This is a genomic window from Desulfovibrio aminophilus DSM 12254 (assembly GCF_000422565.1).
Classification (GTDB): domain Bacteria; phylum Desulfobacterota; class Desulfovibrionia; order Desulfovibrionales; family Desulfovibrionaceae; genus Aminidesulfovibrio; species Aminidesulfovibrio aminophilus.
The window spans coordinates 167,400-250,187 of record NZ_AUMA01000009.1; the positions used below are offsets into that span (position 1 = coordinate 167,400).

At 66.8% G+C, this 82,788-nt stretch carries 85 protein-coding genes and 1 pseudogene (1 of these 86 cut by a window edge); 54 read left to right on the top strand and 32 right to left on the bottom strand.

Features of this window, described 5'->3' with window-relative positions:
* On the top strand, positions 1-29 hold the 3' portion of the coding sequence (dinB, locus tag H587_RS0107355; RefSeq protein WP_245560837.1) for a DNA polymerase IV. Its footprint begins 1,132 nt before the window's first position; only the last 29 of its 1,161 coding nucleotides appear in the window; the start codon falls outside the window, past its left edge; its stop codon occupies positions 27-29.
* A gap of 55 nt (positions 30-84) precedes the next feature.
* On the opposite strand, the gene H587_RS0107360 is transcribed toward dinB, so the two are convergent.
* The 6 genes from H587_RS0107360 to potA all read right to left on the bottom strand — a co-directional run bounded on the left by H587_RS0107360 (position 85) and on the right by potA (position 6,565).
* Positions 85-1,344 carry an OmpP1/FadL family transporter gene (locus H587_RS0107360; RefSeq protein ID WP_027175725.1) on the bottom strand — a complete coding sequence of 420 codons (1,260 nt, stop codon included), beginning with the start codon at positions 1,342-1,344 and terminating at the stop codon, positions 85-87.
* Between the two features lie 47 nt (positions 1,345-1,391).
* Entirely contained in the window at positions 1,392-2,375 is a 984-nt protein-coding gene (locus tag H587_RS17670) for a linear amide C-N hydrolase (protein WP_051202520.1), read from the bottom strand.
* A gap of 364 nt (positions 2,376-2,739) precedes the next feature.
* Entirely contained in the window at positions 2,740-3,783 is a 1,044-nt protein-coding gene (locus H587_RS0107370) for an ABC transporter substrate-binding protein (protein ID WP_027175726.1), read from the bottom strand.
* Positions 3,783-4,523 carry a spermidine/putrescine ABC transporter permease PotC gene (gene potC, locus H587_RS0107375; RefSeq protein WP_034608819.1) on the bottom strand — a complete coding sequence of 247 codons (741 nt, stop codon included), beginning with the start codon at positions 4,521-4,523 and terminating at the stop codon, positions 3,783-3,785. Before potC ends, H587_RS0107370 begins: the two co-directional genes overlap by 1 nt.
* 19 nt (positions 4,524-4,542) lie before the next feature.
* Positions 4,543-5,406 (bottom strand): spermidine/putrescine ABC transporter permease PotB, encoded by an 864-nt coding sequence (gene potB, locus H587_RS0107380; RefSeq protein WP_027175728.1) that lies wholly within the window; start codon positions 5,404-5,406, stop codon positions 4,543-4,545.
* Positions 5,393-6,565 carry a spermidine/putrescine ABC transporter ATP-binding protein PotA gene (gene potA / locus H587_RS0107385; RefSeq protein WP_084630501.1) on the bottom strand — a complete coding sequence of 391 codons (1,173 nt, stop codon included), beginning with the start codon at positions 6,563-6,565 and terminating at the stop codon, positions 5,393-5,395. The genes potB and potA overlap by 14 nt, the downstream gene beginning before the upstream one ends.
* Positions 6,566-6,781: 216 nt before the next feature.
* On the opposite strand from potA, the gene H587_RS17675 reads away from it, so the two are divergent.
* The 7 genes from H587_RS17675 to H587_RS0107420 all read left to right on the top strand — a co-directional run bounded on the left by H587_RS17675 (position 6,782) and on the right by H587_RS0107420 (position 12,230).
* On the top strand, positions 6,782-8,080 hold the full coding sequence (locus tag H587_RS17675) for a hypothetical protein (RefSeq protein WP_156904479.1): 1,299 nt from the start codon (positions 6,782-6,784) through the stop codon (positions 8,078-8,080).
* Positions 8,077-8,271 (top strand): hypothetical protein, encoded by a 195-nt coding sequence (locus H587_RS0107395; protein WP_027175730.1) that lies wholly within the window; start codon positions 8,077-8,079, stop codon positions 8,269-8,271. The genes H587_RS17675 and H587_RS0107395 overlap by 4 nt, the downstream gene beginning before the upstream one ends.
* Positions 8,271-8,711: a flagellar export protein FliJ gene (gene fliJ / locus H587_RS0107400; protein WP_034608783.1), complete on the top strand. Its 441-nt coding sequence runs from the start codon at positions 8,271-8,273 to the stop codon at positions 8,709-8,711. Before H587_RS0107395 ends, fliJ begins: the two co-directional genes overlap by 1 nt.
* Positions 8,692-9,333 (top strand): MotE family protein, encoded by a 642-nt coding sequence (locus tag H587_RS17680; RefSeq protein WP_245560838.1) that lies wholly within the window; start codon positions 8,692-8,694, stop codon positions 9,331-9,333. The genes fliJ and H587_RS17680 overlap by 20 nt, the downstream gene beginning before the upstream one ends.
* 2 nt (positions 9,334-9,335) lie before the next feature.
* Positions 9,336-10,121 (top strand): tRNA pseudouridine(38-40) synthase TruA, encoded by a 786-nt coding sequence (gene truA / locus H587_RS17685; protein WP_034608784.1) that lies wholly within the window; start codon positions 9,336-9,338, stop codon positions 10,119-10,121.
* A complete protein-coding gene (locus tag H587_RS0107415) occupies positions 10,087-11,805 on the top strand; it encodes a hypothetical protein (RefSeq protein ID WP_027175732.1) in 1,719 nt (572 codons plus the stop codon). Before truA ends, H587_RS0107415 begins: the two co-directional genes overlap by 35 nt.
* Positions 11,806-11,963: 158 nt before the next feature.
* The gene (locus H587_RS0107420) at positions 11,964-12,230 is read left to right on the top strand and encodes an RNA recognition motif domain-containing protein (RefSeq protein ID WP_027175733.1); all 267 of its coding nucleotides are present in this window, start codon (positions 11,964-11,966) and stop codon (positions 12,228-12,230) included.
* Positions 12,231-12,366: 136 nt separating this feature from the next.
* Here the strand turns inward: H587_RS0107420 and H587_RS0107425 are convergent, their stop codons facing one another.
* On the bottom strand, positions 12,367-13,134 hold the full coding sequence (locus tag H587_RS0107425) for an exodeoxyribonuclease III (RefSeq protein ID WP_027175734.1): 768 nt from the start codon (positions 13,132-13,134) through the stop codon (positions 12,367-12,369).
* Between the two features lie 62 nt (positions 13,135-13,196).
* Between H587_RS0107425 and H587_RS0107430 the strand changes: the two genes are divergently transcribed.
* Both H587_RS0107430 and H587_RS0107440 read left to right on the top strand, forming a co-directional pair.
* Positions 13,197-14,273, top strand: coding sequence for an alginate O-acetyltransferase AlgX-related protein (locus H587_RS0107430; RefSeq protein WP_027175735.1), 1,077 nt, complete (start codon positions 13,197-13,199; stop codon positions 14,271-14,273).
* Between the two features lie 295 nt (positions 14,274-14,568).
* The gene (locus tag H587_RS0107440) at positions 14,569-15,753 is read left to right on the top strand and encodes a BaiN/RdsA family NAD(P)/FAD-dependent oxidoreductase (protein ID WP_027175736.1); all 1,185 of its coding nucleotides are present in this window, start codon (positions 14,569-14,571) and stop codon (positions 15,751-15,753) included.
* A gap of 229 nt (positions 15,754-15,982) precedes the next feature.
* Here the strand turns inward: H587_RS0107440 and cydB are convergent, their stop codons facing one another.
* Positions 15,983-17,008: a cytochrome d ubiquinol oxidase subunit II gene (gene cydB, locus H587_RS0107445; RefSeq protein WP_211219494.1), complete on the bottom strand. Its 1,026-nt coding sequence runs from the start codon at positions 17,006-17,008 to the stop codon at positions 15,983-15,985.
* A gap of 30 nt (positions 17,009-17,038) precedes the next feature.
* Positions 17,039-18,340, bottom strand: coding sequence for a cytochrome ubiquinol oxidase subunit I (locus tag H587_RS0107450; protein ID WP_027175738.1), 1,302 nt, complete (start codon positions 18,338-18,340; stop codon positions 17,039-17,041).
* 197 nt (positions 18,341-18,537) lie between these two features.
* Between H587_RS0107450 and H587_RS17690 the strand changes: the two genes are divergently transcribed.
* The 19 genes from H587_RS17690 to H587_RS0107545 all read left to right on the top strand — a co-directional run bounded on the left by H587_RS17690 (position 18,538) and on the right by H587_RS0107545 (position 33,994).
* Positions 18,538-18,954, top strand: coding sequence for an Hsp20/alpha crystallin family protein (locus H587_RS17690; protein ID WP_051202522.1), 417 nt, complete (start codon positions 18,538-18,540; stop codon positions 18,952-18,954).
* Between the two features lie 110 nt (positions 18,955-19,064).
* Positions 19,065-20,588: a signal recognition particle protein gene (gene ffh, locus H587_RS0107460; protein WP_027175739.1), complete on the top strand. Its 1,524-nt coding sequence runs from the start codon at positions 19,065-19,067 to the stop codon at positions 20,586-20,588.
* A gap of 74 nt (positions 20,589-20,662) precedes the next feature.
* Positions 20,663-20,902, top strand: a complete 240-nt coding sequence (gene rpsP, locus H587_RS0107465) for a 30S ribosomal protein S16 (protein WP_027175740.1) — start codon at positions 20,663-20,665, stop codon at positions 20,900-20,902.
* Positions 20,903-20,994: 92 nt separating this feature from the next.
* The gene (locus H587_RS0107470; RefSeq protein ID WP_027175741.1) at positions 20,995-21,228 is read left to right on the top strand and encodes a KH domain-containing protein; all 234 of its coding nucleotides are present in this window, start codon (positions 20,995-20,997) and stop codon (positions 21,226-21,228) included.
* A gap of 6 nt (positions 21,229-21,234) precedes the next feature.
* On the top strand, positions 21,235-21,786 hold the full coding sequence (gene rimM / locus H587_RS0107475; RefSeq protein WP_027175742.1) for a ribosome maturation factor RimM: 552 nt from the start codon (positions 21,235-21,237) through the stop codon (positions 21,784-21,786).
* Complete coding sequence (locus H587_RS0107480; protein ID WP_027175743.1) at positions 21,783-22,532, top strand: substrate-binding periplasmic protein; 750 nt, start codon at positions 21,783-21,785, stop codon at positions 22,530-22,532. The genes rimM and H587_RS0107480 overlap by 4 nt, the downstream gene beginning before the upstream one ends.
* Positions 22,533-22,546: 14 nt before the next feature.
* Positions 22,547-23,839, top strand: a complete 1,293-nt coding sequence (gene trmD / locus H587_RS0107485; RefSeq protein WP_027175744.1) for a tRNA (guanosine(37)-N1)-methyltransferase TrmD — start codon at positions 22,547-22,549, stop codon at positions 23,837-23,839.
* 36 nt (positions 23,840-23,875) lie between these two features.
* Complete coding sequence (gene rplS, locus H587_RS0107490) at positions 23,876-24,229, top strand: 50S ribosomal protein L19 (RefSeq protein ID WP_027175745.1); 354 nt, start codon at positions 23,876-23,878, stop codon at positions 24,227-24,229.
* Positions 24,230-24,410: 181 nt separating this feature from the next.
* Positions 24,411-25,067 (top strand): ribonuclease HII, encoded by a 657-nt coding sequence (locus H587_RS17695; protein WP_051202523.1) that lies wholly within the window; start codon positions 24,411-24,413, stop codon positions 25,065-25,067.
* The gene (locus tag H587_RS0107500; protein WP_051202524.1) at positions 25,040-25,447 is read left to right on the top strand and encodes a YraN family protein; all 408 of its coding nucleotides are present in this window, start codon (positions 25,040-25,042) and stop codon (positions 25,445-25,447) included. Before H587_RS17695 ends, H587_RS0107500 begins: the two co-directional genes overlap by 28 nt.
* Positions 25,386-26,228: a 16S rRNA (cytidine(1402)-2'-O)-methyltransferase gene (rsmI, locus tag H587_RS0107505; RefSeq protein WP_034608786.1), complete on the top strand. Its 843-nt coding sequence runs from the start codon at positions 25,386-25,388 to the stop codon at positions 26,226-26,228. Before H587_RS0107500 ends, rsmI begins: the two co-directional genes overlap by 62 nt.
* A gap of 33 nt (positions 26,229-26,261) precedes the next feature.
* On the top strand, positions 26,262-27,248 hold the full coding sequence (bioB, locus tag H587_RS0107510; protein ID WP_027175748.1) for a biotin synthase BioB: 987 nt from the start codon (positions 26,262-26,264) through the stop codon (positions 27,246-27,248).
* On the top strand, positions 27,245-27,835 hold the full coding sequence (locus H587_RS17700; RefSeq protein ID WP_051202525.1) for a biotin transporter BioY: 591 nt from the start codon (positions 27,245-27,247) through the stop codon (positions 27,833-27,835). The genes bioB and H587_RS17700 overlap by 4 nt, the downstream gene beginning before the upstream one ends.
* Positions 27,817-28,581 (top strand): PTS system mannose/fructose/sorbose family transporter subunit IID, encoded by a 765-nt coding sequence (locus tag H587_RS0107520; RefSeq protein ID WP_027175749.1) that lies wholly within the window; start codon positions 27,817-27,819, stop codon positions 28,579-28,581. The genes H587_RS17700 and H587_RS0107520 overlap by 19 nt, the downstream gene beginning before the upstream one ends.
* Before the next feature lie 14 nt (positions 28,582-28,595).
* Positions 28,596-28,913, top strand: coding sequence for an HPr family phosphocarrier protein (locus tag H587_RS0107525; RefSeq protein WP_027175750.1), 318 nt, complete (start codon positions 28,596-28,598; stop codon positions 28,911-28,913).
* Entirely contained in the window at positions 28,913-30,697 is a 1,785-nt protein-coding gene (ptsP, locus tag H587_RS0107530) for a phosphoenolpyruvate--protein phosphotransferase (RefSeq protein WP_027175751.1), read from the top strand. The genes H587_RS0107525 and ptsP overlap by 1 nt, the downstream gene beginning before the upstream one ends.
* A 10-nt stretch (positions 30,698-30,707) precedes the next feature.
* Positions 30,708-31,187, top strand: coding sequence for an SsrA-binding protein SmpB (gene smpB, locus H587_RS0107535; protein ID WP_027175752.1), 480 nt, complete (start codon positions 30,708-30,710; stop codon positions 31,185-31,187).
* A 252-nt stretch (positions 31,188-31,439) separates the two neighbouring features.
* Positions 31,440-32,855, top strand: a complete 1,416-nt coding sequence (locus H587_RS17705; protein ID WP_084630518.1) for an FAD-binding oxidoreductase — start codon at positions 31,440-31,442, stop codon at positions 32,853-32,855.
* 2 nt (positions 32,856-32,857) lie between these two features.
* A complete protein-coding gene (locus H587_RS0107545; RefSeq protein ID WP_027175753.1) occupies positions 32,858-33,994 on the top strand; it encodes a GGDEF domain-containing protein in 1,137 nt (378 codons plus the stop codon).
* 21 nt (positions 33,995-34,015) lie between these two features.
* Here H587_RS0107545 and H587_RS0107550 read toward each other — a convergent pair whose 3' ends face one another.
* A complete protein-coding gene (locus H587_RS0107550) occupies positions 34,016-35,824 on the bottom strand; it encodes a methyl-accepting chemotaxis protein (protein ID WP_027175754.1) in 1,809 nt (602 codons plus the stop codon).
* A 116-nt stretch (positions 35,825-35,940) separates the two neighbouring features.
* Here H587_RS0107550 and H587_RS0107555 point away from each other — a divergent pair, with 116 nt between their 5' ends.
* The 5 genes from H587_RS0107555 to H587_RS0107580 all read left to right on the top strand — a co-directional run bounded on the left by H587_RS0107555 (position 35,941) and on the right by H587_RS0107580 (position 42,520).
* The gene (locus H587_RS0107555; RefSeq protein WP_051202528.1) at positions 35,941-37,071 is read left to right on the top strand and encodes a (Fe-S)-binding protein; all 1,131 of its coding nucleotides are present in this window, start codon (positions 35,941-35,943) and stop codon (positions 37,069-37,071) included.
* A 13-nt stretch (positions 37,072-37,084) separates the two neighbouring features.
* Positions 37,085-37,789, top strand: coding sequence for an SIMPL domain-containing protein (locus H587_RS19600; RefSeq protein WP_051202529.1), 705 nt, complete (start codon positions 37,085-37,087; stop codon positions 37,787-37,789).
* Positions 37,790-37,879: 90 nt separating this feature from the next.
* Positions 37,880-38,275, top strand: coding sequence for a hypothetical protein (locus H587_RS0107565; protein ID WP_027175756.1), 396 nt, complete (start codon positions 37,880-37,882; stop codon positions 38,273-38,275).
* Positions 38,276-38,393: 118 nt separating this feature from the next.
* Positions 38,394-40,946 carry a preprotein translocase subunit SecA gene (gene secA / locus H587_RS0107570; RefSeq protein ID WP_156904480.1) on the top strand — a complete coding sequence of 851 codons (2,553 nt, stop codon included), beginning with the start codon at positions 38,394-38,396 and terminating at the stop codon, positions 40,944-40,946.
* 494 nt (positions 40,947-41,440) lie between these two features.
* The gene (locus H587_RS0107580; protein ID WP_027175758.1) at positions 41,441-42,520 is read left to right on the top strand and encodes a peptidoglycan bridge formation glycyltransferase FemA/FemB family protein; all 1,080 of its coding nucleotides are present in this window, start codon (positions 41,441-41,443) and stop codon (positions 42,518-42,520) included.
* 65 nt (positions 42,521-42,585) lie between these two features.
* Here the strand turns inward: H587_RS0107580 and H587_RS0107585 are convergent, their stop codons facing one another.
* The 7 genes from H587_RS0107585 to H587_RS17720 all read right to left on the bottom strand — a co-directional run bounded on the left by H587_RS0107585 (position 42,586) and on the right by H587_RS17720 (position 47,333).
* Positions 42,586-43,053 (bottom strand): metallophosphoesterase family protein, encoded by a 468-nt coding sequence (locus H587_RS0107585; protein WP_027175759.1) that lies wholly within the window; start codon positions 43,051-43,053, stop codon positions 42,586-42,588.
* Positions 43,054-43,063: 10 nt separating this feature from the next.
* The gene (locus H587_RS0107590; protein ID WP_027175760.1) at positions 43,064-43,861 is read right to left on the bottom strand and encodes an MlaA family lipoprotein; all 798 of its coding nucleotides are present in this window, start codon (positions 43,859-43,861) and stop codon (positions 43,064-43,066) included.
* A 15-nt stretch (positions 43,862-43,876) separates the two neighbouring features.
* Entirely contained in the window at positions 43,877-44,554 is a 678-nt protein-coding gene (locus H587_RS17715) for an MlaC/ttg2D family ABC transporter substrate-binding protein (protein WP_051202530.1), read from the bottom strand.
* 53 nt (positions 44,555-44,607) lie between these two features.
* Positions 44,608-45,066 (bottom strand): outer membrane lipid asymmetry maintenance protein MlaD, encoded by a 459-nt coding sequence (mlaD, locus tag H587_RS0107600; RefSeq protein ID WP_027175761.1) that lies wholly within the window; start codon positions 45,064-45,066, stop codon positions 44,608-44,610.
* An 18-nt stretch (positions 45,067-45,084) separates the two neighbouring features.
* On the bottom strand, positions 45,085-45,924 hold the full coding sequence (locus H587_RS0107605; protein WP_034608789.1) for an ABC transporter ATP-binding protein: 840 nt from the start codon (positions 45,922-45,924) through the stop codon (positions 45,085-45,087).
* A 9-nt stretch (positions 45,925-45,933) separates the two neighbouring features.
* On the bottom strand, positions 45,934-46,737 hold the full coding sequence (locus tag H587_RS0107610; protein WP_027175763.1) for an MlaE family ABC transporter permease: 804 nt from the start codon (positions 46,735-46,737) through the stop codon (positions 45,934-45,936).
* 152 nt (positions 46,738-46,889) lie between these two features.
* The gene (locus H587_RS17720; protein WP_051202531.1) at positions 46,890-47,333 is read right to left on the bottom strand and encodes a winged helix-turn-helix transcriptional regulator; all 444 of its coding nucleotides are present in this window, start codon (positions 47,331-47,333) and stop codon (positions 46,890-46,892) included.
* Between the two features lie 130 nt (positions 47,334-47,463).
* Here H587_RS17720 and H587_RS0107620 point away from each other — a divergent pair, with 130 nt between their 5' ends.
* Positions 47,464-48,081, top strand: a complete 618-nt coding sequence (locus H587_RS0107620) for a flavodoxin family protein (protein ID WP_027175764.1) — start codon at positions 47,464-47,466, stop codon at positions 48,079-48,081.
* Between the two features lie 116 nt (positions 48,082-48,197).
* Here the strand turns inward: H587_RS0107620 and H587_RS0107625 are convergent, their stop codons facing one another.
* Together H587_RS0107625 and argJ are read right to left on the bottom strand one after the other, a co-directional pair.
* Positions 48,198-48,815: an HD domain-containing protein gene (locus H587_RS0107625; RefSeq protein WP_027175765.1), complete on the bottom strand. Its 618-nt coding sequence runs from the start codon at positions 48,813-48,815 to the stop codon at positions 48,198-48,200.
* 4 nt (positions 48,816-48,819) lie between these two features.
* Complete coding sequence (gene argJ, locus H587_RS0107630; protein ID WP_027175766.1) at positions 48,820-50,004, bottom strand: bifunctional glutamate N-acetyltransferase/amino-acid acetyltransferase ArgJ; 1,185 nt, start codon at positions 50,002-50,004, stop codon at positions 48,820-48,822.
* 155 nt (positions 50,005-50,159) lie between these two features.
* Between argJ and H587_RS0107635 the strand changes: the two genes are divergently transcribed.
* The 15 genes from H587_RS0107635 to H587_RS0107705 all read left to right on the top strand — a co-directional run bounded on the left by H587_RS0107635 (position 50,160) and on the right by H587_RS0107705 (position 63,461).
* Positions 50,160-51,095 (top strand): DUF362 domain-containing protein, encoded by a 936-nt coding sequence (locus H587_RS0107635; protein ID WP_027175767.1) that lies wholly within the window; start codon positions 50,160-50,162, stop codon positions 51,093-51,095.
* Between the two features lie 87 nt (positions 51,096-51,182).
* Positions 51,183-52,916, top strand: a complete 1,734-nt coding sequence (locus H587_RS17725) for a 4Fe-4S binding protein (protein ID WP_051202532.1) — start codon at positions 51,183-51,185, stop codon at positions 52,914-52,916.
* Positions 52,917-53,229: 313 nt separating this feature from the next.
* The gene (gene hmcA / locus H587_RS0107645; protein WP_034608791.1) at positions 53,230-54,909 is read left to right on the top strand and encodes a sulfate respiration complex hexadecaheme cytochrome HmcA; all 1,680 of its coding nucleotides are present in this window, start codon (positions 53,230-53,232) and stop codon (positions 54,907-54,909) included.
* Between the two features lie 32 nt (positions 54,910-54,941).
* Complete coding sequence (hmcB, locus tag H587_RS0107650) at positions 54,942-56,000, top strand: sulfate respiration complex iron-sulfur protein HmcB (protein ID WP_027175769.1); 1,059 nt, start codon at positions 54,942-54,944, stop codon at positions 55,998-56,000.
* Entirely contained in the window at positions 56,001-57,164 is a 1,164-nt protein-coding gene (gene hmcC, locus H587_RS0107655; protein ID WP_027175770.1) for a sulfate respiration complex protein HmcC, read from the top strand. It abuts the gene before it with no gap.
* 12 nt (positions 57,165-57,176) lie between these two features.
* Complete coding sequence (gene hmcD / locus H587_RS20825; RefSeq protein ID WP_169432758.1) at positions 57,177-57,332, top strand: sulfate respiration complex protein HmcD; 156 nt, start codon at positions 57,177-57,179, stop codon at positions 57,330-57,332.
* 11 nt (positions 57,333-57,343) lie between these two features.
* On the top strand, positions 57,344-58,021 hold the full coding sequence (gene hmcE, locus H587_RS0107665; RefSeq protein ID WP_027175771.1) for a sulfate respiration complex protein HmcE: 678 nt from the start codon (positions 57,344-57,346) through the stop codon (positions 58,019-58,021).
* Positions 58,022-58,053: 32 nt separating this feature from the next.
* Positions 58,054-59,448 (top strand): sulfate respiration complex iron-sulfur protein HmcF, encoded by a 1,395-nt coding sequence (hmcF, locus tag H587_RS0107670; protein ID WP_027175772.1) that lies wholly within the window; start codon positions 58,054-58,056, stop codon positions 59,446-59,448.
* The gene (locus tag H587_RS0107675) at positions 59,441-59,893 is read left to right on the top strand and encodes a response regulator (RefSeq protein ID WP_084630504.1); all 453 of its coding nucleotides are present in this window, start codon (positions 59,441-59,443) and stop codon (positions 59,891-59,893) included. Before hmcF ends, H587_RS0107675 begins: the two co-directional genes overlap by 8 nt.
* A complete protein-coding gene (locus H587_RS0107680) occupies positions 59,871-60,314 on the top strand; it encodes an RrF2 family transcriptional regulator (RefSeq protein ID WP_342662367.1) in 444 nt (147 codons plus the stop codon). Before H587_RS0107675 ends, H587_RS0107680 begins: the two co-directional genes overlap by 23 nt.
* Positions 60,315-60,471: 157 nt before the next feature.
* Positions 60,472-61,614 carry a YedE family putative selenium transporter gene (gene yedE, locus H587_RS0107685; protein ID WP_281167625.1) on the top strand — a complete coding sequence of 381 codons (1,143 nt, stop codon included), beginning with the start codon at positions 60,472-60,474 and terminating at the stop codon, positions 61,612-61,614.
* Between the two features lie 11 nt (positions 61,615-61,625).
* On the top strand, positions 61,626-61,844 hold the full coding sequence (locus tag H587_RS0107690) for a sulfurtransferase TusA family protein (RefSeq protein WP_027175776.1): 219 nt from the start codon (positions 61,626-61,628) through the stop codon (positions 61,842-61,844).
* Complete coding sequence (locus tag H587_RS0107695) at positions 61,841-62,389, top strand: putative Se/S carrier protein (protein WP_027175777.1); 549 nt, start codon at positions 61,841-61,843, stop codon at positions 62,387-62,389. Before H587_RS0107690 ends, H587_RS0107695 begins: the two co-directional genes overlap by 4 nt.
* A complete protein-coding gene (locus H587_RS0107700) occupies positions 62,377-63,243 on the top strand; it encodes an NAD(P)H-hydrate dehydratase (protein WP_027175778.1) in 867 nt (288 codons plus the stop codon). Before H587_RS0107695 ends, H587_RS0107700 begins: the two co-directional genes overlap by 13 nt.
* A complete protein-coding gene (locus tag H587_RS0107705; RefSeq protein WP_027175779.1) occupies positions 63,240-63,461 on the top strand; it encodes a hypothetical protein in 222 nt (73 codons plus the stop codon). The genes H587_RS0107700 and H587_RS0107705 overlap by 4 nt, the downstream gene beginning before the upstream one ends.
* Here the strand turns inward: H587_RS0107705 and H587_RS0107710 are convergent.
* From H587_RS0107710 to H587_RS0107740, 7 genes are all read right to left on the bottom strand, one after another.
* Entirely contained in the window at positions 63,445-64,020 is a 576-nt protein-coding gene (locus tag H587_RS0107710; RefSeq protein WP_084630506.1) for a DsbA family oxidoreductase, read from the bottom strand. The two genes, H587_RS0107705 and H587_RS0107710, sit on opposite strands and share 17 nt — an antisense overlap.
* Before the next feature lie 517 nt (positions 64,021-64,537).
* Positions 64,538-64,693, bottom strand: a complete 156-nt coding sequence (locus H587_RS17730; protein WP_034608838.1) for a (2Fe-2S)-binding protein — start codon at positions 64,691-64,693, stop codon at positions 64,538-64,540.
* Between the two features lie 180 nt (positions 64,694-64,873).
* Entirely contained in the window at positions 64,874-65,593 is a 720-nt protein-coding gene (locus H587_RS0107720) for an ABC transporter ATP-binding protein (RefSeq protein WP_027175781.1), read from the bottom strand.
* Positions 65,590-66,810: a high-affinity branched-chain amino acid ABC transporter permease LivM gene (gene livM / locus H587_RS0107725; RefSeq protein ID WP_027175782.1), complete on the bottom strand. Its 1,221-nt coding sequence runs from the start codon at positions 66,808-66,810 to the stop codon at positions 65,590-65,592. The genes H587_RS0107720 and livM overlap by 4 nt, the downstream gene beginning before the upstream one ends.
* The gene (locus H587_RS0107730) at positions 66,791-67,693 is read right to left on the bottom strand and encodes a branched-chain amino acid ABC transporter permease (RefSeq protein ID WP_027175783.1); all 903 of its coding nucleotides are present in this window, start codon (positions 67,691-67,693) and stop codon (positions 66,791-66,793) included. The genes livM and H587_RS0107730 overlap by 20 nt, the downstream gene beginning before the upstream one ends.
* 69 nt (positions 67,694-67,762) lie before the next feature.
* Positions 67,763-68,902 carry a branched-chain amino acid ABC transporter substrate-binding protein gene (locus H587_RS0107735; protein ID WP_027175784.1) on the bottom strand — a complete coding sequence of 380 codons (1,140 nt, stop codon included), beginning with the start codon at positions 68,900-68,902 and terminating at the stop codon, positions 67,763-67,765.
* 27 nt (positions 68,903-68,929) lie between these two features.
* Positions 68,930-69,688, bottom strand: a complete 759-nt coding sequence (locus H587_RS0107740; protein ID WP_027175785.1) for an ABC transporter ATP-binding protein — start codon at positions 69,686-69,688, stop codon at positions 68,930-68,932.
* A gap of 308 nt (positions 69,689-69,996) precedes the next feature.
* On the opposite strand from H587_RS0107740, the gene H587_RS17735 reads away from it, so the two are divergent.
* The 3 genes from H587_RS17735 (at position 69,997) to H587_RS0107755 (ending at position 73,648) form a co-directional block, all read left to right on the top strand.
* Complete coding sequence (locus H587_RS17735) at positions 69,997-71,370, top strand: aryl-sulfate sulfotransferase (protein WP_034608792.1); 1,374 nt, start codon at positions 69,997-69,999, stop codon at positions 71,368-71,370.
* Between the two features lie 112 nt (positions 71,371-71,482).
* Positions 71,483-72,844, top strand: a complete 1,362-nt coding sequence (locus H587_RS17740; RefSeq protein WP_051202534.1) for an aryl-sulfate sulfotransferase — start codon at positions 71,483-71,485, stop codon at positions 72,842-72,844.
* A 72-nt stretch (positions 72,845-72,916) separates the two neighbouring features.
* The gene (locus tag H587_RS0107755) at positions 72,917-73,648 is read left to right on the top strand and encodes a Crp/Fnr family transcriptional regulator (RefSeq protein WP_051202535.1); all 732 of its coding nucleotides are present in this window, start codon (positions 72,917-72,919) and stop codon (positions 73,646-73,648) included.
* Between the two features lie 102 nt (positions 73,649-73,750).
* Here H587_RS0107755 and H587_RS0107760 read toward each other — a convergent pair whose 3' ends face one another.
* From H587_RS0107760 to aprB, 6 genes are all read right to left on the bottom strand, one after another.
* Positions 73,751-74,428, bottom strand: a complete 678-nt coding sequence (locus H587_RS0107760; protein WP_027175787.1) for a hypothetical protein — start codon at positions 74,426-74,428, stop codon at positions 73,751-73,753.
* Positions 74,429-74,487: 59 nt separating this feature from the next.
* Positions 74,488-75,753 carry a quinone-interacting membrane-bound oxidoreductase complex subunit QmoC gene (qmoC, locus tag H587_RS0107765; protein ID WP_027175788.1) on the bottom strand — a complete coding sequence of 422 codons (1,266 nt, stop codon included), beginning with the start codon at positions 75,751-75,753 and terminating at the stop codon, positions 74,488-74,490.
* 18 nt (positions 75,754-75,771) lie between these two features.
* Complete coding sequence (locus H587_RS0107770) at positions 75,772-78,051, bottom strand: hydrogenase iron-sulfur subunit (RefSeq protein ID WP_027175789.1); 2,280 nt, start codon at positions 78,049-78,051, stop codon at positions 75,772-75,774.
* Positions 78,052-78,054: 3 nt separating this feature from the next.
* Positions 78,055-79,299, bottom strand: a complete 1,245-nt coding sequence (locus H587_RS0107775) for a CoB--CoM heterodisulfide reductase iron-sulfur subunit A family protein (RefSeq protein WP_027175790.1) — start codon at positions 79,297-79,299, stop codon at positions 78,055-78,057.
* A gap of 239 nt (positions 79,300-79,538) precedes the next feature.
* Positions 79,539-81,533, bottom strand: coding sequence for an adenylyl-sulfate reductase subunit alpha (gene aprA / locus H587_RS0107780; protein WP_027175791.1), 1,995 nt, complete (start codon positions 81,531-81,533; stop codon positions 79,539-79,541).
* A 73-nt stretch (positions 81,534-81,606) separates the two neighbouring features.
* Positions 81,607-82,110, bottom strand: coding sequence for an adenylyl-sulfate reductase subunit beta (aprB, locus tag H587_RS0107785; protein ID WP_027175792.1), 504 nt, complete (start codon positions 82,108-82,110; stop codon positions 81,607-81,609).
* A 464-nt stretch (positions 82,111-82,574) separates the two neighbouring features.
* On the opposite strand from aprB, the pseudogene H587_RS21380 reads away from it, so the two are divergent.
* Positions 82,575-82,788: pseudogene (locus H587_RS21380) on the top strand (IS1380 family transposase); the annotation flags it as partial.

Genomic DNA, 82,788 nt, shown 5'->3' on the forward strand with positions numbered 1-82,788 from the left:
GCGGCGACGTGCTGGAGATGGAGAAATGAAAAGGCCGGGACGCCCGCGGGCGTCCCGGCCTTCCTCTTTCCCGACCTCGGCGGGTCAGAACGTCCACTCCCCGGTGAGGCCCAGAATGTGGATGTGGTTCGTGTCGTAGCGGCCCGCCAGGGCCCCGGTGAGCGCGCTCGACTTGCTGATCGACGCGCCGCCCAGGTCCGCATACTCGTAGTTGAGCCCCACGGAGAAGTCGTCCCAGGCGTAGGCCAGCCCCCCGGCGTAACGGAACACCCGGTCGGCGGGCAGGTCCGGGGTGCGCACGTCCGTGTCGGCCATGGAGGAATCGTAGGAGAAGCCGCAGGAGACCTTCCAGCGCTCGTCCACGGCGTAGCGCAGGCCGATGCCCGCGTGCCAGGTGTCGTCGTAGTCCCGGCCCTCGGTCACGTCCTGGGTCAGAACGCGCACACGGATCATGCTCTTGGCGAATTCCGAATACTGCTCCCAGCCCAGGTTGGCCAGGACGTCCAACTGGTCGGTGAGGCCGTAGACCACCGAGGCCATGACCTGTTGGGGCAGGACGAGCTTGGTGTGCACCGAGTTCTGCAACGAGTCCACCACGACCTGACCGATGAGGGTCGGGTCGATGCCCGAAGTGTGCGCGTGATTCTTGAAGTCCAGCTCGATGGGCGTGCGGTAGGTCAGCCCCAGGCGCAGATCCTCGCGCGGCTCCAGGAGAACGCCGATGGTGCCGCCCAGGCCCGCGGTGTCGGCGTCGTACTTGATGCCGCCGTCCGGCCCGGCGCCGCCCGCGGCCACGTTGTCGAAGGCCAGCTTCATGCTCTGCTGGGCCACCACCACGTGCAGGCCGACGCCCACGGAGAACCAGTCGTTCACGCGATACGCCGCCGACGGGTTGAAGTTGTAGGTGTAGAGGCTGGACTCCTGGGAGAAGTAGCGGCCGGACCAGTCGTCGTCGTAGTCCAGCCCCAGACCCGCGAAGGAGTTCACCGTCATGCCCAGGCGCACGTCGTCGTTGAGATGGTGCACGTAGTAGAGGCCCCCGGCGGGCATGAGCCCACCCGCGTCGCCTCCGCCCCCGCCGCTGGTGGTGGTTCCGGAGGAGGTGGAGAACTTGCTCTGGATGAGCATGGGCTGAGCCCCGAAGATGACCTGGCTGCCGGACAAGCGGGTCATGCCGGCGGGATTGGTGAAGGCAGTGGCGGCATCCTCGGCGCGGGCCGCCGCTCCGGCATAGGCCGTGCCGAGATCGGCGGTGCCGATCTCGTAGAGGGTGATGCCGCCGGCGGCCGCCGACGTGGTCCAGCAACACAGGAGGGCCAGGAGGGCGAAAAGATGCCGTTTCATGCCGACCGCCTTTTCCAGGGGGTTGGGAGTGTTCGTTCCGGTCCGCCTCAGCGCGGGGTCACGTCCTCGTAGTCTTGGGCCTTGACCTTATCCAGGGGATAGTGGCGCACTCCGCCGGAGGTCAGATCCACGGCCTTGATGTCGAACAGGCGCACCCGGCGGTTGTGCTGGGTGTGGTAGTAGAGCTTCAGGTTCGCCAAGTCCCAGGCCGCGGTCCAGATGGTGGAGCTGCGCATGAGCCCGGCCGGAGCCTGGGCCCCGGCGTGCCCCTCGGCCGCGCCCGGCCCCAGGGGAAGGTTGAAGTCGTCCATGATCCGAAAGACCTCGTAGACGGCCTCCCCGGCCGTGGCGGTCTTGCGCGCGGTCTGGGTCCAGGCCACGGCGCGGATGAACCGCGAGGGAGGAGTGTTGTCCCCGGGCAGGCCGATCATGCCGCTGCCCGCGCCCAGGGGCGTGAAGTCCAATTCCCCGATCTTCTTGCCCGGCAGCGCGAACGGCGACAGGTTCACGTAATTGCGCAGGTTGGTCATGTGCCAGTCGTAGTTGGGGGCGTTGGTGATCACGCCCAGGGGCGCATCGTGAACCTTCACCTCGCCGCCCGTGCACTCCACCACGATGGACCGGCCGGAGCGGTCCGTGACCATCCAGTGGCCGGGCACTCCCGCGCCGATGGTCGGCTCCAGCACGTCCACCACGCGCACCCGGGACAGGCCCGCCCGCGCCTCCTCCACATCCGCGAAATTGGTCAGGATATAGCCCGCCACATCCAGCGGCGAGAGCGTCCGGGAACGTTCGGAGCCTTTGAAGGCCGCGTAGTCGGCGAAGCCGGGATGGTAGAACATGCCTACGGCCAGACCCTTCTCGTTCAGGCCGTCGGCCAAGGTCGGCTTGCCGCACATGTCCAGGCCCACCACGCCGTACCGGGTCTTCCAGGTCTTGCCCCCCTTGCCGTCCGGGGTCAGGGCCGTGAAGGCCGATCCGCGAGGAATCACGGTGATCCGGGTGTTCAGGTCGAAGGTGCCCCACTCCATGGTGCGGCCATAGAGGACCGCGCCGTCCCCGCTCGTGAGCCGGAGCCGGTGCAGGCGTCGACCGGGAACCCGGCCCAGACGACCCCCAGGAACAACGCAAACACGACAAGCAGACGTCGCATGGATTCCTCCTCCATTGCGGGTGAACGCTCACGATGAACCTCGCCAATAACTCAATTTCATTACCGAATATGCGAGCGTCACAGGGGAGTAAAGGGGAATCAGATGGGCTCGGGCCTGGAACGGGAAAAAAATAACGCCCGCCCGATTGTCGTTTCGCGGCATGGTTCGCCGGACAAGACACACGAAAAAGGCCCGCCAGACAACGCCGGGCGGGCCTCATGACGGATATGGGCGGGCCGGGCTACTTCCCGGTCTTGAGCATCTCCCAGTACTTCTCGTAGATCAGGGCCGCGTCGCCCACGTCGTTCTGGAACTCGGAGCGCTTGAGCACCTCGGCCGGGGGATAGGCCGTGGGGTTCTCGCGCAGCTCGGCGGGCAGCATCTTCAGGGCTTCCTTGTTGGGCGTGCAGTAGCCAACCTCCTCCACGATGGCCTTGGCGATGTCCGGGCGCATGAGGAAGTTGATGAAGGCGTGCGCGTTGTCCGGGTTGGGCGCGTTCTTGGGGACGGCCAGGCAGTCGGTCCAGAACATGCCGCCCTCCTTGGGCCAGACGAAGACCAGCTTGGAGTCTTCCTCGATGGCCCGCATGGCCTCGCCGTTCCAGATCATGCCCACGGCGACCTCCTTGTTCAGGAAGGGCGTCTTGGGGCTCTCGGAGTTGTACACGCGCACGTTGGGCACGAGCTTTTCCAGCAGCGCGTAGGCCGCCTCGATGTCCTTGGCGTCGGTGGTGTTCAGGGACTTGCCCTTGATGAGCAGGGCCGCGCCGAACACGTCGCGCACGTCGTCGTGCAGCAGGAGCTGGTTCTTGAACTCCGGCTTCCAGAGATCGGCCCAGGAGGTCACGGTCTTGGGGTCGAACTTGGCCGAATCCACCAGGATGCCCGCGCCGCCCCACATGTAGGGCACGGAATAGGCGTTGCCCGGATCATAGGGCTTGTCCAGGACGTTGGCGTCCAGGTTCTTCAGGTTCGGCAGCTTGGCCTTTTCCAGGGGCCGAAGCAGATTCTCGGCGCGCAGCTTCTGCATGAAGTAGGCCGAGGGCACGATCACGTCGTAGCCCTTGGCCCCCACCAGCTTGAGCTTGGCGTACATGGCCTCGTTGCTGTCGAAGGTGGAGTAGACCACCTTGATGCCGGTTTCCTTGGTGAACTGGGCCAGCACCGCGTCGGGCATGTACTCGGTCCAGTTGTACACCACCACCTCCCCCTTGGCCGCCCACGCCGGGAGCGAAATCAGGAGGCAGAGGCAGAGCGCCAGGGCCAGGACAAGGAACTTCTTCATCATTTCTTCTCCTTGAGGAGGATTTGCGAGGCGAAGACCACGACCACGGTGGCCGCGACCATGATCGCGCAGAGTGCGTTGACCACGGGCTTCACCCCGAGTTTGACCATGGAGTAGATGCGCAGGGGCAATATCTCGTAGCCCGGACCCGTGACGAAGAAGCTGATGATCACGTCGTCCAGGGAGAGCGTGAAGGACAACAGCCATCCGGCCAGCACCGCGGGCATGACCATGGGCAGAATCACGTGGCGGAAGGTCTCGTATTCATCCGCGCCCAGATCCTGGGCCGCCTCCACCACGTGCTTGTCGAAGCCCGCCAGCCGCGAGGCCACGGTCACGGCCACGAAGGGCAGGCTGAACGTGATGTGCGCCAGGAGCAGGGTGACGAATCCGGGCTCCAGTTGGACGGCCACGAAGAGCATGAGCAGGGACACGCCCATGACGATGTCCGGGGACATGATGACGATGAACAGACCGGTCTGAAAGAGCTTCTTGGCTTTGAAGTCGTAGCGGTGCAGGGCCCAGGCCGCCAGGGTGCCGAGGATGGTGGCGCAGGTGGCCGAGAGCGAGGCCACGGTCAGGGAGTTGAGAGCGGCGTCCAGAAGTTGGGTATCGGACAGGAGTTCGCCGTACCAGCGCAGGGAGAAGCCCTTCCAGCCCGTGGAGTACTTGGAGTTGTTGAAGGAAAAGACGATGAGCACCACGATGGGCAGGTACAGGAAGAGATAGACAAGGGCCATGTAGGCCAGCCGGATGCGCCTAAGCACCGATGTCCTCCGGCTTGCGCGGAGCGCCCTTGCCGCTGCCCCCGTAGAGCAGGAGCAGCAGGATCATGATGCCGGTGAGGACCACGCTGGCGGCCGATCCCGTGGGCCAGTCGCGGGCGGTGAGGAACTGGTTCTTGATGAAGTTGCCGATGAGCAGGCTCTTGGCTCCGCCGAGTACGTCGGCCACGTAGAACATGCCCAGGGCGGGCAGGAAGGTGAGCATGGTCCCAGCCAGGATGCCCGGCCAGGTGAGCGGCAGGCTCACCGCGAAGAAGGCCCGGAAGCGGCCCGCGCCCAGATCCTTTGCCGCCTCCAGCAGCCGGGGGTCGAGCTTCTCGATGGAGCTGTAGAGCGGCAGGATCATGAACGGCAGGAGCGTGTAGATCAGGCCCACGAGCACCGCCGTGTCGGTGTAGAGGATCTCCAGGGGTTGGTCCACGAGCCCCAGGCCGAGCAGGAGCGTGTTGAGCAGACCCTGGGCCTTGAGGATGAAGATCAGGGCGTAGGTGCGGATGAGCGAGTTGGTCCAGAACGGGATGATGATCAGGAGCAGGAAGAGGTTCTTGCGCTTCGTGCGCAGCCGGGCTAGGCCGTAGGCGAAGGGATAGCCCAGCAGGAGGCAGGCCGCGGCCGTGGTGGCGGCCCAGGCCAGGGAATCCAGAAAGATGCGCAGGAAGGCTCCGTCCGCGATGGTGGCGTAGCCTTCCAGGGAAAAGCTCGGGGACACGAAGGACGAGGGGTCGCGCGCCAGGAAGCTCACCACCAGGATGAGCAGGAACGGCAGCAGGGCGAACACCGCCAGCCAGGCGGCCGTGCCGCCGATGGCGGCGACCTTGAAGAAGCTAGGCTTGGTCATCGGGGAGCACCACCTCCCAGCCCTTGATCCAGGTGACGAAGACCGGCTGCCCGGCTGCCACGATCATCTTCTCGTCGTCCTCGTCGAAGAACTCCGTGACCAACAGCTTCTTGCCGGTCTTGAGGGTGATGGCGATGTCGTAGGTGGTGCCCTTGTAGATGGTCTCGTCCACCACCCCCTCCAGGGACAGGCCGGCCTCGGCCGAGGGACGGTGGCTGTGCACGATGAGATCCTCGGGCCGGAGCACGACCTTGACCCGGCAGCCCTCGCCGAAGGGCCGCTTGGCCTTGAGCAGGCAGGCCCGTTCCTCGCCCTCCACGCGGGCCTTGAGCGAGCCGTCCGGGCAGGTCATCTCCTGGCCCAGGACCTCGGCGTCGAGGATGTTCGTCTCGCCCACGAACTTGGCCACCCGGAGGTTCACCGGCTCCTCGTAGACCTCGATGGGCGTGCCCACCTGCTCGATGCGGCCCTGGTCCATGACCACCACGCGGTCGGAGAGGGAGAAGGCCTCCTCCTGGTCGTGGGTCACGAAGACGAAGGTGATGCCCAGGCGGCGCTGGAGATGCTTCAGCTCGCGCTGCATCTGCTTGCGCAGCTTGGCGTCCAGGGCCGAGAGCGGCTCGTCCAGCAGGAGCACCAGGGGCTTGTTCACCGCCGCCCGGGCGATGGCCACGCGCTGCTGCTGGCCGCCGGAAAGCTGCTGGGGCTTGCGGCCCTCCAGCCCCTCCAGTTCGACCATGTGCAGCATCTCGGCCACCCGGGCCTGCAGTTCGGCCTTGGGCGTGCGGCTCATGCGCAGGCCGAAGGCCACGTTCTCGAACACGGTCATGTGCGGGAACAGGGCGTAGCTCTGGAAGACCGTGTTGACCTTGCGCCGGTTGGGCGGCAGACTCGTCACGTCCCGGCCGCCGATATGCACGCGCCCGGAGGTGGGCGTCTCGAACCCGGCCAGAATACGCAGGATTGTGGTTTTGCCGCAGCCGCTGGGACCGAGCAGGGTGAAGAATTCGCGGTTCTTGACGGAAAGGCTGATGTCGTGGAGCACGGTCGTCCCGTCGAACTGCTGGGAGACGTTCTCCAGGGAGATGATGGCGTCGTTCTGCACCCGGGCACCCCGCCGCGCGGATTTCTCGTCTCCCGAAGGAAACGAACGGGTCATCAAAATCGTCCCGGATGAAAACCGGTTCGTGCCAAAGCCTCCGCGCGGCCGGGTCTGGTTCCGGCCCGCGACTTGCAAAATGGGCTCCGGACGCCTACTATGCCTTTGCACGGCAGGTCCGGAACAACCCGGGCAATCCATATGCCCGTCGAGAAATTCATTATGCTCTCATTCGTTTCCTTTGACAAACGTTTTCCCCGCCTCGCGGCGGCGGCCATGGCCCTCGCCCTGATCCTCTGCGGACTGTCCGCCCAGGCCCAGGACTCGGCCATTTCCGCCCCTCAGACCAACATCCAGTCAGCCCCGGTGACGGACACCCCGGAACCGGCCGAGGAAAAGCAGGCCAAGGCGTTCTCGCAACCCCTGACGCCGGAGGTCGAGGAAGCCCTGACCTATCTGCTCGGGCTGCCCGGACACCGCGACCAGTCCCTGGACCCCGCGCGCCTGGCCCCCCTGCTGAACATGGCCACGGGCCCGTCCTTCGACGCCCGCGCCCTCAAGCCCGCGAAGCGCGAGGGCGGCAACGGCGTCTGCCTGCGCGAGGATCTCAAGGCTCCCCTTGAGCGAATCCTGCGCTACGGCTACAACAGGGACATCCCCAACCACGTCATCTTTCCCTCGGTGCTGCGGCTCACCGGCTGGGAGCCGGGCAGCGACATCCTTCGCCCGGGCAAGGGCCTCTGGGAGCTGGCCGAGGGCGATCTGCCCGCGCCGGTGCAGCTCTGGGGCCGGGAATACGAGGTGAACACCCCGGACTCCAGCACCGGGGCCTACTACCGCTACGAGCTGGACCGCTTCATCGCCCTCCTGCGCGCGGACGGAAAGAACGTCCTCGTCTCAATCTCGCGCATGCCCAAGGAATCCGAAGGCGGCAAGAAGGGCGTGCCCATGGACGACCAGAACTGGAACTATTTCTATTCCGGCATCGAGGGCCTCGACCGGGGCCTCATCGGCTGGATGGACACGAGCCTGTACAACTCCTGCTCCGTGCAGGTCTTCGTGGAGCAGGACCGGACCGAGCCCCGGACCACCTGCCTGCTCTTCAAGTGGCTGGCGGGCGGCTGGGCCGGGTTGAACGTGATCATGCCCCGGCACATCTATGACGGCAACATGCGCTTCATCAAGGGCTTCAAGAAGGTCATGGAGTCCGACGCCCTGCCCGACTCCGACCGCTTCGCCGCCGCCGTGCGGGAGATCCGCGGCCTGCCGGAATCGGTCCTGGACGAGAAGATCCGCTCTTATTCCCACGCCTTCGAGCAACTGGCCCGCAACTACCCGAGCATGGACAAGTCCGAGTTCCGCAAGATCTGGGAGAACGGCGGCTACGCCAAGGTTCTGGACCACGACCAGCGCCTGGGCATCCTCGCCCTGGAGTACCTCAAGGCCAAGGTCGGCAAGCCCGTTCTCGTGGACCTGAGCATGATCGACCGGGCCCTCGCCGCCCAGCCGGGCGGCCCCAACGTGGCCGTGCTGGCCCCGGACCAGGGCAAGGAACAGGGAGGGACCGCGCCGTGATGCTTTCCGAGGACGAAGCCAAGTTCAAGTACTGTCCGTACCTGACCACCCACGACGACAAGCTGCGCTTCTGCCAGTGCTCCATGTGCATGATGTGGCGCTGGGAGAATCCGGAACAGCCCGGCGGGCGCGGCTACTGCGGGCTGGCGGACGATCCGCGACCGGAATTCCGGGCCGCCCCCGCCCGTTGATGAAGCCCTTCGTCTTCAAGCTGGAAAAGGTTCTCGAGTACCGGACCCAGCTCGAGGAACAGGCCAAGCTGGCCTTGGCCCGGGCCATCTCCGAACACGCCCGGGGCGAACAGACGGTTGCCGACCTGGAGTCGCGCCTGGCCGAGCACCTGCGCCGGGGCGCGGGCCAGGGAGCCACGAGCGTCAACGAAATCTGGCTCTGGCGGCAATACCGCCAAGCTCTTGAGCAGGATCTCATCATGGCCAAGGCCGAGCTGGCCAAGCTGGCCTTGAAATTGCAGAAAGCCCGCCAGGATGCGGTTTCCCGTTCCAAGGACCGCAAGCTGCTCGAAAAACTCAAGGAACAGCAGGCCGGAAAGCACCATGAAGAGCAAGTCCTCCGCGAAGCCAAGGAAACCGAGGAAATGGCTGTCCTGCGTCATGAGCGTTCGACCCTCTAGGATCATCCTCTGGGTGCTCCTCCTGGGCCTGCTCAAGCTCGGACTGGTGGGTGCCGCCGGGCTCGGGCTCTTCGACGGGCGTCCGGCCAAGGCCGACCGGCCCGTGGTCGCCGCGCTGGAGCCCCAGGCGGCCCAGGCCCAGACCGCCACTCCCCCCGCCAAGCCCCAGGACGCGGCCCAGAAGCCCGCCCAGGACGCCGCCCTGCCGCCCGCCGGTTCTCCGGCGGATTGGAAGATCCTCAAGCAACGCGAAGAGGATCTGGCCTCCAAGGAACGTTCCCTCAAGGCCCTGGAACAAAACCTGGACGACAAGCTCGTGGAGCTCAAGGCCCTGGAGAAGCGCATCCAGGCCATGCTCGACCAGGCCGACGTGCTCAAGGACGAAAAGCTCAAGCATCTCGTGGACGTGTACTCCAACATGAAGTCCAAGCAGGCCGCCGCCGTCCTGGAGACCCTGGACGACGCCCTGGCCGTCAAAATCCTGTCGGGCATGCGCGGCCGCACCGCCGGAGAAATCCTCTCCAACGTGCGCGCCGACCGAGCCGCCGTGCTCACCGAGGCCCTGACCCGCCTCCAGGCGCCCCTGGACACGCCCGGCATTCCATCCCAGCCCAAGCAGTAGGAATGGTCCGGCTCAAACTGACCCTGGCCTACGACGGGACCAACTTCAAGGGCTGGCAGCTCCAGAAGGACGACCCCACGATCCAGGGCGCCCTGGAGGCCGCCGTGGCGCGGATCATCGGCGTCCAGGCCCGGGTGCAGGGCGCGGGCCGCACCGACACCGGGGTCCACGCCCTGGGCCAGGTGGCCCATGTGGACATCCCGGACCACAAACTTTCCTCCGTGCCCTGGCAGCGGGCCCTCAACTGCCTGCTGCCCGACTCCGTGTCCGTACTGGCCGTGGAGCCCGTGTCGCGGGACTTTCACGCCCGCTTCAGGGCCGTGTCCAAGACCTACGCCTACACCCTCTGGACCACGCGGGCCTTCGTCCATCCCCAGCGCCGCAAGTACGTCTGGGACTGCGGCCCCCTGGATGCTGCGGCCATGGACGCCGCCGCGCCGCACTTCCTCGGAACCCACGACTTCAAGAGCTTCATGAACACCGGCACCCCCGTGCGCCACACCGTGCGGACCGTGACCAGCCTGGAGCGCCGCCCTGGGCTCACGGAGCACGAAGTGGTCTGGCGCATCGAGGCCGACGGTTTCCTCAAGCAGATGGTCCGCAACGTGATGGGCCTGCTGGTGGAGATCGGCCGGGGTAAAGCCGATCCCGCTTCCGTCCGAACTATCCTGGAAGGAAGGGACAGGACTCTCGCTCCGGCCACGGCCCCGGCCCGGGGGCTCTGTCTGGAGCGGGTGATCTACGGGGACGTTCATGAGCGAGGGCCTGAAGACGATCCTGGGGATTGAGCCCAGCGCCGCCGGAGGAACCGCCGCCGCGGCCTCGTCCGTCGCCCAACGTTTTCCCGATCCACGCCCGGCTTCCCTGCGCCGCCTCGAACCCGGCCTAGCCCGCGACTACCAAGACCGCGTCCAAGCCCTGAGCGACCGTCTGGCGGCCTTCGCCTGGCCGGATTCCGGCTGGTCATTGGACCGCGCACGCTTGGTGGTGGCCGATCCCGGCCTGGACGGCAAACTGGCGGCGATCCTGCCGGACGCTTCGCGGGCCCGGCCCTACGAACGCTTCGTCTCGCGCGGCTTCGACCCGGAGGCCGCCAGCGCACTGGACCCGGGAACCTACTCCTTCGAAATGACCCTGGACGGAACCACGGAAAAGCTCTCCGTGGAGGTGGCCGCCGGAGACACGAACCGGGACGTGCTCGGCAAGGTGGCCGAGGCGGTGAACGACGCGGACCTGCCCGCCCAGTCCCGGGTGGTCTTCCAGAGCGCCCCGGGCCAGCACCTGGAGCACAGCCCGGCCACGGGCCTGTCCCTGGCCCTGGACCTGAACCAGGCCCGGGATGCGGGCGAACTCGCCCTGCGCGACACCTCCGGCCATCTCCTCAATTCGCTGAACCTCACGGCCGTGCCCGCGCCCCAGGGCCCGGCGGAAACCGGCCCATACCAAACGCTCGGCGAACGGGCGGCCACGGCCACTTCCTACGTGTCCAAAACCCTGGACCCCACGGCCGTCACGGACATCACCCCGGGAACCTACACCCTGGACTGGAGCGCCGGGCCGGACTCGGGCTCGGCGGAATTCCAGGTGAATGCCGGGGATTCCTGGGACGACGTGCTCCAGAACCTGTCCTCGGCCCTGAACATGACCCAGCAACGTTTCACGGCCGAAACCGCCTCCCGCGACCACACGGTCTACACCGAGGACGGCCGGGCCCTTCAGTCCGAGGGCGAGTTGCTCTCGCTCTCGGACAAGAATCCCAAGCTTGGGCAAAGGTTGGTGCTCAGCGGTGCGGACGACGCCTCCAGCGCGGCCCTGGCCTCCCTGGGGCTCTCGGCCACGGCCCGGCCGGGAACGGACGGGGAAATGCGCGTGGACGCCGCGACGCAGACGCGCCGGCCGGGAACCTTCGAGGCCGACCAGGGGCGGCTGCGGCTGGACCTGGCCGAGCCCTTCGGCGAGACCCTGCCCCTGCGCGTGACCGACGCCCTGGAAGTCATGGAAAAAGGCCTGGGCGACACCCTTTCGGCCTACAACGACTTGCGCGGCCTGCTCCTGCAAAACGAGGACCGCTTCCGGCCCGGACTGGTCGACGAGTGGCGCGCTCCGGTGCTCGACGCCAGGACCGGCCTGTCCTGGCTGGGCCTGCGCGAAACCGGCGCGGACAAGCAGATCTGGCTGGACGCCGACGCCTTCTACTCGGCGCTGGGCCAGGCCCCGGACACGGCCCGCGACCTGCTCACCGGCGAGGACGGCCTGCTCACCCGCTGGGCCGCCCAGGCCGCCGGGGATCTGGAGTACGACCCGACGCGCTTCCTGGCGCCGGACACGAGCGTGCCGCCCGGGGCCCCCCAGGCCATCAGCGAACTGGAGCTGGACCTGGGCAGGCGGCTGCTGGACCTCTACGAAACGCCCGCCGCCGCTTTCGATGTGGACGTCTCCCCCACAGGCAGGCTGGTGGACGAAAAGGGCTGAAGGCCGACGACGTTGCGGGCAAACGCCCCTCTTGCTGTTTTCCAACGCCTGGGATAGTCGGCAAAGAGTCAAGGGTTTCCTTGCCGCTCGGGATGTGGGCGACGGAGACGCCTGCAACGGCAAGGGCTGTCTTGTTGTCTTGCGAGAGGAGTGGTTCCATGAAGTCGATTTACGTCGGGAATCTGCCTTACAGCGCCACGGAAGACCAGCTCAAGGATCTCTTCGCCGCCCACGGCGAGGTGCAGAACGTGAAGTTCGTCATGGACCGGGAAACCGGCCGGTTCCGTGGATTCGCCTTCGTCCAGATGGATGACGCCGGAGCCGCCGCGGCCATCGAGGCCCTGGACGGCAAGGATTTCGGCGGCCGCAGCCTGAAGGTCAACGAGGCCCGCGAGCGCGCCCCGCGCCCCGCCAAGAACTGGTAGACGCGCACAGCCCAAGGGGCTGTCGGCTCATACGGGCCCCGGCGTGAATCCGCGCCGGGGCCTCCCGCCAAGCGACCGTCCGCGCCGAAATCCACTCTCTCCGGGCAGTTCCGCCCGGATTCGCCGGAAGCCGATTCTACTGGTCCGCGATCTCGACCCAGACCGGGCAGTGGTCCGAGCCCTCGGTGGCCGCCTCGATCCAGGCGGCGCGCACGCGGCCGCGCAGTTCCTCGGAGGCGAAGAAGTAGTCGATGCGCCACCCCGCGTTGTTCTTGCGGGCGTTGAAGCGGTAGGACCACCAGGAGTAGTGGCCCGGACCGGGCTCGAAGAGCCGGAAGGTGTCCAGGTAGCCGTGGGCCGCGAAGCGGTCCAGCCAGGCCCGTTCCACGGGCAGGAAGCCGGAGGTCTTCTCGTTGGCCTTCGCGTTCTTCAGGTCGATCTCGGTGTGCGCGGTGTTGAAGTCGCCGCCCACCACCACGGGCTTCGTGGCCCGCAGTTCCTGGGCGTACTCCAGGAAGCGGTCGTAGAAGCGCAGCTTGAAGTCCAGGCGCTCCTCGCCCATCTGGCCGTTGGGGAAGTAGATGTTGAAGAGCCAGAAGTCCGGGAGCTCCAGGAGGATGGTCCGGCCCTCGCCCCGAAACTCGTCCCCGGGCAGGCCGAAGGAGTGCGACAGGGGCGGCTTGCGCAGGAAGCAGGCCGTGCCGGAATAGCCCTTTTTCTTCTTGGACCAGTTCCAGACCGCTTGCCAGCCCTCGGGTTCGCGTTCCTCCGGGGCCAGCTGGTCCGGCTCCACCTTGGTCTCCTGCAGAAGCACGGCGTCGGCCCCGCAGGCGTTCAGCCAATCCAGGAAGCCCTTCTTGAGCACGGCCCGGTAGCCGTTCACGTTCCAGGAGACGATCCGCATGCGCCCTCCGCTTGATTCCTTCATTCGCCCGGTTTACCAATCCCGAACCGGAACCTAGCAGCATGCGCCGCGCCCTTCAACATCTCGGCCTCGCCGTGGCCGCCGTCCTCCTGACCCTGCTCGGCCTGGAGGGTCTCTGCCGCACCACCGGCATGGCCCCGGACCTGCCGAAGCCGATCTTCCGCGACGGGGTCATGGCCTACGCCCCGAACCAGACCGGAACATACATGGTGCGCGACGAAATCCGTGCCAGCTACCGGATCAACGCCCAGGGCTGGAACTCGGGGCGCGCGGACAGCCTCGCGCCGAAGACGGGAACCCGCGTCGTGGTGATCGGCGACTCATATGTCGAGGCCCTGCAGGTGGACGCGGACCAGAGCCTGGCCGAGGACCTGGAGCGGCTGTCGCCCGGAACCGAGGTCCTGCGCTGCGGGCTCTCCGGCATCCCCCTGTCGCAATACGTGCACCTGGCCCGCCGCGAGACCCCGGCCTGGTCCCCGGACGTGCTCGTGATCCTGCTCGTGCACAACGACTTCCTCGAATCCTTCATCCCGCCGCCCGGCGTGCACCAGCAAGCCCTGCTGCGCCTGGACGTGGAGGACGGCCGGGTCCTGGGCGAACGGCCGATCCGGCCCTACGTCCGACCCTGGTACGGACTGGCGCGGGAAAGCGCCCTCTGGCGCTATCTGCGCCACCGCCGCCAGCTCGGCTTCCAAACGCTGCGCGACCTGATCCTGGGCAAGGAACCCGAGATATTCCAGGCCAACATGGCGCCCCGGGCCGTGGCCGAGCGCCTGGCCGACGTCCGGGCGGCCACGGACTATCTCTTCGGCGAACTGGACCGGGCGAGCCAGGCCCAGGGCGCGCGGCTCGTCCTGCTCATGGACGGCGACCGGGGGGCCATCGAGGCCGGGCATCCCGGCACGTCCGACGCCCTGATCCTGAACCGCCTCTCCGCCGAGCTGGCCGCGCGGCGCGGCATCCCGTTCCTGGATCTGCATCCGGCGTTCGCCGCCGATTTCGCCGACGAACACCAGCCCTTCGCCTTTCCCCACGACGGGCACTGGAACGCCCGCGGCCATGCCGTGGCGGCCAGGGCCCTGGCCGCCTTTCTCAGAGATCGTGGCCTGATCCCCTGATTTCCGCCTACAAACAAGCGGGGGGCGCGGCCCGTCATCCGGACCGCGCCCCCCGCTTGGGCTGAAAAGGGTCTGTCCCCCGCTCTACTCGCTGTCGGACAGGCTGGAGCACTTGATCATGACCAGGGCGGCGATGACCGAGCCCAGGCCCAGGAAGAACCAGAAAGTGGACATCATGGCGGCGTCTCCTTGCTTGTGTGAAACGATCCTCTCCCCGAGCCCCGGACATAGCAGAAACCCGGCCGCGTGGGAAGGGGGGCTTTCCCGCCGGGGCGATTCGCGCTACCGGAGTCCCATGCGTTCATCCGACCTGCTCGATCTGATCGTCATCGGGGCCGGGGCCTCGGGCCTCTTCCTGTCCCTCCTGGCCGCCCGGCGCGGCCTGTCCGTCACCGTGCTGGAGCACGGCCCGGCCACGGGCCGCAAGCTGCGCGCCTCGGGCGGCGGCCGCTGCAACCTGACCAATCTGGCCGCCGGGCCCGAGGACTACTTCTCGGACAACCCGCACTTCTGCAAGTCCGCCCTGGCCCGCTTCACCCCGGCCGAAGCCCTGGCCGCGTTCGCGGAGTTCGGGCTCGCCTTCGAGGAGAAAGCCCCAGGCCAGATGTTCTGCGTCCAGGGCGCGCGCCGGCTGGCCGAGGCCCTGGAGGCGGCCTGCCGCGAGGCCGGGGCGGGCATCGTCCTGAACTGCCCGGTGCGCGCGGTGGCGGGACCGGCCCCCTTCCGCGTGGAAACCGGGACCGGGATCTTCGAAGCCCCACGACTAGCCGTGGCCTGCGGCGGCCCGTCCTGGCCGAACCTGGGGGCCTCGGACCTGGCCTTCCGCCTGGCCCGCCAGTTCGGCCTCGACGTGGTCGAACCCCGGCCCGCCCTGGCGCCCCTGGTCCTCTCCGGCGGTCAGGCCCGGCTCTGCCGCGACTTGGCCGGGCTCTCCCTGACCGAGGCGCGCGTGGCCTGCGGCGGCCGATCCTTCCTGGGCGGCCTGCTGTTCACCCACCGGGGCCTGTCCGGCCCGGCCGTGCTGGAGGCCTCCTGCCTCTGGCGGCCCGGCCTGGACGTGGCCGTGGACTTCCTGCCCGGCCGCGACCTGGAGGATCTGCTCCGCCAAGGCCGCGGGGAATTCCGGGGCCTGACGAAAACCTTCCTGCGCCGTCTCCTGCCCGACCGGCTCGTGGCGGCGCTGGCTCCGCCCGGCGCGGCCGAGCGGCCCATGGCCCAGCTCTCCAACGCCGAGCTGGCCGAGACGGCCCGAGCCTTCCAGAATTTCACGGCCACCCCCTCCGACACCGAGGGCCTGGCCAAGGCCGAGGTCACGGCCGGGGGCGTGGACACCCGGGACATCTCCTCCAAGACCATGGAGTGCCGGAAGATTCCAGGCCTCTTTTTCCTGGGCGAGGCGTTGGACGTGACCGGCAGACTGGGGGGCTTCAACCTTCAGTGGGCTTGGTCCTCGGCCGCTGCCGCCGCCGCGTCGTTCTGAGCCGAAGATTTTCTCTCTTCTTTCTGTTGATGTTGAAAATTAATTTCAATAAAAAAAGCTCGTCACTGTTCGCGACGATCCTCACCAAGCCAGGCACCCTCCCGGCGCTCCTCGCGGAGGGGAGGCGTCGACAAACCGCCTCCCCTCCTCCCTCCAGAATGGAGAAGGCCCCCGACGACCGTCGCCGGGGGCCTTCCCTGTTCGAGGTGGAGAGAGTGCGAGAGGAGAATCAGTATTCCAGGTCCTCCCGGGTCACGGGAGCGCTGAAGGTCTTGTAGACCCAGAACTGGTAGCCGATGACGATGGGCACGAAGACCAGGGCCACGCCGAGCATGATCGCCAGCGTCAGCGGGCTGGACGAGGCCTTGATGCCCGCGTCCGTGGCCGTCAGGCTCCAGGCCGGGTTCAGGCTGGAGGGCAGGATGGCCGGGAACAGGCCCACCACGGCGAAGAGGGTCACGCCGATGATCATCACCGCCGAAGCCCCCCAGGCCGCCCAGAACCGCCGCGCCGCCAGCCAGACCCGGATCATGACCAGCCCGCCAACGGGCACGAGCAGAATGAGGAACAGGACCGGGTTGGTCAGGTAGTTGGTGAAGAGCTTGGTGGCGAACCAAGTGTAGACCAGGAAGACCACGATGACCGCAGCAAGCACGGGCCAGAGCCTGGCCGCCGTGGAGGCCGCGCGTTCGCGCAGGTCGCCCTCGGCCTTGATGCTGAGCCAGAGCGCGCCGTGCAGCAGGAAGAGCAGCACGAAGAGCACGCCCCCGGCCAAGCCGTAGGGATTGAGCAGGTCGAGCAGGCCGCCGTGCATGACCTGGTTCTGGTCCAGGGGCAGGCCCTGGAAGATGTTGGCGAAGGCCACGCCCAGGAGCAGCGCTGGCAGGAAGCTTCCAACCACTTGGCAGCCGTCCCAGACCGCCTTCCAGCCGGGCGAGTCCACCTTGGAGCGGAACTCGAAGCTCACGCCGCGCACGATGAGCGCGAAGAGCAGGAGCATGAGCGCGGTGTAGAGCCCGCTGAACATGGCCGCGTAGGCCAGGGGGAAGGCCGCGAAGGTCACGCCTCCGGCCGAGATGAGCCAGACCTCGTTGCCGTCCCAGAAGGGACCGGCGGCATTGTAGATGACCCGCTTTTCATACTCGTCGCGGGCCAGGAAGGGCTTGAGCATGCCCATGCCCAGATCGAATCCGTCCAGGGCGAAGTAGACCGCCCAAAGCACGCCCCAGAGAAGGAACCAGATGGTCTCCAACATGATGTCGCTCCTTTCCTTGTCCTTGGGCGGCTAGTGCGCCGCGTCCGGCCCCTGCTTCACGGCCCGGCCCGCCAGGAAGAACCCGGCCGCGCCCAGCAGCGAGTAGAGAACGATGATGGCCGCCAGGGTGAACCCCACCTGTCCGCCCGAGATGGGCGAGACCGCATCCGAGGTCCGCATGAGGCCGTGGACGATCCACGGCTGGCGGCCCACCTCGGCCACGATCCAGCCCGCCTGGAGGCCCAGGTAGGGCAAGGGGATGGCCCAGGGCAGGAGCTTCAGGAACCAGGGGTACTTGCCGATGTCGCGGCGCTTGATCCAGGCGAAGAGAGCGATGAGCGGCATGATCGTGCCGATGCCGACCATGGCCCGGAAGGCCCAGAAGGTGATGACCACCGGCGGCCGGTCCGCGGCCGGGACGTCGTTCAAGCCCTTCACCACGGCGTCCGGGTCGTTGTAGGCCAGGATGCTCAGCAGCGAGGGCACGGGCAGGGCCTCCAGCACGTTGCCGTTCTCCCCGGGGATCTGCAGGAGGTACATGGGCGCGTTGGCCCGGGTCTCCCAGTGGGACTCCATGGCCGCCAGCTTGACCGGCTGGATGCGGGCCACCTCGTTGCCGTGGAAGTGTCCCTGAACGGCCACCAGGATGCTGGCGACCAGGGCCACGCCCGCTCCGATGCGCAGGGAGGCGTTGAAGAATTCCTCGTGGGATTTGCGGGCCAGGTGCCAGGCCGAGATGCCCAGGACGAAGAACCCGGCCACGCAGAAGGCTCCCAGGATGGTGTGCGCGAACTGCTGCCAGGCGAAGGGGTTCAGGACCACGGCCATGAAGTCGTTCAGCTCGGCGCGGCCGTTGCGGATCACGTAACCCAGCGGGTTCTGCATGAAGCCGTTGGCGATGAGGATCCAGACCGCGGAGAGGTTGCCCGCCCCGGCCACGAGCCAGGCGACGGTGGCGTGGGCCTTGGGCGAGAGCTTCTTCCAGCCGAAGACCCAGACCCCGATGAAGGTGGACTCCAGGAAGAATGCCGCCGTGGCCTCGATGGCCAGCAGCGAGCCGAAGATGTCGCCCACATAGGCCGAGTAGCGCGACCAGTTGGTGCCGAACTGGAACTCCAGGGTGATGCCCGTGACCACGCCCAGAACGAAGTTGATCAGGAACAGCTTGCCCCAGAACTTGGCCATGCGCAGGTAGAGTTCCTTGCCCGTGCGCACGTAGGCCGTCTCCATGCCCGCGATGAGGACCGAGAGCCCCAGCGTGAGCGGCACGAAGATGAAGTGAAACATGGTGGCGGCGGCGAATTGCAGCCGCGAAAGCAGAATCGCGTCCATACTACCTCTCCCTGTTTCTCCTTTCAGCGCTCGTCAACCGTCGATTTCGGGCCACTGTAGCCAAAGCGCCCCCGGTCCACAAGTAGGAATAGGAACTATTTTTATTTTTTCTTCGGAACGGGCCTCGAACACGGCGGTTCACGGGGAATTGCAAGTCACCATACTATAGATTAAGGATTTCGAAAACCGGGGAACGTATGTTCAAGTGGAACCCATGGGCCGACCTGGAGGCCATGCGCGCGTACATGGACCGCCTCTGGAGCGCGTCCGGGACCGACGAGCTCGGGGGGTGCCTCTGGTCCCCGGCCGCCGACGTGCTGGAGACGCCCTCGGCCTACGTGCTGCGCGTGGAGCTGCCCGGCGTTCCCTTGGAGAACGTGGTCCTGGAGGCCGTGGGCCGCGAACTGCGCATCAGCGGCAGGCGTCCCTCGGAACGCGACTTCCCGGGCACGGTGTTTCAGGCCGTGGAGCGGCCCCAGGGCCCCTTCGCCCGGGCTTTCGCCCTGCCCGCCGACGCCGACGCCGAAGCCGTCACCGCCGCGCTCAAGGACGGACTCCTGACCGTGACCATTCCTCGAAAGGCCCCGGCCGAGCCGGGCCCGCTCAGGGGCTAGGTCCCCGGCTTGACTTGCCCGGCGTTCCCCCTTAATACACAATCCCTTTATCCGCGCTCCCCAGGGGAGCGCCCAGGAACCGCATCCATCCGCCGCGCGGAGGAAGACGTTTGTTCGACAGCCTCACAGACCGCCTGAGCCAGGCGTTCAAGAAGATCCGGGGACAGGCCCGGCTGGACGAGTCCAACATCCAGGATGGCCTGCGCGAGGTGCGCCTGGCGCTCCTGGAGGCCGACGTCAACTTCAAGGTCGTCAAGGACTTCGTCGACCGGGTCAAGGAACGCGCCCTGGGCCAGGACGTGCTCAAGAGCCTGACCCCCGGCCAGCAGGTGGTCAAGATCGTCCACGAGGGCCTGGTGGAACTCTTGGGCGGCGAGCAGACCGGCATCCAGACCGCCGGGGTCAAGCCCCTGGTGATCATGGTCGTGGGCCTGCAGGGCTCGGGCAAGACCACCTCGGCGGCCAAGCTTTCGGTCTGGCTGCGCAAGCAGAAGCTCGTGCCCTACCTCGTCCCGGCCGACGTCTACCGCCCCGCGGCCATCGACCAGTTGCAGACCCTGGCCAAGCAGATCGGCGTGCCCGCCTATCCGAGCGAGCCGGGCATGAACCCGGTGGACATCTGCCGCGACGCGCTCGTCAAGGCCGCCGAGGCGGGCTGCAACGCCGTGCTCCTGGACACCGCCGGACGCCTGCACATCGACGAGCCCCTCATGGAGGAGCTGTCGGCCATCAAGGCCGCCTGCAGGCCGCGCGAGATCCTCTTCGTGGCCGACGCCATGACCGGCCAGGACGCCGTGACCGTGGCCCAGAGCTTCAACGAGCGCCTGGACGTCAGCGGCGTGATCCTGACCAAGATGGACGGCGACGCCCGCGGCGGCGCGGCCCTGTCCATCAAGAGCGTCACCGGCAAGCCGGTGAAGTTCGTAGGCGTGGGCGAAAAGATTTCCGACCTGGAACTGTTCCATCCCGACCGGGCGGCCTCGCGCATCCTGGGCATGGGCGACATGCTCACGCTCATCGAGAAGGCCCAGGGCGAGTTCGACGCCGAGGAGTCCCAGCGCATGGCCGAAAAGATGGCCAAGGCGCAGTTCGACTTCGAGGACTTCCGCGAGCAGATGCGCAAGATCAAGAAGCTCGGCTCCCTGGAGGGCCTGCTCAAGCTCATTCCGGGCATGGGCGGCGTGGTTCAGAAGCTGGCCGAGGCCAAGGACCACGAAAAGGATCTGGCGCGCACCGAGGCGATCATCAGCTCCATGACCATGAAGGAGCGGCGCCAGCCCAAGCTGCTGAACCCGAGCCGCAAGGAGCGCATCGCCCGGGGCTCGGGCGTGACGGTGGCCGAGGTCAACGCCCTGGTCAAGAATTTCGAGCAGATGAGCAAGATGATGAGTCAGGTCATGGGCGGCAAGAAGGGCAAGGGCATGCCCAAGATGCCCAAGGGCATGAAGATGCCCGCCGGAATGCCCGCCATGCCGGGCGGCATGCCGGGAATGCCCGGCGCTCCGGGGATGCCCGGGGGCATGCCGGGAATGCCCGGCGAGGGCGGCGAGGGTGGACCGCGAAAACTCTCCAAAAAGACCCTGGCCGAACGCAAGAAGAAGAAACTCAAGAAGAAACAGCGCCAAAAGCGCTGATTCCCAAGGCGAGAAGCGTCTTGCCTTTTTTGGAAAGAAGCCGTAATCAACTCAAATATGGGGGAAAAGACAGTATGGCCATGAAGATTCGCCTGACCCGCATGGGCTCCAAGAAGCGTCCGTTCTACCGCATCGTGGCTCTCGACAGCGCCACCCGCCGCGACGGCCGCGCCCTGGAGTACATCGGCCACTACAATCCCATGGTGGAGCCCGCCGAGATCGTCGTGGACGCCGCGCGCCTGGACTACTGGGCCAAGCAGGGCGCCACCTGTTCCGATTCCGTGCGCACGCTCCTGAAGAAAGTCCAGAAGTAGCCGGGCCCCGACGCTCCGGGCCCGGCTCGGTTCATACGGCAGGCGCGGCCCTCGCGGGTCCGCGCGCGGGCACTCAAGCGGAGGTGAAGCTCATGCTCAGGGAAATGATCGAATTCATCGCCAAGTCCCTCGTGGATCACCCGGAACAGGTCCAGGTTTCGGAAGTGGAAGGCGAGCAGACCTCCGTGATCGAGCTGAAGGTGGCCAAGGAAGACCTGGGCAAGGTCATCGGCAAGCAGGGCCGCACGGCCCGCGCCATGCGCACCCTGCTGGGAGCCGCTTCTTCCAAGGCCCGGAAACGCTCGGTTCTGGAAATCCTGGAATAGCGACCCATGCCCGCTCAAGCCCCCGGCGACCGCCTCGTGGCCGTGGGGGTGGTCGTCAAGCCCCACGGAGTCCGGGGGGAGTTCTGCATTGATTTCCATGCGGACTCCCCTTTCCTCTTCGAGGACGCGGGGCGGGTGTTCCTGCGCCGCCCCGGCGGCCGCGCCAGGGAATACGCCGTCACCGGCTCCCGGCCCCACCAGGGCCGGATGCTCCTGACCCTGAAAGGCGTTTCCGACCGCGATGCGGCCGATGCCCTGCGAGGTCTGGAGGTGGCCGTGGCGGCCGCCGATCTCCCTGATCCCGACGAGGACGAGATATACCTCCACGAGCTGGAGGGTCTGGTCGTGCGCCTGAGCGACGGCCGGGAACTGGGCGTTCTGGAGGGCTTCCTCTTCGCCGGAGGGCAGGAGACCTGGGTCATCCGCGACCCGAAGGGCCGCGAGATCCTCCTGCCCGCCACGCCGGAATTCGTCCTGGACATCGACCTGGACGCCCGCGTCGCGATGGTGGAGCCGCCCGAAGGCCTCCTGGACCTCTATCTCAAGGACCAAGCGTGAAGACTCTCGCCGCGCTCCTGCTCACGCTGCTCCTGCTGCCGGCCGTCCCGGTCCGGGCCGAAAAACCCGTGCTGCGCATGGTCTACGCCGAGGGCTTCGCGCCCTTCTCCTGGACCAGCCAGGGCCGGGTCACCGGCATCCTGCCGGACATCATGGACGAGGCCGCCCGGCGCATGGGCGTCACGGTCAGCCATCAGGCCCGGCCCGGCGACGAGGTCATGACCGCGGTCAAGGGCCTGGGGGCCGACGGCTTCCTCTCCGTCCCGTCCAGGGACTACGACGCCTTCGCCGCGCGGGGCGAGAAGCCCGTGCTGACCACCTCCATCGGACTCTTCGTGAGCCTGAGCTACGAACCCCTGATCCAGCGGTTGCGTCTTGTGCGCGACCCGGCCGAACTCAAGGGCCTCAAGCTCTGCGCATCGCGCTACGACTCCTGGTCCCAGGCCAGGCTGGCGGACCTCGACCTGACCCTTTACCCCAACCTGGCCGAGGCCCTGTCGGCCCTGGCCCGGGGCGACGCCCAGGTCATGGCCCAGGTGCCCGAGGTGGTGGAGTTCCAGACCGCCCGCCTGGGTCTTTCGGCCCAGGTGCTGCGCGTGCCCGGTGTTTTCCTGAACGAGATTTCCCTCTTCCTGCACCTGAACCGGCACGGAGCCGCGGCCGCGCTCATGCCCGCCTTCGACAAGGCCCTGGCGGACATGCGCGCCGACGGAACCCTGGTGGCCATCCTCACCCGCCCGCGCTGACCGGAGCCCTTGCCGTGCGCTTTCATCTCGTGACCCTCTTCCCGGAGTTCTTCGACTCCCCCCTGTCCGCCGGGCTCATGGGCAAGGCCCGCGAGGCGGGCATCGTGGATTTCGAGACAGTCAACCCGCGCGACTTCGCCCAGAACAAGCACCATCACGTGGACGACCGGCCCTACGGCGGCGGCCCGGGCATGGTCATGCAGGCCGATCCCCTGGCCCGGGCCCTCCGGAGCATCGAGAATCCCGGGCGCATCCTTCTGCTCACCCCGCGCGGCCGCCCGCTGTCCCAGGCCCTGGCCCGGGAGCTGGCCGCCGAGGGCGGCGACCTGACGCTCATCTGCGGCCGCTACGAGGGCCTGGACGAGCGGATCATGGAACTTTTTCCCGTGGAGCCGGTGAGCGTGGGCGACTTCGTGCTCACCGGCGGCGAGTCCGGAGCCCTCTGTCTGCTGGAGGCCGTGGGCCGTCTCCTGCCCGGATTCATGGGCAAGGAGGAGTCCGGGACCGAGGAGAGCTTTTCCGCCGGACTCCTGGAGTACCCGCACTATACCCGGCCCGAGGTCTTCGAGGGCCTGCCCGTGCCCGAGGTGCTCCTCTCCGGCGACCACGCCCGCATCGAGGCCTGGCGTCGGGAGCAGTCCCTGGCCACCACGCTCCGGCACCGGCCGGAACTTCTCTCCGGCGCGCCCCTGACCCGGGCGGACGCGGAATTCCTGCGCGAACGGCCGCGTCCCGGGCTCGGCCGCTGCCTCTATCTGGGGCTCTGCCACCATCCGGTGAAGAATCGCGCCGGAGAAACCATCACTGTCTCTTTGACAAATCTCGACGTTCACGATATGTCCCGCGTTTCCCGCTCCTATGATCTGGGAGGAGCTTATGTGCTCACGCCGCTGGAGGACCAGCGGCGGCTGGCCCGGACCCTTCTGGGCCACTGGACCGAGGGGCCGGGAGGCGCGGCCAACCCGGACCGGGCCGAGGCCCTGGGACTGACGACGGTTCTCGGGAGCATCGCCGAGGCCGTGGAGGACGTGGCCGAGAGGGCCGGAAAACAGCCCTTCGTGGTGGTCACCAGCGCGCGCTTCGAGCGTTGCGGGCCGCCCCTGGCCGGCCCCAGCGAGGTGCGGGAACGACTGGCCCAAGGCCCCGTGCTGCTGCTCTTCGGAACAGGCTCGGGTCTGGCGCCGGAGGCCTTGGAAACGGCGGACGCGCGGCTCGCGCCCATCCGCTTCCTGGGCGGATACAATCACCTGCCTGTGCGGGCGGCCCTGGGCATCACCGTGGACCGCCTCCTGGGCGACGCATATTGAGAAGAAATCGGGTTTTCCCGAACAAGGAGACAAGACATGAACGCCATCCTGAAAAACATCGAAGCCGAGCAGATGCGCATGGACATCCCGGCGGTCAAGGCCGGGGACACCATCAAGGTCCACCTGCGCATCATCGAGGGCGAGAAGGAGCGCATCCAGGTTTTCCAGGGTGTGGTCATCCGCGTCCACCGCGGCGGTGTCGGCTCCACCTTCACCGTGCGCAAGATGTCGGACGGAGTGGGCGTGGAGCGCGTGTTCCCCTTCCATTCGCCCTTCATCGAGCGGGTGGAGGTTCTCTCCGAGGGCAAAGTCCGCCGGAGCCGCCTCTACTACCTGCGCGAACTCAAGGGCAAGGCCTCGCGCATCAAGTCCAAGCAGATCTGGGAGTAGTCCCAAGGAATTCCGTCCGGGAAGGGTCCGTTCCAGAGGCCCTTCCCGGGCTTTTTTCCCGGATCGCTCCCGTCCCTCCGTCTCCCTGTCCGGCCCCTCCGTGGCGCGGATTCCGGCCAGACCGCCGCGCGCGGCAACCGGAACCGGCCGCGCAGCCACGATTCCAACCGCCGGAGAACCCATGCCCCAGTTCTTTCTGCACGAGCACGCCGATCCCCCCGCCGCCCTGGTGGCCGGAGTGGACGAGGCGGGCCGGGGCTGTCTGGCCGGGCCCGTGGTGGCCGCGGCGGTGATCCTGCCGGAATCCTACGACCTGCCCGGGCTGGGGGACTCGAAAGCCCTCTCCGAACACTCCCGCGAGACGCTGGCCCCGCTCATCCGAGTCCAGGCCGCGGCCTGGGCCGTGGCCCTGGCCCGCCCCCGCGAGATCGACGCCCTGAACATCCTCCAGGCTACCTTCCTGGCCATGAGCCGCGCCGTGCGCCACCTGCGGGTCCGGCCCCGGCTCCTGCTCGTGGACGGCGACAAGACCATCCCCGAACATCTTTTGGACGGCCCTTCGGCCCAACGCGCGGAGGTGGACGGCGACGCCCGGATCGCGGCCATCTCGGCGGCCTCGGTCCTGGCCAAGACCGTCCGCGACCACATGCTCCTGGCCCTGGACCGGCGCTTTCCGGGCTACGGCCTGGCCGAGCACAAGGGCTACGGCACGGCGGTCCACCGCGAGGCCCTGCTCCGGCTGGGCCCCAGCTCCATCCACCGGCTCACCTTCCGAGGCGTGCTGCCCGAAGACCGGCGCAAAGGCGCGTCATGCCCGCAAGGCCGCCTGCCCATCTGAGGCTCGGCGCGCGCGGCGAGACGACCGCCGCCCGCTTCCTGGAGCGGGCCGGGCTGACCGTACTCGAACGCAACTGGCGCTGGAAGCAGTGGGAGCTTGACATGATCTGCCGCGAGGGCGACACCCTGGTCTTCGTGGAGGTCAAGACGCGCGGGCCGGGCTCACTGGCCACCCCCGCCGAGGCCGTGGACGGCCGCAAGCAGGCCAAGCTGGGCAAGGCCGCCGCGCAGTATCTGAGCAAGAACAAACTCTGGGATAGTCCCTGCCGCTTCGACGTGGTCTGCGTGCGCGTCGGCGACGACGGGGAGGAGATCGAGCATGTGCGCGACGCCTTCAGCCCGGCTCTGGGTGGTGGCCACGCCGCTTGGCAACCTTGGTGACCTCTCGCCCCGGGCCCGCGAGATCCTCGCCTCGGCGGACCTCGTCCTGGCCGAGGACACCCGCCGCGCCGGGTTGCTCTTCCAGCGCCTGGGCCTGCCCGCCAAGGGATTCCTGAGCCTCTACGAGCACAACGAGGAGGCCCGGGTGGAGCAGGTCCTGGCCGCTCTGGCCGAGGGCCGGAACGCGGCCCTGGTCTCGGACGCGGGCACCCCGCTCCTCTCGGACCCGGGCTACCGCCTCGTGCGCGCCTGCCGAGCCGCCGGGTTGCCGGTGTCGCCCGTGCCCGGGCCCTCGGCCCCCGTCGCCGCGCTCTCGGCCTGCGGCCTGCCGCCCCTGCCCTTCGTCTTTCTGGGCTTTCTCCCGCGCAAGGACGGCGACATCCGCCGCCTGCTGGAAACCTACGCCGCCCTGCCCGCCACCCTGGTCTTCTTCGAGCGCAAGACCCGGCTCTCCTCCACCCTGGCCCTGGCCGCCGAAGTCCTCGGCCCCCGGGAGTTCTGCGTGGCCCGTGAGCTGACCAAGGAGTTCGAGGAGTTCGTCCGGGGCCGCCTGGACGCCCTGGACGCCCTGCCCGAGGAGTTCCTGGGCGAGATCACCGTGGTGCTGGGCCCGCCCGAGACTCCGGCCAAGCTGACCGAGGAGGCCCTGCTGGATCTTCTGCGCGAGGAATCCGCGCGCGGAGGCAAGCCCCGCGAGGTGGCCCGCCGCGCCGCGTCCCGGGCCCCGGGCTGGAGCGCCAAGGAAGCTTACGATAAACTGAACGCCCTGCGAAAGGATTGAGCGGCCGGGCCTCCGGCCGCCAGGACATGCCGAATGAACCGCTTCGATCAGATCGCCGAGGCCGTGCTGAACGGCCGCACCTTGTCCGACGCCGAACTGCGGACCGTGACCGAGGCCAGGGACGAGGACGTTCCCGCCATTTCGGCCGCCGCCTTCACCGTGCGCCGGAGCTTCCTGGGCGACACCGTCACCTTCTGCGCCATCGTCAACGCCAAGAGCGGCCGCTGTTCCGAGAACTGCGCCTTCTGCGCCCAGTCCGGCCACCACACGACAGACGCCCCGGTGCACGACTTCCTGCCCCTGCCGAAGATCGTGGCGGCCGCGCGGCGGGCCCGCGAGGCCGGGGCCTGCCGCCTGGGCATCGTGACCAGCGGGCTCACCCCTCGCGGCGGGGACTTCGAGCGGCTCGTGGAGGCCGTGGCCGCGGTCCGGGCCGAGGGCGTCCTGGCCGACGTCTCGCCCGGGCTCCTGGACGGCGGGCAGATCGAGCGCCTCCAGGCCGCCGGGCTCGCGGGCTACCACCACAACCTGGAGACGTCCCAGGACTTCTTTCCGAACATCTGCACCACCCACGCCTGGGAGGACGACGCCCTGGCCGTGCATCAGGCCGTGGCCGCCGGGCTCTTCGTCTGCTCCGGCGGGCTCTTCGGCCTGGGCGAGTCCTGGGAGGACCGCGTGGATCTTGCTTTGTCCCTGGCCCGGCTGGGGGTCCGGTCCGTGCCCATGAACTTCCTCACGCCCATCCCGGGCACACGCCTGGAGAATCGGCCGATCCTCTCCCGGGCCGAGTCCCTGAAGATCCTGGCCCTGTACCGCTTCCTCCTGCCCCGGGCGCACCTGCGCGTCTGCGGCGGCAGGCCCGCCGTGTTCGGGGCCGACCGCGAGGCCGTGCTCCTCTCCGGAGCCGACGGCCTGATGATCGGGGATTATCTCACCACACCGGGCGAGAACCCGGAGCGGGACCGTGAGGCGGCGGCGGGCCTGGGCCTGCGCCTGGAGACGCCGGAGGACGCGGCGTGAACCCCCTGGCCCCGCTGCACCGGCTGGTCTGGACCGCCCTGCTGGCCGCCGCCGTGGCCGCCGGAGCCTGGATCGTGGTGCCCATCGGGCCGGTGCCGGTGTCGCTCCAGCCGCTGTTCGTCTTCCTGGCCGGATACGCCCTGGGTCCGCGCCGGGGCGCGCTCTGCATCCTGCTCTACATCCTGGCCGGGGTCATCGGCCTGCCGGTGTTCGCGGGCGGACGCTCGGGACCGGCCCAACTCCTGGGCCCCACGGGCGGCTACCTCCTGGGCTTCGTCCTCTCCGCCTGGATCACGGGCCTGGCCACGGGCGGACACGGCCGCGCCCTGACCTGGGTCAGGGGCCTGGGCTTCGGGATTCCGGCCCTGATCGCGGCCTACGTCCCGGGCGTCTTCTGGCTGCGCCACGTCCTGGACACGGACTGGACCCGGGCCCTGGCCCTGGGGCTGGCCCCCTTCCTGCCCTGGGACTGCCTGAAGATCGTGGCCGCCGTGGCTTGCTACCGGCTGCTCTCCCGGTGTAGGCTGCTCCCAGGAAACGGGGACGCCGCGCCCCCCGGAGGAGGTTCATGCCCGCGGACAGGCTGACCAAGGCCGTTATCCTGTCGTTTCTGCGCTGCTACCTGATGGGGGCCAACTTCAACACCAGGGGCATGCAGAACATCGGGCTGGTCTACGCCATGCTTCCCGGGCTGGCCGCCATCCACAAGGATCCGGCCCGCTTCCGCCAGGCCGTGAAGCGCTACGTGCGCCACTACAACTCCCATCCCTTCTGGGCCCCCTGCCTGGTGGGCATCTTCCTCTCCACGGAACAGCGCATCGCCGCCGGAGCCTTCCCTCCAGCCATGCTGGAAAAGGTCAAGGACCGGACCACCTACACCCTCTCGGCCATCGGCGACTCGGTCTTCGCGGGCAGCCTGCTCATCTACTGGGCCCTGTCCACGGCCTGCCTGCTCCTGGCCGGGCACACGGCGGCGGCGCTTCTCGAAGGTCTCATTTTTTTCATTGGTCTCCAGGTGTTCAAAGTGTATACTTTCTGGCGCGGGTTGCGCGGCGGCTTCCTCTTCCTGGAAAGCCTCAAGCGTTGGGATCTCATCAACTGGGGCCAGCGCATCAAGTACGCCAACGCGGCGCTCTTGCTCTGGTTCTGGATGCTGGTGTGGCCCAAACCCGTGGCCTGGCAGGGATGGCTGGCGGGCATGATCGGCCTCGCCGTGACAGCCCGGCTCGTGCAGCAGTTCCGCCTGCCCCGGACCATCCCGGCGGTGGGGCTGGCCGCGCTCTGGGCCCTTTATCCGGTCGTCGTCGAATCCCTCGGCGGCTGGCCGTTTTGATCGAGCGGGACATTATGGGTGAGATGAACGAGGCGAGGGACGCCGAGGCAGCTTTCCCGGGCGAGGTGACCCGGCGGGTGGTGGTGACCAACCAGCTCGGCCTGCACGCGCGTCCGGCCGGAAAGCTGGCCCAGACCGCCCAGAATTTCAAGGCCTCCATCTCCATCGTCTGCCAGGACCAGGAAGTGGACGCCAAGAGCATTTTGGAAATCCTGACCCTGGCGGCGGCCCAGGGCAGCTCCCTGGACCTCAAGGCCAAGGGAGAGGACGCCGCCCAGGCCGTTGAAAGCCTGGAACGGCTTTTCCGCTCCAAGTTCGGCGAGGAACGCTAGTGGCCCGAGTCATCATTCCCGGCATTTCCGTCTCCACGGGCATCGCCATCGGCAAGGCCTTCTTCCTGAACCGCAACCGGACGGCCCATCTGCCTCGGCTCACCGTGGCCGAGGAGGCCGTGGCCCACGAGGCCGAGCGCCTGGCCCAGGCCTTCCTCCAGGCCGAGGACGAGCTGGCCGCCGCCCGCGACAAGGTTCCCGCCGAGCTCAAGGAGCACCGGCTCATCATCGACTCCCACCTGATGATGCTCAAGGATCCCAAGCTGCGCAACGCCGCCCGCGCCTACATCACGGACATGCGCCTGAACGCCGAATGGGCCCTGGAAAAGGCCCTCGGCGACCTGGAGAAGACCTTCGGAGCCCTGGACGACGTCTACATCCGCGAACGGATGCAGGACGTCCGCTTCGTCATCGTCAAGGTCCAGTCCCACCTCATCGGCCAGGACAAGGATCTGCGCTCCATCGAGGGCCGGGTCATCATCATGGCCCACGACCTGACCCCGGCCGACACCGTGGAGCTGGACGTGAACAAGATCCTGGGCTTCGCCACGGTCCAGGGCGGCAAGACCTCGCACACCGGCATCATGGCCCGCACCCTGGGCATCCCGGCCATGGTCGGCGTGGCGGACCTGGAATCCCACGTCCTCGAAGGCGACTTCGTGATCATCGACGGCCTCTCGGGCAAGATCGTGATCGATCCCGACGAGGACGAGCTGACCCGCTACAACGAACTTTCCGCCCAGTTCGAGGACTACACCCGGCGCATCATCCGCGAATGCCAGCTCCCGGCCGAAACCAGCGACGGCTACCGCGTGCAGGTCCTGGCCAACATCGAACTGCTGGAGGAGGTGGCCGCGGTCCTGGACCGGGGCGGCGAGGGCATCGGCCTCTACCGCACCGAATACTCCTACCTCAACCGCACCGACCTGCCGAGCGAGGAGGAGCTGGCCGAGAAATACTCGGACCTCGTCTCCATCATGTCCCCCCGCCGGGTCATCTTCCGCACCCTGGACCTCGGCGCGGACAAGTTCATCCAGAGCTTCGGCTCCCTGGAGGAGCCCAACCCGGCCCTGGGCATGCGCGCCATCCGCTTCTGCCTGCGCCACCCGGACCTCTTCCGCACCCAGTTGCGGGCCGTCTGCCGGGCCAGCGCCTACGGCAACGCCTCGATCATGTTCCCCATGATCTCCGGCCTCAAGGAGCTGCGCCGGGCCAAGAGCCTCCTGCGCGACGCCCAGGACGAGCTGCGCCGCGAGGGCATCCCCTTCAACGAGGAAATGCCCGTGGGCATCATGGTCGAGCTGCCCTCGGCCGTGATGATCGCCGAATTCCTGGCCGAGGAGTGCGACTTCTTCAGCATCGGCACCAACGACCTCATCCAGTACAGCGTGGGCATCGACCGCACCAACCGGCACGTGTCCTACCTCTACCAGCCCCTGCACCCGGCCGTTCTGCGCGCCATCAAGCACGTCACCGACGCCGCCCACCAGGCCGGCATCGAGGTCAGCCTCTGCGGCGAGGTCGCTTCCGACCCCTTCTGCGTGCCGATCATCATGGGCATGCAGGTGGACAGCATCTCGCTGACCCCCCAGGCCATCCCGGGCATCAAGCGGGTCATCCGCCAGGCCCGCATGACCGACTGCCGCGACCTGCTGCGCGAGGTTCTCTCCTGTCGCACCGTGGGCCGCGTCAACCGGCTGGTCAAGGAAACCATCTTCAAGCGCTTCCCCGAGGAACTGACCTTCTTCGCCTCTCTCCTGGACAACGAGGAGCACGGCGGATAGCCTCCACTCCATGAGCGAGAAACCAGAAGCGGCCGGGCGCAAGCCCATCGCCGAGAACAGAAACGCCCGGCGGCTCTATGAGCTCACCGAAACCCTGGAGGCCGGACTCGCGCTCCAGGGCTCGGAGGTCAAGTCCCTGCGCGACGGCCGCGTGAGCTTCAAGGACGGCTACGTGGACGTGAAGAACGGCGAGGCCTTCCTCGTCGGCGTGCACATCGCGCCCTACGAGAAGACCTCCCTCTTCGACCGGCCCGACCCCGAACGCCCCCGCAAGCTCCTCCTTCACCGCCGCGAGATCGACCGTCTCCAGGCCAAGGCCGAGCAGAAGGGCCTGACCATCGTCCCCGTGCGCCTCTACTTCACGCGCGGCCGGGTCAAGCTCGAAATCGCCCTGGCCAAGGGCAAGAAGGTCCACGACCGCCGCGACGACCTGAAGCAGAAGGACATCGCCCGCGACACCGCGCGCCAGCTGGCCCAATACAACAAATAGCACCCGGGGCTCCGCCCCGGACCCCGCCAGGGGCCGGCGGCCCCTGGACCCGGCGATAGTGCTGCGGGAACGCCCCGGAGAGCGACGCTCTCCGGGGCGTTCCCGCAGCACTGTCAGCCAGGGGAAAAGTCTCTTCCGTCTTTCTTGAAACGGACCGAAGGCCCCCCGGCGTCGCCGGGTGACGCAAATTGGCCGAAGACCCGCGACGGCCCACGCTTTTCTTTCGGGCCGATGCACCGTATGATCGTTTCCATGCTGACCGATCGTCAGAAAGAATCTCTGCTCTCGCTGTTTCCGGGCGACGGCTGCGTCCTGGATCCGGAGCAGGCCCTGGCCCTGGGCGCGGACGCCTCGCGCCGTTTCGCCCGCCCCTGGGCCGTGGTCCGTCCGGAGACCGAGGAGCAGACCGCCGAGTTCCTGCGCTTCGCCCAGGCCGAGAACCTGCCCGTGTATCCCCGCGCCCGGGGCACCAGCCGCGTGGGCGGGGCCGTGCCCGCCGAGGGCGGGGTGGTGGTTTCCATGCTGCGCATGGACAAGATTCTGGACGTGGACGCGGCCGACTTCGTGGCCGAGGTGGAGCCCGGTGTGGTCACCGGCGCGTTCCAGGCCACGCTAAGGGAAAAACGTCTGTTCTATCCGCCGGACCCGGCCAGCGCGGGCTACTCGACCATCGGCGGCAACGCCGCCACCTGCGCCGGAGGAATGCGCGCGGTGAAGTACGGCGTGACCCGGGACTACGTGCTCGGACTCTCGGCGGCCCTGCCGGGCGGACGGATCATCCGGGCGGGCGGGCGCTGCCACAAGGACGTCTCGGGCCTGGACCTGACGCGGCTCTTCGTGGGTTCCGGCGGCACGCTGGGGATCATCACCCGGCTGACCCTCAAGCTCCTGCCCCTGCCCGAGGCCCAGGCCTCGCTGCTCTGCGCCTTCGCTTCCCTGGAGGCGGCCCTGGACGCGGCCCGGGCCGGATTCGAGGCGGGCATTCTGCCGGTGTCGCTGGAATTTCTCGACGCCACGGCCCTGGGCGCGGTGGCTGATGCGGGCTGCGCCCTGTGCCCCCAGGATTCCGGCGCGGCCCTGCTCTACCGCCTGGACGGCTCGGCCGGGGCGGTGCTGGCGGACCTGGACCGGCTCAAGGCGGCCCTGGCCCCGCTCAAGCCCCTGGCCCTGGAGACGGCGGCCACCCCAGAGGCCGAGGAAAAGCTCTGGGAAGTGCGGCGCACGGTGAGCCAGGCCCTGCACCGCGTGGGTCCGGACAAGGCCGCCGAGGACGTGGCCGTGCCCCGGGGACGCATCCCGGCCGCCGTGGCCGCGTTCCGGGAGGCCGGGCGCGCCAACGGCCTGCGCGTGGCCTGCTTCGGCCACCTGGGCGACGGCAACATCCACGTGAACGTGCTCTTCGACGCCCGGAAGCCCGACGAACTGCGCCGCGCGGCCTCGGCCAAGGAGGCCATTCTGCGCGCGGCCCTGGATCTGGGCGGCACGCTTTCCGGCGAACACGGCCTGGGGCTGACCAAGGGCGCCTACCTGCCCTGGCGGCACGGCCCCGAGGAGATCGCGCGCATGCGCGGGGTCAAGGCCGTCTTCGACCCCCAGGGAATCATGAATCCCGGCAAGGAATGGGGCTCGGGGAGAGCCGCCTGTTCCGGCCGTGAAGGAACGTCATAGGCATGGGGTATCTTCTCACCGTCCAGATCAACATGTTCATGTGCCTGCTGCTGGCGGTCTGTCTGGCCGTCGCGTTCCTCAAGCTCGATCTGGAGAAGACGGAACACAAGCTCTTCATCGGCATGGTCCTGAGCATCCTCGCCCTGCTCGGGCTGGAGATCTGGAGCGTGGTGCTCAACGCCGAGTTCAACGCGGCGGTCCGGGCCGACGGGCATCTCGTGGCCCTCAACAAGCTCGTCAACGTGGTCGGCTTCGCCCTCGTCCCCTTTCCGCCCCTGTTGCTCCTGCTCTTCCTGCATTCGTGGATCTCCAGGCCGATTCCGCGGATATTGCTGCCGCTCTATGCCGCGCCGCTTCTCGCCAGCGTCATTCTGGCCCTCCTGAGCTACCACGGCGGCGTGCTGTTCAACATCTCGCCGCTGAACGAGTATTCCCGGGGGGAGTATTTCCTCGCCTCGCCGCTGGTGAGCTACGCCTATTTCCTCCTCAACGCCGTGTTCATCTGGAAGAACAGGAGCAGACTGCGGGTTCAGGAGATCGTCTTTCTGCTGGCCACGATCATCATCCCGGCGTTCATCGGCCTGGTTCAGCTGATGTATTTCGTCTACCTGACGATCTGGAACAGCTGGGCCGTTTCGGCGGTCGTGCTCTTCGTCTACATCCTGGTCTACAAATCGGAAATGGATGAGCTCACGAGGCTCGGAAACCGCAGGGTCTACCGGGAAATCATCTTCAAGGCCAGGCGGATGAAGGAGCTGAGAATGTCCATCGCCATGCTCGACATGGACGACCTCAAGAAAATCAACGACGCCTACGGCCACGGCGAGGGAGACCACGCCATCCGCGTGCTCGCGGATGGAATGCGGCGGTTCTTCGGCCGCGAGTTCCACCCCATGCGCTTCGGCGGGGACGAGTTCGCCGCGGTGCATTTCGACGACGACCCAGCCGTGCTGGCCGAAAGGCTCGCCGGGCTGGAGGCCTATTTGGAGGAATACAACGCCTCCTCCGGCAAGCCCTACCGCATTTCCTTCAGCCACGGCATCGCCGTGTCCGGCGCGGGGGAGTGCGTGAACGATCTGCTGCGGCGTTGCGACAAGATCATGTACGAGCGCAAGCGCCGTCGGATCTGCGCGGACTGACGCCGCCGGAGCGGCTTCGGTCTAGCCTTCCTTCAGTTCCCGGATCAGGTCGCGCAGGCGGGCCATCTGCTCGTCGAGTTCCTCCACGGCCCGCGCCGAGTCGGCCACGTTCCGGGCCGTGGACGTGGTGATCCCGTTGATCTCCTCCACCGACTTGTTGATCTCCTCCGAGGCCGCCGACTGCTCCTCGGCGGCGGTGGCGATGCCCCGGATCTGGTCGGCCGAGGTCTGCACCCCGGCCACGATGGCCCGCAGGGCCTCACCCGAATGGTTGGAGAGGTCCACGGCCCGGCTCAGGTCGTCGAGCACCTTGCGGGTGGTCCCGATGTTGGCCGTGGCCGCGTTCTGGATTCCCGCGATGGCCTCGCCCACCTCCCTGGTGGCGGTCATGGTCTTCTCGGCCAGCTTGCGCACCTCGTCGGCCACCACGGCGAAACCCCGTCCGGCGTCGCCGGCCCGGGCCGCCTCGATGGCCGCGTTCAGCGCCAACAGGTTGGTCTGGTCCGCGATGTCCGTGATGACCCCGAGAATCCGACCGATGGACTCGGCCTGGCCGCCCAGCTGGTTCATGTTCTCCTGCAGATGGTCGGCCTCGCTGTAAGTGGCGCGCAGGGCCTCCACGGACTGGCTCACCACCTCGGAGCCCTTCTCGGCCTGGGACCGGGCGCGGTTGCCGGACTCGGCGGCCTCGGAGGCGTTGCGGGCCACCTCCAGCACCGTGGCGTTCATCTCCTCCATGGCCGTGGCCGTGGACTGGATGCGGTCGCGCTGCACGTCGGTTCCCTCGCGGATGTCGCGGGAACGAGCCGCGATGGCCTCGGCCGCGCCGGTGACCTTCTCCACTATGGCCTCCAGGCGGCCGGCGGCCAGGAGGATTCCCTCGCGCCGGGCTCTCTCGGCCTGCCCCCGGGCCTGTTCGGCGTCGGCCAGGGCGCGCTCGGCCATGCGGGCCTTGTCCTCGGCCTCGGCGGACTTGGCCGTGATCTGGGCGATGTTCCCGCGCAGGGTGCGGGCCATGCTGTTGAGCGCCTTCTGCAGGCTGGCCACCTCGTCGCGGCCGGACTCGTCGAGGTTCACATCGTAGCTCCCCTCGGCGATGCCGCAGGCCGCCCTGGTGGCCTGGGACAGCGGCCGCACGATGCCCCGGATGGTCACGACGCTCAGCGGCAGCACGAAGAAGAGAAAGACGGCCCCGAGCACCGAGAGAAGCATCAGGGTGTCGGCGCGGACCAGCTCCCCGACGGCCTGGGCGATACCCTTCTTGGCCTGTTCGATGTTGTCGATGTAGATGCCGGTGCCGATCCAGAGGTCCGTGCCCGGAATCATCTCGGCATACCCCAGCTTGGGCTGGTCGCCCTTGCCCGGCTTGGGAAAGATGTACTGCACGAAGCCGCCCCCGGCCGCCGCCTGCCTGGCCAGCTCCCGGACGAAGAAGACCCCGTTCTTGTCCTTGCTCTCGGCCATGTCCGACCCCTGAACCTCCTTCTTGGGCGGCAGGGCCACGTTCACCGTGCCCCGATAGACGAAGTAGTAGCCGGACTTGTCCTCCTCGAAACGGATGGGGTCCACGGCCCGGCGGATGAACTCCACCCGTTCCGCGTCATCGGAAACGCCCGTCAATCCCTGGCCCAAGGACAGGGCCATGCTGCGCGTGGCCACCTGGATCTTTTGTTTCTGGAGGTCGAGCATCTGAACCTGGACCTGTTCAACGCCCATGGCTTCGATCTTTCCGGCGTTGTGCAGAAAGGCCAGCACCGTCCCGGCCACGAAGCAGACGATGAGGCCCAGCAGGAGGAATATCCGTGTTCCGATGGACATGAGACGCATCATGGGGCACCTCCGAAGATAGTGGGTAATCACTTTAAATTGCTTTCGGGAATCTGGTCAACGCCGGGCTGATGATTATTGTCAGACGATTCGCGCGCCACGCGCGCGGGAAGCACCAGATGCGGAAACACGCGCCCCATACCCCGCCCGGCCTCGACGGCTGCGTGCTCTGCGGCAAGTGCCTGGAGGCCTGCCCGCTTCTGGCGGCCACGGGCCGCGAGGAACTGTCGCCCCGGGCCAAGGCCGTGCTCACCGCCCACGGCGACTCGCGCACGGCCGAGGATCTGGCCCGGCTCTGCCTGGGCTGCGGCCGCTGCGTGCGGGTCTGCCCCCAGGGCCAGGACGCGCCCGCCGTGGTGGCCGGTTTGCGAGCCGCGCGGCCGGACTTCCGGCAGTGGCTCTGGAAGGCGGCCCTGGCCCGAAGCGGGGCGCTCTGGCCTGTCGCCGCCACGCTCGCCAAGCCGATTCCCAAGGACTTTCTGCAAAAGCGCCTGGGCGGTCTGCTCAAGGGGCTGGGCGCGCTCTCCCGGCCGGGCTGCGAGCCGTTCGCCCGGGTCGAGAGCCCGTCCGACGCATGGCGCGGGCGGCGCGCGGCCCTGTTCAGCGGCTGCGCGGGCGCGCACGCGGCCCGACGCTGGACGGACAAGGCCGCGCGAATCCTGGAGCTGGCCGGAGTGGAACGCGCGCAGGCCCATTTCCAGTGCTGCGGCGCGACCCTGGGCTCGGCCGGGTTGCCCCGTGAACGCGACGCGGCCCGGGCGGCCAACGTGGCGGCCTGGCGCGCGGCCGGGCGGCCCCTGCTGGCGGCCTTCTGCGCCTCCTGCCTGGCGGGCCTGCGGGCCTACGCCGGGTCCGGGCTCTTCCGCGACGCGGAGGAAGAGGCGGCCTGGACCGCGTCGATCACCCCCCTTTCCGCGATTTTGCAAGGCGGCGGCTTTGTGCTAACCAGGAACCCGGGCCGCGTGGCTTGGCACACGCCCTGCCACGCCGACGTCCCGGACCCGGACCCGGCCCTCTGGCTCGGCGTGCCGGGCCTGGACCTGGAATCGCCCGAGGCGCGTTGCTGCGGCTTCGGCGGTGTGCTCCAACTGGCCGACCCGGCCCTGGCGGCGCGGGTGTCGGCGCTACGATGGGAAAACCTCCGGGCGGACCTCGTGCTCACGGGCTGCTCGGCCTGCGCCATGCAGCTCGCGGCCACGGCCTCCGAAGGAGTCCGGGCCGCGCACTGGCTGGACGCCCTGGACCTGTAATCATGGAGATGCAATGAACAGCAGACCGGCGTTCATCCTGGCCCTGGGCCTGATCCTGGCCTCGGCCGTCCTGGCCTGGGCCTTCTACGCCTCGCGCCTGCCGCAGAACACCATCGAGGCCACGGGCTCGGCCCGGGTCAAGGTGGTTTCGGACGTGGCCAAGTGGCGCGGGAGCATCTTCCGCACCGTGGCCGAGACGGACCTCAAGCAGGGCTACGCCCAGCTGCGTACCGACCTCCAAGCCCTCAAGGACTACCTCAAGGCCGCCGGGCTGCCCGAGACCGCCCTGGAGCTTCAACCGGTCAGCATGGAGCAGGTCTACCAGCAGAACCCCAGCGCCCCGCGCGAACAGACCCTGCGCCAGGGCTTCACCGTGACTTCCTCGGACACGGCCAGGATCACGACCCTGGGCCTGGACCAGACTCTCATGGACCAGGGGGTGCAGTTGACCACCTATTCCCTGGAATACTACGTTTCTCGGTTGCCCGAGATGCGCGTGGAGCTGTTGGGCCAGGCCGTGAAGGACGCCCGCCGCCGGGCCCAGGAGATCGCCGGCAGCGACGGCCGGGGCGTGGGAGCGCTCCAGTCCGCGCGCATCGGCGTGGTCCAGGTTCTGGCGCCCAATTCCGTGGAAGTTTCCGGCTCCGGCGCCTACGACACCTCCACCGTGGACAAGGAAGTCATGGTCACGGTGCGCGCCGAATTCGCGGTGCGCTAGGCAATTGAAACAACCCAAGATGGCTGCGTCGCTTCAAGAAAACCACATCCTCGCGCAGCGGGGATTCGCGTCGACCGCGCGGAGGCGGGCATGACCGGCAGAACCCCGCTGGTTCTGGCCCCTGGCCTGGCCCTGGGCGCGGCCCTGCTGGCCGGAGCCCTCTGCGTCGCCCTGCCGCCCCAGGAGGCCCTGGAGGTCGGCAACGCGGCCCGGATCAAACTCGTGGCGGCCGCCGCCAAGTGGCGCGGCGGCATGTTCCGCGCCGTGCCCCGCCTGGCCGCCGGGCATGTCCTGCGCGACGGCCTGGGCCAGACCGACCCGGACGGCATCGGCAACCCGATCCCGGCCGCGATCACCGGAGCCCTCGGCCTCCACGTCGCGCTTCCGGCCCTTGCTCCCGATCTTCCGCCCGCTCCCGGCTCACGCGAGGCCCTGCCCTCGAACCGCGCCGGGCGCGCCCCGCCCCGTTCCGCGGACCACGCCTAGCGCGGTCCGTCCCGGTTCCGGCAGTCCCACATCCGACACCAACACAAGGTTGCGACATGCACGGCATGTCCCGGCCATCGGGGCGCATCCCACGCCCCTTTCCGTCAAGGAGAATTCCATGCTGCTCAAACTGCTCTTCGGCTCCAAGAACGAACGCTACATCAAGCGCCTGCGCCCCATGGTGGCGCGCATCAACGCGCTGGAGCCGGACATGCTCAAGCTTTCCGACGCCGACTTCCCGGCCAGGATCGCGGCCTGGAAGGAGGAGGTGCGCAACGGGCGCAAGGTGGACGACCTGTTGCCCGAGGTCTTCGCCCTGGTGCGCGAGGCGGGCAAGCGCGTTCTGAACATGCGCCACTTCGACGTCCAGCTCGTCGGCGGCATCGCCCTGCACGAAGGCAACATCGCGGAGATGAAGACCGGTGAAGGCAAGACCCTGGTGGCCACCCTGCCCGTGGTGCTCAACGCCCTCTCGGGCAAGGGCGTGCACGTGGTCACGGTCAACGACTACCTGGCCAAGCGCGACGCGGCCTGGATGGGCCGTCTCTACGGCTTCCTGGGCCTGACCACGGGCGTCATCGTCCACGGCCTCTCGGACCAGGAACGCCAGGAGTCCTACGGCGCGGACATCACCTACGGCACGAACAACGAGTTCGGCTTCGACTACCTGCGCGACAACATGAAGTTCTACAAGGAGTCCCTGGTCCAGCGCGACCTGCACTTCGCCATCGTGGACGAGGTGGACTCCATCCTCATCGACGAGGCGCGCACCCCGCTGATCATCTCCGGCCCGGCCGAGATGTCCACCCAGCTCTACCGCCGCGTGGACACGGTCATCCCGCCGCTCAAGCGCTCCTCCCCCCGCCCGGCGAACCTGCCCCAGGGCGAGGATTTCATCCCCGACGGCGACTTCGAGGTGGACGAGAAGGCCCGCACCGTGACCCTCACGGACCAGGGCGTGGAGCGCGTGGAAAAACTCCTCGGCATCGACAACCTCTTCGATCCCACGAACATGACCCTCCAGCACCACGTGCTCCAGGGCCTCAAGGCGCACCACCTGTTCAAGCGCGATGTGGACTACATCGTCAAGGACGGCCAGGTGGTCATCGTGGACGAGTTCACCGGGCGGCTCATGCCCGGGCGGCGCTACTCCGACGGCCTGCACCAGGCCCTGGAGGCCAAGGAGAACGTCACGGTGGAGGCCGAAAACCAGACGCTGGCCTCGATCACCTTCCAGAACTACTTCCGCATGTACGACAAGCTGGCGGGCATGACCGGCACGGCCGACACCGAGTCGGTGGAATTCAAGCAGATCTACGAGCTGGACGTCATCGTCATTCCCACCAACCGACCCATGGTCCGCAAGGACCACCCGGACATGATCTTCCGCACCCAGCCTGAGAAATTCCGGGCCATCGTGGAGGAGATAGCGGACTGCCACAAGCGCGGTCAGCCCGTGCTGGTGGGCACCGTGTCCATCGAGAAGTCCGAGCTGGTTTCGGGCCTGCTCAAGAAGCTCGGCGTGCCCCACAACGTGCTCAACGCCAAGCAGCACGAAAAAGAGGCCGAGATCGTGGCCGAGGCCGGCCAGAAGGGCAAGGTCACCATCGCCACCAACATGGCCGGCCGCGGCACGGACATCGTGCTCGGCGAGGGCGTCAAGGAACTGGGCGGCCTGCACATCATCGGCACCGAGCGCCACGAGTCCCGGCGCATCGACAACCAGTTGCGCGGTCGCTCCGGCCGCCAGGGCGACCCGGGCAGCTCCCGCTTCTACCTGGCCCTGGACGACGACCTCATGCGCCTGTTCGGCTCGGACCGCATTTCCGGGTTGATGGAAAAGCTGGGCATGGAAGAAAACGTGCCCATCGAGAACAAGCTCGTGTCCCGGGCCATCGAGGGTTCGCAGAAGCGCGTGGAAGGCCACAACTTCGAGATCCGCAAGCAGCTCCTGGACTTCGACAACGTCATGAACCAGCAGCGCGAGGTCATCTACTCCCAGCGCCGCGAACTCATGTACGCCGAGAACCTGGATTCCATCGTGGAGGAGTACGCCCAGGACGTGCTCGCGGACATCCTGGGACCAGCCTCCGAGGGCAAGGACATGGACCCCGAAATGGCCGAGATGGTCCGCTCGCGCCTGGACGAGGTCTTCGACTTCGACCGCTTCCCCGGCTTCCGCCGCAACCTGCCCAACAAGACCCAGGCCCTGGCCTGGATCAACGAGACCACCGGCGCGCTCAAGGACGCGGCCCCGGACCACTACCAGGAAATCGCCCGCTACTTCACGCTGGAATCCCTGGACCGCAACTGGAAGGACCACCTGCTGAACATGGACCACCTGCGCGACGGCATCGGCCTGCGCGGCTACGGCCAGAAAGACCCCAAGCAGGAGTACAAGCGCGAGGGCTTCGAACTCTTCCGCGACATGCTCGACAACATCAAGGAGAACACCCTGCGGGCCCTCTGCCACCTGCGCATCAAGACCGAGGTGCGCGAGGAGGAGTACCAGCACAAGGAAACCGCCGGGAACCTCCAGTACGCCGGGAGCGCGGACGGCTCGGACAAAACCAAGGAACCCAAGCGCCGGGTCGAACCCAAGGTCGGCCGCAACGACCCCTGCCCCTGCGGCTCGGGCAAGAAATACAAGAAGTGCTGCGGCGCCAAATAGGGGGCCTCGCCCCATTTCAGAAAGACAGGGTTTCGGCCCGTCTCAGAAAACAAACGGCCCGGGATCATGTGGTCCCGGGCCGTTTTCTTTTGTGAGGCGCGGCCCCGCCTCCTCGCGAAAGAGTCTGTTTTTCCCACCATCTGCGGCAAACTTTCTCCAGTCCGGCCGACAGGTTGCATTCTTTCCCGGTTCCGGTATGCTGCCCGGACGCAATGACTGACACACAGTATGGAGTGATTCCGTGAAGCAGCACCAGCCCCTGTCCTCCGCCCGTTCTCCCCGCATCGCGGCGGGTTCCACGCATGCCCGCCGGGAGGGCCGCATCCTCTCCCGGAAGACGGGGGCCGTCGTGTAGCGTCACACCCAACGCACGCAGACAGGCCCCATCTTTCCGAACGGCGGAAGATGGGGCTTTATTTTTTTCGCCGGAGGAACCCGACATGAATGCGGGCGAGCCTCGGGCACGGCACCCGTTCATGACCGGAGAAAGCGACGTGGACATCAGATCAAAGGCAATGGCCGCATTGTTCCCCACGGACATCCTGTTCCAGACCTCGTACTGGGCGCAGGTCAAGGCCCGGCTCGGCCTCCAGCCCAGGGCGTTCGACATTCCAACGGCCGGGCCGGGCAAGGATGTGCTCGTCCTGCTCAAGCCGTTCGGAAAGCACAACATCGCCATCGTGCCCCAAGGGCCGGAACATGCGCCGGCCGAGGAGGAGTACGGAACTTTCCTCGAGGACTTCTCCGCGGCCCTGGCCAAGACCCTGGGCCCGGAAGTGGCCTTCATCCGCTACGATCTGCCCTGGCTCTCCCCATACGCTGGCGTGATGCAAAATGAGGGCTGGGACGCCTTTCCCGAGCCGAGAGTGCGCGAACTGCGCATGAACATGGGCACCAGGTTCTGGAACATCAGAAAAGCCCGCGAAGACATGACCGTGGCCAGTTCCCTGGTCGTGGACCTCGTGGGGAACGAGGAAGAGATGCTCGGGCGCATGAAACCGAAGACGCGTTACAACATCGGGCTCGCGCGGCGCAAGGGCGTCATCGTGCGGGAAGCCGACGCGCTGGGCCTGCCCGACTTCCACGCCCTGTACCGGCAGACGGCCCTGCGCAACGGTTTCACCCCCTGCGGGTCGGAGCACTTCAGCGCCATGTTCCAGTCCCTGCTCTCCGCCCCGGATCGCTCGGATCTGCTCTTTCTGCTCGCGCGGCACGGCTCCGACGTCCTGGCCGGAGCCATCGTCGGCATCTCGGGCGAAACGGCGAACTTCCTCTACGGGGCCTCCTCCGACACCAAACGGAACATGATGGCCTCCAGCCTCATGCACTGGACCGCCATGCTCATGGCCCGCGAACGCGGCTGTGTCCGGTATGACCTGGGGGCCGTCTCGCCCTCCGACACTCCGGACCACCCGTTCCACGGCCTCTACCGCTTCAAGACGGGATTCGGCGGCAGGATCGAGTACAGGTCCGGTTCCTGGGACTACCCCCTGCGCCAGGACGTGTACGACGAATACCGCAACGCGGAACTCGTGTTCTCGGCCCACGGGCAGCACACTCCTTATCCGCACTGAGGGGGGCTTCGCCCCGTTTCAGAAAGGCGGGAACCGTCTCCCGGCTTTCATCCGCCAGCAGCCGATCAGATATCCACGAAACGACAGGCGGGGCGTCGGCCGGGCTCCAGGGTGAGCAGGGCCAGGGAGCCTTCGGCCAGGGAACCGGGATTGACGAGCAGCGCGCCGTGCTCGTCGGAGAAGTATCGGGCGTGGGTGTGCCCGAAGCAGACGAGGTCGGCCTCGGGGCCGAGGGCCTGGGCCACGCGGCGGGGCACCTCGGAGCGGGGGCCGAAGCCGTGAGTCACGGCGATGTTCAGACCGTCGAGGGAAAGCCGGGCCACGGGTTGGAGCTGGGAGCCGAGGGTCCAGTCGCAGTTGCCGAGACAGGCGTGGAAGTTGGGATGCTGGAGAAAAAAGGCCCAGACGGACTCGGCGGTGATGTCGCCGCAGTGGACCAGGGCGTCGGCCCCGGCCAGGTGGCGCGTGTAGACGGACTCCAGCCAGGGCGAGGGCGCGCCCAGGTGGGAGTCGGAGATGACGGCCAGGAGCATGGGTCCGGTGTTATTCCTGGACCTTCTGCGCCCGGTAGCGGAGATAGGCGTCGCGCATGGCGATGTAGGGATCGATGGCGCTTTCGGTCAGCGTCTCGTACTCGCCGATGCGCAGCGACAGGTTGTTCAGCTTGTCGTAGGCGGTGGCGCCCATGGACCAGTACCAGGGGTGGAGGTACGTGGTGGGCCGCATGAAATAGTCGCCCGCGTAGCCGAAGGTGTCGCGCACGGTGGAGGGGCCGATGATGGGCCAGACGAGATAGGTGCCGTTGCCCATGCCCCAGGCGCCGAAGGTCTGGCCGGTGTCCTCGTCGCCCGAAGCCGTGGGCTTGGTGGGCTTGAGGTCGTATGCGAAGTTGGAGAGGCCGCCGTAACCGAAGGCGGTGTTGGCGATGAAGCGGGACGTCTCGACACCCGCGGCGCGGAACTTGCCCTGGAGCAGGCAGTTCACGAAGCGCATGGGGAAGAGCAGGTTGTGGAAAAAGTTGTTGACCCAGGTGCGGGGCTTTTCCGGGATCACGTAACCGTAGCCCTGGGCCACGGGCTTGAACAGGTAGTAATAGAGCCGGTCGTTGACGTCGAACCAGAAGCGGTTCCAGCCGGGAACGGAGTCGGGGGCGATGTCCGAGGTGTCCGGCGTGGCGGCGGGGCCCGTGGGGGTCTTGCCGGAGGCGTCCCACAGCTCCTGGGAGTAGTAGGTGTCCTCAAGCTGGGCGACCTGCTGACCGTCGGCGGCCAGGGCGGCCCCGGCCATGAGGAACAGAACGCCGATGGTCAGGACGAGTGAGCGCGCCGCGGATGTGCCCATGTGCCGATCGCTCCGTTACTGTTTCGCCGTGGCCGACTGCTTGGCCGCGTCGTTAAGCACTGCCTTGTCATCAGCCGGGGCCCTGCCCGCGGCGATGTCGGCCACCCTGTCGCGGACCTTGCCGATGAGGCTGTCCGGGGTGCCGTTCTGCAATTCCTGCGCGAACTGGCTGCGGTAAATCTCCATGATGGAGATGCCCTCGCCGATCACGTCGTAGATGAGCCAGTGCCCATCCTTTTGAATGAGGCGGAAGTTGACCGCGAGGAGCTTGCCGTCGTTGGCCTGGACCTGGCTCTGGACAAAGGCCAGATTTCCCTGGGCCATCTCCTTCTGGTAGTCGAACTTCTCGCCGTTGTACCCCTCGAACTTGCTGATGTACGTCTTCTCCAGCAGTTCCTGGAAACTCGAGCTGAGATCCTTCTGCTGCTGCGGCGTGAACTTGAGCCAGGGGCGGCCCACGGCACGGGCGGTCAGCTCGTCGAAGTCGAAGAACTGCCGGATGGCCGCCCGCAGGCGGTCCAGCTGTTCGCCGGAGATCGCCTTGGCCCCTTTATACTTAGGGTCTTGCAGGATGGAGATGACCTTGTCAACCCCCTCCTTGACCGTGTCGGTGGGCACACCGGCCCAGGCGGTGGCGGTCAGGAGCCCGAAAAGCGCGATGCCTGCGGCGAACGAGAGTATGGTGCGTTTCATGTGCGGCCGTCGTATTCGATTCTTGTTACGGAATCAAGAGGTTCCTTGTTAGATTATTTGTTGACGCTTGGCGTGGCGAACTTGGCCAGCAGATCTTCCAGGTCCAGGGCCGGGTTCGTCTGGAAGATGCCGTCCCCGTCCTTGAGGGGCTGGCCCACGGCTCCGGCGGTGAGTCCCACGAACTTGTCGCCGATGAGGCCGCTGGTCTTCACCGAGGCCGTTGCGTCGTCGCGGATGTCGATGCCCTTGTGCACCTTCATGCTCACCCGGGCCAGGGGAATGTCGCCGGAGAGGTCGAGCTGGATGCCGTCCACGTAGCCCACGTCCACGCCGTACATCTGCACGGGCGAGTTGATCTTGAGCCCGGAGACGTTGGTGAACGCGGCCCTGAGGGTCATGTAGTTGTCGGTGAACAGGCCCAGGTTGCCGAGCTTGATGCTCATGTAGGCGATGCCGATGAGGCCCACCAGCACGAAGATGCCCACCGAGGTTTCCTTGGAATATTTCTTCATGGCCTCCCCTTTGTCTCCTCAGCGGCCGTTTCCGGCGCCCAGGTACTTGCTGCAGTCGATCTTCATGACCTTGGGATCCAGCTTGGGCATGGAGAGCATCTCTCCCGCTCCCTCCTCGGCCCGGCGTTCCAGGAAGCGCCGCAGGTACGGATCCTGGGTGGCCTCCAGTTCGGCCTGGGTGCCGTCGAAGAGCACCTTGCCCCGGCCGAGCACGACCACGTGATCCGCGATGCGCCGCATGCTGGCCAGGTCGTGGCTGACCACCACCAGGGTCATGTCGAAACGGCGCTTGAGCTCCAGAAGCAGGTCGTCCAGGGCCGCGGAGTTCACCGGGTCCAGGCCCGAGGTGGGCTCGTCGCAGAAGAGGATCTCCGGGTCCATGACCATGGCCCGGGCCAGGCCCGCGCGCTTGCGCATGCCGCCCGAAAGCTGGTTGGGGAAAAGATGCAGGGAGTCGGCCAGGCCCACCAGGGCGAGCTTGGCCCGCACGACCTCGGCGATCTGCGGCTCCTTGAGCCGGGTGTGCTCGCGCAGGGGCAGGGCCACGTTGTCGAAGAGGTTCAGCGAACCGAGCAGCGCGCCGTCCTGGAAAAGCAGGCCCAGGCGCTGCTTGAGGCAGCGCAGGGCGTTGCGCGACAGCTTGAAGATGTCGTGGCCGCCGATGGTCACCCGGCCGGTGATGGGCCGGTGCAGGCGCAGGATGTGCTTGAGCAGGGTGGATTTTCCCGAGCCCGAGCCGCCCAGGATGACCGTTATCCTGCCGCCGGGCAGGGTCACGTTCACGTCCGAGACCACCACGTGCTCGCCGTAGCCCACGCTCAGGTCCTCCAGGCGGATGTCGTATCGGCTTCGTTCCATGATCCGGGCCTAGTAGAGAATGGAGGTGAGCACGTAGTCGGCCACCAGAATGAGCACGCAGGACATGACCACGGCCGTGGTGGTGGCCTGGCTCACGCCCTCGGGCCCCTTGTCCTCGCGCAGATGGGTGAAGTAGCCCTGGTAGCAGCAGACCGTGCAGACGATGACCGCGAAGACCATCGCCTTGATGTAGCCGCCGGAGACGTCCTCCCAGTCCAGGGAGGAATCCACGCGGTAGAGGTAGGCTCCGGCGTTGCCGCCCATGAGCATGACGCCCGTGAGGTAGCCGCCGAGCATGCCGATGAGGTCGAAGAGCGTGGTCAGGATCGGGAAGCTGATGAGGCAGGCGGCGAGCTTGGGGCTCACCAGGTAGCTCATGGGGTTGATGTCCATGATCTCCAGCGCGTCGATCTGCTCGCTGATGCGCATGACGCCGATCTCGGCGGTCATGGACGAGCCCGCCCGGCCGGTGACCATGAAGGCCGTGAGCACCGGGGCCAGCTCGCGCACCAGGGAGAGGGCCACGGCCGCGCCCAAAAATCCCTCGGAACCGAACTTGGACAGGGCGTAGTAGGTCTGCAGGCCGATGACCATGCCGGTGAACAGGCCGATGAGGGCGATGACGCTGATGGACTTCACGCCGATGAAGAAGACCTGGCGCACGGTCTTGGGAATCTGGCCGAAGGACGAGAACATGAGGCGCAGGGAGTCGGCCAGGAAGAGGAACATGGCCCCCATCTCCCCCAGGAAGCGGAGACTGGCCCCTCCCAGGGCGGCGACGGGCGCGAGAACGCCTTTCTGTTCCTGACCCATGACGAACGATCCTTTGCGCGCGGTTCCGGGAAGCGGCCACGCGCCCCCCATCAATGATCTCAATTGCCTTAACGAATCTCGGGGCCGAGGGCAAGCCGTGAAATCCGGCAAGAGGTCCAGAAATGACCCTTCCGTCGGCCGCGGTCCGGGCCTCACGCCCCGTTCGCGTCCACGTTCCGGGCGTAGCGAGGATGCAGGGAACGGGCCTCCAGTGGCTCGGCCTCGCCCTCGCTGAGCACCTCGGCCCCGCCGCGCCAGGCCTCGTAGTCCGAGCCCCAGTCGCGCATGGCGCAAAGGATCGGGAACAGGCCCAGGCCCTGGGCGGTGAGGGAATACTCCACCTTGGGCGGCACCTGGCGGTAGACCTCGCGATGGATGAGCCCGTCGGCCTCCAGCTCGCGCAGCTGGCGCGTGAGCATGCGGTCCGTGACCTCGGGCATGTCGCGTTTCAGTTCGCCGAAGCGCAGCACCCCGGCATGGCCCAGGTGGTAGAGCACGATGGGCTTCCACTTGCCGCCCATGACCGCCAGGGCCAGCTCGAAGAAACAGCGGTAGGTCTTGCCGTGCAGCTGCTTCACGGCGCAGGCTCGGGTCATGGCGGGCTCCTCACTATACCGGATGATAGTACCTGACAAAAAAGACAGTACTTGCGAAAAACGCACGCGCTGGGTATCCGATAGCCGTCCTCTGATCGCGAGTCAACGACAACCATTTTGGAGGTTCCGCATGAAAGTCGTCGCCATCAACGGCAGCCCCCGCAAGGACGGCAACACCCGCCTGCTCCTGGAAACCGCGCTGGAGCCCCTGGCCCAGGCCGGTTGGGAAACCGAAATCGTGCAGTTGGGCGGCAGGACCATCCAGGGCTGCCGCGCCTGCTTCAAGTGCTGGGAGAAGAAGGACAAGCGCTGCGTCTTCGGCGGCAAGGACGTCTTCAACGAGGTCTTCGAGAAGGCCTTGTCGGCCGATGCCCTGATCCTGGGTTCGCCCACCTACTTCGCGGACGTCTCGGCCGAGATGAAGGCCTTCATCGACCGCGCGGGCTTCGTGTCCATGGCCAACGGCTGCCTGCTGGCGGGCAAAATCGGCGCGGCAGTGGTGGCCGTGCGCCGGGGCGGGGCCACGCACGTCTTCGACACCATGAACCATCTGTTCTTCATCTCCCAGATGGTCGTGCCGGGCTCCACCTATTGGAACATGGGCTACGGCCTGGAGCCGGGGAAGGTGGCCGGGGACGAGGAGGCTCTGCGCAACATGCGCCACCTGGGCCGGGCCGTTGACTGGCTCGGCTCGGCCATGAGGAACAGCGCCGCGCCATACCCCGTATTCGCCGGGGGCGAAGGCTGACCGGTCGGAGCAACACGGGAAAACACGAAAAAAACATACGCCCACGCGTAGCTTCACCTACGCGTGGGCGCGAATTTTTTCGGCAGCACGGCCGACGCGAAATCCTCTACGACCAGCTAGCCTTTTATTTTGCGTCCGCCGTTCTTGTTCGCCCACCAGGAGGGGTCCGGGCCCAGGTACCACCAGTCCGTGTGGTCGGTCTCGCGGATGACGCGGGCCAGCTCCCGGCCCTCCTCGGTGCGCAGGCGCTGCACGGCCGAGTCCATCCACTTGTCGGCGTATGTGTTGCCCAGGTCGGACTGCTCCTTGAGGTTCAGGATCAGGTCGATCTGGTCCGCGTCCTGGGCCAGCCGGGCCTCGGGCGTCTCGGTGGCCTCCAGCTCGGCCCAGAGCGCGAGGAGCTCCTCGGTGAAGCCCGTGCCCGCAGTGGCGTCCTTGAGGGCCGCGCTGCGCTCGGAGGTGTTGTACATCCGATTGACGTAGTTGAAATCCCCGATGCGGGCCTCGTGCAGATCGTGGAACAGCCCGAGGAGCGCGGCCCGGCCCGGGTCGGCCCCGGCCATGCGCGCCAGCACGTAGCAGATCACGGCCGTGCGGAAGGAGTGCTCGGCCACGTTCTCCTTGCCCGTGCCCAGGAACTGGTAGCCCGTGCGCGGGGTCTTGCGCAGCATCCCGGCCTCGAAGAGAAAATCCGCGATGCGCTTGAGCCGGTCGCGGCCCTGTTCTCCGCTCATGGCCTCAGGTCCTGTAGTCCGCGTTGATGGCCACGTATTCCTTGGTCAGGTCCGAGGCCAGCAGGGAGTATTCGCCGGGGCCCGCGCCCAGGGACACGCGGATGTCGATGTCCTGCCTGCGCATGAGCGGGACCAGCACGCCGTCCAGGTCGCCCTGGGCCGGGCGGCCCTTGGCGAAGATCACGATGCCCCCCAGGGAAAGCACCACGTCCTCGGGGTCGAACTCGGCCCCGGAACGGCCCACCGCGGCCACGATGCGGCCCCAGTTGGGATCCTGGCCGAAGAGCGCGGTCTTGACCAGGGGCGAGGTGCCCACGGCCCGGGCCGCGCGCTCGGCGTCGGCGGCGTCGGCCGCGCCGGTGACGGTGATCCGGGCCACCTTGGTGCCGCCCTCGGCGTCCTGCACGATCATGTAGGCCAGCCCCTGGAGCACCTCCAGCAGGGCGGCCTCCAGGGCGGCGTTGGGCTCCCGGCCGGAGATCCGCGCGCCCGAGGCGCCGTTGGCCAGGGCCAGAATGCAGTCGTTGGTGCTCGTGTCGCCGTCCACGGTGACGCGGTTGAAGGAGCGGTCGGCGCAGGAGCGCAGCATCTCGCGCCAGGAGTCCGGCTCCACGTCCGCGTCGCAGAGCACGAAGCCGAGCATGGTGGCCATGTTCGGGCTGATCATGCCCGCGCCCTTGGCCATGCCGAGCAGGCGCACCTCCTTGCCGCCCACGCGCACGGAACTCCAGGCGGCCTTGGGAAACTTGTCCGTGGTCATCACGGCCCGGGCGAAGCTCATGGCCTCGACCTGACCCAGGCTCTTCTTGAGCGCGGGCATGGCCTCCTTCCACTTGTCCATCCTGAGCTGCGCGCCGATGACGCCGGTGGACGCGGGCAGAACCTCGCCGGGCTCGATCTTGAGCGCCTTGGCCACCATCTCCTGGGTCAGGCGGCAGTTCCGCAGGCCCTCCTCGCCGGTGCAGGCGTTGGCCTGGCCGGAGTTGGCCAGCAGGGCGCGGGCCGTGCGCGAGGCGTTCAGGCGGTCCTTGCAGACCAGCACGGGCGCGGCCTGGAACTTGTTCGTGGTGAAGACCCCGGCGGCCTGCGCCGGGCGGGCGCTCAGGATCACGCCCAGGTCGAGCCGGTCGGGCCGCTTGAAGCCCGCGGCCGCCGCGCCGAAAAGAAATTCCCTGGGAACCGGAATCATGCTCTCCTCCTGGAGGCCGAAGCCACGTCAGACCCCCTTCCATACTCCACGGCCTCCCGCTTTTCAAAACCTTTTTCCCCGGCGTCATCGAGCGGCGCGCCCTCTTCCCAAGCCCGGACGGAATGCGTATTCTTCCTCTTCGGAGGACGACCCCCATGTCGCAACACACCCCGCGCCTCACCCGGCGCGACTTCCTGAAGACCGGCGCCCTGGCCGCCGGAACCGTGGCGGGCTCCGGCCTGCTGGCCCCGCTCTCGGCCTTGGCCGCCGCCCCGGACGTGGCCCGGGCCAAGGGCGACCCCGCCGCAGCCACCCGCAAGGCCGTGGAGGCCCTGGGCGGCATGGCCGCCTTCGTCAAGCCCGGCCAACGCGTGGTCATCAAGCCGAACATGAGCTTCGCCGCCGGGCCGGATTCCGCCTGCAACACCCACCCGGCGGTCATCGCGGAGCTCATGCGCCTGTGCAAGGAGGCCGGCGCCGCGCGTGTGCTCGTCCTGGACAACACCCTGGCCGACCCCGAGGGCTGCCTGAACCTCTCCGGCATCCGCGCGGCCTGCCAGGGCATCGAGAAGGACTCCGTGCACAACCTCAAGGAGGAGCGGTTCTTCGCCAAGGCCGCCATCCCCGGGGCCAAGGTCCTGGCCGAAACCCTGGTCATGCAGGACGTGCTGGAGGCCGACGTGCTCATCGCCGCGCCCAAGGCCAAGTCCCACGGGGCCACCGGCGTGACCCTGGCGCTCAAAGGCATGATGGGCCTCATCTTCGAGCGCGAGAGCTTCCACCGCATCGGCCTGGACCAGGCCATCGTGGACCTGGCCTCGCTGCTCAAGCCCAAGACCCGGCTGGCGGTCATCGACGCCACCACGGTGATGACCTCCGGCGGGCCCTACGGTCCCGGCCCGGTGGTCAAGCTGGACACGGTGCTGGCCTCCGCCGACATGGTCGCGGCCGACGCCCTGGCCGTGACCCTGACCCCCTGGTACGGGCAGAAGATCGCCCCCTCCCAGGTCCGGCACATCCGCTACGCCGCCGAGCGCGGCCTCGGACGCATGGACGTGGACAAGCTGAACGTGGCCGACGTGACCGCGTAGACGGACAGCGGGGGCTCCGCCCCCGGGCCCTGGACCCGCGACGGGCGTGCGCCCGGCCGGGCTCGCGCGGGGAAAAACGGAACAGGCATGAAACGGCCGCGCCTTCAGCGAATCCTCCAGACCATGAGCCTGGGAACCTTTCTGGGGTTCCTGGGATTTCTGTCGTTCCGCGCGGCCCAGGGCATCGCCCCGGACGTCTTTCTCTGGCTCGATCCCCTGGGCGCCGCGGGGGCCATGCTGGCCGCGCGGGCGATCATCCCGGCCTTGCTGGCGGGTTTGGCGGTCGTCGCCACGGGCCTGTTCGTGGGCCGGTTCTTCTGCGGCCACGTCTGCCCCATGGGCGCGACCCTGGACCTGGCCCAGGGAGCGCTCCATATCAAGAGGAAGAAAGGGGCCGAGCCCGGGCCCGGCGCGCGGCGGATCAAGTACGGCCTGCTGGCCGCCTGCCTGGGCTCCTCCGCGCTGGGCGTGTCGCTGCTCTACTGGCTCGCGCCCATGCCCCTGGTCACGCGATTCTGGGGCCTCGTGGTCCTGCCCGTGGTCCGGCTGGGCCTGGACGCCGGCCTGGGAGCCCTGCGGCCCCTGGCGCGGGCCATGGACTGGCGGGCCCTGAGCTTCGCCGTGGTCCCGGTGCCGCGCTTCGCGACCATGCTCTTTGTGGCCCTGCTCTTCGCGGGCCTGTTCGCCCTGGCCCGGTCGGCCCCGCGCTTCTGGTGCCGTTATCTCTGTCCCGCCGGGGCACTGCTGGCCCTGTTCTCCGGCCGTCCGGCCTGGCGGCGCTCCGTCTCCGAAAACTGCACGGGCTGCGGGGCCTGCATCCGGGCCTGCCCCATGGGGGCCATCCCGGAGGAGCCCGGCCGGACCCGCTTCCGCGAGTGCATCGCCTGCCTGCGCTGCGTGCGGGTCTGCCCCGAGGCTGCGATCCATTTCCGACTCTTCCCGCAGTCGGCCGGAGCCGAGTCCTTCATGCCCGAACGCCGCCTGTTCCTGGCCTCCGGCCTGTCCGGCGCGGGCATGGCGGCCCTGGCCCTCACCGGCCTGGACTCCCCGGCCCTCAAGGAGGGCGTCACCGGAACCATCGTGGACCCCGGCCGAGTGCGGCCGCCAGGAGCCTTGCCCGAAGGGGACTTCCTGGCCCGCTGCCTGCGCTGCGGCGAATGCATGGCCGCCTGTCCCACGAACACGCTCCAGCCCGCCTGGCTCCAGGCCGGGGTCTGGGGCATGTTCAGCCCCGTGGCCGAGGCCCGGCGCGGAGCCTGCGACCCGGACTGCGCCGAGTGCGGCCGGGTCTGCCCCACGGGCGCGGTGCGGCCGCTGCCGCTTTCCGAAAAGATGTGGGCCAAGATGGGCACGGCCCATGTCCTGCGCCAGAAATGCCTGGCCTGGGAATGGGGCAAGCCCTGCCTGGTGTGCAAGGAGGTCTGCCCCTACGGGGCCATCGAGATGCGCCGGGTGGAGTCCTCGCCCGTGACCGCGCCCTTCGTGCTCGGCAGCCGCTGCACGGGCTGCGGGGCCTGCGAGAGCCGCTGCCCGGTGCAGGCCGAGGCCGCCATCCAAGTGGAGCCCATGGGCTCCCTGCGCCTGGCCGAAGGCTCCTTCGAGCGGGCCGGCCAGGGCATGGGCCTGGACATCCGGCGCGCCGTGCAGACGATCCGGCCTCCCCACGGCCCGGCCGAAGGCTCCCCGATCTTCGATCCAGCGCCCAACGCACCGACGGCTCCAGCCTTCGATCCGGCTCCCCGGACGACCGCTCCCTCGCCCTTCGATCCGGCCCCCGAAACCTCGACCCAGCCCTCGCCCTTCGATCCACCAAGCAAGTAGCCACGCACGATTCCCGGCCTTTTTCCGGTTCGTGAAAAAAATCCTACCAAGTTGGTGGGAACCCGCTTGACGAAAGGTTCACAATTTCATAGTGACCTCGTAGGAAATTAATTCATACCCTCAAAGTATGAATTGACCCGAGAGAGACGGCTTGTTTTTCTTCTCACTGCATTCGTTCCAGCGGGCCGGACGGGAGACCGGCCGCACCGGACGCACCGGTCGGGAGGCACCGGCGAGCGCCGCGCCCCGGGCGTCCGGAGGAGTCTGAAGGCTCTCTGTCCATGAAATCAAAGAGGTGCGAGGACTGGATGTTATGAAGGCAAGACCACTGCTGAGATGGGCTGGAATCCTGTGCGTGTTCGCCGCCGTGTCGGTGTACTGCATCGAGGCCCGGGGCTCCGGCGAACCCAAGGCTCCGGCCGCCGAACAGGCGGACATCATCCTGATCGACGACATGTCCGCCTATGGCAAGCTCGAATTGCCGCCCGTGGCGTTCGCCCACGACAAGCACACCGACGCCCTGAAGAAGGCGGGCAAGGACTGCACGGCCTGCCACAAGCAGGAGAACGGCAAGCTCGTCCTCAAATTCATGCGCGTGGCCGACGGCGACGCCCAGGCCATGAAGACGGTCTACCACGACAACTGCATCGGTTGTCACGCCCAGACCGCCGCCAAGGGCCAGAAGACCGGGCCCCAGGACGGCCAGTGCCGGTCCTGCCACAATCCCAAGGCCGCGGCCGGGAAGCAGCTGGACATGGGCTTCACCAACGTCCTGCACTTCCGTCACGCCGAGTCCAAGGACATCGCCTCGCCCACCGGCGACAAGGACAACTGCGGCCGCTGCCACCACGAGTACGACAAGGCCGCCAAGAAGACCGTCTGGGCCAAGGGCAAGGAAGGCACCTGCCGTTACTGCCACCTGGACAAGCCGGTGAAGGACGCCGCCCTGGGCGTCGAGGTCAAGAGCTTCCGCCAGGCCGCGCACAACGACTGCGTGACCTGCCACCAGACCATGGAGCAGAAGAAGCAGGCCTCCGGTCCGGTGCTCTGCAAGGGCTGCCACGGCGCCGAAGGCCAGAAGGCCATCCGCGCCAACGACAAGAAGGCCCTGGAGAAGGTCGGCGAGCTTCCGCGCATGAAGCGCGGCCAGCCCGACGCCGCCGTCATAGCGGTGAACGTGGACAAGGCCCAGGCCGCCTCCGGCGCGAAGGTCTACGCCATGCGCCCGGTGCCCTTCGACCACAAGGCCCACGAGCAGGCCAACGACACCTGCCGGTCCTGCCACCACAAGTCGCTCGACTCCTGCACCAAGTGCCACACGGTCCAGGGCACCAAGGAGAGCGACTTCGTGACCTTGGAGACGGCCATGCACGGCATGGCTTCGAGCCGTTCCTGCCTGGGCTGCCACCAGACCAAGCAGGCCGACCCCAAGTGCGCGGGCTGCCACACCTCCGCCGACAAGACCCGGAAGGCCTCCACCGAAAGCTGCCGCAAGTGCCACGCCGAGCCCGTGCAGGGCCTGCCCGCCCTCGACCCGGCGGCCTTGTCGGGCATGAAGATCGCCGACGAGAAGCCGCTGGCCGAGCCGTATCTGACCGGCCGCAAGATGGAGGCCCAGATCTACGCCCTGGACGACATCCCGGACAAGGTCACGATCAAGGTTCTGGCCGACGAGTACGAGCCGAGCGAACTGCCGCACCGCAAGATCGTCATGACGCTGCTCAAGAACATGAAGGACGACAAGCTGGCGGGCTACTTCCACAGCGACATGGGCGCGGTCTGCCAGGGCTGCCACCACAACAGCCCGGCCTCCAAGACTCCGCCCAGTTGCGCCAGCTGCCACGCCAAGCCGTTCTCCCCGAACGAGCCCGGCCGTCCCGGTCTGAAGGCCGCCTACCACGATCAGTGCATGGGCTGCCACAAGGCCATGAAGCTGGAAAAGCCCGTGGCCACCGACTGCACCAACGGTTGCCACAAGCCCCGGAAAAAGTAGCGTGAACGCTCGAGAATATTGAGGAGTCCGTCATGAGACGCAGAAAGTTCCTGGCCCTGATGGGGGCGGCCGGGGTGGGCCTGGCCCTCGGCAAGACCCCGGCCCACGCCGCTTCCAACGCGCACTTCGAAGGCTATCCCGACGCCAAGGCCGTCCTCTTCGACGCCACCCGCTGCATCGGTTGCCGCAAGTGCGAGGAGGCCTGCAACAAGGTCAACAAGCTCCCGGCCCCGGCCAAGCCCTTCACCGACCTGACCGTGCTCGGCACCGAGCGCCGCACCTCGGCCAAGGCCCACACCGTGGTCAACAAGTACATGCCCGCCGGAGCCAAGGGCCCGGTGTTCCGCAAGATCCAGTGCAACCACTGCCAGGAGCCGGCCTGCGCCTCGGCCTGCTTCGTGCGCGCCTTCAAGAAGAACCCCGACGGCTCGGTGACCTACGACGCCTCGGTCTGCGTGGGCTGCCGCTACTGCATCATGGCCTGCCCGTTCAACGTGCCGACCTACGAGTACGACGAGCCGCTGACCCCCCGGGTCATGAAGTGCACCATGTGCCACCCGCAGATCACGGCCGGCGAGCTGAACATGCCCGGCTGCGTCGGAGCCTGCCCCAAGGAGGCCCTGGCCTACGGCAAGCGCTCCGACCTTCTGAAGATCGCCCACGCGCGCATCGCGACCTTCCCGGACCGCTACGTGGACCACGTCTACGGCGAGCGCGAGATGGGCGGCACCAACTGGCTCTACCTCTCGGGCGTGCCGTTCAAGGAACTCGGCATGCGCGAGGATCTGGGCGTGACCAGCGCCCCCGAGATGACCTCCGGCGCGCTGACCGTGGTGCCCATGGTGGCCGCCCTCTGGCCCGCCCTGCTCGGCGGCATCTGGGCCATCTCCAAGAGCAACGAGAAGACGGCCGACAAGGAGCGCATGGAGGCCGTGAAGGCCGCCATCGACGGCAACCAGGCCGCCAACGACGCCAAGCTCGCCAAGTTCAAGGAGCAGGCCGAGAAGGACAAGGCCGACAGCATCGAGCGCGAGGTCAAGAAGGCGCTCGAGGAAGCGGCCGCCGCCGCCAAAGAGGAGGAGGGCGCCTAGATGACCGCCGAAACCAAGAAATCCCTGTTCACCCCGTTCAACATCTTCGCGGGGATCGTGGTGATCATCGGCCTGGTGCTCACGGTGCTGCGTTTCACCAAGGGCATCGGCTCGGTCACCAACCTGGACGACAACAACCCGTGGGGCATCTGGATCGGCTTCGACCTGCTCTGCGGAGTGGCCCTGGCCGCCGGAGGCTTCACCACCTCGGCCGCGGCCTACCTCTTCGGCATCAAGAAATACAACTCGGCGGTGCGCCCGGCGATCCTCACGGCCTTCCTGGGCTACGCCCTGGTGGTCTTCGCCCTGCACTACGACGTGGGCCGGCCCTGGCGGCTGGTCTACCCCATCTTCTACCAGCCGGGCACGACCTCCCTGCTCTATGAAGTGGGCCTGTGCGTGTTCCTCTACCTGAGCGTCCTGGCCATCGAGTACTCGGTGGCGGCGCTGGAGTGGCTGGGGCTCAAGAAGCTGCGCGGCCTGGTCCACAAGCTGACGCTGGTCCTGACCATCTTCGGCGTGGTCCTCTCCACCCTGCACCAGTCCTCGCTGGGCGCGCTCTACCTCATCGCGCCCTCCAAGCTGCACCCGCTCTGGTACTCGGCCTACCTGCCGATCCAGTTCTTCGTCTCGGCCATCGCCGTGGGCCTGTCCATGGTCATCTTCGAGGGCACGCTCTCGCACAAGGCCTTCCACGACAAGATGGACGCCACCTACCTGGCCCAGCACGACGGCGTGGTCCTGGGCTTCGCCCGGGCCGCCTCCGTGGTCCTGGCCGCCTACCTGGGCATCAAGCTCATCGCCTTGGGCGCGGACAACAACTGGAAGTACCTGCTCACGGGCTGGGGCGCCTGGTACCTCTTCGAGATCCTGGGCTTCGTGGCCCTGCCCAGCCTGCTCTACGCCATCGGTTCGCGCGAGCGGAACCTGCCGCTCATCAAGTGGACGGCGGGGCTCACGGTGCTCGGCATCGTGCTGAACCGCTTCAACGTCTCCCTGGTGGCCTTCAACTGGCAGCTGCCCTCGGCCCAGCGCTACTTCCCGAGCTGGGGCGAAATCGGCGTGTCGCTGTTCGTGGTGGTGGTCGGCATCCTGGCCTTCCGCTTCATCGTCACCCGGATGCCCATCTTCTACGAGCATCCCGACTTCAAGGACGCCCACTAAAGGAGATCTGACATGGAGTTCTTCACCTATCACGACTTCATGCTGAACGCCAAAAACGCGGTCTACATCCTCATGGGTGTCATCGTGCTCGGTTTCGTCGGCCTCTGGAGCTTCATCCTGGCCCGTGACACGGACCACGAGAAGAGCGGCCACGACGGGCACCATTAAGGAGAACGAAGATGTACGAGTTCATCACCGGTCCCCTGCTCTGGGTCGTGTTCGCCGTGTTCCTGGGCGGCCTGGCCTATCGCGTCGTCTGGTACGTCAAGGGCCTGAGCCAGCCCCTCGACCGCGTGGCCTACTCCTCCTTCCCCGCCGACGGAGCCAAGGGCGCGGCCCGCTCGATCCTCTTCTGGCTGCTGCCCTTCGGCACCCACAGCTGGCGCACCAAGCCGGGCTTCACTGCGGCCTTCTTCGGCTTCCACATCGGCGCGGTGCTCGTGCCGCTGTTCCTGGCCGGGCACGCCGTGCTGCTCAAGCAGCGCTTCGGCCTCTCCTGGCCCTCCCTGCCCCAGGGACTGGCCGACGTGCTCACCGCCCTGGCCCTGGTCTCCATCGTGGGCATCGCCCTGCGCCGCATCAGCCTCCCCGAGGTGCGCATCGTGACCACCTGGTACGACTGGCTGCTCCTGGCCATCGCCGCCGCGCCCCTCTTCTCGGGCTTCATCGCGGTCATGCACTGGGGCGATTACCAGTTCTGGCTCCTGGCCCACATCCTGACGGCCGAGCTGCTGCTGGTGGCCATCCCCTTCACCAAGCTCTATCACGTTGTCGGCTTCTTCCTGAGCCGGGCCCAGATCGGCATGGACTACGGGATCAAGCGCGGCGGCCGCAAGGGCCGGAACATGCCCTGGTAACATCGATCCGGTGCGATCGAAGGAGAACGGAAATGCCCGAAGGCAGACTCTGCAACAAGCAGCCCGTGACCACCAAGGAACAGCTGGACGCGCTGCTGGCCGACACCCGAGGCCGCGTCTACTACGAGGAGATGAACCACCTCGAGGTGGACAAGGAAAAGCTGCGCACCAGCCTCAAGAACACCCTCAAGTCGCGCACCCGCACCTGGCTCGACATGTGCGCCCACTGCGGCCTGTGCGCCGACTCCTGTTTCCTCTATACGGTGAACAACCGCGACCCCAAGCAGGTCCCGGCCTACAAGATCCAGTCCACTCTGGGCGAGATCGTCCGCCGCGACGGCGACGTGGACAACGCGTTCATGCAGATGGCCATGGAGACCTCCTGGGCCAAGTGCACCTGCTGCAACCGCTGCGGCATGTACTGCCCCTACGGCATCGACATGGGCGTCATGTTCAGCTACCTGCGCGGCCTGCTCTTCTCCCAGGGCTTCGTGCCGTGGGAGCTGAAGATCGGCTCCGGCATGCACCGCATCTTCCACGCCCAGATGGACGTGACCAGCGAGGACTGGGTGGAGACCTGCGAGTGGATGGCCGACGAGAACTCGGAGGAATGGCCGGGCCTCGAGATCCCCGTGGACAAGGAAGGCGCGGACATCATGTACACCTGCAACGCCCGCGAGCCCAAGCACTACCCCGAGGATCTGGCCGAGGCCGCGATTCTCTTCCACCTGGCGGGCGAGAACTGGACAGTGCCCTCCGAGGGCTGGGAACAGACCTCCCTGACCATGTTCGCGGGCGACTGGGAAGGCTGCAAGCAGCAGGTGCAGAACGTCTACTCGGCCATCGAGCGGCTCAAGCCCAAGCGCGTCATCGGCACGGAATGCGGCCACGCCCACCGCGCCACGGTCATCGAAGGCCCCTACTGGGCCGGACGCCCCGACGGGCTGCCGCCCGCGCCCTACATCCACTATGTGGAGTGGGTGGCCGAGGCCCTGCGCACCGGCAAGATCAAGATCGACCCGACCAAGCGCATCAAGGAGCCCGTCACCCTGCAGGACTCCTGCAACTACGTGCGCAACCACGGCCTCGCGCTTGTCACCCGCGAAATCATGAGCTATCTGGTGGAACCGGGTTACTTCATCGAAATGACGCCGAACAAGGAGCACAACTACTGCTGCGGCGGTGGCGGCGGCTTCAACGGCGTCGGCAAGTTCCGGCCGCAGCGCAACGTCGCGCTGCGCAAGAAACGCGACCAGATCCTGGCCACCGGGGCCAAGCTGGTCATCGCCCCCTGTCACAACTGCTGGGACGCCATCCGCGACCTGGAGGAAGAGTACAAGATCGGCATCCGCTGGTCCTTCCTCAAGCCGCTCCTGATCAAGATGGCCATCATCCCGGACCACCTGAAGCCCAAGGAAGATGAGTAGCAGGGACACACACCCCAGGAACGATCCTTCCGACGCCGCCCCCGAAACCGGGGGCGGCGCTCCGGAGGGTGTCTCCCGGGCCGCCGGACGACGTCGAAAGAAAATCCTGATCATCGACGACGACCCGAACATCGTGCTCTTTTTCAAGGCCCTTTTCGAAGATGAAGGCTACGCCACCTGCGTGGCCCGCGACGGCGAGGAGGCCATGCGGGTCTTCCGCGCGGAGAAACCCGACCTGATCACCCTGGACATCGCCATGCCCAAGGGCTGGGGGCCGCGCTTCCACCACCGCCTGGTCCAGGACGGGGTCAAGAACATCCCGCCGGTCATCGTGGTCAGCGGCATGCCCGCCGGTCGCCACGCCGTGCCCGGGGCCAAAGCCTTCCTCACCAAACCCGTGAAACCGGGAGAACTCCTGAGCCATGTCCGCGCCATCCTCGGATGAAATCTGCGCCATGCGCATCACCACCAAAAGCCGCTACGGCACCCGCATGATCCTGGACATCGCCCTGCACGGCGAGGAGGGTCCGGTGCCCATATCGGACATCGCCAAACGCCAGGGCATTTCGGAAAAATACCTGGAAAAGCTCATCAACGAGCTGAAGAAGAGCGGCTTCATCAAGAGCCGACGAGGGGTCGGCGGGGGCCACGCCCTGGCCCGTCCCGCATCGGAGATCACCGTGGGCGACATCGTGCGCGCCCTGGAGAAGACCGAGTGCCTGGCCCCGTGCAGCGAGTGCGGCGAGTGCAACCGCGCCGGACAGTGCATGACCCGGGGCATCTGGATCGAGGCCGCCCAGGCCATGATGGGCACCCTGGATTCCATGACCATCGAGAGCCTGCTCTCCGACTGCCCCTGCCGCTGAAGCCCTGGCGGCAACCTTCAGGCCGGTTCGGCGCGCGCCGACCGGCCGCCTTTTTTCCTCCCCTTCCCCTTCCATCATCGACAAAACCGTTCGATCCAGCCCGGAACCATAGCCTTTTCGTATTTGCCAGGCGCGGGAAAATACTATTGATGGAGGAATACTACCTGGCTCGGCCGGAAAACGGCCGCATTTCGAACCACGGAAAAGGGGAGGGGCGGTGAAGAACTCACTGGCCACGAGATGGGGCATCATCGGCGTGGGATTGGCCATCGGCGTACTGGCGCCTCTGCTCCAGTTCTGGGGCAATCCGGGCAACATGGGCGTGTGCGTGGCCTGCTTCGAGCGGGACATCGCCGGGGCCGTGGGACTGCACCGGGCCGACGTGGTCCAGTACATGCGGCCGGAGATCATCGGCTTCGTCCTGGGATCGCTGCTGGCCGCGCTGGCGGCCAAGGACTTCCGGCCCCGCGCCGGGTCCGCGCCCATTGTGCGCTTCCTTCTGGGCGCCTTCGCCATGATCGGCGCGCTCATCTTCCTGGGCTGCCCCTGGCGCGCCCTGCTCCGCCTGGCCGGCGGCGACCTGAACGCCGTGCTCGGCCTGGCCGGGCTCATCGGCGGCATCTGGATCGGCACCCTCTTCCTGCGCGGCGGCTTCACCCTGGGACGCAGCCAGCAGGCCCCGGCCGCCGTGGGGCTGGTCCTGCCCCTGGTCATGGTCTTTTTCCTGGCGCTCCTGTTCATATTCCCGGCCCAGGAGGGCCAGCCGGTGAGCGGCGTGCTCTTCTACAGCCTCAAGGGCCCCGGCGCGCAGCACGCGCCCCTGGTCCTGGCGCTGGGCGCCGGTCTGATCATCGGCGGTCTGGCCCAGCGCAGCCGCTTCTGCACCATGGGCGCGTTCCGCGACCTGCTCCTGTTCCGCCAGACCCACCTGCTCGGCGGCGTGCTGGCCCTGCTGGTCGCGGCCCTGGTGGTCAACCTGGCCCTGGGGCAGTTCCGTCTGGGCTTCGAGGGACAGCCCGTGGCCCACGCCCTGCACTTCTGGAACTTCGCGGGCATGGTCCTGGCCGGTCTGGCCTTCGCCCTGGCCGGAGGCTGCCCCGGACGCCAGTTGTTCATGGCCGGCGAGGGCGACGGCGACGCGGCCGTGTTCGTCCTGGGCATGATCGTGGGCGCGGCCTTCGCGCATAACTTCGGGCTGGCCAGCTCGCCCAAGGGCCTCGGCCCCCACGGCCTGGAGGCCTGGCTTCTGGGCATGGCCTTCTGCCTGTTCATCGGCTTGGCCATGCGGAAAAAGGCGTAAGGAGCGAAACAATGGCTGAAACAGTCGACGCGCGCGGGCTCTCCTGCCCCCAGCCGGTGCTGGACGCCCTGGCCGCCATGAAACGGCTCGGCTCCGGGACCATTGAAGTCCTGGTGGACACCGAAGCCTCCAAGGAAAACGTATCCCGGGCGGCCGCCGGCTCGGGCTGGCGGGTGGAGAACGTGGCTGAAAACTCAGGCGAATACCGGCTGACCATCAGCAAGTCATGAGCCTTCTGGACCTGCTCCGGCCCAAGGGCCGGAGGAAACAGGCCCCGTCCACGGACCGGGGCATCCTGGTCTTCGCCAACACGAGCGAGGTCATCCGCGCCGAAACCGTGCTCAAGGCCGGGGGCTGGCCCGTGACCGTCATGGGTCCGCCCCCGGAACTCCAGCGCGGCTGCGACCTGGTGGTGGTCTATCCGCTCATAGAGACGGCCCGCATCCTGAGCGTCCTGGAGGAGGCGGGCAACCCGCCCCTGGAGGCCGCGCCCCTGTCCGGTCCGCTGCTCAAGCCCGTGGATCTCTACCAGACCAAGGACTTCGGGCGGCACCTCATGGTCCGGGCCGCGAACATGAAGATCACCGTGGACAAGAAAACCCGGGTCATCGTCAACGTCTCGGGCGGCGGCTGCCCGGACGTGCCCTGGCTGGCCCGCGAGCTGACCGGCAGGCCCCTGGACGAGGCGGCCAGTCCGCGCGACCAGGGCCACACCCTCTGCGCCTACGCCCTGGACCTGGCCCTGAAGGAGATGCGTCGCCTGTGCTCGCGGTGATCGGCACCCTGCCCGAGCCTGGCGCGCCCCTGCTCACCGGCCCGGCGGCCTGGGACGGCGGCCCTCTTTCCGTGGCCGGGACGGCCGTGGACGTGGCCCGAGGCACCCCAGCCCTGCTGGCCGCGGCCTCGGCGACCGCTCTGGCGTTGGGCCGATCGGCCCCGCACGCCGTGCTGGCCGGGGACATCGGCCGGGGCGACGGCAGCCGCGCGGTCTACGCCCATCTCGTGGAAACGCTGCCCGCGAGCCCCTTCTCCGTCCTGGCCTTCCACTACCTCCAGCCGGACGTGGACTGGCACAACAAGGTGCTCTTCACGGTGCAGGCCATGCGGCCCAAGCCCCTGCTCCTGGCCGACGCGGGCTTCATGTACGCGGCCAAGATGAGCGGCCAGGCCCCGGAGTACGACCTGTTCACCCCGGACGCCGGGGAGCTGGCCTTTCTGGCCGACGAAACCGCGCCGCATCCGTTCTACGCCCGGGGCTTCCTGCTCAGCCAGGAAAACCGCGTGCCGGAGCTGATCCGGCGGGCCCACGTTCACGACAACGCGGCCCGCCACCTGCTGGTCAAGGGCGTCACGGATCACGTGGCGCGGGGCGGCGAGATCCTGGGCAGCGTGGACGCGCCTTCCGAATCGGCCCTGGAGGCCATGGGCGGCACGGGCGACACGCTGACCGGCGTCACGGCGGCGCTCATCGAGGCGGGCTGGGACATCCCCCGGGCCTGTCTGGCCGGGGCGCGGGTCAACCGCGTGGCCGGGGCCCTGTTGCGGCCCACTCCCGCCAGCCAGGTGCGGGAACTGATCGCACACATCCCGGAGGCCCTGGAAACCGTGCTGCGCGAGGAAGGCCTGTGATCTCGCCCCAGGACACCATCCTGGACACCGTGTACCGTCACCGGGCCACGGAAGCCGTGTTCCGGGCCCACGGCGATCGCGCCGGGGCCTGCATCCTCTGCGAGGCCCTGTTCGAGCGCATCGAGGATGCGGCCACGCGCTACGGCATCGACCTCGCCGCCCTGCTGAAGGATTTGGAGGCGGCGGCCGCGGGAGATTCCCTTACGAAAGGGGCCTGAAGCCCTTCCCCCGGTCCGCCAACCCGCGCAACGCATTCCTGAAGGTCTCGATCGGCTGCGCGCCCCGGATGGAACCGAATCCCTCCAGGAAGAAGGTCGGCGCGGCCCGGACGCCGAGATCCTTGCCGCGCGCGGTGCTCTCGATCACCGTCCGCGTGTAGGTCTTGTCCGCCAGAACCCGCCGCGCGGCCTCGCGGGACAGCCCCGCCTCGCCCGCCGCCGTCAGCAGCACGTCGATATTCCCGATGTCCCCGCATTCCGTGAAGCAGGCGCGGAACACGGCCGCGTGATATTCATGGTGCAGGCCCTCGGCCCTGGCCAGCTCGCCGAGCTCCAGCGCCGCCCGTGAATTGCACAGCAGGGTCTGCGTTCCGAAACGGACGCCCAGGGCCTTGCCCCTGGCGTCCAGACCGGCGAAGAACTCCCGGGGGTCCAGGTCCGGAAAATGGTCCGTGAGCGGGACGCTCTTCAGGGGCGCGTCCGGATGCACCTCATAGGGTCGCCAGTCGTCCTCGATGGGAAACTCGTTCCGCAATGTGTCGACAATACCTTTGCCGATGTAGCAGAACGGTCAGGTGTAGTCGGAATAGATCGTGATCTTCACGGGAGCCACGGAAACCTCCTCGTCGTCGGCTCAAACGGTACTTGAAACCACGGACTGAAAAATCAGCCGAAGTCCGCGCATCCAGCCCGCCGGGCCGCCGACGGCGCGGCAGGGTCGCGGACGCGGCACTCTCATACGCCGCAGCGCGACGAAACGACATCATATTGAAATAATGTATTTATATTCAGGCAGACAATGGACGCCGCCGCACGACGCGGCGGGCTGGATTGGGAAATGCGGCGGAGAAGCGTGAGGATGAAGCCGGTGACGCAGGGAGACGATGATGCTTTGCGGCTTGCCTGGATTCATTGGTGGAAAGGCTGTCGCTGGCTGATGCCGGGTGCCGAAGAGGCGAAACGATGGGGCTCACCACAACATTTGAGCGGTGATTGCTCCGAGGATGAAGGTTCCGTCACACAGGCCCCCGCCGCATCAGCGCCGCGTCCGCTACCCGGCGGACGTCGCCAAGGCATCACCGCCCCTTGGGATTCTTGTCCTTGCAGGCGCATCCACCTTGGGCCTTTGCGGCCTGTATGCGGTGCAGGATGGTGGACGCCCCATGCTCTTCGACATCGCGGACGATGTCCGCCGCCGTGTAGCCGAAGCAATGGCAGACATATTCTTCCATTTGGTTCATCTCCCAGCGCTTGCTGCGCCGTGTCCAGCCGGGCCGGGGCATCGTGGTGGGTTGGGGCCACGACCAACGCCTCTCCCCGCCGGCAAAATAAAGAGGGACAAAGCCTGCGCCTCATCCCGCCTTTCATTGCGAGAAAACCCTCTTCGTCTTTCCATAATCCCCCGAAGGGGGCTATTCGCCGAGGTAGGCCTTGCGGATGTCGGGGTTGGCCAGGAGGTTGGCGCTGGTGTCTTCGAGCACCACGTGGCCGGTCTCCAGGACGTAGCCCCGGGAGGCCGTCTGGAGCGCCAGGTTGGCGTTCTGCTCCACGAGGAGCACGGTGACGCCCTCCTCGCGGTTGATGGTCTTGATGATCTCGAAGATGCGCTGGACGATGAGCGGGGCCAAGCCCAGGGAAGGCTCGTCCAGGAGCAGGACCTTGGGCCGGCTCATGAGGGCCCGGCCGATGGCCAGCATCTGCTGCTCGCCGCCGGAGAGGGTGCCGCCGGGCTGGTGCTTGCGCTCCTTGAGCACGGGGAAGAAGCCGAAGACCTTGTCCAGGTCGAAGGCCACGCGGTCCTTGTCCGTGCGCAGGAACGCGCCCATCTCCAGGTTTTCGATCACGCTCAGGCGGGGGAAGATGCGGCGACCCTCGGGCACCTGGCAGAGCCCCTTGGCGGGCAGGCGGTCGGGCGACACGGCGGCCACGGGCGCGCCCTGGTAGAGGACTTCGCCCTCGGTGGCGGGCACGATGTTGCAGATGGTCATGAGCGTGGTGCTCTTGCCCGCGCCGTTGGCCCCGATGATGGTCACGATCTCGCCGGGCATGACGGCCAGGGAGACGCCCTTGAGGGCCTTGATGTTGCCGTATCCGGCGTGGACGTCGCGCAGTTCCAGGATGGCGTCGCTCATGCGTGGCCCCTCTCCTCGGAACGGCCGCCCACGCGCTTGGCGGGCCAGAGTCCCTTGGGCTTGAGGATCATCATCGCGGCCATGACTCCGCCGAAGACGAGCATGCGGTAAAGCTCGAAGCCCCGGAAGACCTCGGGCAGGGCGATGAGCGCCAGGGCCCCGAGGATCACGCCGGGGATGGAGCCCATGCCGCCCAGGACCACCATGGCCAGAACCATGGCCGACTCCATGAAGGTGAAGGACTCCGGGGAGACGAAACGCATCCGGGCGGCGAAGAAGCAGCCCGCGAGGCCGCCGAAGACCGCGCCCATGGCGTAGGCCAGGAGCTTGAGGGCGAAGGTGTTCACGCCCATGAGCTGGGCGGCGGTCTCGTCCTCGCGGATGGCCTCCCAGGCCCGGCCGATGCGCGAATAGTTCAGGCGATGCACGGCGATGATGGTGACCACGGCCAGGAAAAGAATGACGAAGTAGAGCCCGCTGAGGTTGCGCAGGGACACCAGGGTCCAGTGCCCGGCGTCCATCCAGAGAACCTTGGGAGGCTTCACGCCGAGGATGCCGTTGGGGCCGTTGGTCAGGCTCATCCAGTTGTTGAGCACGATGCGCACGATCTCGCCGAAGCCCAGGGTGACGATGGCCAGGTAGTCGCCGCGCATCCGCAGCGTGGGATAGCCGATGATGCACCCGGCCACGGCGGCGAAGGCCGCGGCGATGGGCAGGCAGAGCCAGAAGGACAGGCCGAAATGCACGGACAGCAGGGCGTAGGTGTAGGCCCCCACGCCGTAGAAGGCGATGTAGCCAAGGTCCAGCAATCCGGCCAGGCCGACCACGATGTTCAACCCCAGTCCGAGGCAGATGTAGACCATGACGTTGATGGCCACGTCGATGGCGTAACGCTCGTTGAGGAACGGGAAGGCGAAGGCGCAGGCGGCCACGGCGAGGATGAGCGCCCAGCGCGGCAGGACGCGCACCGGGGCGGCCAGGGACTGGGCCAGCCGCGCGGCCGGGACGCCGATGAAGTCGAGCGAGCCCTGGCGCTTGAGGCCCCAGAGCACGAACAGGACCAGGGCGGCCGCCGCGACGTAGGACCAGACCTCCAGGGCGGGTCCGAACTCCAGGCCCTCGGGCTTGATGCCCATGAGCGGCCAGAGGATGAAGAAGAACCAGACCAGGCCGATGGCGAAGGACGCCCAGTGGCGCTTAGACGCGAGTGTCGTCAACGTTCTCCCCCATGATGCCGGTGGGCATGAAGTAGAGCACGGCGATGAGGATGATGAAGGCGAACACGTCCTTGTACTCGCTGGAGAGGTAGCCTGCGGCCATGATCTCCACCATGCCGATGATGAAGCCGCCGAGCATGGCCCCGGTGATGTTGCCGATGCCCCCGAGAACCGCGGCGGCGAAGGCCTTGATGCCCGGCACGAAGCCCATGTCGTAGCGCACGGAGCCGTAGTACAGGCCGACCATGATGCCCGCGGCGGCGGCCAGTCCCGCGCCGATGGCGAAGGTGATCGTGATGATGCGCCCGGAGTTGATGCCCACCAGGGCGCTCATGGTCTTGTCCTGGGCCGTGGCGCGCATGGCCTTGCCGATGCGGGTGCGGAAGACCAGGGCGTTCAGGCCCACCAGGAGCACGGCGGTCACGACCACGATGATGATCTGCATGTAGGAGAGCGTGACCATGCCGAAGTGCAGGCCGCCCTGGGTCATCTCCGTGGGGTAGGCCTTGTCGTAGACGCCCTGGGTGAGCATGAGGCCGTTCTGGAGAAAGATGGACATGCCGAGGGCCGAAAGGAGCACGGAGAGACGCGAGGAGTTGCGCAGGGGCTTGTAGGCCACCTTCTCCACGGCCGTGGCCAGCAGCGCGCAGTAGCCCATGGTCAGGATCAGCGAAAGCGCCAGGCAGAGGGTCGGGGGCACTCCCTGGGCCGAAAGCCAGGTGAGCATGATCACGCCCATGTACCCGCCGGCGGCGAAGAACTCGCCGTGGGCGAAGTTGATGAGCTGGATGATGCCGTAGACCATGGTGTAGCCCAGGGCCACCAGGGCGTAGACTCCGCCCAGGGTGATCCCGTTGATGAGCTGCTGAACGAAATATTCCATCGGGGTTCCGGGTCGCCGGGCCGGAAACGGGCCCGCCCGAAGGCGGGCCCGTCCGGTCGACGGTTCAGGCTAGTAGAGCTTGTTGGTCTCGGGATTCCAGTAGTTGGTGAACTTCCCGCCCTTGACCATCTGGATGATGTAGTTGGAACCGGAGTCGCCGCTCTCCAGGTAGTTGATCTTCTTGGAGGCACCCTGGAACTTGTTCTTGAGCATGGCCTCGCGGATCTTGGCCGGGTCGGTGGAGCCCACGGCCTTCACGGCCATGAGGTAGGCCATGGCCGAGTCGTAGGAATAGGCCGAATACGCGCCGGGCTCGCCGTACTTGGGCTGGTACTTGGCGTAGAAGGTCTTGTAGGCCGGGGTCTCCCGGTCGATGAAGCCGAAGGTCAGGAAAACGCCCTCGGCGGCGTCCTTGGCGATCTCCATGAGCTGGGGATGGTACACGGCGTCCTGGGCCAGGATCTTGGCGGTGATGCCCATGCGCTTGGCCTGGATGAGCATGAGCGCGCCGGAGGCGGAGTTCTGGAGGCTGACGTAGAACACGGCGGGATTGGCGGCCTTGACCTTGGTGAGCACGGCCGAGAAGTCCTTGTCGCCCTGGTTCACGTGCTCATGCCCGAGGACCTTCACGCCCTGGGCGTTCGCCAGTTTCTCCAGGTTGTCGGCCAAGCCCTGGGAGTAGGTGGTCTTGTCGTCCACGATGTAGACGGTGCCGCCCTTGAGGAATTCCTTGATGAACTTGATGGCCACCTTGGACTGGTCGTCGTCGCGACCGCAAGTGCGGAACATGTACTTCAGCCCGCGCTCGGTGACCTTCTCGCTGGTGGAGGCCGGGGTGATCATGACGATGTCGACTTCGGCCAGGGCCTCGGAGGCCGGGATGGTGGCGCTGGAGCAGTAGGCGCCGACCACGGCCGAAACCTTCTCGTTGATGAGCTTGTTGGCGGCGGCCACGGCCTGGCGGGGATCGCAGATGGAGTCCTCGGCCTGGACCACGATGTCCTTGTAGCCGGGGATGCCGCCCTGGTCCTTGACGACCTCGACGGCGGCGCGCACGCCGTTGGCGATGTCATTGCCGTCGGCGGCGTAGGGTCCGGTGAGCGGGCTCAGGGTGCCGATCTTGAGCGCGTCGGCGGCCAGGGCTGCGGCGGGGGCGGCCAGAAGGACCGCCAGGGCCAGGGACAGGACTTTCAGCACAATGCGATTCATCCGACATCTCCCTTGTGTTGTGGTTCGTCAGGCGTGACCCAAATATGCCTCGATCACCTCGGGATCGCTGCGGATTTCCGCCGGAGTCCCCTTGGCGATCAACACACCATGATCCAGCACCACGATGCTGTCGCAGATGCCCATGACCACCTTCATGTCGTGCTCGACCATGAGCACGTTCACGCCGAGATTCGCGATCCGGCCGATGGTCTCCATGAGTTCCTTGCTTTCGGCGGGATTCAGGCCCGCGGCGGGTTCGTCGAGCAGGATGGTCTTGGGCTCGGAGGCCAGGGCTCGGGCGATCTCCAGGCGGCGCTGCAGGCCGTAGGCCAAATTGCTGGCCACTTCGTCAGCCTTGGGCGCGAGCCCCATGAACTCCAGGGACTCCATGGCCTTGGCGCGGATGCGGGTCTCTTCCCGGCGTTGGGAGGGACTGCGTAGGATGGCCCCGAGCACCTTGGCCTTGCTGCGGCAGTGCTGGGCCACCATGACGTTTTCCAGGGCGGTCATGTTCTGGAAGAGGCGGATGTTCTGAAAGGTCCGGGCGATGCCCCGGGCCAGAATCTGGTGCGGCCTCAGGCCCAGGATGGAAGCCCCGTCATAGGTCGCCGCGCCCGCGCAGGTGGCGTAGACGCCGGTGATGACGTTGAAGACCGTGGTCTTGCCCGCGCCGTTGGGTCCGATGAGGCCCACGACCTGCCCAGGCCGCACCTCGAAGCTGACCTCGGTGAGGGCCTGGAGTCCGCCGAACCGGACGCTGATGTCGGAGAGGACGAGTTCAGCCATGAGCTTGGCACCGTACTCGAACCAAGGAAAAAGATCAAGAGAGACGGGCCTTTTTTGACAATTATGTCGAGTTGAAAATCGATCTTTTCCCCACTGGGCACGTTGGCCGCAAAACCCGGGCGGACATTTGTGAAAAATGTAGCAAACGCAACAGCGGACCGAAACGCTTTCTCCTATGGTCGTATTACGACCCAGGACGCGGGGGTGGCGGGATCCCCCTCGCGGCCGTGACGCACCGTCCGGGCCGGGTTTTTTACAGGGAGGATCATGGAGTCAGGGAAGGAAACACCGAACCAAGGAGACTCGACATGATCCAGAGACGAGGAAAGCTGCTGCCGCTGGCGGCCCTGGCGCTGGCAATCTGCGCCCTGGCGGCCCCGGCCCAGGCCTACGAGGCCCATCAGGGCCCCACGGGCGTGGTCAAGTACGTGAAGGGCGCGGCCTTCGAAGGCTACACGCTCTTCGCCCCCACCGTGAAATGCACGAGCACCTATCTCATCGACATGGAAGGCGACGTGGTCCACGAGTGGAAGTCCGCCTATCCTCCGGGCCTCTACGCCGTGATTCTGCCCAACGGCAACCTTCTGCGCTCCAACGCCCCCAAGGAACAGCCGGTGAAGATCGGCGGCGCGGGCGGCATCCTCCAGGAACTGGACTGGAACGGCAAGGTGGTCTGGGAGTACAAGATGCTCTCGGACAACGAGATCCAGCACCACGCCTTCGACCGCATGCCCAACGGCAACACCCTGATCCTGGGCTGGGAGCGCAAGACCAAGGAAGATGCCGTCAAAAAGGGCCGCACCCCCGGCACCTTCCCCGATGAAGTGACCATCAAGGGCCAGCCCGTGCGCGACTTCTGGGTCGACTTCGTGCGCGAAGTGGACAAGAAGGGCAAGACCGTCTGGGAATGGCACGCCTGGGACCACATCGGCACCGGCCCGGACCAGCTGGACATCAACTTCCGCCTGCCCAGCCACGTGGGCGTGGGCTACGACAGCTTCGACTGGTCGCACTTCAACACCGTGGAGTACCTTCCGGCCACCAACCAGGTGCTGCTCAACTCGCGCAACCTGAGCGAAGTCTACATCGTGGACAAGAAGAGCGGCAAGATCGTCCAGCGCTGGGGCAACCCCTCGGCCTACGGCCAGGGCAAGAAGCCGGGCTGGTATGACTCCGGCGACCAGCAGATCTTCGGCTCGCACCACGCCCACATGATCGAGAACGGCCACGTCACGGTCTTCGACAACGGCTCCGAGCGTCCCGAGGGCAGCCGCTCCCGGGTCATCGAAGTCGACCTCAAGACCGGCAAGATCGTCTGGGAATACGCCGCCAACGGCCGCAACAGCTTCTTCAGCTACCGCCAGGGCGCGGCCCAGCGCCTGCCCAACGGCAACACCCTGGTGACCTCCACCCAGCAGGGCCACCTCTTCGAGGTCACGCCCGAGGGCAAGGTGGTCTGGGAATTCGTCAATCCGATCATGTTCGGCCAGCCCAAGGCCGTGTTCTCGGATGAGGACGACGCCCTGAAGAACTCCGGCCACGACATGTTCACCAACATGGTCCACCGTTCCTACCGCTACGCCCCGGACTATCCCGGCCTCAAGGGCCGCGACCTGAGCGTGAAGCGGCCCCTGGTGGAGGGCGCGCCCAAGATCTTCAAGATCTTGGCGCCCAAGCAGTAACCGTATCACACGGCGCGCGCCCATGCGGGCGCGCGCCCCTCATTCCGCCTCCGGGCCCGCCTCCGGTCCGGAGGCGTATCGCGTTCAACCCGAATCGAGAGGATCACCGTCCATGCTCACGACCATCATCGTCATCGCCATCGCGGCCGCCCTCCTGGCCCTTGCGCGACCCGCCTCGGCCTATGAAGTCCACCGCGGCCCCACGGGCGTCATCACCTACGACGCCAAGGCCGCCGCCGAGGGCTACATCCTGCTTTCGCCCACCGTGAAGTGCAACGTCACCTACCTCATCAACCGGGAAGGCGACGTGGTCCACCAGTGGAACTGCGCCTACCCCCCCGGCCTGTACGCCACGTTCCTGCCCAACGGGCACCTCCTGCGCGGGGCCGCCCTGCCGGAGCCGCCGGTGAAGATCGGCGGCGCGGCGGGCATGGTCCAGGAACTGGACTGGGACGGCAACGTGCTCTGGGAATACAAGATGTTCTCCCCGGACGAGATCCAGCACCACTGTTTCGATCGCATGCCCAACGGCAACACCCTGATCCTGGGCTGGGAGCGCAAGACCAAGCAGGAGGCCCTGGACAAGGGCCGCATTCCCGACACCTATCCCGAAGTGACCGTGCTCCAGGGCGTGCCCATGCGCGACTTCTGGTCCGATTTCGTCCGCGAGGTCGACCCCCAGGGCCGCACGGTCTGGGAATGGCGCGTCTGGGACCACATCGGCACCGGCCCGGACCAGTTCGACCTCAACTACCGCCTGCCCCTGAACGTGGGCGAGGACTACGCCAGCTTCGACTGGACGCACTTCAACACCGTGGAGTACCTCCCGGCCACGGACCAGATTCTGCTCAACTCCCGCAACTTCAGCGAAGTCTACATCCTGGACCACAAGAGCGGCGAAATCGTCCGGCGCTGGGGCAATCCCTCGGCCTACGGCCAGGGCAGGAAGCCGGGCTGGTACGACTCCGGCGACCAGCGGATCTTCGGTTCGCACCACGCCCACATGATCGAGAACGGCCACGTGACGATCTTCGACAACGGCTCCGAGCGGCCTGAAGGCACCCGGTCACGTGTCGTCGAGGTGAACCTGGAGAACGGCGAAGTCGTCTGGGAGTACGCCGCTCATGGCCGCAACAGCTTCTTCAGCTACCGCCAGGGCGCGGCCCAGCGTCTGGAGAACGGCAACACCCTGGTGACCTCCACCCAGCAGGGCCACCTCTTCGAGGTCACGCCCGAGGGCAAGGTGGTCTGGGAGTTCGTCAACCCTATCATGTTCGGCGAACCCAAGGCCCTGTTCTGCGACGCAGCCGACTATCTGGAGCCCCTGGGGCACGACATGTTCACCAACATGGTCCACCGGGCCTACTTCTACACCCCGGACCATCCCGCCCTGGCCGGACGCGACCTGAGCGTGAAGCGCCCCCTGGTCGAGGGCGCGCCCAAGTTCTTCCGGCTCTGGCCGGGAGCGGCCTGACACCCCTCCGGCGGCTCTTCGGAAACGCCCCGGAGAGCCGCCGGACGATCTGTTGCCCGCGCGGGCGGCCGCATGTACAATGACGGCATGTCCGACGTGTCACGCCCGCGCGACCCGCGACCTTCCGGGGAACCGGAAGGTCGCGAATTCGCCCGCATCCCAAAAGACAACAAACCCTGGCGAAGCGTCCTGCACTTGGCGACGGCCTTGGAATTCGCCAAGGACGAGGCCGTGATCCCCGAAAACGCGCCGCCGGACTTCCTCTATTTCCTGGAGCGCGGCGAGGTGCGCATGTTGCGCGGCGATCCCGGCGGCCAGGAAAAGACCCTCTGGTACGTGGACCCGGATCACCTCTTCGGCGAAACGCCCCTACTCTGCGGCGGCACGTCGCGCAACCGCCACGTCTGCACCCGGCCCTCGCGGGTCCACGCCTTCCGGCGCGAAATCGTGCTGGAGGACATCTTCCCGGCCCGGCCGGATCTCATGGTCAACCTCATGGGGACCCTGGCCTGCAAGGTGCGCATCCTGAGCAATCAGGTGGCGGACATGAGCCTGGACGAGCTGCCCGACCGCATCTGCCGCTATCTGCATCTGCACGCCGAACGCCTCGGCGAACACGACGGCAAGACCGTCCTCGATCCCCGTCTGAACCAGCAGGAACTGGCCCAGCTCCTCGGCGTGCATCGCGTGACCCTGAACAAGACCCTGCGCGACCTGGAGCACGAGGGCGTGCTCGGCGGCTATCGCCGGGACGAGGTCCGGGTTCTGGACCTGGCGCGTTTCCTGAGTCACGCCCTGAGCTGACCCCGGCTCCACGCGAACGAAAAAGCCCCCCGCGCGGGCGCGGGGGGCTTGGGGCTCATGCTCGGGCCGGACTCGGCCCGCATCAGGGAGGCGTCGCGGGGACTACCAGTTGGAGTCCGCGAAGGGGTTGGAGCCGAAGCCGAAGTCGGCTTCGGGCTCGCCGCCCGTGGAGGGAGCGCCGGAGGCGTCGCCGGCGGCAGCGGCGGCGTCACCAGCGGGGGCTCCGGCGGCCGCGCCGCCGGCGACGCCGGCCACGACCACGCCCTGCTTCTTGACCTTGTCGACCTCGGCCATGAGGTCTTCCAGCTTCTTGATGTGCTCATCCATCTTCTTGGAGGAGACCGAGAGCTTCACGTCACCCTGGGCGGCCTGATCCTCGAAGGTCTTCAGCTTGGCCTTGACGCCGGCCAGCTCGGCCTTCAGGGTCTCGACCTCGGCGGTCAGGGCGGCCTTGTCGGCGGTGAGACCGGCGTTGGCGGTCTTCAGCTCGGCCAGCTTGGCCAGCACGCCCTGGGCCTGGGCGGCGGTTTCCTCGGGCAGGGGCATGAGGGAGACCTTCTGGCCCAGGCCCTCGATGTCGCCGGAGGCGGCCTTGGTCAGCTGGGGCTCCTGCTCATAGATCCAGGCCTTGGTCAGGGAGCAGGCCACGGGCGCGAAGTCGGCGTCCACGTCGGCCTGGGTGACGAAGGCCAGCATGTCGATGAGGTTCTGGTCGGCCAGATCCCCGCCGCGCAGGCAGGACACGAAGGTGTTCATGGGGAAAACTTTCGCTTCAGCCATTGTCTATGCCTCCTTGAGAGTCCGAAGACTTTCCTTTCGTTGTGGTTCCCGTCTCACGTTCAGTGCTGCACGGGCTGCATGGGAATACGGCCGATCTTGCGCGCGTAGGCCAGGGCCACCGTGCGGTAGACCAGGTGCGCGAGCTTGGACCAGGGCAGGTAGGCCACCAGCATGAACACCGCCACGATGTGCACGAAGTACGTCGGGTAGGCGATGGTGGCCAGGCCGGCCAGGCGGAAGATCTCCGAACCCAGGCCGGACAGGGCGATGACCCAGATCACGGAGAGCAGGTACCAGTCGTCGAAGCTGGAGCCCTGCTTGGCCTTGTCCAGGGAGGCCCGGCGCGAGGTCAGGAAGGTCAGGCCGATGACGAGCATGATCGCGCCCACGTTGGCCAGGATCTTGACCGGGCTGTACAGCGGCATGGGGGTGGACCCGGCCACGGTGATGAGCTGGGTCAGCGGGTCGGTGAGGCCCATGACCTTCTGCATCAGGAAGGCTCCGCCCCAGTGGCCCACGGCCACGATGGTGGTCACGACGAACAGGCAGATGAAGGCGTACATGGTCAGCAGGTGGCCCTTGAAGCGCTTCTGGCTCTTCTCGTCCGCGCCGCAGTCCTGGAACTGGGTGTGCTTGGCCACCTCGTTCTTCAGGGTCTCGATGAAGGCGCACAGGAAGGACGGCTCCTTGCCCCGGCCCACGATGAAGGTCCTGGGCATGGAGGCGAAGCTCTTCAGCAGGTTGGTCACCCCGGAATAGAAGCCGTAGAGCATGAAAACGGCCAGCAGGGCGAAGATCGGGTCGATGGTGTAGTCGCCCGGGAACAGCCCGCCGTAGATGATCTGGCCGGTCTTGGAGACCACCAGGTCATGACCGTTCATTTCGAAGAGCGGGAAGGCCGTGCCCAGGGCCGCGGCGCGGATCGCCCAGATGATCAGGTAGATGACCGCTGGGATGAGGATGAGCACGGGCAGGCCCTTGGAGCTCATGAGCTTGCCGATGAAGTTCGGCTGGGCCAGGTTCTTGTAGGCCATGTTCCGCAGCGCGCCGAGCAGGTCGCCCGGCTTGGCGCCGCGCGGACACAGGTCGGAGCAGGTGCCGCAGTTGTGGCACAGCCAGATGTCGATGTCGTTGAGCAGGCGGTCCTTCAACCCCCACTGGGCCCAGACCATCTCCTTGCGGGGATAGGGATTGTCGGCCGGGGAAAGGGGGCAGACCACGCTGCAGGTGGCGCACTGATAGCACTTTTTCAAGGACTCCCCGCCGAACTGCTGGAGCTCCTTGACGAATTTCAGGTCCGGTTGAACCCTGACGCTGTTCGACATGGTTCGAAACCTCCTCTCCTAGTAACCCTTGAAGGGGTTGGGGCCGAACTTGGCGACGACCTCGTTCATGAACTTCTCGATGAGGTCGGGAATCTTGTCATAGTCATCGATGGCGACCTCGTACTGCTCCACGCGCTCGGCCTCGACGCCCAGGCGCTGGAGCGACTCGGCGATGTTCTCCTTGCGGCGGCTGCACAGCTCCGAGCCCTTGACGAAGTGGCACTGGTAGTCGTCGCCGTACTTGCAGCCGAGCAGCATGACGCCGTCGATGCCCTTGCTCATGGCGTCGGCGACCCAGATGGCGTTCACCGAGCCCAGGCAGCGCACCGGGATGAAGCGGACGTAGGGGCTCCACTTCTTGCCCCGGAAGGCGGCCATGTCCAGGGCCGGATAGGCGTCGTTCTCGCAGACCAGCACGATGACGCGCGGGCCGCCGGCCACGATGTCGTCCGGAACCTTCACTTCCTTGATGGTCGAACCGATCTGGTCGACGTTGTAGCTGTCGAACTTGATCACGCGCTCGGGGCAGGCGCCCATGCAGGTGCCGCAGCGGCGGCAGCGCGTGGGGTTCGGCTTCGGCGTGCCCTTCTCGTCGTCGTCCAGGGCGCCGAAGGGGCATTCCTCGGTGCAGCGCTTGCACTGGGTGCAGCGCACGAAGTTGAACACCGGGAAGGAGAGGTCGCCGGAGCGGGGATGCACGGCCACGCCGCGGTTGATGCTCTCGATGCACTGCACGGCCTTGAGCACGGCTCCGGCCGCGTCGTCGCGGGCGTTGGCCATGGTCATGGGCTGGTGCGCGCAACCCGCAGCGTAGACGCCGGTGCGCCGGGTCTCGTAGGGGAAGCAGATGTAGTTCGAGTCCACGAAGCCGTCGAACAGCTTGAGGTCCGGGAAGTGCGGGCCCTGGCGGTAGACGAAGTTCATGGTCGGGTCGTGGGCGGTCACCGGAACCACGGCCGTGGGCAGGACCACCAGGTCGGCCATGATCTCGACGTTCTCACCGAGCAGGGTGTCCTTGGCCGCGACGGAGAGGGTGCCGTCGCCGGATTCGGTCACGCCGGTGACCGTGGCCTTGGAGAGCATGATCGAGGAGTTGTCCTGGGCGGCCTTGTAGTACTTCTCGTTGATGCCCGGGACCATCATGTGGTCGTAGAGCACCATGGCCACCGCGCCGGGAACCTTCTCGGCCACGTAGCCGGCCTGCTTCAGGGCCACCAGGCTGGAGATCTCCGAGCTGTAGGCCAGATGCTTGGCCGACTCGGTGTTCTCGTAGACGAAGGCGTCTTCCTTGGCCTCGCCCTCGGCCGGGGCGGCCTGTTCGGGCAGCTCCGCCGGGGGCTCGCAGGCCGCGCCGGCGGAGTAGGACGCGCCCTTCATCGGCAGGTCCATGTCCAGGACGAAGGCCACGGAGGTCACGGGCTTGCCGTCCGAGGGACGGACGATCTTGCCGTTCTTGGCCATCTCCTCGAACTGCGAGGAGGTGATCACATTCTTCATTGTGCCGTAGCCCAGGGGCTCAAGGTACTTGCCGTCGCCGGGCACCCAGCCGGTGGCCAGGATCACGGCGCCGACGTCGTACTGGGCTCCGCCGATGGCGGCCTTGTAGAGGCCGGGAGCTCCTTCGAGGGACTCCAGGGTGGCGTTCAGCAGAACCTTGATCTTGGGATTGGACTCCACGGCCGAGACGAGCTTCTCGATGCCGGTGTCCACGGCCTTGTCGAAGGGAGCCGAGAGCGGGAAGGTCTTGTACATGTTCAAGGCCTTGCCGCCGAGCTTCTCGGCCTTCTCGACCAGGAGCACGTCGCGGTTCATGGCCGCGGCGTTGAGCGCGGCGGTGAGACCGGTGAAGCCGCCGCCGAGCACCATGATCGTCTTGCTCGTCTCGGGGATCTCCGGGACCGGAATGGCGCTTTTGGACAGGCGGGTGACGCCCATGCGCACGTAGTCCTCGGCCATGCCCTTGAGCAGGCCGGGAACCTTCGGATCGTCCTGGAAGGACCAGACGCACTGTTCGCGCAGATTCACGCGCTCGACCTGGATCGCGTCGCCGAAGCGGAAAATGTCCCACTTGCTGCGCGGGGAGCAGGCGCAGACCACCACGCCGTCCAGCCCTTCGGCCTTGATGTCGGCCTCGATCTCGGCCACGCCCTCGGGGCTGCAGAGCACCGGGTTGGTCTTGATCACCTTGCAGAGCGGGGCGACCTTGCTCTTGCCGACGTGCTCGGCGAGCCCGGCGAGATCGAGGGATTTGGCGATCTCGCAGCCACCGCAGATGTATACTCCGAGCTTTTCAGCCATGACTTACCTCCCCACCACGTTTTGAATGGCCTTGAGCGCCGCGCCCGTGCCGGACTGGGCGGACTTCATCACGTCCAGCGGCGACTTGGCGCAACCGGCGGCCACCACGCCCTTGTCCTCGGCGGCGAGCACGAAACCGTCCTCGTCCACACCGGCGAAGGGCTGCTTCTGGCCGGACATCGTGGGCTGCATGCCCGTGGCCAGGACCACCATGTCAAAGGTTTCGTCGCTCTTGATGCCGGTGACGGCGTTCTCCACCGTGACGACCGGGTTCTTGTGCTTGTCCTCGACGATCTTGGCCACCTTGCCCTTGACCAGCAGGAGCTTGTCGTCCTCGAGGATGCGCTTCTTGAACTTGTCGTAGCGGCCCGGGGTGCGCAGGTCGATGTAGTAGATCACGACCTTGGCGTCCGGGTAGTTCTTGCGGATGTAGGAAACGTGCTTCAGCGAGGCCATGCAGCAGATGTAGGAGCAGTAATTCAGGTGGTTCTGGTCGCGGGATCCGGCGCACTGCACGAAGGCGATGCTCTTGGGAGCCTTGCCGTCGGAGGGACGCAGGATCTTGCCGGAGGTGGGGCCGTTGGGCGCGGCCAGACGCTCCAACTGCATGTTCGAAACCACGTTCTTCAGCTTGCCGGAGCCCAGGTTGTCCAGGTTCTTCAGGTCGTAGGGCTTCCAGCCGGTGGCGTAGACGATGCTGCCGACGTTCAGGTCGAAGGTCTTCTCCGCGTCGTTCAGGTCGATGGCCTCGTAGGGGCAGGCGGCCTGGATGGCCGAAAGCTCATCGGCCGGAATGTCCTTCGGGTCGAGCACGTAGCGGTGGGGGAAGGCGAAGGAGTGCGTCTTGAAGACGGCCTTGCGCTTGCAGAGCCCGAACTCGAACTCGTTGTCCACCGTGGTGCGGGCGGCCTTCTCGCAGTCGCCGCAGGCCGTGCAGCGCTCGTTCACGTAGCGGGGGCGCTGCTTGATCTTCACATCGTAGGCGCCCGGGCCGCCGCTGACGGAAACCACTTCGGCCATGGTGTAGAAATGCACCAGGGGGTTGTTCTTGATGCGCTGGAACTGGATCTCCAGACCGCAGGAAGGCGGGCACAGCTTGGGGAAATATTGGTTCAGTTGCGCCACCCTGCCACCGAGGTATGGATTGGTCTCCACGATGAAGACCTCGTATCCGACCTCGGCGGCCTCCAAGGCGGCGGTAATCCCCGCGAACCCGCCGCCCACTACGAGAATACTGTTGTTCGCCATTCTCACAATCCTCCCTGAGTATACGCTCCGCGCGCGTTTGCGCGGCGGAGCCGTCCGGCCGCCCGGAGCCCCCCGGGCGGTCCTAGGTCCCAAACGTAGAGTCGAGAAGCGAAGTGAAGGTATCCGACAAAATGGCCTAAACCCGGACTGCGCCCTCATCCAGCCCCGGTTCAGACCACTTCATCCATGGAAAAAGCGGCCGCGGGCTCGAGGCCCGCGGCCGCGGTGGTCACTCCCTACTAGTCAGGGATGATCTGCCAGTAAGCCCGCTTGAAGATCTTGATCTCCTTCTTGGCGGGATCGTACTTGGAGTTCACGAAGCACTTCCACTTGGAGTCGTCCAGGCCCATGAAGTCGCCGCGGTAGTAGAAGCCCGGGTAACGGGACTCTTCACGGAACTCGATGTGCTGCATGTGCAGGCGCACGGTCCACAGGCGGTGGAACTGCTCCCAGCAGCGCATGAGTTCGTGCAGGTCGCGGGCGGCCAGCTTCTTGGAATCCTCTTCCATCATGCCCATGAGCCAGAAGCCCGTGTTAAGCAGGGCCTTGGAGGTCATGTACAGGGTGGAGCAACCCCCGCCGTATTCATCGGTGCACTTGGTGAGGCGCATCATGAAGTTCTTGGGGGTGATGTAGTTGGGGTTGATCTCGGGAGCCGTGGAGGCCTTCTTGAACTGCTCGAAGGTGTACCAGGGCTGGTAGATCTCCTTGGCCAGGTCGGCGGCCTTCACAGCCAGGGTCGGCTTGAAGTCCTTGTGGTCGACGGCCCAGCGGACCATCGCCTTGCCGGCGATACGACCCTCGGCGTGCGAGCCCGAGGAGAACTTGTGGCCGGAGGCGCCCACGCCGTCGGCGCAGGTGAACAGACCCATGACGGTGGTCATGCGGTTGTAGACCTTGCCGTTCTCGGCACGGACCTTGTAGTCCTCGGGAACCCACTCCTCGTCCGGACCGGAGACCCAGATGCCGCAGCAGCCGGAGTGCGAACCGAGCAGGTAGGGCTCGGTGGGCATGATCTCGGAGCCGCGTTCCTCGGGGGCGCAGTTGGTGGCGGCCCAGAGGTTGGCCTGGCCGACGCACATGTCGAGGAAGTCTTCCCAGGCTTCGGACTCAAGGTGCTTCCAGAGGGGGTTCTTGAAGTCGTTGTTGATGGTGGCCAGCAGCGCGCCCTTGGTGTCCATGAAGATGGGGCCGCGGCCTTCACGCATCTCGCGGAGCATCATGTGGTTGCGCAGGCAGGTCGGAATGACGTGACCCTTGGCGTAACCGCGATCCTCGTAGGGCTTCAGCATGGCGCGGTTGGTGGCGCAGTAGTCCTCGCCCTTGTAGTTCGTGGCCTTGGCCTTGAACAGCAGGAACCAGGCGCCGACCGGGCCGTAACCGTCCTTGAAGCGGGCGGGCACGAAGCGGTTTTCCATCATGGTCATCTCGGCGCCGACCTGAGCGCACATGGTGTAGGTGGAACCAGCGTTCCACACCGGGTACCAGGCGCGACCCATGCCCTCACCGGTGGAACGGGGGCGGTACACGTTGACCGCGCCGCCGCAGGCCACGAGGCAGGAGTTGCAGGTGAACACGTAGACTTTGTTCTCACGGGTGGAGAAGCCCACGGCGCCGGCGATGCGGTTGGGGGTGTTGGCATCGAGAAGCAGCTTCACGATGAACACGCGCTCCAGGTAACGGCCTTCGCCCAGGGCGTTCTTCGCGGCCTCGGCCACGATGACCTTGTAGGACTCACCGTTGATCATCATCTGCCAACGGCCGGAACGCACGGGGGCGTCGCCCTTGCGCAGGGACAGACCGGCGGCCTTGGCGGCGGCGCCGTCGAGGTTGTGGCCGTCCTTCTTGATCCAGCAGGGAAGGCCCCACTCCTCGAACAGATGGACGGAGTCGTCCACGTGGCGGCCCAGGTCGAAGATCAGGTCTTCGCGGACCAGGCCCATGAGGTCGGTGCGGACCATGCGGACGTAGTCGTCGGCATCGTTCTCACCCAGGTAGGTGTTGATGGCGGACAGGCCCTGGGCCACGGCGCCGGAACGCTCGAGGGCGGCCTTGTCCAGCAGCATCACGGAGAGATCCTTGTACTTGGCGTCGACCCAGCGGCACACCTCGAAGGCGGCGCCGCAGCAGCCCATGCCGCCGCCGACCATGAGAATGTCGGCGTGCTGTTCGATGACCTGCGGTTCGGCCAACGGGACACCCTTGACGACGTCTTTAGCGGGAATCTGAGGCATAGCTACCTCCCTAGCAGCTCTAAAGTTCTCTTTTTCTCAAAGCCACTCTCAAACCAGGCGACGAGATCGTCGACTAGCCGTTGACAGGCTCGCAGACGCCGTCCTGCCAGCACTGGCTGATGTCGGCGTCGGACACTTCGAACTTCTTCATCAGCACGGCCTTGGGGGCCTTCAGCGCGGTCTCGGTGAAGAGCAGCTCGTTGTTGATGTCGCCGGGCTCGGGCTTGCCATCGAAAGGCTTGATGGAACCTTCGGGAGTGGTGCGGATGGGGAACTTGAACCGCTTCACGGAACCATTGCGGAACTTGATGGTCCACATGATGTCTTCGGCCGAACGCATCGGGATGGAGGTGCCGCCGAGGGGGGCGAAGTCAGCGTAGGGGCGGGCTTCGATGGCGCCCTGGGGGCAGATCTTCACGCAGGAGTAGCACTCCCAGCAGGCTTCGGGCTCCTGGTTGTAGGCCTTCATCTCGGCCGGATCCAGGATCATGAGGTCGTTCGGACAAATGTACATGCAAGCGGTCTTTTCGCCACCCTTGCAGCCGTCACATTTTTCCGGGTTCACAAAGGTCGGCATAACATCTCCTCCTAACTTGTTGAATTTATGATACCAGAATACCGACGGTCCACTGCCAATATGCAAAAGTGCCTAGCGTGCAGGCGGAGCACTCGGGATACCAGCCCAAACGCCAGGAGTCAAGCCAAAAGTGAATTTTTGAACAAGCGTCTGTTCCGCAGGCGGAGGAAAAACGGACGGGGAACCCGCCTCGGAAGCCTATTCCAGGATGCACCGTGTTTTTACAGCATTCAAGCCGTTTCCCGCAAGCTTTTTTTCCCCTGTCGCGGTCCCTCACGGGCCTTGGCGCAATCAACCGGAATCACAGCCCTTCCCTCGGGACGCGCGGACCCCGTTTTTCTAGACCTAATCTGAGCGATTCTCCTGCCTGACACAACATCAAAGCTGGCCTATCGCCTTGTTTTTGTTTACAATCACATCCAACAACAAATCATGATTATTTCACCCATCAGGTGGAGGGCTGGATGTCAAAACTCAAGAATACCAAAGCAAAATTTATCGACGATGTCCAGGTCACGAGCGATTGCCTGACAGGCCGAGCCGGGCTCAACCTCTTTACTCGCTATCTTCGCGGCATTGACTTTTTCCCCCACATCAACCGTCTCTTCGGCTCCATGCGCAAGAACCCCAAGGGCACGCCCATCGATGAACTTTTCAAGCAGGTGCTCTGCTTCCTCT

Excerpts from the sequence above, each read along its gene's own strand:
- H587_RS17715 (WP_051202530.1), bottom strand. The coding sequence starts at position 44,554 with ATGAAACGCACCATACTCTCGTTCGCCGCAGGCATCGCGCTTTTCGGG.
- H587_RS0107520 (WP_027175749.1), top strand. The coding sequence starts at position 27,817 with ATGCCCGCGGACAGGCTGACCAAGGCCGTTATCCTGTCGTTTCTGCGC.
- truA (WP_034608784.1), top strand. The coding sequence starts at position 9,336 with ATGGTCCGGCTCAAACTGACCCTGGCCTACGACGGGACCAACTTCAAG.
- H587_RS0107605 (WP_034608789.1), bottom strand. The coding sequence starts at position 45,924 with ATGGAACGAAGCCGATACGACATCCGCCTGGAGGACCTGAGCGTGGGC.
- H587_RS0107545 (WP_027175753.1), top strand. The coding sequence starts at position 32,858 with ATGGGGTATCTTCTCACCGTCCAGATCAACATGTTCATGTGCCTGCTG.
- smpB (WP_027175752.1), top strand. The coding sequence starts at position 30,708 with ATGAGCGAGAAACCAGAAGCGGCCGGGCGCAAGCCCATCGCCGAGAAC.
- H587_RS0107360 (WP_027175725.1), bottom strand. The coding sequence starts at position 1,344 with ATGAAACGGCATCTTTTCGCCCTCCTGGCCCTCCTGTGTTGCTGGACC.
- H587_RS17735 (WP_034608792.1), top strand. The coding sequence starts at position 69,997 with ATGATCCAGAGACGAGGAAAGCTGCTGCCGCTGGCGGCCCTGGCGCTG.
- H587_RS0107675 (WP_084630504.1), top strand. The coding sequence starts at position 59,441 with ATGAGTAGCAGGGACACACACCCCAGGAACGATCCTTCCGACGCCGCC.
- rsmI (WP_034608786.1), top strand. The coding sequence starts at position 25,386 with ATGTGCGCGACGCCTTCAGCCCGGCTCTGGGTGGTGGCCACGCCGCTT.
- H587_RS0107370 (WP_027175726.1), bottom strand. The coding sequence starts at position 3,783 with ATGAAGAAGTTCCTTGTCCTGGCCCTGGCGCTCTGCCTCTGCCTCCTG.
- qmoC (WP_027175788.1), bottom strand. The coding sequence starts at position 75,753 with ATGTCGAACAGCGTCAGGGTTCAACCGGACCTGAAATTCGTCAAGGAG.
- H587_RS0107625 (WP_027175765.1), bottom strand. The coding sequence starts at position 48,815 with ATGAGCGGAGAACAGGGCCGCGACCGGCTCAAGCGCATCGCGGATTTT.
- mlaD (WP_027175761.1), bottom strand. The coding sequence starts at position 45,066 with ATGAAGAAATATTCCAAGGAAACCTCGGTGGGCATCTTCGTGCTGGTG.
- H587_RS0107555 (WP_051202528.1), top strand. The coding sequence starts at position 35,941 with ATGCGGAAACACGCGCCCCATACCCCGCCCGGCCTCGACGGCTGCGTG.
- H587_RS17740 (WP_051202534.1), top strand. The coding sequence starts at position 71,483 with ATGCTCACGACCATCATCGTCATCGCCATCGCGGCCGCCCTCCTGGCC.
- cydB (WP_211219494.1), bottom strand. The coding sequence starts at position 17,008 with ATGTTGGAGACCATCTGGTTCCTTCTCTGGGGCGTGCTTTGGGCGGTC.
- H587_RS0107550 (WP_027175754.1), bottom strand. The coding sequence starts at position 35,824 with ATGATGCGTCTCATGTCCATCGGAACACGGATATTCCTCCTGCTGGGC.
- H587_RS0107590 (WP_027175760.1), bottom strand. The coding sequence starts at position 43,861 with ATGGGCACATCCGCGGCGCGCTCACTCGTCCTGACCATCGGCGTTCTG.
- rplS (WP_027175745.1), top strand. The coding sequence starts at position 23,876 with ATGAACGCCATCCTGAAAAACATCGAAGCCGAGCAGATGCGCATGGAC.
- hmcA (WP_034608791.1), top strand. The coding sequence starts at position 53,230 with ATGAAGGCAAGACCACTGCTGAGATGGGCTGGAATCCTGTGCGTGTTC.
- potB (WP_027175728.1), bottom strand. The coding sequence starts at position 5,406 with ATGACCAAGCCTAGCTTCTTCAAGGTCGCCGCCATCGGCGGCACGGCC.
- aprA (WP_027175791.1), bottom strand. The coding sequence starts at position 81,533 with ATGCCTCAGATTCCCGCTAAAGACGTCGTCAAGGGTGTCCCGTTGGCC.
- bioB (WP_027175748.1), top strand. The coding sequence starts at position 26,262 with ATGAACCGCTTCGATCAGATCGCCGAGGCCGTGCTGAACGGCCGCACC.
- H587_RS0107470 (WP_027175741.1), top strand. The coding sequence starts at position 20,995 with ATGCTCAGGGAAATGATCGAATTCATCGCCAAGTCCCTCGTGGATCAC.
- H587_RS0107620 (WP_027175764.1), top strand. The coding sequence starts at position 47,464 with ATGAAAGTCGTCGCCATCAACGGCAGCCCCCGCAAGGACGGCAACACC.
- H587_RS0107420 (WP_027175733.1), top strand. The coding sequence starts at position 11,964 with ATGAAGTCGATTTACGTCGGGAATCTGCCTTACAGCGCCACGGAAGAC.
- H587_RS0107430 (WP_027175735.1), top strand. The coding sequence starts at position 13,197 with ATGCGCCGCGCCCTTCAACATCTCGGCCTCGCCGTGGCCGCCGTCCTC.
- H587_RS0107440 (WP_027175736.1), top strand. The coding sequence starts at position 14,569 with ATGCGTTCATCCGACCTGCTCGATCTGATCGTCATCGGGGCCGGGGCC.
- hmcC (WP_027175770.1), top strand. The coding sequence starts at position 56,001 with ATGACCGCCGAAACCAAGAAATCCCTGTTCACCCCGTTCAACATCTTC.
- H587_RS0107695 (WP_027175777.1), top strand. The coding sequence starts at position 61,841 with ATGAGCCTTCTGGACCTGCTCCGGCCCAAGGGCCGGAGGAAACAGGCC.
- H587_RS17730 (WP_034608838.1), bottom strand. The coding sequence starts at position 64,693 with ATGGAAGAATATGTCTGCCATTGCTTCGGCTACACGGCGGCGGACATC.
- H587_RS0107760 (WP_027175787.1), bottom strand. The coding sequence starts at position 74,428 with ATGGCTGAAGCGAAAGTTTTCCCCATGAACACCTTCGTGTCCTGCCTG.
- secA (WP_156904480.1), top strand. The coding sequence starts at position 38,394 with ATGCTGCTCAAACTGCTCTTCGGCTCCAAGAACGAACGCTACATCAAG.
- H587_RS0107500 (WP_051202524.1), top strand. The coding sequence starts at position 25,040 with ATGCCCGCAAGGCCGCCTGCCCATCTGAGGCTCGGCGCGCGCGGCGAG.
- H587_RS17705 (WP_084630518.1), top strand. The coding sequence starts at position 31,440 with ATGCTGACCGATCGTCAGAAAGAATCTCTGCTCTCGCTGTTTCCGGGC.
- H587_RS17695 (WP_051202523.1), top strand. The coding sequence starts at position 24,411 with ATGCCCCAGTTCTTTCTGCACGAGCACGCCGATCCCCCCGCCGCCCTG.
- H587_RS0107610 (WP_027175763.1), bottom strand. The coding sequence starts at position 46,737 with ATGGGTCAGGAACAGAAAGGCGTTCTCGCGCCCGTCGCCGCCCTGGGA.
- H587_RS0107755 (WP_051202535.1), top strand. The coding sequence starts at position 72,917 with ATGTACAATGACGGCATGTCCGACGTGTCACGCCCGCGCGACCCGCGA.
- H587_RS17720 (WP_051202531.1), bottom strand. The coding sequence starts at position 47,333 with ATGACCCGAGCCTGCGCCGTGAAGCAGCTGCACGGCAAGACCTACCGC.
- H587_RS0107775 (WP_027175790.1), bottom strand. The coding sequence starts at position 79,299 with ATGGCGAACAACAGTATTCTCGTAGTGGGCGGCGGGTTCGCGGGGATT.
- H587_RS0107720 (WP_027175781.1), bottom strand. The coding sequence starts at position 65,593 with ATGAGCGACGCCATCCTGGAACTGCGCGACGTCCACGCCGGATACGGC.
- H587_RS17725 (WP_051202532.1), top strand. The coding sequence starts at position 51,183 with ATGAAACGGCCGCGCCTTCAGCGAATCCTCCAGACCATGAGCCTGGGA.
- potC (WP_034608819.1), bottom strand. The coding sequence starts at position 4,523 with ATGGCCCTTGTCTATCTCTTCCTGTACCTGCCCATCGTGGTGCTCATC.
- H587_RS0107690 (WP_027175776.1), top strand. The coding sequence starts at position 61,626 with ATGGCTGAAACAGTCGACGCGCGCGGGCTCTCCTGCCCCCAGCCGGTG.
- hmcF (WP_027175772.1), top strand. The coding sequence starts at position 58,054 with ATGCCCGAAGGCAGACTCTGCAACAAGCAGCCCGTGACCACCAAGGAA.
- H587_RS0107415 (WP_027175732.1), top strand. The coding sequence starts at position 10,087 with ATGAGCGAGGGCCTGAAGACGATCCTGGGGATTGAGCCCAGCGCCGCC.
- H587_RS0107680 (WP_342662367.1), top strand. The coding sequence starts at position 59,871 with ATGTCCGCGCCATCCTCGGATGAAATCTGCGCCATGCGCATCACCACC.
- H587_RS17690 (WP_051202522.1), top strand. The coding sequence starts at position 18,538 with ATGTTCAAGTGGAACCCATGGGCCGACCTGGAGGCCATGCGCGCGTAC.
- H587_RS0107635 (WP_027175767.1), top strand. The coding sequence starts at position 50,160 with ATGTCGCAACACACCCCGCGCCTCACCCGGCGCGACTTCCTGAAGACC.
- H587_RS0107735 (WP_027175784.1), bottom strand. The coding sequence starts at position 68,902 with ATGAATCGCATTGTGCTGAAAGTCCTGTCCCTGGCCCTGGCGGTCCTT.
- hmcE (WP_027175771.1), top strand. The coding sequence starts at position 57,344 with ATGTACGAGTTCATCACCGGTCCCCTGCTCTGGGTCGTGTTCGCCGTG.
- H587_RS17670 (WP_051202520.1), bottom strand. The coding sequence starts at position 2,375 with ATGGAGTGGGGCACCTTCGACCTGAACACCCGGATCACCGTGATTCCT.
- rpsP (WP_027175740.1), top strand. The coding sequence starts at position 20,663 with ATGGCCATGAAGATTCGCCTGACCCGCATGGGCTCCAAGAAGCGTCCG.
- H587_RS19600 (WP_051202529.1), top strand. The coding sequence starts at position 37,085 with ATGAACAGCAGACCGGCGTTCATCCTGGCCCTGGGCCTGATCCTGGCC.
- fliJ (WP_034608783.1), top strand. The coding sequence starts at position 8,271 with ATGAAGCCCTTCGTCTTCAAGCTGGAAAAGGTTCTCGAGTACCGGACC.
- H587_RS17675 (WP_156904479.1), top strand. The coding sequence starts at position 6,782 with ATGGCCCTCGCCCTGATCCTCTGCGGACTGTCCGCCCAGGCCCAGGAC.
- H587_RS0107565 (WP_027175756.1), top strand. The coding sequence starts at position 37,880 with ATGACCGGCAGAACCCCGCTGGTTCTGGCCCCTGGCCTGGCCCTGGGC.
- H587_RS17680 (WP_245560838.1), top strand. The coding sequence starts at position 8,692 with ATGAGCGTTCGACCCTCTAGGATCATCCTCTGGGTGCTCCTCCTGGGC.
- rimM (WP_027175742.1), top strand. The coding sequence starts at position 21,235 with ATGCCCGCTCAAGCCCCCGGCGACCGCCTCGTGGCCGTGGGGGTGGTC.
- hmcD (WP_169432758.1), top strand. The coding sequence starts at position 57,177 with ATGGAGTTCTTCACCTATCACGACTTCATGCTGAACGCCAAAAACGCG.
- H587_RS0107425 (WP_027175734.1), bottom strand. The coding sequence starts at position 13,134 with ATGCGGATCGTCTCCTGGAACGTGAACGGCTACCGGGCCGTGCTCAAG.
- H587_RS0107585 (WP_027175759.1), bottom strand. The coding sequence starts at position 43,053 with ATGCTCCTGGCCGTCATCTCCGACTCCCACCTGGGCGCGCCCTCGCCC.
- aprB (WP_027175792.1), bottom strand. The coding sequence starts at position 82,110 with ATGCCGACCTTTGTGAACCCGGAAAAATGTGACGGCTGCAAGGGTGGC.
- H587_RS0107740 (WP_027175785.1), bottom strand. The coding sequence starts at position 69,688 with ATGGCTGAACTCGTCCTCTCCGACATCAGCGTCCGGTTCGGCGGACTC.
- H587_RS0107770 (WP_027175789.1), bottom strand. The coding sequence starts at position 78,051 with ATGGCTGAAAAGCTCGGAGTATACATCTGCGGTGGCTGCGAGATCGCC.
- hmcB (WP_027175769.1), top strand. The coding sequence starts at position 54,942 with ATGAGACGCAGAAAGTTCCTGGCCCTGATGGGGGCGGCCGGGGTGGGC.
- argJ (WP_027175766.1), bottom strand. The coding sequence starts at position 50,004 with ATGATTCCGGTTCCCAGGGAATTTCTTTTCGGCGCGGCGGCCGCGGGC.
- potA (WP_084630501.1), bottom strand. The coding sequence starts at position 6,565 with ATGACCCGTTCGTTTCCTTCGGGAGACGAGAAATCCGCGCGGCGGGGT.
- H587_RS0107450 (WP_027175738.1), bottom strand. The coding sequence starts at position 18,340 with ATGGACGCGATTCTGCTTTCGCGGCTGCAATTCGCCGCCGCCACCATG.
- H587_RS0107525 (WP_027175750.1), top strand. The coding sequence starts at position 28,596 with ATGGGTGAGATGAACGAGGCGAGGGACGCCGAGGCAGCTTTCCCGGGC.
- H587_RS0107730 (WP_027175783.1), bottom strand. The coding sequence starts at position 67,693 with ATGGAATATTTCGTTCAGCAGCTCATCAACGGGATCACCCTGGGCGGA.